The sequence below is a fragment of the Shewanella dokdonensis genome, from assembly GCF_018394335.1.
GTDB lineage: Bacteria > Pseudomonadota > Gammaproteobacteria > Enterobacterales > Shewanellaceae > Shewanella > Shewanella dokdonensis.
This window is the reverse complement of sequence record NZ_CP074572.1, coordinates 3,285,844-3,401,186: the sequence shown is the minus strand read 5'-3', so window position 1 is coordinate 3,401,186 and position 115,343 is coordinate 3,285,844. Positions and strand designations below refer to the sequence as shown.

The window sequence follows — 115,343 nt, the reverse complement described above, 5'->3', positions numbered from 1 at the left end:
GATATCTAGATGTTTAACCGCTTCAACCGCATCGGAAACCGCGGTGATCTGTGGCACGCCCACACCCGTTACGATACGAGTTGTACAGATAGAACCGGGGCCAATACCGACTTTAACCGCATTGACGCCAGCTTCCACCAACGCCAGAGCACCCTCAGCAGTCGCAACGTTACCACCCACAATTTGTAGATCGGGATATTTGGCTCTGGCTTCGCGAATACGCTGCAACACGCCTTCAGAATGACCATGCGAAGAATCGATCAGCAATACGTCAATGCCGGCCTTAACGAGGGCATCAATGCGATCTTCATTGCCAGCACCTGCACCAACAGCACCACCTACTCGCAAGCGACCAAATTCATCTTTACAGGCATTCGGTTTACGTTCTGCTTTTTGAAGTCTTTAACGGTGATCAGACCTTTAAGTTTAAAGTCGTCATCCACAACCAACACTTTTTCAATACGGCTAGTGTGCATCAACTTTTGCACTTGATCGTGCTTGGTGCCTTCTTTTACGGTCACTAACCGTTCTTTCGGCGTCATCACTTCCTGCACTGTCTTGCTGTGATCGGTCACAAAACGCACGTCACGACCGGTGATGATCCCCACCAGTTCGTTCGCTTCAGTGACCACAGGATACCCGGCAAAGCCGTTGCGTTCAGTCAGCACATGCAGTTCAGCAATAGTAGTAGATGGCGTCACAGTGACAGGCTGTGCCACTACCCCAGCTTCGTAGCTTTTAACTTTACGCACTTCTTCGGCTTGAGCGTCAATGCTCATATTTTTATGGATAAACCCAATGCCACCTTCCTGAGCAATAGCGATGGCCAGACGGGCTTCAGTCACAGTGTCCATAGCAGCAGACAGTAACGGAATATTAAGCTCAATCTTTTGGGTCAACCGGGTTTTCAGGTTCGCGGTATTAGGGAGGACGGTGGAGTGCGCTGGCACTAATAACACATCGTCAAAAGTAAGCGCTTCTTTGATTAATCGTAACATTGCAACATCTCCCCTTGCGGTAGGATACAAATCAAATAGAGGTGAAATATTGCGGCGGCATTATACCTTGCAAGCCCTGCCGGGTAAATGGGAAAATAACTAAAAATTCTGTCAGGGAAAGGTTTAATGTCGATATCGGCGGATCAGGTGTATACCGTCTCTCGCCTGAACGGTGAGGTCAGACAACTGCTGGAAGGCCAGCTTGGGCGTATTTGGCTCAGTGGTGAAATCTCCAATTTTTCTTGTCCCGCTTCTGGTCATTGGTATCTGACCCTGAAAGACAGCCGTTCCCAAATCCGCTGTGCTATGTTTCGCGGCCGCAACCAGCATGTCACCTTCAACCCCATAAACGGTCAGCAAGTATTGGTTCGTGCCAATATCAGCGTTTATGAACCTCGCGGTGATTACCAGCTGATCATTGAATCCATGCTACCCGCGGGTGATGGGTTACTGGCACAGCAGTATGAAGCGTTGAAAATGAAACTGGCCGCCGCCGGATTATTTGCCACTGACAGCAAACGGCCACTCCCCAAAAACATTCAACGTATTGGGGTTATCACCTCGCCCACCGGAGCGGCGATCCGCGATGTACTGCAAGTATTGTCACGTCGCGACCCTTCGATAGAAGTGATTATCTATCCTAGCGCGGTGCAAGGCGGCCAGGCACCGTTACAGTTGATACGGGCACTGGAACTGGCTAACCAGCGGCAAGAAGTAGACGTATTATTGCTGACTCGCGGCGGTGGTAGTCTGGAAGATCTCTGGGGCTTCAACAATGAAGCCCTGGCGTATGCCATCTACAACAGCGAGTTACCCGTGGTCTCGGCAGTAGGTCATGAAGTGGATATGAGCATCAGTGACTTTGTGGCCGATATCAGAGCCCCGACACCATCGGCCGCCGCAGAAATCCTGTCGCAAGCGGCCAGCGATAAACAGCAGCAACTTCATACCGCCAGCGTGCGATTAATACAGGGATGGCAGCACTGGCAGCTATTGATCCGCCAGCGATTACAGCTATTGGATCACCGTTTGCAACGCCAAGACCCGCTACGGCAACTGCAACAGTTAGTACAGCGGTTTGATGAGCAGCAACTGCGGCTTGTCAGCTCCTTCACCAGTTTGCTGCAACGTAAACGCCAGCAATTGTTGAGTTTGGAAGGACATCTCAATGCTCAGCACCCACGGCATCAATTGGCGTTAGAAAGTAAACGCTTAGAATATCTGACACAACAGTTACAAAAATTAACCCAGTCAAGCTTACAACAGGCACAGCAACGGCTGCTTCGTGATAGCCATGCACTGGAGAGCGTCAGTCCGCTGGCAACTCTCAGCCGCGGTTACAGTATCACCCGCAACGATGCTGGTCAGATAGTGCAGGATGTGGCACAACTGCAACCTGGGCAACAGCTGCATACCTTACTGAAACAAGGCAAGGTTATTTCCAAGATTGAAAAGCTGGAGCGGCCCTAACCGATATCGCCAGCGCAAACAAGCCGGGCTAAATACCCGGCTTGTGATGCTGTGCTATTGACGATTTTTGATATGCGCCATCATCCGTTTGCGGCGCCGTTCCTGACTCAGGGTCAGCTTCTCGGTTTTGCCTTCAAACGGGTTAGCGCCTTCTTGGAACCGCAGCTGAATTGGCGTACCCACAATATTCAACGTACGGCGATAATAGTTCATCATGTAGCGTTTGTATGAATCCGGCAGTCTGGCAACCTGATTGCCGTGGATCACAATAATCGGTGGGTTATAACCACCGGCATGGGCGTATTTCAATTTCACGCGGCGGCCATTCACCAATGGCGGCTGATGATCATCCTGCGCCATCTGCATGATCTTAGTAAGCATTGATGTTCCCACTCGGCGAGTAGCGCTTTCATAAGCTTCTTCAATCGACTCAAACAGATGACCAACGCCGGTGCCATGCAATGCCGAAATAAAGTGAATACGGGCAAAATCGATAAAGCCTAAGCGGCGATCAAGCTCTGTTTTCACGCGCTCTTTGATATCGGTATCGATACCATCCCATTTGTTTACCGCAATCACTAAGGCTCGACCAGCGTTGATAGCAAAGCCCAACAGCCCCAAATCCTGCTCGGCAATCCCTTCACGGGCATCGATCACCAATAACACCACATTGGCATCTTCAACCGCCTTGAGGGTTTTGATCACGGAGAATTTTTCAACAACATCATGCACTTTGGCACGGCGTCTTACCCCGGCGGTATCAATCAGCACGTATTCACGGCCATCACGCTCCATCGGGATATAAATCGAGTCACGGGTTGTACCGGGCTGATCGTAAACCACCACACGCTCTTCACCCAGAATACGGTTAGTCAGGGTTGACTTACCCACGTTAGGCTTACCAATAATCGCCAGTTTGATGGGCAACTCTTGCAGGCGCGCCTGCTCGGCTTCCGCCTCTTCTTCGGTATATTCACGCAGTGGTTTATGACTGTCTTCACCCTCGTCAGCGAACTCGTCATCCTCAGCCATTGCTTGGGCAAACGGTGCCAGTGCATTTTCGATCAAACTGGAGACGCCACGCCCTTGTGCGGCAGCGATCTGGTGGATTTCCCCTAGGCCCAGCGCCCAGAATTCGGCAACTGCCGAGTCACCGTCAATACCGTCAATCTTGTTTGCAACCAGGAACGTCATCTTTTCCCGCGAACGCAGATATTGGGCAATCGCTTCATCGGCGGCAGTTAATCCGGCACGCGCGTCGGTCATAAACAGCACAACGTCGGCTTCGGCAATGGCCGCTAGCGACTGTTCCGCCATTTTGGTTTCAATACCTTCCTCGCTACCGTCAATACCGCCGGTATCCACTACGATAAATTCGTGCCCAGACAGAAAGGCTCGGCCATATTTACGGTCCCTCGTCAGGCCCGGAAAATCCGCCACCAACGCGTCACGAGTGCGGGTAAGCCGGTTGAACAGAGTCGATTTACCTACATTGGGTCGCCCCACCAGGGCCACGACAGGAATCATGCTTTTCCTCTTGAATTCTTAAACAACAAAAAGCCCCCGGGTTGACTCCCGGAGGCTTCGTTAGCTGGCATTATACGCTTTAAGGCAGTGAAATGGCAGCTATCTCTCCGGAACGGGCCTGCACATAGATTTTATCGTCAACCACTTGAGGTTGGCTGAATAATCCAGAACCATCAACCTTAATACGGCCGACAATTGTACCTGTTTCGCGATCAATAAAGTGTAGATAACCTTCAAAGTCGCCAACCACTACATAACCGCGATATACGGCTGGTGATGTCAGTTGACGGTTTGCCAGTTGAGTATTACTCCACACTTCCAAACCATTACGCCGATCTACCGCATAAATATTACTGTGGTCATCGACGAGGTACAGATGTAAACCACCTGCCGCTAGTTCGTCAAAGCTGGAATATTTACGTGACCATACCACTCGGCCACTGCGCATTTCCAAACTGGCAAGGTTGCCGTTATAGCTGACAGCATAAATATTTTCACCCAGTAACACAGGTGTCATATCAACATCTGCCATACGGCTGAATTCGTTACCACCTTTGGGCACATAAATCGGTTGTTCCCACGCCGCCTGACCATTGCTCTTAATGACCACGGCCACTTTCCCGTCAGCAGTGCCGACAAAAACCGCCTTCGGCATAGGCCGCTGACCCGGTGCCACGCAACGTCAAATTAGGTAATGCTGACTCGTAGCTCCAAAGTTTGGCACCCGTATCAACATTAAAGGCATCCAAGGCACCAGTAGAACTGTGCACTACCACGGTATCTTCGGCCACAGTGGGAGCTGATAGCAGTTCACCACCGGCCATGGTGTGCCATATTGGCTTACCTGTCTCAACGTCTAGCGCCACCAATAATCCGCTTTCACCACCAACAAATACCTTGTTCTGCGCTACGGTTACCCCGGCGGCTAAACGCGCACCTTGGGTTTCCTTCAGCGGACCGTCATCGCCAAACAGATCGTTAAAATCGACCTTCCATACTTCATCGCCACTCTTTTCATCGAATGCAGCGACTTTGCCATCGCGTGAAGCCGCAAAAATTTTGCCGTAACGCACAGCAGGATGCAGCTTGGAATAGTAATCACCTACGCCGTCACCTACAGAGTCATCCCAGACAATTGACGGTTCCACCGACGGCGTGATATCCGGTAATGGGCTCACGGGCGCTTCATCTACATCACTGGAAGCACACCCTGCTAACGTTCCCACGACCAAACCACAGGCGACAAGCGTTTTACACCATGACTTCATCCGGTGGTTCCTTATGCCTGGTTAAGATTGTCGAGTTTCATCTGTAACGCTGGGCTGGAAGCCGCACCGCCTTTTTCAATAGCTGTCTGATAAGCGGTTTTAGCCTTTGCCGCATCACCTTTGCTAACATAGAAGTCACCTTCCAGCTCGGCTTTTTCTGCCGCAAATGCCGCATCAGACACTTTGCCCAATGTTGCTAATGCAGCATCGAGTTGCCCTTGTTCTGCCTGAACTCTTGCCAATCGCAAGTTGGCTATAGCCGCTACCGCTGCAGCCGGTTTATCGGCCAGCACTTGTTGCAGTGCTGCGGAGGCTTTATCAAGGTCACCAGTTTCAGCAGCCGTTTTAGCCACGATCAGTTGCATCAAAGCTGAATAGCCTAGTTGGGAATGTGCTTTATCGAACTCGGCAGCAGCGGCCAAGGTACTGGCAGCATCTTTACTCTGAGAGAGTGCCACGTTAAATGCTTCGGAGGCTGCTTCAGCTTTTTTAACTTGGTAGCCAGAATAATAATTCCAGCCATACAGCGCGCCCAGACCGATCACGGCACCCGCTAATATCGAAGATCCATAGTCCTTCCAAAACGTTTTGATCGCTTCGACCTGTTGTTCTTCTGTGCTGTAAATTTCCACCCGCACTTCCCCTTATTATTTTTTGAGTTGTTCCGCCAGATAGGCAGCCAATGCACTGCGTTCAATCAGCAGTTGTTCACTGTCGTCACGCAAAGGTTTGACTGCTACCTTATTATCTGCCAATTCTGTTTCGCCAATAATCAACGCATAAGTTGCGCCGCTCTTATCAGCCCGTTTAATCTGTTTTTTAAAGTTACCGCCGCCGCAATGGCTCATCACCCGGAGCGTAGGCACTGTCTGGCGCAGTTCTTGTGCCACCTTGACCGCCTCTGCAACACAGTCATCACTGGTTGCCGTGACATAAACATCCACGGCTGATGGCACATCGGCTGTGAGCCCTAGGGTTTCCAGCAACAAGACAATACGCTCAAGTCCCATGGCAAAACCGACGGCTGGGGTATCTTTACCGCCTAGCTGCCCAACTAAACCATCATAACGACCACCGGCCAGAACCGTGCCCTGCGCGCCTAGACTATCGGTCACCCATTCAAACACGGTGCGATTGTAGTAGTCGAGACCACGCACCAACCGCGGATTAACCCTGTATTGGATACCAACGGCTTGCAGTAGTTCACATAAGCGTGAAAAATGTGCTTTGGAATCTTCACCGAGATAGTCCATCAGCACTGGCGCATCAGCCAATAGTGCTTGCACTTCAGGATCTTTGCTGTCCAGTACCCTCAACGGATTACTGTACATACGGCGCTGGCTGTCTTCGTCCAACACCTCTTTATGCTGTTCCAGAAATGCCACCAGCGCGTCACGGTAAGCAATGCGTTCCTGATTGTCACCAAGGGTGTTCAATTCCAGCGTTACATGCTCGCGCATGCCCAGCTTGTCCCACAGCGATGCTGACAGCATCAACACTTCAGCGTCAATCTCGGCGCTGGCGATGCCGTAAACTTCAACACCAAACTGGTGGAACTGCCGATAACGCCCTTTCTGTGGACGCTCATGCCGGAACATTGGGCCAATGTACCAAAGTCGCTGTTCCTGATTGTACAGCAAACCATGCTCGTTACCGGCGCGCACAGTCGAAGCGGTCCCTTCTGGCCGCAGAGTCAGACTGTCACCGTTACGATCGGCGAAGGTATACATCTCTTTTTCAACAATGTCGGTGACTTCGCCGATAGAGCGCTTAAAGAGATCGGTATTTTCCACGATGGGAGTACGGATTTCACTGTAACCGAATGACGCTACTGAGGCGCGTAACACCGCCTCGACTTTTTGCCACACGGGACTCTGGTCGGGCAGAATATCATTCATGCCGCGAATCGCTTGGATCTGTTTTGCCACTGTTAGACTCGTTTGTTCCAGGCCGGAAAGTTAAAAATGCCAGCATTATAAGCGGTTCAGCGATGATCGCCAAACCGCCGGATGACGCGTGGCTCACACTGCGGAATTATTCCTCTGCTTTGACATCGATGCGTTGTGACAACATCGCGGCTTTAGCGCGAATTTTGGCTTCCAAGGCATCGACCAAATCAGTATTGTCCAGACGCTCTTTCTGCCGCACGCCATCTTCATACAAACCGCTCTTGTTATGACCACCGGCGAGGCCGAGATCGGACACTAAGGCTTCGCCAGGGCCGTTAACCACACAGCCGATGATGGACACATCCATCGCCGTAGTCACATCTTCCAAGCGCTGTTCCAGCGCATTCACGGTATTGATTACATCAAATTCCTGACGGGAGCAGGATGGACAGGCAATAAAGTTGATACCGCGGGAACGGATACGTAAGGATTTGAGGATATCAAAGCCCACTTTGATCTCTTCTACCGGATCAGCCGCCAGCGACACCCGAATGGTGTCACCGATACCTTCAGCCAGCAGCATGCCCAAACCCACGGCAGATTTTACTGCGCCGGAACGGGCGCCACCGGCTTCGGTGATCCCCAGATGCAGCGGTTGTTTAATCTGCTGCGCCAGCAATCGATAAGAGGCTACCGCTAAGAATACGTCAGACGCCTTCACCGACACTTTGAATTGATCAAAGTTAAGCCGATCGAGAATATCGACATGGCGCATTGCCGATTCCACCAAGGCTTCTGGTGTTGGCTCACCATATTTGTCCATCAGCTCTTTTTCGAGACTGCCGCCATTTACCCCAATACGAATAGGGATGTTTTTATCGCGAGCCGTTTCCACCACCTGACGAATACGTTCCTCATTACCGATATTACCTGGGTTGATACGCAGGCAATCAGCACCATATTCCGCCACTTTCAAGGCAATCCGGTAATCAAAGTGGATATCGGCTACCAGCGGCACCTTGGCCTGTTGTTTGATCAACTTGAACGCTTCAGCAGCATCCATTGTTGGCACCGAAACGCGCACGATATCGGCGCCCACACGTTCAAGGGCATGAATTTGCTTGAGGGTAGCTTCAACATCCGTAGTGCGGGTGTTGGTCATCGACTGCACGGCAATAGGCGCACCATCACCGATAGGCACATTACCAACATAGATGCGAGTTGATGGGCGGCGTTTGATGGGAGATTCAGTGTACATCGTATTTGGCTCTGTCTCTTAAATCTGGCCATCACTCGGCCAGCATAAATTCTTGAATTTTAGGCTTGCGGCAGCGTCAGTCGTGCAACCCGGCCATTAGGGAAACGGGCAAGATCAATCGCCGCACCGTTATAGCGCAGGCTGACACTCTGTGGCGCACCCAAGACTAAGCTGATTGGTGCCTTACCGCTGACTTCAATACTCTTGCCCGACAACTTAAGGCCGTCCACCAGCGTTTTGCCATCAGCATCTGTGGCCTTAATCCAGCAGTCACCTTGCAAGACGATTTCCAGTTTGGCGCTTAATGCAGCAGTGTCAGTGCTAACATCACTAGCAGCTTGTGGTGGAAGCGTCGCTGTTGGTTGGTCTGCCACCACGGGAGTAGTGTTCGCGGTTACTGTGTTAGCTGGAGTATCTGCCGCCTGCCCGCTGTTATCAACGCCAGTGGCCATATCAGGGGCCTCGATGGGAGTGTCTTCCGCTTTAGGGCCATTAATGTCATCAGGACTATTCACCGCTGTGGGCTGTTCATCTGTAGAGCTAGGCAGGCCTGACTCTGGTTGCAACTCTTCTACTGTTGGCTTGGAGAAATCTTCCGTCACTATCGCCGGCTTTTGCAGCCACCACAACACCAAGAGTGCTAGCGAGACAATAACGATTAGGTAGGTCACTACCATCAACCAGTTATCACGACTCTTTTGGGATGTTTTACGGGAAAAGCTCTGCATTACTGGTGCGGTGACCACGGGAACTTGCCGAGAGAGGCAAGCTTCGATGCATTCAGGATCAATTTCCAGAAAACGGGCATAGTTGCGCACATAGCCCCGCACATAAGTGCTGGAAGCGATATTGCAAAATTCATCATTTTCAATATCCGCGACAATAGACGCCCGCAGGTGCAGCCTTGCTGCAACCTCCTGCAGACTCAGTCCCTTGCTCTCACGCGCCTGTTGCAATACGGTACCGAGTGTTTCCTCGTGCCCTGCGGCGTGGTTGTTGTCATCATCCTTGTTAACGTCATTGTTAATATCTGTCATCAGTGCATGCTTGCCCGGTATTCTTTTGCTTGGGGTGAACTGGGAAATTTAGCCAAAAGCAGCACGCCGTATCGTTTGGCGGCTTCAATGTCGTTCAACCCACGCTCAATTTTTATTGCTAGTGCGAGACTCAGCGCCGAATCGATCGCCACTTTATGGTAACGATCCAACTGCACTTTAGCCGCTTGAAAATTCTGTTGCTCCAGTGCCATCTCAGCCAGCTCTAGCAGCGATACTTGTCTGGTTGGCTCATACTTTAACGCTATCTCAAAATACTGTCTCGCTTTTTCTATATCCCCCGCTTTATGCTGGCAAATACCGAGATTTTCATAACTGGAAGCGGTTCGCGTATATTTGGGATTGCTGATGGCGCGGAGGAACATCTCCTCAGATTTAGCATACTTACCGTTCTGACACAGAAACACGCCAAAATTGTTGGCGGCATCACCGGTAGCATTGCTAGATCTAATGGCTTGTTCGTAAGTGTCCTCAGCTTTTTGAGTCTCACCCACGGTCTGATAGTAATACGCCATGGCAACATTAACTTCTTCCAAATCGGGAGCATATCCCATGGCTTTATCTAAATTGAATTTTGCCTGCTCACTATTACCTTTTTTCAAATAAGTGAGCCCTAGCTGCACCCGTTCTAAGGCCGCAGCGTTTCGGTCAAATTTGTGCTCTACGACCGGAATATCCGTACCGGCATAGGTTTTTTCGGTCACACATCCGGGCAGCGAAGAACACATGGCTACCAGCATCGCCAAGCCCCACAATCCGTGCTTCATTGGCAAACCCTTTAATGTTGACAAACAATATGTTAACTCATTGTGACCGATATTTGATTCTGTTGCATGCGTTTTTTTGCCAGACGTTTGGTTCGGTCACGAATGTCTCCCGCTAACTGGCCACAGGCAGCATCAATATCATCGCCGCGGGTTTTACGGACAATGACGGTCAGCCCATATTCCATCAATACTTTGGCGAATCTATCGATACGCGAATTGGAGGAGCGGCCGTAAGGTGACCCCGGGTATGGATTAAATGGGATCAGGTTAACCTTGCACGGCGTATCTTTCATCAGCTCGGCCAGTTCATGAGCCTGCTCAGTGCTGTCATTGATATGATCCAGCATCACATATTCAACTGTTACCCGGCCACGGTTGGCATTGGATTTTTCGATATAACGGCTGATCCCCGCCAGAAACTCTTTTAACGGATATTTCTTGTTGATGGGCACTAACTCATCACGCAGTTCATCATTAGGCGCATGAATACTGACCGCCAATGCCACATCTAACAGATCGCCGAGTTTATCCAACGCCGGAACCACACCCGAAGTTGACACTGTCACCCGGCGCTTAGATAAACCAAAACCAAAATCGTCCAGCATGATATCTAGCGCTGGCACCAGATTAGCCATATTAAGCAGCGGCTCGCCCATCCCCATCATCACGATGTTAGAAATCGGTCGGTCACCCGTTTCATACTTAAGGCCAAGGAAACGTGATATGCGCCAGATTTGCCCAACGATTTCAGCCACAGTGAGATTGCGGTTAAACCCTTGCTGAGCGGTAGAACAAAAGGTACAGGCCAACGCACAACCTACCTGTGACGAGACGCATAATGTGGCCCGGTCATCCTCAGGAATATATACCGTTTCAACTTCCTGCCCGGCCCCCACATTGATAGCAAACTTAATGGTGCCATCTGTAGACTTTTGATAACCAGAAATCTGTGGCGCCACAATTTCACAGGCATTATTCAGCTTGGCACGCAGGTTTTTATTGATGTTGCTCATCTGTTCGAAATCATCAATGCCGTAGTGGTATATCCACTGCATCACCTGATCGGCGCGAAATGGCTTTTCACCCAATTCGGCGAATAATGCACGCATCGCTTTACGATCAAGATCGAGCAAATTGATCTTTTTTCGGCCATTTGATTTACCTCACACCAAAACCCGCAACAGGGCGGCAAATTATATAGATCACCATTGATTTTAGCCAGAGACCACGCGAAATAACCAGGACTATGGCCGCATCCGCCAGCAACACAATTAAGTTCTGTTAAAGTTAACTATGGTTAACTCATGTCTCCTAATGATGTCATTCAGGGAAATCTGGTTCCCTATTCTATGTTTGCTTTAACAATTACGGTGCTGGTTGCCATCAGCATCTCTTTTTTATGCAGTGTATTTGAAGCAGTGCTGTTGTCTGTCACCCCTAGTTATATCGCTAACCTGCGCAGCTCTGCGCCGCAGGGCCGCACGGCTTGAGCAACAAAAGCAGCATGTAGAATCGCCGCTGGTTGCCATTTTAACGCTAAACACTATTGCCCACACCGTGGGGGCTGCCGTTGCTGGGGCGCAAGCCGCCCATGTGTTCGGCGATGAAATGGTAGGCGTGTTTTCCGGCGTGCTGACATTCCTTATTCTGTTTTTTTCGGAAATTATTCCCAAAACCATAGGCGCCAATTACTGGCGCCAACTGGCACCTGGGGTATCGTTAATGCTGCTGTGGATGGAGCGGCTCTGTCTGCCGTTGATCTGGGCCTCCAACAAGGTCACCAAATTGATTGGCAAAGGCGACTCTGGACAATATATCCGTCAAGAGATCAGTGCGATGGCAAAAATCGGCGTTGAGTCAGGTGAGCTAAACCGTCAGGAAAGCAAGATCCTGACACAGATGATGAAAGCCCGAGATATGCCGGCAAGTGCCATCATGACCCCAAGAACCGTGATGTTTACCCTGCCCGCCGCCATGAGCCAGCAAGAATTTGTGCAAGAGCATCTGCATAAACCCTTCACTCGGATCCCGCTGTATCAGGATGATCACGATAATATTATTGGTTATATCAACCGCACCGATGTGCTGCTGGCAGAACGCTATACTCCGCAAGCACCGATAGCGGATGTCAAACGCCAGCTGTTGGTTGTGCCAGACTCCGCGCGGATCCTGCCGCTGTTTGAGCTGATGATTAAACGCAATACTCAGATTGCCATGGTAGTAGATGAATACGGTAGTACCCGCGGCTTGGTGTCGCTGGAAGATATCATTGAATCGCTGCTGGGGCTGGAAATTGTCGATCTCAACGATCCGGCTATCGATATGCAGCAGTTAGCGCGCCAACTGTGGGAAAAACGCATGCAGGATAAAGGCATTCATTTATCCGAAGATAAAGAGGATACGACACAGGAACAGCCACATCACTGATGTGACATCTAAGCACGGGGACGCACCACAAACGTCCCTTGTGTTGTCAGAAGTCAGGTGTACAATCTCTGTTTGGTTACAGAGGATGTTATGACTTACCGTTTAACGCTTGCGCATCTCAACGATACTCACTCCCATTTTGATCCCAGTCTAGTGCAGTTCAAAGTTACCCTGCAGCACGGACAATTTACCTTAGCCAGCCACAGTGGCGGTTATGGCCGAATTGCGGCACAAGTCGCTAAACTGCGGCAACAAGCACAACAGCAGCAGCGGGAAATGCTGTTTCTGCACGCTGGTGACAGTTTCCACGGCACCCTGTTTTACAGTGAATTCAAAGGCCGAGCCAACACCAGATTGCTGCAACTACTGCAACCAGATGCCATGACCATAGGTAACCATGACATCGATGATGGTAATGCGGTGCTGGCGGATTTTATCCGCACCGTACCCTTCCCGGTGCTGGCAGCCAATATGGATATCAGCCATGAACTGCCCGGTAAGAATGGCAGTTTTCAGGGATTAGATAATCTTTACGCCTGGGATAACAACGCGGGTATTGGGCGTTATCTGCTACGAGATTTTTATGACCGGCAACTGGCCATTGTCGGTATCACGCTAGCTCAAATGAAAAAGGTCGCCAGACCGGATCCCGACACCGAGTTTCTTGACGCCATCGCCACGACCCAAGCCACGGTTAAGCACCTGAAACAACAAGGCGTGGATCATATCCTGCTACTCAGCCATCTTGGCATTGAACAAGATCGGCAACTGGCGGCAGAAATTCCCGATATCAGCCTGATTATCGGCGGTCACACTCACACATTGATGGGCGACTTTGCCGACTTGGGCCTTCCGTGCTTACCATACGCCGAATCAGTAAATGGTATTCCAATCGTACATGCGGGAAAACACGCCGAAACCTTAGGTATTGCCGAGATAGCATTTGATGACCGGGGCCGGGTAATACAGATCCAAGGTTCCAGCCACTTTATGCTGGATCGCCATTTCATGCTGAGTGGTGACACCACTGCCACTGACCATGATTACCGAGAAGCACAGGAACTGCTGGCAAATCACGCGGGCATTTTGTGGGATGAACAGGACGCCCATATCAATCAGGTCATCGACAGCGAATTTCGTCCGGCTATTAGCAATATGGAGCAACAGGTGCTCGCATTTGTGCCCAAAACCTTATTGCACACCCGCCTACCTAGTCGCAACTTGCCCCACGGCAGTGAAATCGCGCCTTGGGTCAGCCAAAGCATGTTTTTAGCCGCAAAGACCCAAGACCCAAGGGTAGATTTTGCCCTACATAATGCCGGCGGAGTGCGCCAATCACTGGTACAGGGGCAAGTCACACTGGCGGATGTGATGGGCAGGTTGTTGCCGTTTGAACTGCCGTTGGTGAAATATGAGATCGTTGGCGATGCACTATTTCGGGTACTAGAATCCGCCATCAATGCCGCCACCAATAACAGTGTGATGGGCACCGGCGCGGGCAGTTTTCCCTACACCTACGGGTTGCGTTATTTTTATGATGGCCGCCTGGCACTCGGACAACGTTTATTCCGTCTGGAACTGCAAGATGGACTTGGCAGCTGGCAGCCACTAAAGCGGGATGAGTTTTATGTCGGGGTATCCACCAGCTATACCGCCAGTGGCAAAGAGGGTTACGATGCCCTGCTAGAAGCGCGTTGGCAGCAAGCATTAACCGAAGTGACCTTACCCAGTGCCTTTATTCAGTTGCTACAGCAAGCCCCCAGCTTTGATGCTCAGTTACAACCCACAGTGTATTACACCAGCCATCTAGCAGAAATGGCCGAGAGTAAACGTTAGGCGGCTCAGGCCGCCAACCAGTCTTGTTGCCGCAGGCGTTGTACAAACCAACTGAGCGCTTTACCATTTTCCCCTTTGCGCCACGCCATGAAAGTGGGCAATGGCGGTCTGGGTAATGCCACGTTACGCGCCACCAGTGTCCCCTCGGCAAGTTGCTGGCGGATTAGGTGAAGCGGCAGGAATCCCACCCCGGTGCCTTGCTGCTGTAAACACACTTTATCAGCCATTGAGGAGACCCGGATCTGTTGCCGACTGGCAAAAATACCGCTCGAACGTTGCAGTAGTGACTGTGAACTGTCAGTGACCACTATTGATGGAAATTGCAATAAGGCGTCGACGGGGATCTCAGCCTCATGCTGTGCCAAAGGATGCTGAGGTGCCACGGCGAACACAAATTCCACCGCCCCCAGAGGATGCAGTTCATACTGTCCCCGCGGTAATTCACCAGAAACCCCAATCGCGATATCAGCACGTCTGGAGTACAAAGCGTCCCAGCCACCGCCCAAAACCTCCTTAGAAAGACTGATAGTGACTTGCTTGCCAAGTTCGGTAAATTCCGCCACGGTTTTCATCAATGGCCCATCAGGCAAAATACTGTCCAATGCCAATGAAATCCCCGTTTCCCAGCCAGTTTCCAACTGTCGTACCGCGTCTTCCAAACGGGTAGCCGCGGCGAGGATCTCCCGCCCCTGAGTCAATACTAACTGACCTACCGCCGTCAGTTGGGCACGGGTGCCCTTACGTTCAAATAATCTGCTGCCGAGATCCTGTTCCAGCTTTTGTACCGTATAAGTCAACGCCGAAGGTACCCGAAAAAGCGACTCGGCTGCCGCGGCGAAACTGCCCTTTTTATCGATGGCATCCAATACTTTAAGTGCATCAAGATTGATTGCAGGGTGCATAAAATTTCCCATATTCAAATTTTTTGAAATTTAACTTCAAAATGTTCCGATTTTCAAGTGTCATCGCGCTGACTAAACTTGCTTTCAACGACGGGGAACTCCCCAAATCCTGACGTAAACAGGATTCAAATTTACTGAGGAAAGCATCATGAGAAAACTTATCGCAAAGCTCGTTAACAACAATGCTGGTTACGCCCCACTGATTATGCGTGTTCCAGTTGGCCTGACACTGATGGCTCATGGTAGTCAAAAATTGTTTGGCATGTTTGGTGGTTATGGGTTGGAAGGAACTGGTCAATGGATGGCATCCATTGGACTGACCCCAGGATACCTGATGGCATTGCTGGCCGGCTCAGGCGAATTCTTTGGTGGTCTGTTTCTGTTATTGGGTCTGTTATTACGTCCGGCAGCCGCAGTAGTTGCATTCACTATGTTGGTAGCGCTGTTTACCGTACATATACACAACGGGCTGTTCATGGCTAATAACGGTTACGAATACGCGCTGACACTGGCCGCTATCGCCATCTCACTAGTGATATCTGGTGCCGGTAAAGTGTCGCTGGACAATATTATCGCTCGTAAAGTTTAACTTGGAGGAACCCCTGATGATCAACGTAAGAAAAGCATCTGAACGTGGCCAAGCCAATTTTGGCTGGCTCCAGAGCCGCCACACCTTCTCATTTGGCAATTACTACGACCCTCGTTATATGGGTGTTTCCGCCCTACGAGTGATTAACGATGACAGAGTAATACCTGGACAAGGATTTGCGACTCACGGGCACCGGGATATGGAGATCATCAGTTATGTTATCTCTGGCACTATTGCCCACAAGGACAGCTACGGCCATGTGAAAGATCTGCCCGCAGGAGAATTTCAGTTGATGTCTGCTGGCAGTGGTATTTATCACAGTGAGTACAACCCTTCAGCAACTGAGCCACTGCACTTCCTGCAGATCTGGATCCAGCCGGCAACCACCGGCGGCCAACCAGAATATCAGCAGAAAGCCTTTGAACAGACTGAAGCGCTCACCGCTGTGGTTACCCCGGATGGTAGAGACGGCACACTGCAGATAAAACAGGATGCCACCGTATATCGTCTACAACTGGCAGATGCCGAACAGCTGACATTGCCACTGACCAGCGGCCGGACACTGTACCTGCAACTGATAAAAGGCGAGCTCACGCTGAATGGCACCCAGCTCAACGAAGGCGATGGCGTCAGTGTCACTGATGAACAATTGCTGTCACTACAGGCTAGCGATAACGTTGAAGCGCTGGTATTCGACCTGCCGTAAGCCAATAACAGCGCCATAGCGGTAACGATGAAAAACAGCTATGGCATTGTTACTTCGATATCAATCCCCCGTTAAATGCGGGGGATTTTTTTGCATTGTGCACACGTGTTAGACGGGTTAGCACGGCATCTTTGGTCCACAGCGTCCATCATCATGAAGCCCAAACACGGGGCAAGTGGCAAATATCAGTGAGCACCAAAATGTCCAGTGCCTGACGACACAATGGTGAGGTCTTACAGCTCAGGCACACTTATGTTACTTGCAGTTATTGGGCAGTACATTAGAAAGCTGGTGAGTTGCTGCCCGGATTTTTCCTGATAACAACGATGGTGACTGCGAAATCCTTGCCGCTCAAACACTGACTTTGATTGCATTGAGGCGTGGGTACTGAGTCTTGGTAATGCCTGTTGTTGCGCCCAACATTTCATCGTCGCAATCAACTGCGCGGCAATACCTCGGCGCTGCCAGCTCGGTAGCACATACAAACAGCTGATATAACCCGCTTCGCCATATTGGCGTTCAGCCTGCACAAAGCCAACACAATGACCATTACTATCCAGCGCCAACCAAGCGGTACTATGGCGCAAACGCAACTGCCAATATTTATCTGAACGAGGTGCGCGCGACCAGGCATGACACTGGGCAGCGGAATAAAAGCCCCCAGCGAGAGCTTGTACGGCCTGATGATAGACTTGCGAGACTTCTGCGGCTAAATGCCGATGTTGCGCATGAGAATAGAGGATCAGGGTTGTCGCCATCCAGCGCAAACCTCAATAAAGGTAGTAAACGCGTTGATTCTTGCTGCTACACCCCATAAACGCAAGCGGTTTTCAGCAGCATCGGAATGCACTGCGGCCATAAAAAAGCCACCATTTAGGTGGCTTTCTAACGGAGGGTCTTTTTATGGACGAGTAGCATTCATAACCGATTGAGGAATAGTTTGCCGTACTTTGGCAACCTCTTCCGCGGTCACGGCTGGTGCCTGATTATTCCAGGCATGGCGTACAAACGTCAGTAACTGCGCCACTTCATCATCATTCAGCCGCCAACCAAAAGCAGGCATTGCCAACGCTTCTGGAGCACCTTTGGTCGAAGGTAAACGCGCCCCGGCTAACACCACATGAATTAAACCACTGGGGTCTTCATCATTAACCAGTGCATTGCCATCCAATTTCGGAAATACCCGTGCAGCTCCCTGTCCTTGGGTAAAATGGCAGGCACCACAACTGTCGAGATACAACCGCGCCCCAGAGTTAATGCCCACTTTAGCGCTGTTGAGTGCATCGCTGGTTTTCTTGGTCGCCGCCGCGGTCATTGGCAGCGCCTTACCATCTCCTGGCAGAGATTTCAGATAGTCCGCAATAGCTGCTAAGTCAGCCTGACTTAAATAACTCAAGCTATGGGCAATCACTGAGGTCATTTCACCAGCAACAGCGGTGGTGTCATTACGGCCATTGGCAAGATAATCAATCAGTTCGGCTTTACTCCAACTTGCTAAAGCGCCCTTATCACCGCCTCTCAAGCTAGGCGCTTGCCAAATCCCCACTTTACCGCCACTGAGGAAACTAGCATCAGACTCATCATAGCTTTTTTCCTGGAAGGCTACACCGCGAGGGCTATGGCAACTACCACAGTGACCTAAACCTTGTACCAGATAGGCGCCACGATTGAAGTCATCGGACTTAGAGGCTTGTGGTTGGTAGGCTTTATTGTTAGCAAACATCCAGTTCCAAAAACTGATCCCCCAGCGCTGATTAAATGGAAAACTTAATGCGGTTGCCGGGGCTTTTTGATCAACGGCGGCCACGCCTTCCATAAAATAGGCATAAAGGGCTTTAACGTCATCTGCGGTCAACATGGCGTAATCGGGATACGGCATCGCCGGATACAAGTTGCTGCCATCCGCACGTTCACCATGTCTCAACGCCGCATCAAATTGCGCCAGCGTATAGTTGCCAATTCCCGCAGTCTTACTCGGAGTAATATTGGTGGAATAGATTTTGCCAAATGGACTGTCAATGGCCAGACCGCCCGCGAACGGCGCACCGCCGGGGATCGAGTGACAGGCAATACAGTCGCCGGCACGGGCGAGATATTCACCTTGATTGATAGTTGCTTTATCAAAAGCATCTGCTTCAGTTGTCGCCAACAGGGCCAACGGCAACAGCATCATTATCAGATTGCGTTTCATCTGTGGCTCCTTATGCTTGCACCAATGGACCTGGGTGTTTCAGATACTGCTCACGGATCGCTTTAGCTGACCAGTATGCCAAGGCACCAACTAACATGGTGGGGTTGTACTGTAGGTTCTGCGGGAATGAGCTTGAACCCAAAACAAAGACGTTATGGACGTCCCAGCTTTGCTGATAACGATTGAGCACACTGGTCTTAGGATCAGTGCCCATAATCGCACCGCCTACATTATGAGTGGTCTGATATGGACGCACATCGTAGTGAGTCCCGATATCTTTAAATGACACCTTCAGAAAATCTGGATTCAGTCCCTTCGCTAACGCAGCCACTTTCTGTTTCATAAACTGGGTCATGCGCAGATCATTTTCTTTCCAGTCAAAGGTTAAACGCAGCAACGGCAAACCATGATCATCTTTGTAGTTAGGATCCAAACTCAAATAACAATCGCGGTAAGACATATTGGAGCCATGAGAACTGATGCTCATGGCATGACCATAATAATCTTTCGCCGCTTTTTTCCAGTCAGCGCCCCAAGTTGGCGTTCCTGGAGGTAACGGCAGGCTGTGAATAGGCTGACCATTGGTTTGAGCCGCTAACAAATAGGAGCCACCAATAAAGCCTTCTTTAGCAAAATCAATCTGGTTGATGGCGAAGTCATCAACGGTGGTCGCATTACTGCCAGCGCCGATGAAAGGGTTAAACTGCTTATCTTTAAAGAATAAAGTAGCGCCACCCATCATCTGATAGGCGTAGTTGCGCCCCACGGTACCAGTGTTGGAGAGCGGATCGTAAGGCTGGCCGATGCCAGATAACAACAGTAAACGAACGTTGTTATAAGCAAATGTGCCAACAACGACTAATTTGGCAGGTTGAAAAACTTCTTCGCCCTTAGCATCGATATAAGTCACCCCGGTGGCAGTCTTTTTATCATCACTCAGATTGACTTTGATGACTTCACATCCGGTTCGGTAGGCGAAGTTCTTATGTTGCTTCAACGCTCCCAGAATAGCGGTTTGCGGGGAGGCTTTAGAGTAGTTAATACAACCATATCTTTCACAGAAACCACAGAAGTTACAAGGGCCTAACTGCATTCCGTAAGGATTGGTATAAGCTTCTGACGCGTTGGATGATGGCAACGGGAAAGGATGCAGTCCTTGCGCCTTAGCGGCGTCAGAAAACATGGTATCGTTTAGCGTACGTTTCAGTGGCGGCAACGGATATTCATGGCTCCGCGGACCTTCAAACGGATTACCGCCTTCCTGGATTTTGCCATTGATATTGCCGGCTTTACCAGAAACCCCTAGCACTTTGTCAAAGAAATCAAAGTGAGGCTCCAGCTCTTCATAGCTGACACCATAATCCTGAATAGTCATGTCCTTCGGAATAATATTTTTACCAAAGGTTTGTTCAACATAGCTACGCAAACGCAGTTCTTCTGGCATTGGGCGCCAGGTATGACCGTTCCAGTGCGTGCCCGCACCACCAACGCCATCGCCAGGCAGAAAAGAGCCTAAATGCCGATAGGGAACGGCGGTTTCTGCCAAACTATGGCGCACCGTAATGGTACTTTTGGCGGGTTTCACCATCAGTTTGTAACGAACCCCGTAAGTTAACTCATCCGCCATTTTCGGGTAGGCGAAATCGGGTACGGTATCGCGATCTTCACCGCGTTCAAGCGCCAGCACATTCAAACCTTCTTGAGCCAATTCCATGCCCATAATGGCGTTGGTCCAGCCCAACCCTACTAACACTACATCTACTGGTTGTTCTTGCCGAGACATGATTACCCCCTATCGCCATTGATACTGACAGGCCCCATTGGATAAGGGACATTGTGCAAATCCACCCATTCCAGGTAGGATGCGCGGGCGCCAGGGAAACCGATCATTTTCCATGCGGCCATATTTTTATTGCCGCCATGAATAGGATCAGCGAAATAGCCTTCTTTGGTGTTCTGCAACAGAAAATCAAAGAACTGTTTTGCACTTACCTCTGTCAGCGTTACCTGTCCTGATTGCAGTTGCGTTAACAGTGCATCCTGTTGTTCAGCCGACAGATCAGCAAAGACTTTGCCGAATGTTTTCTGGCAGTAGGTATCCGTTGCGGCAATGCCTTTCTGGTAGGTTTGCGCAGGGGTTAGTGGTGATTGGTATCCCAGTTCAGCCGGGGCTTCCAGAAATGGCCCCTTCATATACCAGTCTTTCGCCTGGCCGAAATCGCCTTGTAACTGCCGATCGATAAAGAGCGGAACATTTGCCTGTAATGCCCCAGGGCCGTTATCGTCGGCGGGGATCAACCGGTCACAAGCAGCCAACACAAAATGCCACTCGGCGTCGTTGAAAAAAACGGGTTTATATTGCGACAGTTCGGGTGCTGTGCTGGCGTTTGCTGACAGCATTACGCCGCTGCCAAGGGCTGAAGCGGAGATAACCCACATCGCGCCTTTCATAAAACGGCGACGGGAATCATCGGTATGATTTGAATCCATAGGAACTCCTGCATGTCCTGATACAACCTCGCATCTGCCTGCATACATCAGGCAAACGCTCTGTCGGCAGTCGTACGGCAGAATCAATATTCCGTCGGTAGTTACGGCTTAATCCGTCTATACAGAGCAGCGAAAAAACGTTTGTCTGACCAAACAGGGTCAATGCCGCTTTGCGCACCGCGCTTAAGTAAGTAGGAAGCGTTCATTTTCGAAAAATGCAGCTTTGGGAAAAGGAATACTCCGGACTCTTCCGGTAAAAAAGATGACCCAGTTCAAAAAATACAACTGACATCATCTAGTGCCTTGATATTATGCGGCGCAGCAGTATTGTCTGTTGTGACATGGGGTTAGTGCAATCAGCAGCAGTATGAAATTATGTTATTGCATGATTTCCTAAAACGAATAGCTGATTTTTAGTACAGCTCGCAGTTGTTTCATCAGTATCGATGGCGTTATCCAGTTGTCTGAACTAACGCTTGTCTCGCCTAAGTGCTTGGCGCTATTAATGGCAGGCTAAGTGATGGATTGCAGATAAAAAAACACCCGACAATTGTGGAAACGTTATCGCCGGGTGTGTTGGAATTTCTTAGGCAGTTAATTACTTCTTAGCAATTTCGCCCACAAACATCAGTTTGTCGAAGGTGCGTTTCAGCGTTTTACTGGTGAAGTTAGTCATCCACATCTGTTCATCCACTTGCACTTTATCGCCTTTATCCACTTTTACTTGTGGACCGGCCGCCCAGAATGTGTTGTCACCTTCTTTCACTTGGACATAAGTGTAGCCGCCGCTGTTCATTGTATCCAGAACAGTACCTTCATGCATTTTACCCGCAGCCCATGCAGATACAGAGATCCCCAGAACCATTGCGGCAGTCGCCAGAATTTTTGCCAGTTTTACCATGTGAATCAATTCCTGTTGTCAATAAAACTGCTTATCATTAAAGCATGGCTTACTTCATAAATCACTAATAGGGGTCACACTTTTATCGTGTGCAGCTATTTCAGTAGTGGTCGTAGCATCGCTTCCAGCCCATTGAGTTTTACTTCGTAGATTAATGCTAACTGTTGGCCTAGTTTTCCCGGTGGAAACCCACGCTGGTGAAACCACACTAAATATGGCTCCGGTAACTCCAATAACTTGCTTCCGGCATACTTACCAAATGGCATAACCTGATTGATAGCCTCCAGTAACTGTTGTTGCTCCATTAACCCCCTTAAATCGGTACCGTTCGCAGCGGAATGCTTCCTAACTGTCGCAACTGATCTTTATCATCAATCAGTTAACAGTAGATTTATAATATTTCATTACTAAAAAATAATTTTTAATTTCATATTGAAGTAATAAAAGCGGACGTTTGCGTGCGTTTGCCAAAGCCCCATCACCCTACACAGCTTTATGACACTGTCAAACTATCTAACCACTTGATTGTAAAAATTTATATCACGATAACACGGCAGTTTGAGGCGCGTGTCATATTTACGGCGCTAAGGCCGTTGTCGCCAAAATAATGACAACAGCATTACCATTATTTTATCTATAAATCATACACTTGACCGAAAAAACTTTCCCTGTAACATTAATTTTACCAACCCAATTAGGTAGCTTGTAATGGTAACGCATCTTACGATGCCATCCGTTAAAAACAGCTGAGGATTACATCATGATCATACTGGTCGGCGGAGAAAAAGGTGGTAGCGGCAAGAGTTGTATCGCCCAGAATATCGCCGTGTTTTTGGCAAGAGACTGTGGTGCCGCCGTTATTATGGTCGACTGTGATCCCCAGCGCACCACATCCGACTGGATCCAAGCACGTAATCAGCATCCAGAGCTGACGGGCATCAATTGTGTGCAACTGTATGGCAAAATCCGTAACGATTTGCTCAGTCTGGAGCAGCACTATGATGTTGTCATCGTCGACTGTGGAGGCCAGGACAACCTTGCCTTACGGGCAACTATGTCGGTAGCTTCACACGTATTGATGCCACTACGGCCAAAGCGCCGCGACCTTAAAACGGTCAGCCATATGGATGATGTGGTTGCCACTTGCATGATGATAAATCCGAAGATGCTGGCATCATTTGTTATCACCCAATGCCCTAACCTTCCCAGTCAGGCGAGCCGTATTGAAGAAGCCAAAGAAGTCTGCCGCACCTATGACATCAAGGTGCTGAGCAATGTCACTTATAGCCGTAATATCTATGATGACAGCGAGGAATCAGGCCGTTCTGTCATGGAAATTGAGCCCCAAGGTAAAGCCGCCGATGAAATCCGTGGCATCGCATGTGAAATGTTACAAGCCAGCAATGCAGCTGAGCTGCGGCAACGCTTCATGAATCTAAAAGTTAACGCTATGGGGGCACAGTATGGGTCTAGCAGATCTGAAGAAAAACGCTACGCCATGTGAGCCACATCGTAACCGACAAGACTTGTGTCCTTCCATTGATGAATTTATCGAGGATGCCATTTTCTATGCGCTCGGCAAAGAGCGCCGTACCGAGCAACATCATGTTATTGCTGATAAAAGCAATATCATTACTTTGCACCGCCATGTTGCAGAGTCAAACAATGGACGACTGGTTTATCCGCCACAATGTCCATTGAAACGGGCAACCTTTACTCTAGGTGAGCCGATAATTGAGCAACTGGCACAATTGTCCACAGAAGCGAACGTATCTAAATCCCGCATGTTAAGGTTTTTGACAAGTTACTTCGACAGCCTTAGTGCGCAACAGCGTAAGTTACTGTATCAACAGTTTATGGTTGATTAACTCCCTTGTTTTCCTAAGTTCATACTAACTCCTACCCATTTGCTGACAGTTGAAACGCGTTATCGTTTGCTGTCAGCTTTTTTTATCTGCATTTTTACCGTCTGCCAACACATTAACCGCTGGCATCCCCATGTTATGCAGCCTAGAATATTGTTAAAAATTTACCGGCAAAACTTATGTTGAACTTACAAAAATTGACAAAAGTGCTGTTGTTCAGTGTGCTCGTTCAGGCCGGACTCCCTTGGCAGCGGATGCCGATACGCCAACGGCACTAAATCAAGTATCTCGCAACCCACAAACCGCGAAAGCGGATGCACTCCTTGATATGCTGCATTTAAGTGCTGCTGCCGCAGACTGGGACAGTTATTTCAGCCTATTTACCGAAGATGCTGGGTTTATTGGCACAGATATTACCGAACACTGGACGATGGGGATTTTCAGCGTTATGCCCGTAGCAGTAAGGGCTGGAGCTATGAAACTCGGTCACGCACATTGGTTCGCCACGGTGATGTCATTGTTTTTGATGAGATCTTAGATAATAAAAACTATGGATTATGCCGCGGTACTGGCACGCTGGTACTCACTGAAGATGGCTGGAAAATTTTACAATATCACCTGAGTTTCCCAATACCCAATGCCTTGGCACCGCGCATCACAGATCAAATAAAGATTTTCCGTAAAAAGGCGGTTAAAACCCCTGAGTGCGAGTGATAAACAAAGATTAGCCAACTGGGCGACATGGGTAAAACTGTCAAAATCTTGCTGACAAATGTCTCTTCCCGTGGTCTGACGGTCAGCATAAAAAATGCCGATGGTTTTATTTTCAACTCGCAGCGGTGCCATCAGATAACCGTTTACAGGTAACAGTTGCTGCAAAATCTCCCCCATCGGTAGCTCTGGAGTATCCTTGCCCTGCCAGCATGCCTGTTGTTTTTCTAGACAGGCTCGCAACATCACCGCATCGTCACTCAACTCTAATACAAAGCTTTGCTTCATTAGGTCTGCGTTATCACCTATGGCTAGCCGGGGCTGCAAACGTTTACGATTGGGTGACAAGAGCAACACTGCGCAGCGATCTAACCCAATGCCATCAAGCATAGCTGGCAATGCTGTCAAAATGACCTGATTAAAATCGGGTTTATCTTGCGCAAGCAAGGTGAGTTGCCGCAGTTTTTCCAACAAAACACCGGTATCCGCCACTCTTGGCACAAGGTGCGGTGATGGTGCCAACTGTGTCAGCGTCTCGCGTTTGGGCAAATGTTGCAGCAACACTTTTGCGCCATAATCCACCGTCAGTCGCCTAGTCGCATCCAAACAGTGCTGTAAGCGCTGTTGAAACTCTGATGTTGGTAACGCCATTAACTCGGCACATTGCTGCAATCGGCGCTGCAATTCGTCAGGAGATGCCTGACTGTCACTCATCACATCGCTAAGTTTATTGGCAAGAAAGATAGTGCGAACTTCTGGGGTTCGTTCATCTGGATTCAGCAAGGATTTCATCAGCAACTCACCCAGCCCCCAACTCCGGGCAAGTCCCTGTGTTAGCTGATTAAATGATACGCCTAGATAATCACGAGAAACCTGCAAACAACTGACATTATCCTCACAATTTGCCAGTAATGCGTCCAACTCATCAGCAGGTTGCCCAGCAACGCTCCAGAAGGCACTTTCACCGAGGTGATAAAGCAATGAGGCAATAAATGCTTCCTCTTGCAACTCCTCGCCATAATCCGCCAACATCATTTTAGTGAGCATTGCGGATTGGAATGAATGCGCCATCAATTTTAGCAAGCGTTGGTAAACCGCCGGCGACATATTGTTGCTTTCCAGCAAGCTAGTCAGCAACTTAGCCGTAATACAGATATTACGGATAACATCAAACCCAAGTACCACGGCCGCCCGGCTGAGCGTTGTCACCTGGCTGATGCCTTTATTGTAAATAGCACTATTGGCAACACGCAGGACTCGCGAGGTTAACGCGTTGTCGTGCATGATACTGCGGCCCAACACCGCCATTGATGACACTTCATCCTTAGCGAGTTGTTCAAGAGTACGGATCATGGAGCCTAGCGCAGGCATTTCCTGCTCGCTGATACGACGTACCCAATAATCTGCGCCCAGAGAATTTGTCTTCAACGCAATTTACCTTCGGGTAACGTTATCCAGTAAATGTAATACTGGTTTATGTTGTTTAAACATAACTCACCCTGGTGGAATTTACATTGTGATAACAAAATTTCTTTGTATTTGCCGTCCACAGGTACAAAAAACGGCGCGCCTGCGCCGTTAGATAACCTGATAAGCTTATTAAAACTGGGCTTCTTCTGTCGAGCCAGTTAATGCGGTGACCGAAGACATGCCGCCCTGGATGACATTCGTTACCTTATCGAAGTACCCAGTGCCCACTTCCTGTTGATGCGCCACAAAGGTATAGCCTTTCTCCGCGGCCGCAAATTCCGGTTGTTGAACCTTCTCTACGTAATGTTTCATCCCTTCACCGCGAGCATACTCATAGGCAAGATCGAACATGTTGAACCACATGTTATGGATACCTGCCAATGTGATGAACTGGTATTTGTAGCCCATATCCGACAGTTCCTGCTGGAAGCGAGCGATGGTGGCATCATCCAGATTTTTCTTCCAGTTGAACGATGGTGAGCAGTTATATGCCAGCAGCTTACCTGGGAACTTAGCATGAATAGCTTCAGCAAAACGGCGAGCCTCTTGCAGATCTGGCTTGGCCGTTTCACACCATACCAAGTCAGCATATGGGCAGTAAGCCAGACCGCGGGAGATGGCTTGGTCAAGGCCAGCACGTACCCGATAAAATCCTTCAGGCGTACGCTCACCCGTGATGAAATCACTATCATAGGGATCACAATCAGAAGTCAGCAAATCGGCGGCATTGGCATCGGTGCGCGCAATAACCAAGGTATCCACCCCGGCAACGTCAGCTGCCAGTCTCGCGGCCACCAGTTTTTGTACAGCTTCTTGGGTTGGCACCAGCACTTTACCGCCCATATGCCCACACTTTTTCACCGATGCTAACTGATCTTCAAAGTGAACCCCGGCAGCCCCCGCCTCAATCATTGACTTCATCAGTTCATAAGCGTTCAGTACCCCGCCAAACCCAGCTTCGGCATCAGCAATAATTGGCAGAAAATAGTCGGTAAAGCCGTCATCATCGACATTTACCCCTTGGCTCCATTGGATTTGATCGGCACGGCGAAAGGCATTATTGATCCGAGAGACCACAGAGGGCACCGAATTAGCCGGATATAACGACTGATCGGGATACATGGTGCTCGCCAGATTGGCATCGGCTGCAACCTGCCAGCCAGAAAGGTAAATCGCCTCAATTCCCGCTTTTGCCTGTTGTACCGCCTGCCCCCCGTTAACGCCCCTAACGAGTTAACGTATCCCTTGCGGGCAGCACCATTCACCAACGCCCACAATTTTGCCGCCCCCATTTTGGCCAGCGTGTTCTCGGGGATCACCGAGCCTCTCAATGCCACTACTTCTTCTGCGCTATAAGGTCTGCGAACGCCTTGCCAACGTGGATTTTCAGCCCAATCCTGTTTCAGGGCCGCAATTTGCGCCTGACGATTCATTTGGCTTGCCTCAGTCATTTTTACACTCCTACAAGTTGCTCATCGGCCCCAAAACCGATGGTTACAGTTACGGGCTGAGCCCAGTCAATTGAATAGGTTACGTATTAAGCAAGCGATAACCTGGTAGGGTTAAGAAATCCACCAACTCATCTGCGGTGGTGATCTCTTCCAGCAATGATGCCGCCTGAATAAACCGGCCCTGGGTATAGCGTTGTTCGCCCACTTCCCGTTTTACCGCAGCGAGTTCATCGGTGAGCATGTTGCGGAACAGCGCTTTTGTCACCAGTTTGCCATTGCTCAAAGATTTGCCGTGGCGGATCCACTGCCAAATAGAGGTACGGCTGATCTCGGCGGTGGCGGCATCCTCCATCAAGCCATAAATAGGCACGCAGCCGTTGCCACCAATCCAAGCTTCGATGTACTGCAACGCGATGCGGATATTTAGCCGCATGCCTTCTTCGGTACGACTGCCATCGCAAGGAGCCAGTAATTCTGAGGCGAGGATTGGCGCGTCAACATCGCGGGTAATATGCAACTGGTTGGGGCGTTCTTTGCCGATATACTCATCGAATATCTCTAGCGCAATCTGCGCCAAACCAGGGTGTGCAATCCAGGTGCCATCGTGGCCATTGCGGGCTTCCAGTTCTTTATCCGCACGGACTCGTTGCAACACTTTGGCGTTAACTTCTGGGTCCTTGGCAGGAATAAATGCCGCCATGCCGCCCATCGCCAGCGCCCCACGTTTATGACAGGTTTTGATCAGCAACCGCGAATAAGCGCTGAGAAATGGCTTATCCATGCCCACCTGCTGCCGATCTGGCAGGACTCGGTCTGGATGATTCTTCAGTGTTTTGATGTAGCTGAAAATGTAATCCCATCGGCCGCAGTTGAGTGCCACAATATTTGAACGCAGCTCATAGAGAATTTCGTCCATCTCAAACACGGCGGGTAATGTCTCAATCAGACAGGTACATTTGATGGTGCCAGGCTGCAGGCAAAAACGTTCTTCAACAAATGCAAATACCTTAGCCCACCAACGAGCTTCCAGATGACTTTCCAGCTTAGGGATATAGAAATATGGACCACTGCCTTTTGCCAACAACTGACGGTAGTTATGGAAAAAGTACATGGCGAAGTCAAACAAGCCACCCGGAATCGCCTTACCATTAAACAAAATATGATCTTCAGGCAGATGCAGCCCCCGCACTCGGGCAACCAACACGGCGGGAGTATCACACAGTTGGTAATGTTTACCGGTTTCAGGTGCGGTGTATTCAATTTCACCTCTGACCGCATCTTGCAGGTTCACCTGACCTTGGATTAGCTTTTCCCAGCTAGGGGCCAGCGAATCTTCAAAATCGGCCATGAAAACTTTTACCCCCGCATTGAGTGCGTTGATAATCATCTTGCGATCCACCGGACCGGTAATTTCTACCCGGCGATCTTGTAAATCGGCGGGAATGCCGAGGATTTGCCAATCCCCCTCTCTAATTGATTGGGTCTCTGGCAGGAAATCCGGAAGTGTACCGGCATCAATCATCTGCTGACGCTGTTTACGACGAGCGAGTAAGCTCTCGACTTCGTTGGCAAACTGGCCACACAGTGCCTGTAATAAAGCACAAGCGCCTTCTGTTAATACCCGCTCTTGTCCGGCAATCGGACTGGCACTTATGGCTAAGCTGCCAGCCGTAGTAAGTGGGCGTTCTGCGGTCTGTTGCATTGACAACCTCCAGGTTTAAAATTTCTTAGCGACAAAACTTTCATATGTTCTTTTAATAACAAAACCTAGCGATAAAAAATAAACAATGCAATAGCCAAAAAGTCATAAGTCAGCGTGATTAATGTCATAAAAATTGGTTTTACCAATAACGCACATAAAAAATAATTAATTGTTTTTATTAAATTAATAACTATTAAATTTTATACAAAACAGCTTTTTCTAATAATTTGTCAGACTTCTTTACCATAAAACACAATAAGTAATTTATTACGTAATTTAATTACAAAAAATCATAATTGTTTACACCTGAACGGATAATTAATTAAGGCGTGAAGATGAAATGACGTAACAGATTAACCTGTTGGTTAAGCCATTAAAAGTAATAGAAACAATAAGTTAATAGAGGCAAAACAAACACGGGAATAAAACAGTCGTTTTAAATTGACGTAGACGTCAATTTGGTAAGATCTCCAGCAAGATACGTTATGAGACAGACTGTGATTAAACCAGCAACATCTCTGGAAAATCTGGTAAAAATAAAAAAATTTTCACTTTTTCCGTAAATGCTAGAAAAACAGCTACCGCTCAGGCTCATTTGGTTACGGCCAAGCAAACTCACATCTATGTATGTGTCTATGCTAGAGGCTAAATGCCCTTATCTCGGTCGGCACGCATCAGCGATGCAAGCTCCGCTTTACCTTCGTTAGAGATACGGATCAATGCCTTCAAATCGTCTTTATGCTCAGCCCCGGCAACCACTTGGGCCTTATCGTGCTCTGCAAAAATCCGGACACGTTCCGAAGCCTGCACTTGCGACATCCCTAGCATTTGCAACACACTTTCACTGGCGCTCAGTGCTGAACCAAACGTTTCACGAAATACCCGAGTGACCCCCATACTCATCAAGCGATATGCATGGTTACGGTCACGTGCTCTAGCGATAATAGTGACGTGGGGAAAATGAGTCTGTACCTGATTGACGATCTGCAATGAATCCTCAACCGAATCCACGGTGACTAATATCACTCTCGCTTTAGTGAGCCCAGCCGACAGCAACATATCGAGTCGTTTGGCATCACCGAAGTAAACTTCACTGCCAAACTGCCTGACGACATCCACATGGTGGGCATCTTTATCAAGAGCAACAAATGGAATACCTGTGGAAGCTAAAATACGCCCTGTGATCTGCCCCATTCGGCCAAAGCCAGCAATGACCACCTCACTTTCACCCGGTTCAATAACATCGGCAAGTCGACTATGATCCTCGGCTGGTTTGGCGGTCGCCCGGAAGGCTCGCAGTAAGTAAGGTGTTAATGCCATAGAAAGCCCTATCACCAACACTAACGCCTGGCTGAGTTCCTGAGACAATAACCCTGACAGATGTGCTTGCGACAACAACACAAATGCAAACTCACCGCCTTCAGCCAGAATAAGTCCCAACGCCACGCTATTGCGCCACGAGTGTCTGCGAAATTTGCCCAACACCACCAGCACCAGAGTTTTAATCGCCAGCATTGCTAGCAAAACCCCCAACAGTAATAGCGGTTCTTTCAGTAATAGGCTGAGATCCATACTCATGCCCACAGCCATAAAGAACAGCCCAAGCAGCAATCCTTTGAATGGCTCGATATCTGTTTCTAATTGATGTCGGTAGCTGGAGTTTGCCAGTAACACCCCGGCTAAAAATGACCCCATGCCAGAAGATAGCCCCAACCAAGCCATCAGCGCGGCACTTCCCATCACCAATAACAGTGCAAACGCAGTTAACACTTCAGGGACACCACTCGCTGCCACTAGCTGCAATAGCTTAGGTAGTAAATACTTACCCATCAGCAAAAATCCAAGTAGTGCAACGCAGGTCCAATACCAAGGCACGGCCCTATGACCAGCTTCGGCAGAATTTGGATCTAAATAAGCCGTTAGCAACAACATGGGGATCACCGCTAAATCCTGCATCAACAGCACCCCAAAAGCATCACGGCCGATAGGAGTGGTTAACAAACGTTGCTCAGCCATCAGTTGTACGGCAAAGGCTGTAGAAGACAATGACAATGCCGCGCCGATGATGATTGCACTCGCCCAAGAAAGACCAAGATAGACAGAAAAGAGGCTGACCGCAGTCCAGGATAAGATTAATTGGCTACTACCCAATCCAAAAATAGCGCTGCGTAATTCCCATAGTTTCCCAGGACTTAGCTGCAATCCCATGATAAATAACATCAGGACCACACCAAATTCGGCGATGTGCAGCACTGATGCGGGTTCTGAAACCACGCCGATGCCCGCCGGGCCGAGAATGACCCCAGCCGCAAGATAAGACAAGATTGGCCCGACACCGAAACGCTTACCCAGTGGTACCAGCACTACAGCTGCCAGTAAAAACAATAAGGTAGAAATTAAAATATTGTCCTGTTCCATCAGGAATCCTCAAGCAAACGGGTAAGAAAATACGGCCATGACGTAAGGGTAGATTGCAACCAATAATAGACGAGCGCTGGAACACCTGATGCCAGACAAAGAAAATCAAGATATGTAGTTAACGTGGCCAAAGCTGTCGTTCAGTTGCGGCCTTAGGGGAGTTTCAGTATAAACAAAATAGCATCAGAGAATAAATGCCTATCTGGATCTTTAATGCAATTAACTCAGTTGCTCAACACTTCCTCAACATCTGGGACATCTGCCACCACCTCTGGCGTCATACAGACGCGGTTACGCCCAGATAATTTTGCTTGATGTAATGCCTTATCCGCCCGGTTAATGAGCGGTTCCAAACTCAAATCAACAGGGGTACGACTACTTACGCCAAAACTGGCTGTAATCACAAACTGATGGCCACTTCGGTTACTGGAGATAGCGGCAATCACTTGACGTATCTGCTCTGCCAGCGCTATGGCCGCAGCGGCATCGACATCAGGCATGATAATGACAAATTCTTCGCCCCCATGCGAGCAAAAATATGTTTCCGCGAAAGCTCAGCTTGAACCGATTCGACGACCCGGCATATTGCCCAGTCACCACATCCAAAGCCAAAGTTGTCGTTAATCTGTTTGAAGTTATCCAGATCAAACAACATTAGACTAAAATGAGCGTCCCGACGCATGGCCTGCACAAATTGATTGTCGCCCATCATCTGTACTGTGGCACGGTTATATATTCCGGTCAGTTGATCTTGCCGGGAAAGCTTCATAAATCTTTGCTTTTGTTGCCACCCCCAATAAGAGAAGGCAACGAGCATCAGCATGGCGACACTGAGAAGGCTGGCAAAGGTTACCATGTTATTATGCTCTTTTTCCCGCAGCATCCCGCGCGTAAGCAAAAGCTCCCGCTCTTTATTGAGCAATTTGAGTTCCTGTTCACGCTCGTTGGCGCTGAAATGAGCCGCTTGGTAGGCTAGTGCCTTGACCCGGCTTTCATCAAAAAGTTTATCGTTGAGATCAAGGTACTGTTTCTGGTAGTCATAGGCTTTAGCAAAATCATCTCGATTAGCCACGATTTCGGCCATCACCTTTAAGGCGTCACGCCTAGCAGCCGTATAACTGCTACCACTGTCTGAGAGAACTTCCATCGCCATCGATTCAGCTTCCTGCTCATCACCTAACGCTAAATCGACTTGCGCTAACATGGCACTGGTACTAACAATTTCGGTAGCGAAATGAAACTGTTGATATTGTGCTAACGCCGTACGGAAATAGCGTTGTGCGGCACGATTATCGCCCAATTGCCTGACCGTATCGCCCAGGCCCTTATTGATCATAGCAATCATCAATAAATAACCGTGTTCAGAACAATAACTCAGGCCATTTTGAAACCCTTCCTGAGCCTGTTTCAGCATCCCTCGGCCATTCTGTGACATTGCTAATAGAAAGATGCCATAACAGTACGCCTTGGTATCTTTTTCGCTTTCAGCGAGATCAAGAATACGAGAAGCATATAACCCCATCTCGTCATATGCTTCTAATTCATCGTATAAATTAGCAATCCGAAAGTAAGAGTCACGCTTCTCGACGGGATCATCAACTTTTTCCAGTAATGCCAGATTTCTTCCCATAACCAATAGCGCGTCACGATAACGACGTAAACCAATGAGACAAGTAGCGCGGTAGTTATATATCTGACTCAGATATTGCGGGGCATTAGCCTTAGTTTCCGCTTTATCCAGAAACGATAGCGCCTCTTCAAAATCACCACTGAAAATCTTACTGATGGCTGAAGCAATGAGTAACCTAGCGGCTTGCTCTGAGGTAAAGGAGCCGATCCTAGGCTTCATCGCCTCAATCTGTTGTTGAGCAGCAGCAACGTCACTTTTGAGAATTTTTTCGAGTTTACCGAGAGATACATCTACTTCATCAATGGGGGCTGCAGACAAACGACTACCCCCACTGAATAGCAGAACAAAAATAAGCAGATAACGGCTTAACTTACAGTCTGTTACCATGGTTCACTATCAAAAAAGGCACATGATCATCACCACTTAAGGTTTGCAATGCCGCGCCGTCTTGACGTTGCACCGCCATAGCATGCTGCTCCTGAAGACCACTTTGCGCTAACACCGTCTCAGGATCTGCCGAAAATGCCGCCCGAAATCCCGCATCTTCACCCAATCTGGTTAAAAATAGTTGTAACGCTTCCATAACACCTCCGTATGAGTCACTAACCTAAATCCTCCGGCGTCAATCCCAATTGATTGAGCACCCGAAGGTTGTACTGCAATTCCCGCACTGGAGGGATCACCAGCGTGGTAATGGCATGGAGTGTTGCCTCCGGCAAATCCTTTAAATAAACCCATTCTGCACGACATGCACCAATAGGCAAATTACTCGCTTCATATAAGCACACTTTGTGCTCGGCTGGATACCATTGTTGTAACAAATCAACTAAAACGCTTAAGCGTTCCGCTGTGGTGGAAAACCCCGTCAGCGTGTGTTCCCCGGCCAAGGCAATCTGCCATAACAACACATAGCCGCTATTGTCCAGTTGATGTTCAAAAAACATCAATTGACTGGCCTCCAAACTTTGGCAGCCATAATTACCAGGGTCAATACCAAGATCGGCCCATAAACAATCTTCTGCAGAGATGCCAGGCTCCATTGCCGCCCGAAACCCTTCTTGGCGCGCCCGCGCAATTGCCATATGCGGCACGCAAGCGAATACCCCGGGGTGACCATAAAAAACCCCAACAACCCGTTTACCCGCTCTAACCGCAGCCATAATGGCTTCTGTCATTTGTTCATAGGTAAGGCGACGGTTTTTTACTTCGCCCTTATGGGCATAAAATTGCTGCAGATCGGTAATATTAGCGTTCAATCCTTCAAGCCAGCGTTGTCCAAATGCATCTGGCATTAAAGAAAAACCTCTTGGGCACTTTCGATATAACTCTTACCAATAACAGTGACGTGGCCTGCGAGCTGCAATCCTGTGCCTACACAAACTAAACTTCCCTTTTCCATCGGTTATTGCCAGTCCTTTATCCATAACGTTATTGAGTCTATTTCACATTCTGGTTACTTGAGAAAAGTTTTGCAATAACAGAAGCTCAAAGATCCAACCTCTGCGGCTATCTCGATAAAATCTGACATTGCCACACAGGCCTGTAACATGAGATACCACAGAACTATTACACAAACCTTTTGTCAAAGCTCTGACAGACCGCCGATAATTCTTGTATTTAATAATGGGGCTTGGTTATTATGGCCCGCAGTTTTTCAGGAAGCAGCAATCCCGATGTTGATTAAAAAGCAAAGTCTTACCCTGATGGGCGCAGCCGCCCTCGCGTTATCACTAAATGCCTGTAGCGTGATGGACTGGCTGGTATACAAGCCTGACATTCCGCAGGGCAACTATATGGAAACTCAGCAAGTAGAAAAGCTGCGTATCGACATGACCAAAGAGCAAGTCGAATATGTGCTGGGGCGTCCGGTATTACGTGATAGTTTCGCAGATGATACTTGGTATTACGTGTATCATTATAAGAGCGGTCGTGATGCGAGTGTCACCCATAAAGAGCTGATAGCTCATTTCAATGGTGACAAGCTGGCTTCCGTTTCTGGTGACTACGCCTTGAGCAAAGACTTCAATACACCGCTGGAGCAAACCTTGCTACCAGAGGCTCGCAGTCCGGAATTAGTGCCTCAAGTGCCAGAACAGCGCCCAGATACCAAGCCATTGATCGAAGAGAAAAATCCTGCTAGAAGCAACAGTAGTGAAGTAAAACCAGTAGAACCGGCAGCAGGTAAGTAATTTCCTTGATCATAAAAAAGAGCACCCAGTGCTCTTTTTTATAATTATGGTGCTAACTGATTTTAGCGCCTGTCGTTTTATTTATACGCCCTTCATCTTTAGCCTTTTCCGCCCGTTTACGCCGGACATCTTTGGGATCAGCTATCAGCGGCCGATAAATTTCTACCCGTTGCCCAGGTTGGAGCACATCATCTGCTTTTACCACATGGCTAAAACAGCCCAACTTAATATGTTCGAGATCCAGTTCTGGGAAAAAGTCACCGATACGACTTTTCCTTACCGCTTCGATAAACGTAGTTCCAGGAAGCACTGAAACGGGTATCACTTTTTGCTGATGTGGCAACGCATAAATAATGTCCACAGAAAATGCAGCGACTTCATTTGACACCATAAACCTCCTTTGCTCGCGACGTAAAAGCGGAAACCATGGAAGTGACTAACTCGCGAAACACACGCCCAAAGGCCATTCCCACCAGACTATTAGCAAACTCGAAATCCAATTCGAATTCAACCTTGCAGGCATCTTCCGCCAGTTCCGTAAATTTCCAACTGCCATGAAGATGTTTAAAAGGGCCATTTTCCAACCGTAACTCAATGCTTTTACCAGGGACCACTTGATTGCGAGTAGTAAACGTTTTGCTGATCCCCGCCTTGCTAATATCGACAGATGCCACCATAGTGCGGCCATCGAACTCTAGCACTTTACCCCCAACACAGCCTGGCAAGAACTCTCGGTAAGACTCTACGTCATTTACTAGTTCATACATCTGTTGTGCGCTGTAGCGTACCAGAATATTTCGCGAAACATGTGGCATCCGCTTACTTTTCCCCAAGGTGGATAAAAAATCAGTGCCGAATTTTAACACGTAGCCAATAAAACGCACCCTCGGCTAGCTATGCACCTGTATAACAACCGTTCAAAAAGCGCGCATCTGAGATATCGAGTGTTTGAATTTACTTAAAATAGTGTTGTTGGCTAATTCCAAAATGATAGTGGCTGCGTATAATAGCGGGCCTATGGTGAAGAAGAATGCAAAAAATAAAGGCGCGCAGCCGGCCACAATCGCCCGCAATAAGCGTGCTACCTTTGAATTTCGTTTCGATGAAAAAATCGAAGCGGGACTTTCGCTCATGGGTTGGGAAGTAAAATCGATCCGTGCAGGGAAAATCAATCTGTCAGAAAGCTTTGTGCAAATGAAAAATGGCGAAGCCTTTCTGCATAATTGTACCATCACGCCACTGAATACCGCTTCTACTCATGTTATCTGTGATCCAACACGGCCGCGTAAGCTGTTACTGAATCGCAGAGAACTCGACAGGCTGGCAGGTCAGGTTGAACGACAAGGTTATGCTATCGTGCCAATATCCATGTACTGGCGCAAAGGTGCGTGGGTAAAAGTAGAGATAGGTCTGGGTAAAGGTAAAAAGGCCCATGACAAACGCGAAGATATCAAACAGCGTGACTGGGCCATCGAAAAAGCCCGAATGATGAAAAAATAATTGTGGATTATCCATAAGTTGCTCGGATAACCAGCAAACAGGTGTAGCCTGCACTTGAAAACTTGGTGAACAACCACAATAAAGGTTACAATTGACAAATCTTGGGGGCGATTCTGGATTCGACGGGATTCGCGAAACTCCGGGAGCATGCCGAGGGGCGGTTGGCCTCGTTAAAAGCCGCAAAGTTATAGTTGCAAACGACGATAACTACGCTCTAGCCGCTTAATGCCGCTAGCCATCTACCACAGGTCTCGCACATGGGCAGTGGATTTGATGGTCACCTTACATCGTGCTAGCGAGGGAACCTTGTTTGGGGGTGAACCGCGAAACAGTACCAAACTCACCGTTTGAAATCCTGTCTTTCGGAGTTTAACCGGTTAAATAAAAGAGAGACTAAGCATGTAGGGCCCTGAATGTAGGTGTTCCGGACGCGGGTTCAAGTCCCGCCGCCTCCACCACCTTCCTAAAGGACTGATTCCATTACGGTTTCAGTCCTTTTTCTTTATCTGGAGCTGACACTTTTGTGCTACATTTTGTGCTACAGGAGTGCCGTTCATGCCGTCTATTCCAAGCTATCTGTATCAGCGAAATCATATCTGGTGATATAAGCAACGCCTCATCAACAGATGTACTGATTATGAGGTAATAGCCCAATTAAAAAAGCCCGGCAAATGCCGGGCAAATACTTCAGTAGCTAATTAAACGTTAAGAGGAAGGAATATCTAACAGATCAGTTTTGGTTTCTGCCAAGGCGCCGCTTATATTGATAGCCAGTTTCAATTGTCCGGCAACAGTTCCCAGTTGTTCCAAACTACCAGGTGTGAATTGGTATTTTCCAGCAGTATCCGTTGCACTTAGAGTGCCACTGCAGGTATCAGTGCTGTCACTGCAGGCAAAACGCACGCCTTTATGCCAAGGGATGGAAAATGCCGAAACCTGCGCACCAGGAATATTCAGGTACATAACGGTATAATTGCTACCCGCATCGGTAACGGGTGCGCCATCATTGGTAGTGAGTGAAAACGTCACAGCTTTACTTGTACTATCAATCTTGTCGACCACTATGTTAAGACTGGTCGCATCGTTGATAGATACATAACTCGGTTCGGGTGTTGGCGTTACATCAGTATCGTTATCATCCGAGCCACAGCCCCTAACGCTGCTAAGGCTGAGATTATGATTAGACTTTGATATTTCATCACCGCCTCCTAGTGGCAGTCGCTGCAGGTGAAACCTTCATGTGCCCCAGTCAGCCCCGCAGTGACATCATGTTCACTATGACAAGTTTGGCATTCCATCTGGGCGTTAACATCCGTAGCAAAGTAGGTGTCTGGCTCCCGTTTAGTGCTACTGTGACAAACAGCGCAATCGCTATTTCCGTCAGCTGCAATAGCCACATCCAACGTGTTATCCAAGGCTTTATTGAGGAAATCGACCGTAATATAGGCTATTTCCGCGGTAACTTGGGCACAACGCTCCAGTTTTGCCTGATGGCTAGTACCAAACTTACTTTGTTTAGACCAAAGGGTCACTGAGGTATGGCACAGGATCGATTTTGCCACCGACTGCCCAATCATATCGGCGGTCAGCAGTTCGCCGGCATCGGTTTTACGAGTAGGCGCACCAATAGCGCTCAAAAATTCGCTATCGCCGCGTGGCATAGAAGTGCTTTCATAATAATGATATACGGAACGAGTAACCTTAGTGCGGTCAACGCCCGCCAACATATTGATGGCCATTGCGGCCGCATTCACACAACCACATAAGGTGCCCCAACCGGCAACCCCACCGCCACCATAAACGGTAATATTGGTAGGTATTGCGGCAAATTTGCAGGCATCTTCGTGCCCTTGTGCTGCGAGTTCCTTGACGATGGCATCAAAGACCCCGTACATACAACCACCTTTGCCGTAGTCTTCATAGGCACGTTTTGCTACCGCGAGCGGATCAACTTTGACATAAGTCAGCAGGTTAGCCGCCAAATCACTGCTACCTTCACTGCCGATACCGATAGAGGTATCTCCTGGACAAGAATCTGCAGCCATAGCCGTTGCCATGATGCCCCCACCTGCAGCAACACTCACCAAGCCGATAATCTGCCCCATAGCCTGACGTCGATTTACGTTCATGTTCATCACCCCACATTAGTTATTTTGCAATTTATAGAAATGCGAATTGCAGATAATTAAAATAAATTAAATCAACTACTTACTGGCATATGCTAGATTAAATGCTTTGTTGTGGCGTAAATGTGATCAAATACGATTTATAGATGATTCATGAAAAAATCTTTAGAAGATTTTTTCATGTAATGAGGTAAATCAAACTCAGGTTTTTATCAGTACCTTGCTGTATCAAAAGATATGCCGCGATAACAGAAGGCAACGCAACAATAAGCAATTAACTTCTATACTTGGCTTAGCAGGGAACGACAGCTTAACAAGATGTTACATACCTGAGGGCTGAATGCATGACGAAAAGATCCAGCTTAAGGTCACAGTTGCTGCTCGCAGCTGCGCTAGCATGTTTTGCTATCCTATCGGCGCAGGTGATGATCCGTTACTGGTGGACCCTGCCACAGTTTTCACATTTGGCGCTGTATAATGACAGACTGGAGATCCAGCGATTCAAGGGCGTTTTGCAGATGCAGCTCAAGCGGCTACAGAACATTGCCTACGATAATGGTGTCTGGGATGAATCTTATCAAAAAGCCATGATTCAAGATCGCCAATGGTTTAAAGACAACTTTTTGCTTAAACCTTCATTTCAGCATTTGTCCATCAACGGGCTGTACTTTTACGACAGTCAACAGCAGCTTTTGGCAGGAATGAGCGTTGATAACAACCTGCAACCGATAGCAGTTGAGATGTTTTCTGCTCCGCAAGCCATAGCAACAGAGCTGTTGATAAGTACTGCAGACGTTCAACAAAATCAATTAATGCCTGTTGCAAAAACCAGCTTTATTACGGTTAACGGCAAACCTGCTGTAGCTATCAGCCAGAGCCTAGCACCCTCGTTAGAACAAGGCCCCAGTGCTGGCACTCTATTATTGTGGCGTTATCTGGACAACAATTTCATTGATGATTTGATGCTATCTATCAATAACGACATCCAGATTATTGCACCAGAGCAAATGACCAGTATTGCACCTTACGTCAGTGCTCTGCTGCATACGGATGAAATACAGGTTAAGCCTTGGAATAAGAACTTGTACCTAGGTGTCCTTGGCATGAACAACCAGCTGCTACTCATCTTTGCCATTCCCCAAAGCCCGAGACTATATGATGAAGCGCTATTCAATTCTGCCCTTACTGCTGGAATTGTCGTATCAGTGTTTACCCTGCTGCTACTCTACCTGTTTATCAGTCGGAAATTAGTCAGACCCATCCGCCATCTGCTGAAAACCATCAGCTATGTAAATTTCAGCAACGACTATTCCGCCAGAGCCAATCTGCAAGGCCATAATGAAATCCATAAACTGGGTCGACTGATTGACCAGATGTTTCAGTTAGTAGGTCAGCAGCAACAGAAACTCACGCAGAAAAATAGGACATTACAGGATCTGAGTAATACAGATGCCTTAACCGGACTCGCTAATCGCCGCTCTTTGGATGAATATCTGGCAATACTTCGCAGCACGGAAGCCAGCCGGAAACAACCACTCGCCATGTTGGTGATTGATGTGGACTTTTTTAAACGTTACAACGACTTTTATGGTCATGCCATGGGGGACAAAGTGCTGCAACAGGTAGCCATTGCCCTGCAAGAAAGCACCCACAGAGCGACAGATCTGGTATGTCGCTACGGCGGAGAGGAATTTGTACTCGTACTGGAAAACACTAGCAAAGAAGAAGCCTCGGTGGTTGCCGCCAACCTCTGTCAGGCCGTTGCCAAGCTAGCGATTCCGCATCAGATGTCAACCGCCAGCCCTGTGGTTACCATTTCGGTGGGACTTGCCACCAAACCTGCCGATACCATTATTGAATATGAAACCCTATTTGCCTGGGCCGATGCCGCACTTTATATTGCTAAAGACAATGGTCGTAACCGCTATGAAGTCGCTTAACACTGACAATAGTTCGTGGATTAACCGGGAACAAACGCCTGCTAGGCAAACATCAAGAGCACCTTAATAATTGCAATTATTCGAAATATTTATGCGAAATTTCGCCGTTGATTTAAAGTTTTTAGAACGTAGTATAAATAGCAACCGGGATCACTGCTAATCAGTATCATCACGGCAAGGATTCCAACCCATTAACACCGGCTGCAGAGATCACCGGTTAACGATACCAAAGAGGGAATATATGCATCTGTTGAAAAAAGTTACTTTGAGTGTTGCGTTTGCAGGTTTTGCTAGCCTGAGCGCTAGTGCCATGGCTGAAACATTCCAATTGGACCCTACTCACACCAGCGTAGTTGTGTCATGGAATCACTTTGGTTTTTCTAACCCAACCGCCAGCTTCAGCGATGTCACCGGCACATTGAACTTCGACGATGCCGATGCAAGCAAGTCAAAAGTCAGCGTAAAGATCCCAGTAAAAACTGTAGATACTCGGGTACCAGCGCTAACTAAAGAGTTTCTGGCGAAGGAATACTTTGATGCTGAAGGTCATCCAGAAGCAACTTTCGACAGCACTAAAGTGGTAAAGACCGCCACTAATGAATACGACGTTACCGGTAAACTGACCATCAAAGGTATTACCAAAGAAGTGGTATTGCACGCCAAGCTGAATAAAGAAGGTGAGCATCCAATGAAGAAAAAACCTACCGTAGGTTTTGATGCGACTACCGACATTAAACGTTCTGATTTTGATATGGGTCAGTACGTACCTTACGTTAGCGATGAAGTGACCATTCACATCACTACTGAAGCTAGCACCCTGTAAGTTTGTGAAACCGTTTTAAGAAGGCCGTCTGCTTCGTCCCTGCAGATGGTTTTCTTTTTTAGTGAAGTGAACTAATTCACCCGCGAGAATGATAGTTACACACCAGTTCATCCAACTGTTTTTGTTCCTGTAACTGTTGCTGCTTTTTAACCTCATCTGCTCGCCGTTCTAGCATATGTTGCAGCCCCAGATTAAAGCTTGCCTGTTGTAAGCAGGCTCGTTGCTGCAAGTGGTATTCTTGAGATGCTTCCATAACCCGTTGTTGTTGCTGTTCACAGAGCCGATGCATCTGGTTTTTGATATCGCCCATGTTCTGCAGATAAAGCGCCGAGCCGCCACCATTGACGGCTAGAGCATCCAGATGCTCTAGCAACTGTTCAAAACGGCTCTGTTCTAACTGCTGATGCTGTAATAACTGTTGGCGGCGACTCTGCATACGCTCAAATTTCTGCCGCTGTAATTCCAGATACTGATTAAGCGAACTCATTCACCAACTCCATTAACAGCTTACGACTGTCAGCATAAGCTGACTGTTCATTCAGCCCCTGGCATAAAAAGGCTTCGATAGCCGGGAAACGTTTCACCACGGCATCCAGCTCCGTATCCTCGCCCTTCTGATAGGCTCCGAGCGGAATAAGTTCTTGGATCTGCTGATAACGGCCATATAACCGCTTCAGCTTATAACAGGCGTTAAGATGTGCATCGCTCACTATCTGTGGCATCACACGACTGATAGAAGCGCCAATATCAATCGCCGGGAAGTGGCCCTGCTCGGCCAGAGAACGACGCAGCACGATATGACCATCTAGGATGGCGCGAGTACTATCGACGATGGGATCTTGTGGATCATCCCCTTCCGCCAGTACGGTATAAATGGCCGTCATACTGCCGCGGGAACTGTTACTGTTGCCGGAGCTTTCCACCAAGCTGGTGAGCTTACTGAATACTGATGGCGGATAACCTTTAGTTGCTGGTGGCTCGCCGAGAGACAAACCAATTTCCCGCTGGGCCTGGGCATAACGGGTCAGAGAATCCATCAGCAACAATACATTTTTGCCCTGATCGCGAAAATAGGCCGCAAGCTTATGGCTCAGTTCCGCCGCACGCTGGCGCAGTAAGGGGACTGATCCGCCGGTGCCGCAACGACAATGGCTTTTACGGCCTTCCGGCCCTAAGGCATTTTCAATAAAATCACGCACTTCCCAGCCGCGTTCACCAATCAATCCCACAATGACCACATCGGCGGCGGTATAGCGGGTCATCATGCCGAGCAGCTTACTTTTGCCGACGCCAGAGCCAGCAAACAAGCCAATACGCTGGCCTTTGCCCACGGTAAACAGGCCATTGAGCGCTCGGATCCCCACATCAAGCGGTTGCTCTACCCCGCGCCGTTGCATGGGGCTTAGATGTGGAGCATATAACGCTTGCCTTGGTGCATCTATCTCTCCGAGACCATCAATCGGGCGCATCAGACCATCGACAACGCGTCCCATTAACGAATCACCCACCGGCAATAGATCAGAATTTTCGGTCACCCGCACTTTAGCGCCAGCATAAAGCCCAGAAACGGCGGCCAATGGCATCAGAAACGCCTGTTCCTGATCAAAACCGATCACTTCGGCATCAAACCACTGCTGTTGACCTTCAACCTGGCAACGTTGCCCAAGCGACAGCCGACCACCTTGAACGGTCAATGTTAGGCCATTAATACTCAGCAAGCGCCCATAACTACTGAATTTATGGGGCGGGCGAATAGCTGCTGTCGCCAGTCGTAAGCGCTGTTGCCATTCAGTCTGCATCGGTCAATATCGGCTTTATCTGTTGTAAAATTTCGGACAAGCGCTGACGGAATGACAGTTGATGTAACTGTGCTTCACCTTCAAACTGCACCTGTCCTGCTGGCAAAGATTCATCCACCCGAAAAGGAATGCCATCGACTTCCGTCACCCCTTGATTCTTCAGCCACTGATTGTCGCTAGCGGCAACACTGATGGCGGTAATGATGTCACGCCCTTGCAGGGCTTCTAACGTGCTTTCAATAGCGGTGAGATAGGACTGAGGCTGTCCCGATAATTCGCTTTCAATGACCGTCTGCGCCAATTCGTGGATCAAAGTGTAAAGATCCTCGCTCAGCTGCGCCGCGTTGATACGGAGCTGTGACTTGACGCCGTTCATCAGTTGCGCCAACTGCTGGCGGTTATCGGCTTCTATGGTGAGCTTTTGCTGTTGCAATTGTTGCTGGCACTGCGCCTCCATCTCTGCTCTGAGTTCATCAGTTGCGCGCTGTCGCCCTTGCTGTTCACCTGCTAACCGACCATCACTAACACCTTTTTGATAGGCATCATCAAGCCGCTGCTGCAGTGTTAACTGCGACTCCTGCCGAACAACTGCCGGAAACTGGAACAGATCTGACATGTATTACCCCAGCACATCTTCCTGATAGAGCCGATAATCGATGGTGCCTTCACTCATCATCTGGCGAATGGTCTTCATGATCTCTGCACGAGCGTTTTCCACTTTTTTCACCGGTTGAGGTGCTAAGCCGTCAAGCTGCTGTTGGTAAACCTGTGCCAGACGTTTGGGTAATGCCTGCAGAATGGACTGAATAAATTCGGCTTTCGCGCCTTTAAGCGCCACAATCCACAGTTCATCAGAAATTTCATTCATCAACTGGGCACGCACGTCTTCGGTCTGCAAGGCGATGGTTTCGAAATCGAACATCCGTTCTTCAATCGCAATCGCCGTTTCTTTATCGTGCTGCCGCAACAGGGTAATAATCTCGGCCTTATTGCCGTTATAACGGTTAACAATCTCGGCAACTTTCTCAACGCCATCCACTCTGGCACCGGTTTGCTGACCAACGAACTCGATACAACGATCCAGCGCAAAACGTAAATCATCAATGATATGTTCGCTGACTTCACGCATGCCGGCGATACGGAATAGCAGATCTTCGTGGCGCTCTTGTGGCAGCAATGCCAGTACGGCGGAGCTCTGTTCTGGCGGTAGAAAAGCCAGGATCAGCGCCTGCATCTGTGCATGTTCCTGCTCCAGAAAACGGGCGATCAGTTCTGCTGGCACCCATTCCAGGCGACGTAACTCTTCAATTAACGTGACGCCATAGATATCATCAAGCATCCCGCGCGCCAGCTTACGGCCAACCGCTTTATCCAGGGCTTTTTCCAAGTAACGGCGTGACGCGCCACTGACACCACTTTCATTACGATAACTGTCAAAGAAATGCTGCAGCGTCTGGCTCATATCTTCTTGTGTAATATGGGCAATTTTTGCCATCCGTTCTGATAAAGCTTTCACTTCGCCCTTACCAAGCCGCCGGATCACATTGGCGGCGTTATCTTCCCCATGCTCAGTAATAAAATGGCTGCTTGGTCGAGTTCAGATAACTCTTTGACGAATTCAGGACTTGCTGGATTCAATTTCTATTCCCCGTTCTACCCAGGTTTTAATTACCGCAGTAACACGGTCTGATTCTTTATTAGCCAGGTATTGCATATGTGCTACCTGCTCTTCAAAAGTGCTCCGGCTTTGGGTAAAGCCATGGTGGGCATTTCATCCTCGGCGAGCGCTTTATCTTGAGGTTTAGAGCCATCCGCAGCGACCACCGCCGCCTGGGCTGGGGTTGCCGCATCAAAGTCGCTCTTATCGCCACTGCCACGTTGCTGTGCCAGTAACTGCGAACTCGGCTCACTATTTTGGCGCTTACCTTTAATCAGATGGCTCACCAGCGGTCGAACCCCAAAGAAAATCAATGCTAAGGCAATCAAGGTTCCAAACAGATAACGGGCATATTCCCGCATAATCGGCAACTGCCACCACGGAGTAGCGTCAACCGTGCCAGCAACATCTGCTTCAACAAACTGAAAACTGGAGATATTGAATTTGTCACCGCGGTCCGCATTGAAACCGGTGGCAGTGCGCACCATATTCCCTAGCGATGTCAGTCGTGCATCGGTCCAGCCGGTTTTACCTGCTGCGGCATCATTCACCAGCACTGACACACTCATCGATTTTAGCCGCCCGACTTCATAGCGGGTGTGTGTGACAGAACGACCATTATCAAATGTACGCTGCGCTTCTTGCTTCTGGCTGGTACGGCCATTGACATCGGGTTTTGCCTGTTGACCATTGGGGTTGGCAACTGGCGGATTATTTGCCAGTGACCCCGGAATACCCATGGCTAAATCGTCCTGAGAAGAACCGGTTTTGGTATTCTCTGACTTCACCACGGTATTTGGATCAAGCGTTTCCTTGGTTTCTTCAACGACGCTGAAATCCACATCGGCTGACACCTGAATACGGTAATTGCCTTCACCAACAATTGGCAACAGCATGATGGCGGCCCGCTGTTCGATATCTTGCTCCAGCTTATTGATAAATTGCAGTTTCTTGCTGGAGTCCTTGCCGACAGGAGAATCATCGAACAGTTCTGCGGTGAGCAATTCGCCTTTCTGATCGACCACAGATACAGAGCGCCGATCAAGGCCGGGAATGCTGCCCACCACCAGCCCAACGATAGCCTCGACTTGTTGCTGTTTCAGTTCATAGCCAGGGGCAAGGTCAATCATTACCGAAGCGCCGGGGAGTTCCTCTTTACGGCCGATAAACAGGCTGCGTTTAGGGATCGCCAAATGCACCCTCGCACTCTGGATGCCGGTCATATTCATGATGGTGCGCGCCAGTTCCCCTTCCAGGGCGTGCTGGTACTGTTTGGTTTCCATAAACTGGCTGGTGCCCATTTGCACCTTGCTGTTGATGCTATTCATGCCATCAGGCAGCGCCGCTTTGATGCCACGAGCGGCCAAGGTAATCCTAGCATCTGCCAATTTATCCTGTGGCACCATAATGTTGCCGGTATCGGTATCGATACGGAATTGAAACTTCTCTTTGTCGAGGATTTCCAAGATGCTGGCTTTATCGTAATGCTCCTGATTACCATAAAGCGGCACATAGTTTTTGGCCGAGGTCCATAAGATAATCACGATTGCCGCAGCTACCAGCGTTGCCAGTAGTGCGATGGACGCCAAGCTTCTATCACCACTCTGCGGCCAGCCAAACTTGCCTGACAGATTAACCACTTTCTCTTTTAATCCGCCATTACCCGCAAAATGTTCATCCTTGGTTGCCACTACACCCTTCATCAATCACCACCTACAGAGACATACGCATAACGTCGTCGATACTATCGAGAACCTTATTGCGTACTTCCATCAACATATTGAAACTAAGGCTGGCCTTCTGGCTGGTTACCATAGCCCCGACGACATCCTGAGACGCTCCGGTATCGACCGCTTGCATCATTTCCGATGCGAGATTCTGCTGGGCGTTAACATTTCTCACCACCTGCATAAAATCCTGCTGGATACCGTGATTATTCGCGGGAGCAATGGCTCCACTCTCGGCCACCTGTTCCATCTGATCCATACGGCTGAGCAAAAGGCTCTGCGTTGCTATTGGTTCCATGTTCAATGTACCTGTCTGTTATTCATGCTATGGCGTCAATATCGATGCCGTTTTCTCTCATTGCCGCCAGTTTGTATCGCAATGCTCGGGTGGTCATGCCCAATGCTTCGGCGGTACGGCTCCGATGCCCATTAAAACGTTGAAGTAAATCGTAGATATATTCGAATTCTGCCTGTTTACGCGTGTGTTGCAGACGTTTCCCTGGCGCTTCATCACGACTGAGCTGCAACAGTGGTAGCCCTAAGTCTTCGGCTTGCAGTTCCATACCGCGGGCCATCACCAGCGCCCGTTGGATCACATTTTCCAGTTCGCGCACATTGCCCGGCCAGTTGTAGCTCATCAGCACTTCCCGGGCCGCATCGCTGAGGTAATAGCGGTCTTCACCGTATTTACGGATGAAATACTGTGCCAGCGGGATCACATCGTCCATGCGTTGTCGCAATGCTGGCCAGCACAATGGCAAGACATCCAAGCGATAGTAAAGGTCTTCACGGAATGCGCCTTGACTGACCAACTCACGCAAATCTCGGTTGCAAGAAGCAATGACTCTGACATCCAGGCTAATCTTGCTGTGGCTGCCAAGCCGCTCCACTTCCCGTTCCTGCAACACACGCAGCAATTTACTCTGCAACTCCAAGGGCAACTCAGAGATTTCGTCCAGTAACAGGGTGCCGCCGTTAGCCAACTCAAATTTGCCAGCCGCAGAATTGACGGCTCCGGTATATGCGCCTTTGGCATAACCAAACAGCATGGCCTCGAGCATATTCTCAGGAATTGCCGCGCAGTTAACGGCCACAAAAGGCTTATCGCGCCGAGCTGACATCTGGTGAATAAACTGCGCCAGTTTTTCTTTGCCGGTCCCCGATTCACCTTGGATAAGAACAGTGGTGTTATTGGTCTGTGCTGCACGATTAGCGAGTCGCAACACTTTTTGGCTGGCCTGTGATACCGCCACCATATCCTTCATGTTTTTCAGCATGAAGCGCGCATTACGTACCGAGGTGAGCAGTTGGGCACAACTGAAAGGCCGCAACAGATAGTCAACGGCACCACAAGACAAAGCGTCGGAGGCCAGTTGGCTTTGAGAAGACTCGACGATCACCACTATCGGGGTGGACGGGAAACGATGATGGATATTTCGAACCCAGTCCTGAACAATATTCGGATAATTGACAAAATCAATAAATATAATTTCCGGCTGTTCAGTTAACCCATCAAGATAAAGGTCTTTTGCATGTTTTAAATATAATGATTCATCGCTGAAACAGGCAAGCTCATTAGCTTTTGGCTTTTTTCCTGACAGCCACAAGACACAATTATCTTTCATTGCTTTACTACTCCATTGTCCTTGCGGATTAGTCTTACTGATACCCTTCTGTTTAATTGTTGTTCATTGTCGTCATTATTAACTACAGGATAACGATTCCCATGGGCTCGCACTTCCAACAGCGAGGATTTTAAACCAAATTCAACTAATCTTGAGGCGATATCATCTGCCCGTTGTTGGGAAAGTTGCCGATTAGCGATACTATTTCCCACATTATCGGTATAGCCATCGACCAAAACTTTGCTAACGTGCCCATCTAATTGAATATAACGTACTAAATTTTTAAGTTTTTTAATGTCACGTTGCGAAGAAATATTTTTTTTGCCTTTTTCAAAGAAAAAATCATTTTCTCTGGCACTTTCCCATGAAATGGGTGCCATATCAGACAAACATTCACGAAAAGCGGTTACCGCTGATAAACCATGAGTATTAGTAAATATTATTTCTTTACTATTACCTTCCGAATTTAGTTCAAAATCAAGCCAATCACCGGCCGCTATCGCATCTAAAACTTCGCTGCCAATATTGTCATAAACTGATGAAAAATCATCTACATATCCATCATAGACAGGCTGATAATCCGCATTGTTGGTGATGTTCTTCCAGTCAGCTGGTTTAATTTTCACCTTGGCTGAAGCGATGGCTGTTTCTGGGGATTGTAGATTAAGAATTAATCGTGTTTTATATTCAGGCGTTCGAATAACGTACAATTCTGCTACGCCTTCTAAATTCTGGGATAAGGCGCATCTAAATTTATTTGACGTTATATTCCAAATTCCATTTTCATAAGCCTGTTGCCAGCGATCCTTAGCTGATACATTCGTTATCGTTATTGATGGCAGCATAAAAAGTGCTGGCACAATAACTCTCCAATACGAAAAAGACATTTCTATCCCATAACACTCACTGGCCAATAAAATATTTGTCCAATAAAGTTAAAAACAAGCGGAAGAAAGGCAGGCATTAAGCCAGAGATGATCTGCCGCTAAGTTAATGTAACCCCGCTATCATATTTGTGTAACAAACGTAGACCGGAAGCTTTGCGTCCCAGATTTTCATCTGGTTTGCCATTTAATTGTCTTAGCAATAATTCTGTAGCAAATTTACAGAACGCTGCATTTGTTGGGCTAAAGTATTATAAGCTAATCCAATAAGCAACATCCTTTCATAGTATTTTTACACTTTTTTTGTCATTGCCCTAAATAAAGACGTTTTTTTGACTCATCCTAATGCGCCTAACACATTTACCCTGACATTGTCAGGAACTTCATTGTAAGAAAGTACAACCAATGCATTATGTGTGAAGGTCTTCGCATATCGGGCCAATAAAGGACGCAATTGCGGGATCACCACCAATACCGGCGTGATCCCTTGCTTCTGCATCTCTTGCTGTACCACGGGCATCATCCGTTGAAACTGTTGTAGCAGATTGGGAGCCACCGGGAAGCTATCCAAGGCCACTTTCCCAGCCTGCATTGCCTGATTTAATGAACTTTGCAGCGTCTGTTCCAGCTTGCTGTCCAGACTATAAGCCGCCAGTTCATCGCGTTCGCCCATTAGCTGCCTGGTAATCGCCCGTTGCAGTGCACAACGCACATCGGCCGCCAGTAATATGGGATCTTTGGTGATGTCAGCGCTGTCAACTAAGGTACTGGCAACAGTCACCGCATCTTTTATCGACACCAACTCCCGTAACAGGTAGCGGAAAACCTTAAGTTGAATGCTTTCTGATAACACTTTTTCCAGCGTGGCCGCCAGCTCAGGCGCGACATCTTTCACACGCTTATTGAAATGCTTAACATCTTCAAACAGAAACAGCTCATCCAACGCACCTTTGATAACTTTGCCGGCATGCGTCGCGACAATCGTCGCCAGATCAACTACGGAATAGCCCATATTCAATGCGCGGGACTTATCTTCTGCTTTGATCCATACGGCGTTCAGACCATAAGCGGGATCGCGAGTAATTTCGCCATCGAGTTGTCCATAGACCTCTCCGGTATCCAGTGCCAACAGTTGCTGTGGTTTCAACGTCCCCCCGCCACTGGGACGCCTGACAGCAATATCCGGTATTCTTGAGGATTCAGCTTTAAATTGTCGCGGATCCGCACTTCAGGCAGCAAAAATCCCAGCTGCTCACACAAGGTCTTGCGGATACCACGCAGGGTGCTGATAAGCTCTTCCCCTTTCTCTTTTTCCGCCAGATACACCAGCATAAAACCCAGCTCGACGGAAATCCGATCGACATGGGGAATATCCTGCCAGCTAAGTGGTTGCTGACCTTCAGCAATAGTCTCTGTGAGCTTTTCGACCTGTGACAAGTCATCGGCAGGCGCCCGTTTATATAGCCGCCACGCCACATAGAACAGTACTAAGCCAAAACTACCAAAGGCCAGTATCGGCATACCTGGCACGATGCCAAGCACTATCATGATACCGGCAGCGGTGGCGACGACTTTAGGCGATGCCAGCAGCTGTCCACCGACGGCCTCTGACATATCCTCATCATCGTTCATGCGGGTAACTATGATGGCAGACGCCACCGCCAGCAGCAGCGATGGGATCTGGGCGACCAAACCATCACCTATAGTGAGCAGTGCAAAGCGCTGAAAGGCTTCCCCATGCTCAAATCATGCTGGAACACCCCGATACTGACACCACCGATCAAGTTGATCACCAGGATGATTAATCCGGCAATCGCATCACCACGCACATATTTAGAGGCACCATCCATCGAGCCGTAAAAATCGGCTTCCCGAGAGACTTCTATGCGGCGGGCTTTGGCTTGTTCTGGTCCAAGCAGCCCAGAGTTGAGATCGGCATCAATGGCCATCTGCTTACCGGGCATGGCGTCCAGTGTAAAGCGAGCAGCAACCTCAGAAATACGTTCGCCACCTTTGGTGATCACCACGAAGTTCATCACCATCAAGATGGCGAACACCACGATACCCACAACATAGTTGCCGCCGATAACCACTTCACCAAACGACTGGATCACGCGTCCGGCAACATCTGCGCCTTCATGGCCGTGGAGCAATACCACACGCGTTGATGCCACATTCAACGTCAGGCGCATCAGGGTGGCAACCAGCAAAATGGTGGGAAATGCTGAAAAATCTAGCGGTTTACGACTAGAAACTGCCACCAGCAACACCATAATGGACAGGACAATATTGAAGGTAAACAGCGTGTCCAGCACCCAGGATGGCAATGGCAGGATCACCATTGCTAGGATAGCCAGCAACAAAATCGGAATTGCAGTATAAGGTCTGGTGAGGTTACGCCAGTTCAATTGTCTTCTCCAACGTATTAATTCTTAGCTAAATTCTTGGGAATTTTCAGTTCAGGTATCGGTGCGGGTTTGCTGCCACGCCCGGCCTTATAAGCCTTCAGTTGCACCACATAAGTCAACACGTAGGCGACCGCGGTATACAGTACTGCGGGCACTTCCTGATCCACCCGAGTTGACCAATAAATCGCCCGCGCTAGTGCCGGGATCTCCAGAATTTCCTTTTGATGTTGCGTCCCAATGGCACGAATACGCAACGCCATTTCATCAACCCCTTTGGCTACCACATACGGTGCCTTGGCATCCTTTTCAGAGTAACGTAATGCCACCGCAAAATGGGTAGGGTTAGTGATGATCACATCGGCCTTGGGCACTCGCTCCTCAATGCGGCGACGAGCAAACTGGTATTGGATCTGCCGAATACGGTTCTTGATCAGAGGGTTACCATCAGAAGTTTTGCGCTCTTCTTTCACTTCTTGACGGGTCATCTTGACCTTGTCCATCACGCTTTTGTACTGAAACGGAATATCAATCGCCGCCACTAACAGCAATAGCGTTGCCATTAACAGCAGCGTCAGAAATAACAGTTGTAGCCCCTCATGCACAGATATCTGTAACGGCTGACTCTGCAAAGCCACCAGACGCTTAGCGAGCTGCAACAAAAATGCGATCATACAGCCCATCAATAAACAGATCTTGATGATCGACTTTAACAACTCCTGCAGACTGCTCTTGCCCATGATCTTGGAGAGCCCTTTGAGGGGACTCAGTCTGCTACCTTTAAATGCCAACAGGCTCCACGAAAAAATAATACCGCCAGGCAACGAGGCGGCTATCCACATAGCCACAAAAATCGCCGTTAGCATTGGCACTAGCGTTTTTAGCATCTCAAGCAATGCCGCCGACAAAGTTAACTCCATTTGCCGGGTGTCATGCAGCAAGGACTGATCCAACTGCATGGCTTGCCGCATAACAATCAGAAACATCTGCATCAAGCCATCGGCAAACCATAAAAATGCAGCAATACCGATCATCATCAGCACCGCCGTATTCAGTTCTCGGGATCTGGCGACCTGCCCTTCTTTACGCGCTTCCCTAAGGCGTCGCTCGGTGGGTTTTTCGGTACGTTCCTGTGAGCTATTGTTATCAGCCATCGCTATTCCATCAACTGCCGCATCACGTTGAGAGCCTCAAACAACAGATTGGAAAATACGCTGCCCGCCTGAGCGAAAGTCAGGTATACCACCATAAAGCCCAGCAACAGTGTCACCGGGAAACCAAAGGTAAACAGGTTCAGCGAAGGTGCTGAGCGGCTGGCGATACCAAACGTCATATTGACCAATAACATTGCGATTACCGCTGGCAAAGCCACCACCAGCGCAGACGCAAAAATCCAACCAAACATACTGATCACAGAGGCAAAATTCAGCTCATACAGGCTGTGCCCTACGGGCCATAGCTGGAAACTATCCACCAGCATCTGCAATCCCAGCAGATGTCCATTCAAGGCAAAAAACAGCAACACCATCATTAACCACAACAGATTGCCGAGCAGCGATACTTGATTACCAGATCCTGGGTCCATCACAATTGCCATCGACAACCCCATCTGCATCGACAGAATAAGGCCGGCCTGCGTAAACACCTCAAACAACATGCGCATCACCAGTCCCATGATCAATCCAAACAGGATCTGCTCGATTGCCAATGCCACCATGGAGAGTGAAAAGGGATCCACATCCGGGGTTGCGGGGATTTGTCCAGCTAACGCAAACGCCAAAAAAAACGCCAATAAAATCCGAGTTCTTACGGGTAATGCGGGGTTATCCATTACTGGCATCGCCCAGAAAAATGCCGACAACCGTACAAAAGGCCACCAGATAGTGCCTAAAAGATGCAAGACATCACTACCGGTAACCGAAATCAGCGATGTCATCCGAAAACACCTGGGATCAACTGCGCTAAACGGGCAAACCAGTCAGTTAATGTTTCTAGCATCCAGTGGCCCGCAAAGATAAGCACCAGCAAAGTTGCTAACATACGCGGCAGAAATGTAAGTGTTTGCTCCTGTACTGAGGTCGCGGTTTGGATGATAGCAACCACTATCCCCACAACTAAGCCTGGCGTGATAACAACCAGTAATATCTTGATGATAGTGACTACGGCATCACCAATAAGTTGTACTGCCAGTTCCGGGCTCACCAGTTAGCTCCAAAAGTTGCCGCCAGAGTGCCCGCGACCATCGACCAACCATCTGCCAGCACAAATACCATCAACTTGAAAGGTAAACTGATGATCAGCGGTGACAACATCATCATCCCCATCGACATCAAGACACTGGCCACCACCAGATCGATAATCAGAAACGGAATAAACAGCATAAAGCCAATCTGGAACGCCGTTGTCAGCTCACTTAACAAGAAAGCAGGGACTAACACATCCAGCGGCACGTCTTCGGGTTTCAGATTGCTGGGCTCACCAGCGATTCTGAGCACTTGCTGCATCTCATTTTCACGGGTTTGCGCCAGCATGAATTTACGCACCGGCACCGCCGCCCGTTCGAGCGCCTGTTCGGTGGTGATCTGCTCGCTTTGCAATGGTTTATAAGCGTTTTGGTAGATGTCCTGCCACACTGGCCGCATGATCAGCATGGTGAGCATCAAGGCGATGCCAATCAATACGCGATTAGGAGGACTTTGCTGTAATCCCAAGGCTTGCCGCAAAATTGCCAGTACGATAATGATCCGGGTAAAGGAGGTCGCCGCCATTAAAATGCCCGGCAGCAGCGTCAGCAGCGACATCAACAACAGGATCTGTAACTTGACGTTATAGTCCTGTCCGTCTGCGGTATTATGCAGTGAAAACAAAGTCACATCTTGAGCGCTGACAGCGAATGACCATGCCAGCCCCAGCAGTAACAACCCACTACGTATGACAGTTTTACTCATCGGCAACGGTTTCATCAGCCGCAGGCTGTGGTAAAAGCGGATACCGTAATGGCCATCAACCATGACCACTTCTGCCTTAGCAAAAGCAACACCGTTCACCATTACATCCAGTGGTTCTCCCGCCGCCTTGTCCAATGGCAATACATCACCGTCATGGACTTTACTGAGTTCCCCCAGTGTCAGCTCTGTGCTAGCGACTTCCAGCGTGATAGTCAGCGGTACATCGCGGAAAAAGTCATATCAGCCGCAAGCGCTTTTGCCTGAGAGACTTCACCATCGGCAAATTCATCAATATCCAGTGCATCCAGTTCCGCCAATGCCGCATCCAAATTATCTGTCATATGTGTCACTCTTGTGTTTGTGTTACCTGAAATGCCAACTGCCCATCTTCCTGAGCTACTTTTCCTGAAAACAGTTGCTTACCGCCGAGTCTGAAACTGGCCGAATCCTGTAGTGACATGGGCATGAACTCCCCTTGTAACAGCTGTTGTAGCTGTCTGACATTGACCTTTTTTCAGCCATCACTACCCGACCACGCACCAAAAATTTTTGCCACTGTGTTTGTAATAGCGGCTGTTCTGACGCTGTAGCCACCGCTGGGCCATCAGCCACTTGCGGGAACATACTCACTGGCAGGCTCAAGAACCAACTGATCACATCGTCGTCCAACACGATCCGGACTTTGATAATGAGATAAGAAAATGGTTTAAGCTCTTGCACTTGCTTCAGTGGCTCGGCCATCGGCAAGCTTTTTGGTCGCAGATATATTCCTGAATACTGCCCAATAAGCGATTAAAGGTCCGGGTCGCAATGCGCAGTTCGGTGACCGTCAACTCGCTACGGGATTCCTCCAGCTTACTCACCTTGCCACCCAGGCATAAATCGGCCAGATGTTGCACCGCCATATGATCTAACGTCATATAAGCTTTCGCGTTGTTAGCCGCTGGCAACTCACAACTCATCATCAGCTTACTGGCTTCTGCACTCAGAAAATCTGTGCCCCATCCCTGACATAGTGCCAGTTCTACCTCAAAGCTCAGGCCGCTGATCAACTGTGATAAGGCGTTCTGTAATACATCTCTTAGCTCTGTTTTAGACTCACTGAAAGCCTTGGCAGCCCGCTGCTGACAGCGCTGGTCGCGGGTCAGCGGAAATACCTGCAACATGGCAGCACTTTCGCCACTGATAAGTCCACGGGGTTTCTTTTTCTTACTCAAGCTCGCTGTCCTCCGCTTCAGACATTTTGGCTTTGCTGCGTTTCGATCTCACTTTGTCCTGCATCAACATGCCGGCAACTTTTAATACCCGTCGACGCTTGCTGTCGGTTTCGCGCCGCCAGTCAATACCAATAAACTGCAATCTTTCACTGACCTGGCGCCGATACACAATTCGCCCCTTGATCCGAATAGTGCTGGCGATTTCCACGATGAGCCGACTGGGAATTTTCTTATCCAGCGGCACCAATAAGCCCGCACCGCCCAGCCCGACATCTTTCATGATGGCGTTACAGACGTACCATTCAATCACCAGTGGCCAGTACAATTGCACCGCAATGCCATCATGCTGTTCATCTGTTGGTGTCAGTTCTTTAGTCAGATCGTGACGTTTGAAAATACGGTCATTACTCGTTCGCGTCATCGCTGCATTTCACTCATTCTGGTTACTGGCTGATTGGCCTGAGCTTTATTAGCAGCATCGACAACGGCAGGTGCCGCTTTATCGCTGGGCGCCGTTGATGAAAACAACTCATTAAGCTGTTTTTCGGCTTTGGGCGTGAGGATCAACAACTCGACCCGGCGATTTTCGCTGCTGGTTTTATTCTCTGTGTTCAGTAAGCGGGTTGAAGCAAAAGCATTCACTTGCTCGACGCGTTCGGCCGGCATTCCCCGGCTTCCAACAATCGTCTGGCCTGAAGTGCTCTGGCGGCAGACAATTCCCAGTTGCTATAAGCGCTGCTGCTATAAGAGGTGATATCGGTGTGACCAGAGATGATCACCTGATTGCGCACTTTTTGAAAGACGGAGCCAAGACTAAACAACAGATCTTCAAAAAACGGCGTCATGTCGACTTCACCACGCGGAAACATCTGATGATGACGATCATCTTTGATGATCACCCGCAATCCAGAAGGAATAACTTCTACCAACAGGTTAGTTTCGGCCTGTTTTTTCTCGGCAATATCTTGAAAATTCTGTAATAACAGGCTCAATTCCTCTGCCGTGGCAAAGGTGCCATCGATCATTGAATTAAGTTGTTTACCTTGCCCGGCGGCGGGGTCTAACTTGCCTTTGGGGACACTCAGGTATTCCGACATGCCAGGCATGGGATTATCCGGTGGCAAGCGATTTGGTGCTTCACTGTCGATGATAGAAGGCGAGCCACCTAAATCGACCGGGTAAGGACTATTTTGTGGCTCAAAGAAGTTAGGGCTACCATCAAACACCGAATGGGTACGCATATAGTGGGCTAACTGTGAACGCTCCTGTTTGCTAGAAACCTGCATCAACCACATCACCATAAAGAAAGCCATCATCGCTAACGTGAAATCAGCAAAAGCAACTTTCCAGGCGCCGCCATGCTTACCGCCATGGTCACCCCGGCGTTGTTTACGCACAACAATCTGAGTTTCACCGTTATTCATGCTTAGGCCGCCCTGTTGTTAATCCATTCTTCCATCATATTGAATGTGGGTTTGACTTCCTCATTGATTAACTTGCGTCCGGCATCGGTAGCGACGATAGCAACATGCCCCTTGGCATGGGCAACCAACATAGCGCGAACACATTCAAAAATGGCGATTCTCTTTTTCACGTATTGTTCCATTGATGAGGCCAGTGGTCCCATCAGGCAATAACAGCCAAAGATCCCCAGGAAAGTCCCCACCAGTGCGGCAGCAACGTGCAAACCAATATTGCCCATTGGCCCATCCAGATGTTGCATGGTAATGATGATCCCCCCAACCGCTGCCAAAATCCCGAACCCAGGCATGGCTTCAGCAACCGAGGCTAACGACTGCGAAGGTTTTAGTTTCTGCTCTTCCAAATAGGCAATCTCTTGATCCAACATATTGTCAAAGTCATGAGCAGAAATTTTCCCCATGCTAAACAAACGCAGGTTATCGCAGATAAAGGTGACGAGATTGGGGTATTCATTCACTGATGGATAGGCCAAGAAAATGGAGCTGGTTTCAGGATTTTCAACATGTTCATCCAAATCCTTCAAGCCGCGAGTTCTGGCCAGATCTAATAAGGCATACATCAACATCAACAGATCCTGATACAGCTTGCTTTGATCCTTGGGCGCTTTAAATTGGTACTTGAGCTGTGCCAGCATTTCCTTCAATACATGCTTGGAGTTACCCACCACCAGAGCGCCGATGGCCGCACCAAAAATAATGATCATTTCAGCGGGCTGCCATAAAGATGCCACATTGCCGCCGGCAAACATAAAGCCACCGACAACCGTGCCTAATACAATGACCAATCCGACAAATTTCTGCATAGCTCTCTTGCCCTTAGCTCTAGCCTGTTAATTTTTCCGTTAACAATTGCAATGACTGCTTATGCAACTGGCATACGCGGGATTCCGTTAGTCCCAGAGTCAAAGCTATCTCTTTCATGTTCAGTTCATGGGTGTAATACAACTGCAGTAGTAACTTATTGCGTGCCGGTAATAACCGCATCGCCTGGGCCAAGAGTCGCCGCTGCTCTAACCGCGCGATATCCCGGTTTTCTGACGCCATCGGGCCTTGTTGCTCCAGCAACAGCTCAAAGCTCTCGACGATTTCAGCCTGCTCCAGATAATGAAACTCCATCAGTTGCTTGGTGGAGATATCCAACGCCGCACATATTTCAGGTTCTTTCGGTTCCCGCCCCAGTTGGCTGCGTAATTGCCTTACGCCATCCCGGAAACGATGCGCCTCTTGCCGCGATTGCCGCGAACGCCAGTCAAGCCGCCGGAATTCATCGAGCATGGCGCCCCGAATATATTTGAAGGCGTAGGACTCAAATTGGTCGTCCTGATCGCGGCCATAACGGCGAATCGCTTTCAGCAATGCCATCAAGCCTATCTGCTGCAAATCATCCCGATCGGCAACCACGCCGATTTGGGTGCGCATATGCGCCACCACTCGCCGCACCAGATAGGCATAACGCTGCAAGGCCTCGTTTTCACGAGGCACTGGCACCGCATCTAACGGCTCTCCAGCGTTTTGCCAATCTCGAAGTGCAGACATAATGACCTTTACTTACTGCAAATAAACGTTAGTGATCAGCACCTGTTCTAGCTTGCTGTCGATCTTCTGAAGCTTCAGCGCTTCATTAAATTTCTGTAGCAAGGATTGCTGAACTTTACCCACATTTTCAAAGGCTTGTTTAGCCTGTTCCCGTGAGTAATTAGCAAAGTACTGCACCAGCACATTGCGCAGTACTGGAGACTGTTGTTCCAGTTGTGCCAAAAAGCTTGGTCATGCGTGGACAGGCTCAGCTCCAATACCAAATATCGTGAATAGTTCTCATCACTAACACTGGCGACAAAGCGCTTCATGGGATAAAACAGTATGGGATTTGCTGCAGCAGAGGTTTTCTCTGCATCTGACGATGAGGCACTTTTAGCGCTTTGGGTATAGTAGATGCCAGCACCAACACCTGCCGCCAACAACACCACCGCGAGAATAACGCCCAACACTACCTTCATCTATTTATCTCCTAAAAACATAAAATTACGCTTTTCTATTCAACCAGTCGCTCACCATAGATACAGGCTGAGTTTCGTCTTCCGTTAGCTGTAAATGGTTGACCATAATCTCTTCCTGCCAACCGGGTTGTGGCGACTGTTGTCCCTGTTGTGAATGGCGCTCGCCCGTCTGTACCAAGACTTCCCCGCCCAGCTTGTGAGCCAGCGAGGCTCTGAGTTGTTCAGCGGTCTGTAACACGGCATCTTTTACGGTGGCATGACTGGCATTGATATGAACTATCGTCCGGTCGCCATCGACACTGATCCGGATATCAATACTGCCGAGCCTTGGTGGGTCGAGGCGGATCTGGGCATTGTGAATTTTGCTGTCATATTGCAACTGCACTTTATCGCTGAGCAGGTTAACTAACTGCTGGCCTACTGCGGCGGATGTTGATGCACGCAGCTCAAGGACACTGGCACTGGCAACGTCATTGCCACCCGTATTTAGCATTGAGGTGGTAGGCATTACTCCGTTAACGCCGCCACTCACAACCGACGCATCAGTAACGCTGCGAGCCTGTCCAGAGGACGATATTGCCGCACTGGTCATTGCCTGCATTAATCCGGCAAAAGATTTCGCTCGGGCATCGGTTACGCTGGCGTTGCTGTTTGGTTCAGTGCCATTGCTACTCATGGTTTGCATGGTGAACGGTACTGTCGAATTAGCCATAGACGCCGTAACCGCAGGTGCTAATGTCGGTGTTTGCAAAGCGGCCGATGGGGTGGTATTCGCGCTATCACTGCCGAGCGTGACTGCAGGAACGGCAACTGTTGCAGCCACAGTGGTTGCCGTTGTTGTGGCTTGTGGTGTCACTATGGGGGCAAGGTGCTGTGGCCACATGGCAGCGCTGCCCAGCCGATTATCAAATAAAGGGTTTTGTGGCTGTTCAGCTGCGGAATCTGTGGTGGGCTGATCCTTATCGGCATCAAGGACGGGAGCGCTATCTGTGGTAATGCTAGCCGCATCCGCGGTTGTCTGCTCTGGCGCGACTGCCGTCAAGCTTGGCGGTAACACCGACTGCGCTTGCGCTGCCAATTCAGCAGCATTTGCGGTGGATTCATCCGTTTGAGAAGACGCTTGCGGCAATAGCAACAAACTGCCCGCCATACTGCTTGGCAAGTTGTTTTGTTGCTCATCAAAGGTAAGCGCTTGCAACAGCATCGGCTCGCTTGGGGCATCTGAGTTAGTCGGCGCAGGCGAGGTGATTTCGGGTAGCACAAAACTTCCGCCCTGCTGCTCGGCCGTATCTCCATCAGCCGTTATGCCTGCCACCAGATTTTTACTGACGCTCATGTCAGCGGTGCTGTTGCCCGCCAACATCACTGGCATTGCCATCACCATAAACGACCATCCATAGAAGCCTGATAGGCTTCCAGTCCCTCTTTGTCGGAAACATGGCGTTGCATCTTAGATTCCAGTTCATTCTTGGCAGCATCAATCTTTCCCAGCAGTTGTCGATACTGTCTGGCGATAATAGGCTGCAACTGTGCCTGCAGACCTTGATACTCGGGTTTATTGCATTCGTTGATTAACTGGACCATACGTTTATCAAGTGCACGAATGCGCTGCCACTGCCGATTAGCAACGGCAAGTTCCATCTCTTTTAACAGTGTTGATATCTGCTGTCGCAACTGTCTGGCTTCCTCTGCGCGCGGCACTTAATCTCTCCGTCTTTTGAGCTAGTTTGAATTCTTAGCTTGGCAATACAAATATCACGCCAACTTTATCATTATGATTTTCAATGATTTTTAATGCTTCGCATATGGCATACGGAAAGATATTTTCCGCAATAGGAAGTACGAGGAAATCACCCGGCTCATAAAAAAGCCACCGCTAACCGGTGGCTTATTACCGCGCAAAGAGTTAATTGAGCGACCCCAATCCTTTCCAGCCTTGCTGCAGATTGGTCATCACCGTTTTAACTGAATCGAGATAGCTGATGTCGTTACGAAAGCTAGCCTGCACCAGTGACTGACCACAATGCTGATAAAGCTGTGCCATGTTTTCGGCTAATTCACCACCATGTTCACGATCTAGTGAAGCCTCAAGGCCGCCAAGGATCCGTAACAGTCGTTCCACACTTTGGGCTTTGCGGTCAAATTTCTTGGCATTGATATGTCCCACCGCACGTTCTAGCTCATCCAGGAAACCATCAAATAACATCAACACTAGTTTATGCACATCGGCGCCAGCGGCTTTCCCTTCTACTGCGGTCTGCTGATACGCCGCATATCCCATATCCAACATCATTACCTCCGGAAAGCAAATTAACTTGAGAATGAAGACATACTGGATTCAAGCTGTGAAATGGTAATCTGCATCTGGGTAAACTGATTCAAATAACGCTGATACACCAGTTGCATCTTAGTATCAAAATCATCCTGTTTTTTGGAGACAGCATTCAGGCTGGATTGCAGATTATCCACTTTGGTCTTCAAAAACCAAAACGGTCAGAATAAGGCGCTAGCGATGTTTGCAGCTTGCTGACTAAACCGTTGTCACCCGTCAGCATCTTAGCCACTTGCTGAGAATCAGTATTCAACGCTTTATCGAGACGGTCACTATTGATCGCCAGCTTACCGTTACGGTCAAATTCTAAGCCGATAGAATACAAGGTCTTACTGTCAAAGGTACCTTGAAAACTACTGCGCATCAGCCGTTGTATATTTTTGGACATACTATCATTCTTAATGCCGTCATCGGTGAGTTTTGACATCAAGTTGTTATACTCGTCCACAATGTCTTGTAGATTTTCCTGCGTTTTTTCTGAGTCTTTAGCAACGTCAATTTTTACTGGGGTATCACCGCTAGCCTGAGCCTGCAGCAAGTCAATTTTCACCCCGTCAATCACGTTATCTAAGGTATTAGTCGCAGAAGTGATAGTAATCGCTGAGCTGGAACCCACCTGCACAATGGCGTCTTGCGCCGCGGTCAACTGTTGTGCCCCAGAAATAGCCGTGGCAAAAACAGCGCCGTTAGGATCGGTGCCAGCATTAAAATTCAAAGAGATCTGATTAGCTGCGCCAGTTTTATCGCTGGTCAGCAGCAAGAAGGTTTCACTGCCACTTTGCATTACGGTGGCATTAACGCCTGTGTTATCGGCACTGTTATTAATCGCGGATGCCACATCTGACAGCGTCGCAGTTGCAGGTAATGTCGATAAGTCCACCACAAATTCATCGCTACCGACGGTAATACCAAGGTCGCCATTGGTGGGCAGCACTTGTGCTGGATCAAAACTCATCGCCAGCTGATGGGCTTGTGCCACCTGCTGTACAAAAATCTGGTAAGAACCGGGTGCCGCAGAACCATCAACCGTGACGTTCATGGTATTGCTGCTAGAAACTTTAGCGGAACTGGCCAATAGGCCATCAGCACTAAAGTCTTTCAAATGACTGACAAAATCAGTTAATGATGACTGCAGTGATTGGAACGCTTTTAATGAGGTGTTGTAACTGTTGTATTGATTCTGTAACAGGGTGTCTTTAGCAGCCCGGTCAATGGCGGTGTATTGTTGAGCCAAGTAGGCTGGATCCAAACTGGTTGCCGAGCTTGTAGAAGTTGCCATCTTTTTCCGTCCTGAATAAAAACATCAGAGCGGCACATTAGTCACTAGTGTGCCGCTCCGTGGTATTGATTAACCGCGCAGCAGAGAAGCGATCATGCTGGTAGTACTGTTAGATACGCTCAGTACAGATACACCAGAGTTCATCAGCAACTGTTGCTTAGTCATGGCAGAAGTTTCTGCAGCATAGTCAGCATCCATCAGGTTAGATGCAGCAGCTTCAGTGTTCTGCTTCATGTTGGTCACGTTGTTAACAGTGTGATCCAAGCGGTTCATGTTAGCACCCAGTGCAGAACGAGCAGCCCCAATAGCATTAATCAGAGTGTCAATCTCACCCATAGAGGTTGAGGAATCACCCTGATTAGCTAATCCTGTAAGGTTAGTACCAATTGCACCTGTTATAGCGGTCAACTGACCAGAAATATCAACAGAAAGTGTTTCAGCAGTAGAAGCACCAACTTGGAATTTTACAGCACTTGCAAACTTACCACCGGTCAATAACTTAGTGTCAGCACCAAAAGATGTGTTATCCATAATACTAGTTAATTCTGAACTCAATGCCGAATATTCACTGTTCATTGCAGTGTACTCAGCGGAGCTGTTAGTACCGTTGGCAGCCTGAGTTGCCAGCTCTTTCATACGGTCAGCAATGTTAGTCATTTCATCAAACGCGCCTTCGGCAGTCTGCATCATAGACTGAGCATTGTTGGCGTTGTAGATAGCGGCTTTCTGACCAGTAGCCTGGGCATTCAAACGGTTAGCAATCTGCAGACCAGCGGCATCATCTTTAGCGGAGTTGATACGATAGCCGCTGCCCAAACGTTCCAGCGCTGTACTCAAGGCGCTGTTGGTACGGTTCAGCTGGTTCTGGATGGAAAGGGAAGCTGCATTAGATTGAATAGATAATGACATCACTGTTCTCCTTTAGAATCGATGTTCTCTAGAAATAAGCGACCCGCTCGCGACAGAACTGAAATTTATTTTTAGGTATTTTTTTAAATTTTAAAAATCATTAGAAAACAAACAGAAAACTAAAACAGTTGGCAGCGCTAGAGAACGAAAAGCAGAAGACAGTTGGTCGTTCAGGAAGAGGATTGATTGACCACTGCCTTCTGCACAAACTTAACGGCCAGAAGATAAACTGAATGACACCAGATTACGGGTGATATTGGCCTGAGATACCAGAATGGATACTGCATTTTGATCTGGCTGATTAAGGATCTGCTGCACCTGTTGTGTCAGTTCCTGCAACTCAGTTTCGCCAGCAGGCGAGCGCTGGATCTGCTGTAATCGCTGTAATATCTGTTGCCGTTGGTTTTCAATATTTTGTAGTGAAGCACGGATGGATCTTTGCAGCTGAGCTATCTGCTGCTGATATGCCTCATTCGCAGTATTTTGAGTTTGCGCTAGCTGCTGCAACTTATCTAAGGCATGGGGTTCTTCATTGAGACTGACCGATACCGGATTACCGGCCGCGATCCGTACCCCTTGCCCATCATTAGCCAAGGTTCCTTCAAGGCCGAAGAAGCCTCTTTTGACGCGCTAAACAACAGTGTATCCCGCTCTGAAACGCCCACAGAAATATCCTGTCCAGCAAAGGCTTGTTGCAGAGTCGAGAGATTAGCCGACTTATTAGCATAAGCTGGTAACGAAAACGATACCGCTTTACCACTGCGGCCCATGACAATACTGACCTGCTCATCTAGGGCTTTAGCGGACAACAAATCGACCTTGTTAGTCAGTTCACGGGTAACAGACTGAACGGCGGGGTCACTGCTACGCAATTTACCATTGACACCACCTTGTTGTAGTAGTGCCTTCATCTGGCTGACCGCGCTGGCGACTTGGGATTGAACCGCTCCCTTAGATCCCTTATTAGGGGCCTGTTGATTAATTCTGCTGCTGAGGGCTCGCAACTGATATGACAGTTGCTTCAAGGTGCGGGCCGACTGCTCACTGTTACCCATCGATTTGGTTACGGTAGCCAACGCGACCCACCGCGACAAGACTTGATGCTGACTGCCTTTTTCAGCGGTTACCGTAGCCGCTTTATTGTCAGTTGTTGTTTGTTGACCAGCATCATTAACGGCAGCCGATGTTACCCGGTTTTCTTGAAGTCGCTGGGTATCACTGATAGCGGAAGTATTGGTGACTAACATGGCGTGTTATCAGAGCATCGAAAACAAAGACAATTGGCTGACACGGTTGTATACCTTCAGCGTTGATTCATAGGAAGCCACAGTCTCGTTCAACTTCACATAAGTTTGTGCATAGTCGACCTGACTGATGTCATCCCTGAGCCCTTGGGTATATACGGCAATATCATCATTGCCCTGTTTGATCGACTCAGGGAGGCACGTGTGGCCCCAATTTTCGTCAACTGATCCGTAACACCCTGCAAAAAGCTGTTAATGCCATCCATCATGTTTCTGGATTCATCGCCAATAGTGGCATTGCCCGGATCTGTGTTCAACAGCGTCAGATAATCCTGCATCTGGTTGAGAAAGCTGGCACCCGGATCAATATCACTACCGACCACATTACTGATAACCTTGGAGTCAGAGGAAACCGCCACCTGCCGAATATTGCTATCCCCCTGATACTGATATTGCCCCGAGAGATCTTTCTGAAATGGCATCACATTGGTCAGACTGCCGGAAAAATAATAGCGACCATCGCCATCTGTGGTATTAAGCAAATCAACGATGGCCGGGAATAACACCCCCATCTGCTGCCCTAGCGCGGTAATTTCTGTCTCGCCCATGGAACCATCGGCCGCGGTAGTGGTCATTTCCTGCAAGCTATTTAGGATATTCACCGCGCTGGAGAGCTGGGTTTCCTGCTGGCCTAAGGTGTATTCCACATCGTTCATGTTGGACTGATACTGTTTGATGGAACTCAGTTCGCTATCCAGCGTCAGTAACATTACTGAGCCAAGTGGATCATCCGAGGGCTTGGTTATCCGCTGATTATTGAACAGTTGTACTGATAAACGGTTATAGTCAGCGGTGCCCTGGTTGATAGTACGAATGATATTTTGCTGATATAGATGTGAACTGACTCTCATCGCGCTTCCTTAGAACATGGCCAACAGGGTTTTAAAGGTTTCATCAGCCACAGAAATCACTTTGGCATTGGCCTGATACATCTGCTGGTAGAAAAGGATGTTGGATGCTTCTTCATCCTTATTGACACCACTGAGATTATCTCGGGTCTGCAAGGCATTATCATTGAGTGCCTGTGCAGTTTTTACACTACTTTGATTTTCATTACTCTTTGAAGCCAAACGGCCAATGAGCAGTGAGTAGTCGGCTGATTGGTTGTCAAACACGTCAATCAGATTCGCAATATTACTGTTATCACCTACACCACCAGCGGGCACCCAGTTGCCACCACCATCGTCTTTACCCCCAATAAATGCCAGCGAATCAATATTGATGCTGTCACTGACGGCAAATGTGCCTAGGGGATCGTTGGCATCGTAGCTAAACAGTGGCGCCCCAGGGTTACCATTTAGATCAAACCCCTGTGCTAAAACACCATTTACATCATCACTCAGTTGGCTCAGCATGCTATTGAGGCTGGCAACGGTAGGCTGCAATACATCTGTATCGGCGGAGATCAAACCGCCCATCTTACCGCCAATATTGTCGGTCAGACGAAATACCTGCTTGCCTAATGTCAGTGAGACCTCAGTACCGTTTACCGCTAACTCGGCCGCTTGAGTACCGATCAATAACGGTGCCCCACTCATAGTAGCAATATCTAACGTGCCATCATCACGGCTGGTAGTGGCTATGCCAATGTAAGATGACAGCTGGGTAACCAGTAATTCACGGTTATCCTCTAACTCTGCGGTAGGTTCGCCTTTGGCCACGGCGATCGCAACGCGGTCATTATAATCGGCCAGTTTGCGCAGCGTATAACCGATACTGGAAGCGGTCTGCGTCATCTCTTTGCTGAGCTTCTCGCGCTGATCGGTCAAAGCGCCATTGATCTGCGACATCTTATTAACTAAGGCATCGGCACTGGACAACACCTCTTGCCGATAGGCCCGCGATTCGGGCGCTGCCAGTGCGGAGTTCAGTGCACCGGTTAACTGACTGATGGCATCATTAAAATTAAGCGAGCTGGTTCCCATCAGTTCTTCGGCATACCCGAGATAACTCTGCAAACCATTGTAATAAGCCAGATCAGAACTGGTGCGCCAGATGTCATCGTTATAAAAACTATTCACTACCCGATCGACATTGCTGACTTTTACCCCATTCAGGTTACCCTGGGCCGTGGCAAATTGGACAGCCTGACGGCTATACCCTTCAGTCGCCAAATTGGCAACATTGTGACCACTGACAGACAGCGCTGTATTGGCGGCGTTTAGTCCGGATAAGGCATTGGACAGCAGTCCTGACATCTCACTAACTCCCCGAGTTGATTCCACTGGCGTTCAAAGGCTGAGAAAACGCGTTTCCTTCTAATGTAGGAGCGACCGTTTTTTCTGGTTCCTTAAATTTATTTTCCAAGGAGTGCAGTTGCCCACCTATCTGCGCCACCATTTTTTCCGCTAATCCTATTTGGCCTGAGGCGGCCAAGGACTGAGAAATCTGGGCATTGTAGATATCCTGATACATCCGCTGTTCACGGCTGGCAAACATGCCATCATCACCGCTGATCGCGGCCGTGGCACTGTTCATGTTTTTCAAAACCAACTGCAGAAATATCGCCTCGAACTGCTCAGAGGCTTGCTGCAAACCATCGGCTTCAGAAAGATTGCTATAAATCTGATTCACCTGCGCCGGATCAATGGCCAGAGACTGATTCAAGGCGGGGAAATTGGGCTACTCATCATCACTATTCCTACTAAATCACCACCAGATCGGCTTCCAGTGCCCCGGCTTTATCGAGCCCCATCAGAATTGACATCAATTCGGCTGGGGTGGCTCCCAAGGCATTCACGGCCTGGACGATAGTCTCCAGCGAAGTCCCCTCAGGGAACAGCATCATATTGTGCCGTTGCTGGTCAACATTGACATCACTGGCATTGACCGGCACCGTTGTGCCGTTAGAAAACGGTGCCGGCTGAATAGCCCCTTGCCGCTCGCTAATGGTAATGGTCAAACTGCCGTGAGTAACGGCGGCCTTGCGTACCCGCACCATATCGTTGATGACCACAGTGCCAGTACGGCTGTTGAAAATGACTTTAGGTCGCTGACTGCCCAGTTCCACTCGGATATCCTGCAACATCGACATAAAGGTGTTGAAATTATTGGGATCGCGCGGCGCACTTAGCTTCAGTTTGCCCCAGTTTTCGGCTTGTGCAACGCCTGGCCCAAACTCCTTATTGATCGCCGTGACAATATTACGGGCGGTTTTGTAGTTGGGGTCTTTCAGATTTAGCACCACTTCACCGGAATCCCGGCTGCGGCCAAGAATGGCACGTTCAACCGTTGCGCCATTGGGAATGATCCCCGCAGTGGGCACGTTGACGGTAACCGATGATCCGGTATTGCCAGAAGCATTAACCCCGCCGACCACCAGATTCCCCTGTGCCAAGGCGTAAACCTTGCCATCAATACCACGCAGCGGCGTCATCACCAAGCTGCCCCCTAATAGGCTTTTGGCGTCACCTAAGGAATTTACGGTAACATCGATCAGCTGCCCAGGGCTGCTGTCTGGTGGCAAGGTTGCCTGCACAATCACCGCCGCGATGTTTTTGGTGCGCGGTAAGTTACTGTCGTCCATCTTGACGCCAAACTGCTTCAGCATGTTATTCAAGGACTGCCCAGCAAACTTAATCTGCGATTTATCACCAGAGCCCGCCAGGCCGACCACCAAGCCGTATCCCACCAATTGATTGTCACGCACCCCTGCACATCCACCAAGTCCAGTAGTGCTCGACTGGCAGCAAACAGGCTGGGAGATAACAGCGTCAGCAGCAGGCTCAAGAGAAGTTTTCTTGCCATGACATCTTTGCCTTAAAACGGATTGAGATAACGGGTAAACAGCTTAGTTAGCCAACCCGGTTCGGATGCATCTGCCAGCGTGCCACTGCCTTCATAACTGATGGAGGCCTCGGCAATCCGCTGTGATGATATCTGGTTAGTAACATCAATATCCTCTGGGCGTACTACCCCAGAGAGTTCCAGATATTCATCCCCTTGATTCAGTCGGATCTGCTTGCGACCTTTGATGCGCAGAGCTCCATTAGATAAGACTTCCGTTACTCTCACAGAGATATAGCCGCTCAGCGAATTCTGCTGATTGGCACTGCTCTGCCCAGAAAAACTGGTGGAAGAGTTGGTCTGCAACGCCATATCGTTGGTATTGAGCGTTCCCACTAAAGGCACGCCCACATCCCAACTGCTGTCTTTCCCTAACGAAGAGTCGGCACTCTTGCTGGACATGGTGCGCTCAGCCAGTACCACAGTTAATATGTCACCAACAGAATAGGCACGTTTATCAGAGAACAGGGTAAACATGTAATAGTCACTGTATAACCCGCCTTCCTGATGGTTGACCAGTTGTCCATTATCCCGCGCATTATCATCGTTATTGGCGGCATTGCTCTGCGGATCATTGTCGGGCGGAGTGCTACTGCAAGCGCCCAGCAATAACGTGATAAACAGAAGTAAAAAACGCATAGGCATCACATACTCTGGTTGACAAAACGCAGCATTTCATCGGCGGCAGAGACCACTTTGGCATTCATTTCATAGGCCCGTTGCACGGCGATCATATCGACCATTTCATCCACCACCTTAACGTTGGAACCTTCTACCGTATATTGCTGTAGTTGCCCCAAAGCATCTTCGCCAGGCACCCCTTCGGTCGCTTCACCAGAGGCCGCAGTAGCGCGGTACAGATTGCCACCCAGCGCTTCCAAGCCGGCTGGATTAACAAAGTTTACGGTAAGGATTTGCCCAAGTTCTTGAGGTTGATTGTCACCAGCTACCACGGCGGTCACAGTGCCATCTTTACCTATGGTTACCTTAGTGGTATTTGCTGGCACGGTAATGTTCTGTGACAGTGGCAAACCGTCACTGTTCACCATCACGGAATCCGAGTTCAACTGGAACTGGCCATTACGGGTATACAGGGTTTCGCCGTCCGGGCTGTCTATCTGGAAAAAACCTTGTCCAGTGATAGCGATATCCAGTGGATTATCAGTGGTTTCAGAGGGGCCTTCGGTAAACTGTTTCTGTGTCCCATTCACGCGGACACCGGTTCCCAACTGCAATCCGGCCGGAATTTCATTCAGCGCATCGGCCTGGGTTCCCGGCTGACGCTGCACCTGATAAAACAGATCCTGAAACATCGCCCGGTCTTTTTAAAGCCAACAGTACTGACGTTTGCCAAGTTGTTGGAAATAGTGGTCATACGCAGATCTTGAGCTTCCAGACCCGTTTTGCTGACCCACAGTGCTGAGTTCATGCGGTAAAACTCCTTTTGCTATCGCTTATGCTTCGCCACGAATTAATCGATCACCAGAGCTAGACAGCTCTTCAGCAACCTTCATCATTTTGACATTCATCTCAAACTGGCGGCTGATGTTCATGGTTTTGACCATCTGTTCCACCGCATTGACGTTAGAACCTTCCAGTTTGCCGCTCACCAAGGTCACGGCCTCATCCCGATTGAGTTGCTGGCCATTGCTGTCGCGCAGCAATCCATCGCTGCCTTTCACCAGATTGCCATTAGCGCTGACCAGCTTGATCTGCGCCTCTTGAGCAATCAAACCACCGCCAACGGGAGTGAGGTTGATGGTGCCATCGGGGCTGATATCAATATCGCCAAATTGCGGTAACTGGATGGGGCCACCACCCTCCCCCAACACCTGCAGGCCATTTACCCGCAAAAAGCCGTCACCATCCACCTGCAGATTACCCGCGCGGGTATAGGCTTCATTACCACCGGCATCCTGCACGGCCAGATAACCGGACTCACTCAAGGCCACATCCAGCTTACGCCCAGTGTCCATCACCGGCCCTTGAGCCAAGCTGGTCACCACTGGCGTCAGTTGTGCCTGATAACGAGTACGAAAACCATCGCCGCCCACCATCATCGACTGCGCCTGTTCCAGGTCGGCCCGGAAGCCAGCAGTGTTGACATTCGCTAGGTTGTTTGCCACCACCTGCAAGGCTTTGTTATTCAGTTCCGCCCCAGAAACGGCGGTATAGATCAAGCGTTCCATCTAGGGTGAACTCCTCTAGACCGCATTAAACAGCACCTGCATCATGTCGCTCGCAGTGCTGATGGTTTTCGCGTTGGCCTGATAGTTTTGTTGGAACGAGATCAAGTCGACCAATTGATCGCTGATATTGACGTTTGACGCCATGTACTGCCCAGACAGCAGTTGTCCAACCGTTCCGTTATCAGCCGTGGTATACAGCGGGCTACCAGACTCAGAAGTGCCATACCACACGGTATTGTCACCTTGTTCCAAGCCGTCCACGTTAGCGAAAGTAGCCAGTACCAATTGCCCTTGCAATTTAGATTCGCCATTGGTGAAAGTGGCGTACAGCTTGCCATCATCATCCACTGTTACACCGTTGAATTCACCTGAGGTATAACCGTTGGCATCATTGGTGTACATGGCAAAACCACTACCAAACTGGGTGCTTTGTTTCATGTCGATAGTCAGGCTGACATCCCCGGCACCGTTAGGATTACCATCGGCATCCAGCGGACTAAACGTCAGTTGCACGCGCCGCATATTGTAAGGGTCGGTGCTATTACTGTCGGCAACTGCGCCGGGAGTAAAAGTGCCATCGAGTGGCAACATCTGACCATCGGTATCAAATGTCATGGTCACCACACCTGCCGAAACATTAGCCCCATCCACGCTCACATCTTGAGAGCCAACAGTTGCACTGCCAGGTAACCCCAGTTGCGCCGCGGTTAATGGTTGACCATCCACAAAGTACATGGTCTGCCATTGGTTAGCACCGGTATGGTTGTAATACTGAGTCAGTACGTGGCTGTTACCGAGCGAGTCGTACAGTTCAGTAGACTGTGAAAAGTTATAAGCAGAGCCATTGGTGGGGTCAAAGCTGTCTGGCGCCGCTGGGTAAGGAATAACATCACTGGCGGAGCTGAAATTACCAGAAAAATTCAGCAAATCAGATGATTGTGCCGGAATATTGCTGCCTTCAATCTTAAGATCGGTGAGAACCCCAGGCACAATGTTTGGTTCAGCGGCATCGTCCACACCATAGCCTTGCAGTTTGGCACCATTGCTATTGGTGATGTAGAGCTGATCATTTAGACCGAACTGCCCCGCTTGGGTGTAGGCCTCACGGCCGTTCGCCGCAATAACGAAGAAGCCTTTTCCGGTAATGGCCATATCCAGATCTTTATCGGTTCTGACCAAATCACCCGGCTTGGTAAAATCTTCTTTGATATCCGCGACTTTTACCCCACCACGCTGACCGCCGTTATATACCGCGGCAAACTCGGTGCTCCCCGTCTTAAAGCCTGACGTTGACGAGTTGGAAATATTGTTACTGGTAACTTCCAGCGCGGTCTGAGTGCTTTTCAGGCCACTCAGGCCAATTTGAAACATCGACATAACTCGCTTCCTTAATGGTTAACTCTGAGTGACTAACTGATTGATATCAGACAGATTAAAATTACCTAAGCCATTTACCTGCAACAAAATATCATCCGCAGATTGCCCCACGGATACCCGCTCGACCTGGCCACTTAGCCAAGGTTGCAGGTTAGCGGTAAGGCCATTGGACTTGGCATAAACCTTGACGGTGTACACACCCGCATCTTGATCATCAAATTGGAAATCCAGGGTTCCCTGCCCACTGTAGGGCAATTGCTGCTGCTCAATAAGTTCGCCATCGGCGTTATAGAGCTGGGCGGTAACAGAGTCCACCGCCGTTGGCAGATTCACCTGTCCTTTAATATTCCCAGGCTGTTCCAGCACTTGAGAACTGCTCTGCACATTGACATCCGTCCCAACCAATTTGGTGGCTTCCAGCACCTGCAATGTATTCAGTGAAGTCTGATTAGCCGCGGTGTTTTGCTTAATGCTTTGCAGCGACTCTAAGCTACTGAACTGGGCCAACTGGCTAACAAACTGAGTACCATCCTGTGGATTTAACGGATTCTGATGACTTATCTGTGCCACCAACAGGTTAAGAAACATGTTGGAAAGATCTTCACCATTGCTCGCAATCACCGGATTACTACTGCTGCTATTGGCAGTCGATGCTGCGGAATTTACGCTATCAACACTCATTGCGGTTCCTCATCACTGACCGAGTTTTAAAATGCTTTGCTGCATACTGGTCACCTTTCCCATCACTTCGACCGAGGTCTGGTAACTACGGGAAGCTGACATCATGTCGGCCATCTCCTCCAAAGAATTCACATTGGAGTAAAAAACATAGCCATCTTGATTTGCCAAAGGATTGTTCGGTTCATAACGCTGTTCGGCGGGGCGATCAGACGAAACCACCCCCAACATGCGGACACTAGCCGCCACATTGCTGCTGTCCTCACCATTTCCGGCCTGGTACAGTGCTGAAAACACCGGTTTGAGCGCATGATAAGCAGTATCGGCGCTGGGCGCGGCGGTGTCGGCGTTTGCCAAGTTGGACGCTATGGTATCCAGGCGCATCACCTGCGCATTCATCGCACTGCCACTGATGTCATAGATATTGTTAAAAGACATTACTATTTCCCTTTAATGGCGCTGTACAGCCCGTTAATCTTCATGTTGAGGAAGGTCATGCTGGTCTGAAAATCCATGGTGTTCTTGGCAAAATTCGCCTGTTCAACATTCAGCTCAACACTGTTGCCATCCGCTGACGGCTGATAAGGGATGCGATACATCAGCGGGTGTTCAGTGGTCATATCCACGTGGCTGCCCGATGTGAGTTGTACCTGCTGTTGCACATCCTGCATCACACTGTTGTAATCAATATCCCTAGCTTTAAACCCTGGGGTATCGACATTGGCGAGGTTGCCCGCAATAATTTCAGCCCGCTCTAAACGCAGTTGCATTGAGTAGGGGTGCACACCGAATGCTTTATCAAATGGTCCCACTGTGTTGAAGCCTGTTCAGGTATGGATCTTGCCCTTTATAAGACAAACTTTGTGCCATAAATAAAGTTCTTTAAATATCAATATGATAAAATTAATTTTTGAAAAAATTACGCAGCAGAGGGAAGTGTTTTTTCCGCTGCGGAAGCGACTCTGGCTCCTATTTCCTCTGTTACTGGCCCTGCCAACTCAAGCCGCTAGTACACTAGCCGCCGCACTACAGCAACAAGTAGCAAAAGAACTCGCGCAATACGCTAAACAACTGGGTGTTAGCGGCCAGAAACAACAGATTGAACTGCATTTTGCTGGGAATGCCGAACAGCAACCCTGCACCCGTTGGCGTTTTGAGCGCCCACAACCCACTGAGCCGCCATTGGGACGACTGAGTTATCGGATAGAATGTCTAGCGCCTGTGACCTGGACTGGCAGAGCCACGGCTGAAGTTAAGTTCTGGACAAAAGTAGTGGTTGCCGCCAAAGCGGTAGGACGTGACACCAAACTGAATAAATCAATATTAACTTTACGCACTCAGGAGCTGGGAAGCTTAAACCGAACGCCGCTGTTTCATGTGAATGATGCCATCGGTAAAGTCACCCGACGCCGCCTGAACCGTGGGGATGTGATATCGCCATTTTTGCTGGAAAATCCCTATATTATCAGTCGTGGCGACCTGGTAACCCTACGTATCACCATCAATACTTTTTCGGCCGTCACCCAGGGCACAGCGCTGGAGGATGCCCGCCAAGGTGAGCGCATAAAAGTACAGAACAACAGTTCCGGGAAAGTGCTACAGGGGGTGGCACAGCAGCAGGGTTTAGTAAAAATTGACTTTACTACAAAATAATTTAAGTTTTTCATTCCAATGGTCGCCTGGCTTCTTATAGACCCACAGGAGATTAACCGTATGAAAATTAGCAATCAGGGGATTATCCCACTGGACAACCTGAAAGCAGACACCCCTAGCACAGGTAAACAACCACTGCCGGGAAGCGGTGATACGGCCAAAACCGAGGTAAATAACGCACAGTTAAGCGCTCTTAGCCGTTCGGCGGGTGATGTTTATGCCGGTTTGTCTGAACAGGACGAAGTCGATATGGACAAGGTGATGGCAATGCGCAGTGCGATTGAAAAAGGCCAACTGCCGCTGGACGAAGAAGCATTGGTTAATGCCATCATGGATATGCATCGTTTATGAGTATCAACAATCTCAAAACATTCTTTGAAAGCATGAAGCAAGATGTGGCGCAGCTAAATCAGCTTATCGGCCATCTTGATAATCAGTACGAATTGCTCAGTAATCGCCGAGCAACCGAACTGAGCTGGCTCAATAATCAGATCATCGAGCTGCTGCAGAATTTGCGCCAGTCGAACCTTGAACGAGAGCAGTTTCTGCAACAACTGGGGCTCCCCGCCAACCACGAGGGGTTAAAGTTACTCCAGGAAAAGTTGCCTTCCCCACCCGCGAAAAAGTGGGGGAGTTGATGCAAGAACTGAATCTGAAGACCCAGACCTGCAACATGATGAATGAGCGTGCAGGTAAACTGCTAGCGACCCAGCGCCGCTTTATGACCCGTTTCTTTGGGTTACAAGATCAACAAGCCTACCCTGATTTTCGCGCCTGACGGTTTTACCGTCAGCGCCACAAACATTTACCCGCGACTATTTCCCCGCTTTTGTAACAGCGCTATGCTGCTGCCATCAGACAATTAGGTCAAAGGAATACCGGTTTGCATAAGTTACAGTTTCCGGCTGAACCGTTTGGAACAGTGCTCGGACATGCCCCAGGTGGGGTAGCCATCTACTCCAGCGATTATCACAGCGCCGATCCGGTGCAGTTTCGCGATCATGCGGCCTACCGAAGTTACATAGGTAACGAATACATGGGGCATAAATGGCAATGCGTAGAGTTTGCCCGGCGCTGGCTATATCTCAACCGCGGGTTGGTATTTACCGATGTGCCGATGGCCTACGACATTTTTGCACTCAGACACCTGCGCCGGGTTGAGGACGACGCCCTGTTACCACTACAGGCATTTACCAATGGTAGCCAGAAAATACCGGAAGCAGGTGCCCTGCTTATATGGGCGGCGGGTGGCGAATTTGATGTAACCGGTCATGTGGCGGTGATTACCGAAGTGCTAGCGGGCAAGGTACGTATTGCAGAGCAGAATCTGGAACATTGCAAACTGCCGGCCGGGCAGCAATGGTGCCGAGAATTACAACTCGAACAGTCGGCTGATGGTGGCTATCGCATCATCGAAGGTTTCTGTGACACCAAGATCCTTGGCTGGATGATCCAGACCGATGACACGACTTACGCTGAATCAGCGCACTGGACCGATCCGCAACTGTTCGACTTAAATAGCCGTAACGTCACCGACAAAGGCCAGTTCAAAGGCCCCTGGTTAGATGAAAGCGATCCGCTGCAATTGGCATTTGTGCATGCCATGGGTGGGCATTTTCTTACTGACAAAGTGAGCGAACAATATCGTTATTTCCGCATGTCAGAAACCGCTGAGCGGGAACTTATTCGCGCCACGAATGAGTTGCACCTGATGTATCTGCATGCCACAGAGCAGGTATTACGAAACGATGATCTCTTGGCAAACTTCAATATTCCCAAGGTGTTGTGGCCCCGCTTAAAACGCTCTTGGCAAACCCGCCGGCACCAGATGATCAACGGCCGTTTCGACTTCTGCATTACCCACAAGGGGCTCAAGGTCTACGAATACAATGCTGACTCAGCCTCCTGCCATACTGAAGCCGGGCTCATCCAAAGATTATGGGCCAAACAGGCAGGTGATGTGGATGGCACCGATGCCGCAGCCGACCTTTTGCCGGCCTTAGTGGAAGCCTGGCGTCACTGTGATGCCTGTGGCACTGTGCATATTTTGCAGGATGACGATAAAGAGGAAAATTATCACGCACTGTTCATGCAACGGGCCATGACCGAGGCCGGGATCAACAGCAAAATAGTCCGCGGACTGCAACGTCTGCACTGGAACGATGCTGGCGAAGTTGTCGATGAAGACGGTGAAGCCATCAACTGTGTCTGGAAAACCTGGGCATGGGAAACTGCGCTGGAGCAGATCCGTGCCGAATGTGAAGACGATGATCGCGCCCCGCCTATCCGTACGGGGTCACCCAATACGCCGGTGCGCTTAGTGGATGTGCTGCTACGCCCCACGGTCCAGGTATTTGAACCACTTTGGACACTGATCCCCAGCAACAAAGCGATTCTGCCCATATTATGGAGTTTGTTTCCACAACATCGTTATCTGCTGGACAGTGCTTTTGAGCTGACGGACGCCCTTAAACAGCACGGCTATGTGATAAAACCCATTGCCGGTCGCTGTGGCGATAACATCAGTTTAGTGGACAAACATGAGCAGCAACTGGGACAGACTGATGGTCGGTTTGCCCACCAGCAACAGATTTATCAGGAGTTGTGGCGACTGCCGAAGGTGGAGGGTTATCGGGTACAGGTTTGTACCTTTGCCGTAGCCGGTAGTTATGGTGGCAGCTGTGTACGGGTTGACGATTCGCTGATCATCACCACCGACAGTCCCCTATTGCCGCTACGGATAGTACCCGATGAGCAGTTATAACAAACAGCAAGAGTGATAAAAATGCTAGCGGGAAGTTGATATCACCAATGTCACTTTTGCATGCGCCATCGGTTTTATGCAGATATGGCGTTGAGCCAAAGCAACCGTCACTATGGCTAGTTAAACAGCAGGGCACGCAAGCTAAACAGCAAGGGCTCCAGCAAGATGTACCACCATAATGCTAGAGCCCTTACATTCATTGAGGTGCGCTTAACGGACGAGTATTTGCCTGATGTCAGTGTTTTTTCTGGCGGTCAGCAATGGCATCGGTAATGGCAAATAACACCCCGGAAACCACAAATGTCAGGTGTATGCCCACTTTCCAGCCAAGCACGTTACTGCTGAGTTCCCCGCCGCCACAAAAGCTTTGAGCAGCTCAACGGCAGAGATAGCCACAATAGCACCAATCAATTTTAATTTGAGATCGGCAAAACCGACTTTACCCATCCACGCGGGTCGGTCTTCATGATCGTCTACCGACATTTTAGAGACAAAGTTTTCATACCCACTAAAAGCGATAATCAGTAGCAAGCTGGCCAACAAGGCACTGTCCACTAACGTGAGAATACTGACTATTGACTCTTCCGGCGTATCGCTAAAGATCCCGGAAAGTAAGTAAAAAAGTTCTTTAAAAATTTCACCAGCAGCGCTAATACCGCCAGCATCAACCCGAAAAAGAACGGCGCCAGCAACCAGCGCGAACGGAACAGCAGATGCTCGAGTGCTATTTCGAGTTTAGACATAATCACCACACCTTTATTATAAATATAGCCACATAAACTAGTGGCTATATTACTGATTTGTTTACTTTCAGCAAGCTATCTACTGCTATCTGCACGCCTTTAGTATGGTGCGAAACTCGTGCAAAAATCTCAATACTTGAATCTTGAGATCAGTTCATTCAGTTTTTCTGCTAGGCCCGCAAGCTCAGTGCTTGAGGCGCTGGTCTGTTGCGAACCCGCGGCTGTTTGTACGGACAGATCCCGAATTGACACCAAACTGCTATCTACAGTTCTGGCAACAGTTGCCTGTTCTTCTGCCGCAGCGGCAATTGTCAAATTTTGCTGGCTGATGTCATTTATCAATGCAGCAATTTCTGTCAGTGCTTGCCCGGCTTCATTGGCCACGGTCAGCGTTTCTGCGGCGCGAAGATTGCTCTGTGACATATCGTTGACCGCATGGCTGGTTTCAGATTGCACCGACTTAATCATGGCTTCAATTTCAGCGGTAGATTCCTGAGTCCGATGCGCCAACGCGCGAACTTCATCGGCCACCACAGCAAAACCGCGGCCCTGCTCTCCGGCGCGTGCAGCTTCAATGGCCGCATTCAGTGCTAACAGGTTGGTCTGCTCTGCAACACCGCGGATCACATCCATCACCGAACCAATCTCGGTGACTTTTTGTGCCAGTTGGCTGATCCCCGCAGAAGACTGTTTAATCCCCTCAACCAAGGCTTCTATCGTCTGAATAGTCTCACTGACTTTATGTTGCCCTTGGGCAGTTTTGTCATTGGCAAGATTGGAATTGTCAGATGCAGTTGCGGCACTTCTAGCTACATCATCAATCGCCACGGTCAATTCATTTACCGCTGATGCCGCCTGTTGCAACTGATCGCTCTGTTCCGTGGCAATCTGGGTGGACTGGCCGGTCACCACACTCAGTTCCTCAGAGGTCGCCGCCAGTTGGCGAGAAGAGTCACCGATGGTGTGCATGGCGTCACGTAACTTGGTCTGCATTTGTCGTAGAGCGATTATCATATCCGCCGCTTCATCGCGTCCTTCATCGACAAATTCGAGTGTCAGGTCACCAGAAGAGATAGTGCGGGCGACATCTACCGCTTCTCGCAGTGGGGTAATCAAACTACGACTGAATAACCAAGCGAGGACCAGTACAATCGCCAAGGCCACTACGGCACCTGACAATAAGGCAACTTTGGTTTCGCCAAATACAGTGATGGCCTGAGATGAAGCTTTGGTGGCTTGATCTACTTGATGCGCCGACAGATCATCCAATGCGGAGACTAATTCTGCCGAAATAGGCTGAACATCTTTACTACGTAGCAGCAGCGCATCTTGTCGATTGCCCTGTTGGATCAACACCACAATCTGTTTCACCGCTGCAATATAGTTTTCTCTTAACTGTTTGACCGACTTAAATATCTTTTTGGCTTCATCCGTAACAATAAAGGCTTCTAGTTGCTGTTCTGCATCAGATAACTTATCTGACCAGTGACTGATATCAGTCGATATTTTGGCAATATTGTCATCATCATTACGGTTAAAAATTTCACTGGCACTTACCCGTAAGCTTAGAAAATCACGTTGCATTTCCCCGGTTTTTGCCACTGCGGGTAACCACTGCTGACTGAGCACATTAATATCATTCTTCAAAATGCCCAGTTGCCCCACCGCAAATAGTCCTAGCAGTAAGGTAACCATTCCTAACAGACCAAAAGAAAAAAACGAACGTTTAGCAATCCCGACAGCGCGTATCATAAATACTCCACAACGACTTTTTTATTATTGGGAAATAACCCAGCGTTCAAACTGAGTAACACTCAGCGGTGCAGAAAACAGATACCCTTGAGCAACATGGAACCCAAATTCCTTCAATATCTGGTATTGGTTTTCTGATTCCACGCCTTCTGCAACCACTTGGAGCTGCATGCTTTTACCAATCTGCAGCGCCGCTTCACTGATTGATCTGGCAATACTGCTAGTTTCTATGTGTTCTATCAGGCTCCTATCCAGTTTCAACTGGCTCACAGGTAAGGTCTGCAATCGACTTAAATTGGAGTAGCCGATACCAAAATCATCCACCGACAGCTGAATGCCATTCGCGTACAGTTCATTGATAACGTCCTGCACAATAGGTTCGTGCTCCACAAATCCGCTTTCGGTGATCTCGATGATCACGTCATCGGTAGTCAAGTGACATTCCTGCAATACTTCAAAGATCAATTCTGGTAATGCTGGATAGCGTAAATTTACCGATGACAAGTTGACGGAAATACACGGGATCTGCAGTCCCTTGGCACGCCACTGTAATAATTGCTGACATGAAGCACGTAGCACCCATAGATCAAGTTCGGTGATAATGCCGACCGACTCTGCCAAGGTAATAAATTTGTCAGGAGGGATCATGCCATGTTCACAGTGAAACCAGCGGCATAGCGCTTCTACCCCACATATGACCCCCGTATTAATGTCAATCTGAGGCTGAAAATAAAGCTGTAGTTGTTGCTGAGCGATGGCCTCGCGTAAGTCATCCGCAAATGAGAGATGGCTGCCACCTGCCGCGACTTGTTCTTGATTGCTGTTGTTCGCTGCTTTCAGTAGAAACTGCTTAGAATACTGTGGTGACACGGTACTTCTGGGAAGGGCTAACGGATAACTGTATTTGACAATTAACAGATAAAGGGCCGGATCTTCCGCTCGCAATTTGGAGACAGACATAACAACTTTACGATGTTCGCCATTGCCCTGTCGCAGTTTCACATCAACGGTCTTGCCGACTATCTGACTTAACGGTAGAGATATGCGGCTTTCAGACTCGTCCAGCAACTGGAAAATGGATTCACCGAGCAACTGTTCAGACTGATAACGCCAGCGCTTTAACGCTGATGTATTAACTAAAAGAATCTCACCAACAGCATTCACAACCACTATGCTATCAGTAAGTTGTTCCAGCAATTCGTATTCCCGCCGGAGAGTACTACTATTACCCAGCACATTGACGTCCTTTTCCCAATGTTAATCACGGCACCTGACAACCAGCCCACCCCGGCAGATATCTCTGCAATCGGCGCAGTGGCCTACATTTATCACTGTGTCATCAAATCAGTCTCCGAATATTGCCTATAAGGAACATTGTGTCAAGCAATTTGCCTATATGGTTTTGCCTATTTGGCAATATGCACTGGATAATTAAATCATGCATATAGGACACGCCATCAGAGTTTTGCGCATCCAACGCAAACTGACACAAGAACAGCTCGCACTGGATGCCGACATGGCAACCAGTAGTGTTTCTCGCATTGAAAATGGCTTACGCCAACCATCACAAAAGTTATTGATTAAACTGGCTAATGCGCTAGATACAACCCCGTCAAGCCTCTATGCGGCTTGTGAAAAAGGGATAGTACAGAACGTGACGGATGTAGATACTTGGTCAAACCATGATGATGTAATTGCGGCCCCAGAAACACAGATATTGCTGCGACTGTTCCACGAACTCTCCAACGACAATCGAAAACTACTGCTTGAGCAGGTTCGGTTATTACATCATTGGCAAAATGGTAAAATTTAAAATATACAATGTATTGCAATATGAAATAATATTTCAGCAATGACAGGTTAAAAAACTCGCGATAAACGGGGAAAGTGTTAAAAGTGGCAAATTCCAAAGCGGTCTCCTTCGAAATTTGCCACTTAGGCAAAAACTAATTTTGATAAATCTAATTTATCTAGAGCACAGCTTTAATGCTCTGCGCTATCGGTGTGGTTGGGCGACCAATCAGTGCTGACAACTGCTTACTATTGTCAAACAAAGCGCCTTGTGCCGCACCCGCTTCAGAATCGCCCAGCATTGAAGCAACGGCTGCTGGCAAACCAACCTGTTCTAGCAGCTTAATATATTCTGCCTGCGACAGATTTTTATATTCCACTTTTTTACCACTAGCTGCGCTGATATAAGCGGCATACTGAGTCAGGGTAAAAGCATTATCTCCTGCCAGTTCATACACTTTGCCAGCTTGATCTGGCTGCGTTAATACCGCAGCAGCGGCGGCGGCATAATCTGCCCGGCTCGCGGTTGCCAACTTGCCATCTTTAGCACAACCAAATACAGCACCGTGACTCAGGGCGGCAGCCACACTACCGGTATAGTTTTCGCTGTACCAGCCGTTGCGCAAAATCACTGCGGGAATACCACTCTGCTTGATATATGCTTCAGTGGCGCTGTGTTCTTCGGCCAACATCAAAGGCGAAGTATCTGTGTGTAACAGACTGGTATAGGCCAACAAGCTAACACCGGCCGCTTTAGCCGCATCAATGACGGCTTTATGCTGCTCAGTTCTTTTGCCAATTTCGCTGGAGGAGATCAGCAATAACTTATCAACATTCGCAAACGCGCTAACCAGAGTATTGGGGTGGTTGTAATCCGCCAATCTTACCTGGATGCCCTTTGCGGCTAAATCTTTTGCCTTATCTGGGTTACGTACCGCCGCCACAATCTGCTGTGCTGGTACCTTTTTCAATAACGCTTCAATAACTAATCTGCCAAGTTGTCCGGTTGCGCCTGTTACTGCCAGCATGTTCGTGCTCCTTGTTAACTTACTCGATAAAGTAAATGTCACTGGTATCGTGCCATCGTTAGTCGCTATACTAGCGCCAACACAAACTTTTAGTAAGTACACACAAAAAGGTAAGTATAAAAATGAAACAACCAACCCCTGAAACTGGTTTAGCGGCACAGATGCAACGGGGCAACCTGTTTTCAGACAGATGCCCATCACGGGAAGTGCTTAAACACGTCACCAGCCGTTGGGGAGTTCTGGTATTACTGGCGCTATTGAATGGAGAGCAGCAGCGATTCAGCGCGTTGAAACGCAAGATCCTCGGCGTCAGTGAAAAAATGCTAGCACAAACACTACAACAGTTAGAGAGTGACGGCTTTGTAGAACGTACGGTTTTCCCCGTCGTGCCACCGCATGTGGAATACACGCTAACCACTAGCGGTGTGCTCATTGCCCGTCAAGTTGTGGGGTTAGCCGATTGGATTGAGGAAAACATAGATCACGTTCTTAAAGCACAACAGCAATACCAAGAGCAGCAAACATCCGGCCCACAACACTGGCAATCGTGAACAATCTGGCAGTGGGCTGGAGCACAAAACTTGTGTTAATCCATTCACAGCAATTGCTTTGCCGTACGTCGCCCTTTATTGTCGTGTAAACCATGCCTGAATGATGAATAACAAGGAAGCTTTCATGGCTATTAGTGCCCTTGATGCACAACAGCTCTATCGCCCAGCCGATCTCAGTCTGTTGGGAACTAACAACTCCACCCGTGAACTGGCGCCACTGGACGATATTATCGGTCAAGAACGCGCGCAGAGTGCGATCGAATTTGCCATGTCCATCCGTGACAAGGGCTATAACATTTTTGCTATCGGTCGCAGTGGTCTGGGTAAGCGCACTATGATGCTGCGCTACTTGAAACGCCACCAACCGCTGGAGCAGGAGCTACACGACTGGTGTTATGTCGCGAATTTTGATGAACCCAGAACCCCGCAAGTGCTGCGTTTGCCTGCGGGCAGCGGTGCCCAATTTAAAAAAGAGGTGGAAAAAACCGTACTACGCTTGGTGAAAGCCTTGCCGTTAGCTTTTGATAACGAAGTGTATTATCGCCGAGCTGATAAACTGAAAACCCAGTTGACCCAGCGTCAAGAAGCGACACTGGCCGAACTGGCGACTGAGGCAAAGGAAAAACAAGTACGGCTGACCATCAGTCCTGATGGCGACTATCAACTCATGGCGCTTAACGGTGAAGAACCGCATACCGATGAAAGCTATGCCGCGTTACCGGAAGCTGAGCGCAATAAATTTGAGGAAAATATCCGCCACCTAGAATCGCGGCTGCGGGGCATAGTGCGGCAACTGACAGAATGGGAAGAGGAGTTCAGTACCAAACAGCAACAGCACGATGAACAGGTAGCCCGCGAAGTCTTAAGCCATTTTTTCAAACCACTGAAAGATGATTACCGCGCGGTTCCAGAGATCCGCAACTTTCTGACCGCTATGCAAAAAGACATGCTGGGGAATCTGGATATTTTCTTGGAGCAAAGTGAAGACCAACTTGGGCTTGCTTATGCTTCGCTGGAAAAAAGATGCCTCGCCGTTATCAGGTGAATTTGCTGGTTACCCAAGAGCAGCCGAGCTTCCCGGTAGTAGTAGAAGAAAATCCTACCTATCATGGCTTATTCGGTTATGTCGAAAATGCGACTTTTCGCGGCACCGTATTTACTGACTTCTCGCTCATCCGTTCAGGCAGTCTGCATCGCGCTAACGGCGGGGTGTTGCTGATGGATGCCATTAAAGTGCTCGAACGTCCTTATGTCTGGGATGGCTTAAAACGGGCATTACGTTCCCGGACGCTGGATCTTAATTCACTGGAGCGCGAAGTCTCGCTGTCCGGCGCGGTATCACTGGAACCACAGCCAATCCCACTAGATGTTAAAATCGTCTTGTTCGGTGACTATCAGACATATCAATTACTGCAACACTATGATCCTGACTTCTGTGAATTGTTCCGGGTGACCGCCGACTTCGAAGACACCATGCCCCGTAGCGCTAAAGTGGAAAGTCTCTATGCACGTTTTATCTCATCCATCGTGCATGACAACCAGTTACTGCACTGCGACCATAGTGCCATCGCCCGCATTATCGAATACAGTTCCCGTCAGGCAGAAGATCAAACACAGCTGTCACTGCATTCGGCCAATGTGGCTAACCTACTGCGGGAAAGCCATTATTGCGCAAACTCAGTGAATGCCAGATCCATCCGCGCCATACATGTAGAACAAGCCTTGACCCAGCAGGAACAACGCGTATCCAAACTGCGCGATCAGTTGATGTTAGGGTTCACCCAAGGCACCAACCTGCTGGAGGTCAAAGGTAAAGCGGTAGGCCAAATCAACGCATTGTCAGTTATCGCGACCAGCGACCATCAATTTGGCATGCCTAATCGCATCACAGCCAGCACCAGTTTTGGTAAAGGTGAAGTGCTGGATATTGAACATAAGGTACGCCTCGGCGGTAAAATCCATTCTAAAGGTGTATGGATTTTATCAGCATTTATCAATAACTTGCTTGGGAAAGACCAAGCCATACCGCTCACAACTTCACTCACTTTTGAACAATCATACTCTGGGGTGGATGGCGACAGTGCATCAATGGCCGAATGCTGTGCCATACTGTCAGCAATCAGCGATATTGCTATCCGCCAGGACATTGCTATCACCGGGTCAATGAACCAGTTTGGAGAAGCTCAACCGATTGGTGGCGTCAATGAAAAAATTGAAGGTTTTTTCGATGTTTGCCAGCGCAAAGGGCGTAAACACACACAAGGCGTGATCATTCCTGCCAGCAATGTCAATAACCTGATGTTGAAGCAGTCCGTAGTCGATGCAGTCGCTCGGGGAAATTCCATATCTGGAGTGTCACCCATGTTTGTGAAGCGCTGAGCCTACTATGTGACATGCCATCAGGCAGTGCCGATAAACGTGGACAATTCCCACTGCACAGCGTGCTTGGCGCAGCGTCGGTCAACCTGGCGGCACTGCGCGCTAGCAGTAAATCAACCTAAGAGGTCGCCGATGAATAGCCGCGCCACCCGGATTGCCCTACTGCTGTCAATGTTGCTGACCTTTCCGGTTGTGGCGGCGACTGAACATCCCACAGTGGCATCAATCACTAACGATGCCTGGCCACCATTTATTGATGTGGATGGCCGAATTATTGATGTGGATGGCCGAAATGGACTCGCACTCGACATCGTCACAACAGCACTGCAAACGCAAGGAGTGACACTGCAAGTCACTATCAAGCCCTGGGCCAGGGCGATGAGGGATGTGGTTGACGGTAGAAACGATCTGTTGCTCGCAACATGGAAGTCAGAGGATAGACAGCAGATTTTGCTGTTTTCTGAACCTTACCTGCAAAATCGGCTACGTTTTATCAAACGGGTTGGCGATCCATTTGAATATCATGATCTGGCGTCACTGCGCGGAAAAAGAGTGGGTATCGTGCGGGACTACAGTTATACCGGGGAATTTGCTAAGAGCCATAACTTTATCCGCGAACCTCATCAGGATCTTCTGGCAAACCTGCGGATGCTGGCGGCGAAACGGCTGGATCTAACGCTGGAAGATGAGATCGTGGCCAGTTACCGCTTTTATCAGTTAAAACTGGCAGACCGTTACCAATTCACCGGTCCGCCACTGACAATACAAAATCTGTACCTATCTGCTGGCATCGATAATCCCAGGAGTCAGGCGCTGATCAGCGCGTTCAATCAGGGCCTGAAACTGATCATGGACGATGGACGCTATGAACAGATCCTGGCCCGTTACGGTTCAATGCTGCATTCCAATCAGATGCCGGAAATTATTCGCCCATCAACGAACCCGGCGGCCCATCGTCCCCTCATGGAAGCGTCGATGTATGTCAGTACAGCGTCGCCAACATCTCATCTGAATATGCCTTGGTGGCATCTCCCTGGCGCACTCTAGCCACATAATCAGGATTGGCTATAAACGGCCGCCCAATAGCAACCAGGTCGAATTTACCCGCGCTAATCGCCGCGCTGGCGCTATCGGCGTCATAACCGCCTACGCCCACCAGCGTCTGCCGGTAATGTTCACGCAGATAAGTGGATGCTTGACCACCGAGGTAATCAAATTGCAGACTGTCATCAAATATTCCCAGATGTACATATGCCAGTTGCCGTTGCTCCAGCGCAGGTAACAAGTAGTCAAACACCTGGCGATCACGGGCATCAGGCGCCATGTTCACATAAGCGGCGGGTGACAAACGTATTGCGGTACGCTCACGGCCAATAGCGGCAACAATAGCATCGGTGACCTGCAATGGGAAACGGCTCATATTTTCGGGAGTACCACCGTATTCATCTTCCCGGCGGTTACTGTCATGGTGTAAAAACTCATCGATCAGATATGCATTGGCGCCGTGGATTTCGACGCCATCAAACCCTGCTTCAATCGCATTTTCAGCCGCTTTAGCATAATCACGCACCAGTTGTTCAATTTCGCTGACTGTCAGTGCTTTGGGCGTTTCGTATTGCAGTTCCCGCATCCGAGGCACAGTGCCATTCAAGGCTACCGCCGAAGGCGCAACCGTATGTTCGCCACCAAAGAAAAAGGTGTGGGCAACACGGCCGGTATGCCATAACTGTGCGAACATCAACCCCCTTTAGCGTGGACGGCATCGGTGACTTTACGCCAACCGGCTATCTGCTCGGCGCTAAACAATCCCGGCGTGTTAGGGTAACCCTGTCCGTCTGGACGAATAATGGTGGCTTCACTGATGATCAGCCCAGCATCAGCACGACGGGCATAATAAGCCGCCATCTCATCGGTGGGCACTAACCCTGGCCCCGCCATACAACGGGTAAGTGGCGCCATTAATATTCTGTTTTTCAGAGTGATTTTGTCATTAAGATGATAAGACTCAAACAACACATCATGCATGGAAATGTCCTCAGTACGCGATGACCATGGGGTAAAGCCCCATATGCAGCATCGATAATTATTCTTGAACAGGCATTCAAGATAAAGAGTCGTGTTGTGGAGTGCAAGTTATTTTTGAACAACTATTCAAAAAGACTAAACTGACGGGCATCTGACAGGATGAGACGCTATGAGAAACGCTGAATTTGATCGCCAACAGGTATTGCGTAACGCCATGTATGCTTTTATGGGCAAGGGTTACAGCAAAACCAGTATGCAAGATTTAACGCGCGCAACTGGCTTACACCCGGGTTCAATTTATTGTGCTTTTGAAAATAAGCGGGGATTGTTACTGGCCGCCATCGACCAATACCATGAAGATCGTAGCCAACAGTTAGGAACGCTATTTACCTCTGATATTCCATTCAAACAAAAAATACAGCATTACCTAGATGGCATTGTTGCAGAATGCCTCAGTTGTGATACCTCACAAGCCTGCCTGCTGATGAAGATATTAACCGAGGTTGGCCAACAGGATGCCGATGTTGCGGCTAAAGTATCGGCATATTTGCAACAATGGCAACAAGCGCTGGAAAGCGCATTTGCCAATGCCATTGCCGCCGGAGAAATTTCGGCAACACCAGGAGCCAAGGCGTCAGCGCAGTTTTTGGTGATGGCCGTTTATGGTCTACGCACCTACGCCCATACGCATCCTCACGAGCAGCAATTGCGCCAACTGATCGCCATGTTGACCCAGCAATTACTTGTTTGAATTAATTCGCGCGAAAACCGATGCGAAATCCGCCCCAGTGCCGGCCGTTAACAAACACCGGGACAGACAAGTCGTGCATAACTTCACCAGTATCCCGTTTATAAGTCTGTAATAGCATAGGGTCGGTATGGCGACCACAGCGAATGCCGGTAGCATCGTTAAACAACCGCTTAGTGCGGTTATTCACCGTATCTTTACCGCTATCGCCTGTCAGAGGTTTACTAAAACGTTGGTTATGCGTTGGGAAATAACCGTTATGATCAACTGCGCCCGCGTAAATAATCTGCGAGTGACGACTGAGTATCGGTTCCTGTACTGCTGGGAAATACTGATCGGTGTAACTGTCGAAAGCCGTGGAATATTTTGCCGGTTCTATCTCACCAATACGTTGATATTGAGGGGAAAAAAGTTGCTGTTCGGTGAATGTTCCCTGTTGTAATCCCTGTTCCAATAACTGACCACAAGCCGTGGCGGCTTGTTGTGCCTCAGCCAACACCTGCTGTTCAAAGGTGCCTATATTCCAGTGATTGAGCGCCAAGAAAATACCTTCGGTGGTCTTGGAGAACTCAAAGGCCTGTTGGCTTATCTGCTCGCTGCGATGTCCGGTTTCCTCCAGTGAGTCACTGATCCTGACAATCGCTTCCGAGATTTCACTGGTAGTGTCGCGGTATTCTCTCAGCGCGGTCTCAATCTGCGCCAACGCTTGAGTCGATTGTTGTACACCACCCGCAATACCATCGAAACGTTGTTCTAACGCCGAGATAGCATTAACGGTTTCAGCGGTGCGGCCTACCACTGTGCCCATCAATGATGATGTCTGCTCAGTATCTTGGCGAATTTGACTCAACATCCGCCCAATATCCTGCGTGGCATCCGCCGTTTTAGCCGCCAGTGTACGCACTTCATCGGCGACCACCGCAAACCCACGCCCCGCCTCGCCGGCACGCGCTGCCTCAATGGCCGCATTCAACGCCAACAGATTGGTTTGAGCGGCAACGCCGTCTATCACCTCGGTAATTTTTCCAATGGCATCAGCCTGTTGTTGTAATTGCTCCACTTTTCGAGCCGCCGAGTCGATATCCTGACTCAGCGTACGAATGGCATCCAGACCAGACACCGCATATTGTCGGCCTTCGAGGCTCAGTTGCCGTGATTGTTCGGCCTGTTGCAATACTGCCTCGGCATGCTCGCTGAGCGAGACTGTCGTTGCCGATAATTGATTGGCGGCCACCGCAATTTGACTGGCGGCCTCGCCACTTCCCTGAATATTCTGTTGCAAGCCATCCACAAAATGCGAGACTTCAGCGCCGCCAATGGCGATACGACTGGCATCTGTGGCAATGCGATGTAACGCCTGTTGTTCTGCGCTGGCAGCGTTATCTTTACTCTCTGCATCGTCAATGAAATTCACCTGGGTCTTGAGCCAATACAGCAGCGCAAGCACCGGCAACAGCAGCAGCCCACCAAGCAATTGCAACAGCAGATTACTATTGAGCAATAACTGCCAGGCCGCCCAACAGGCAGAAGCCACTGACACCTCCCGCGATCACGGGCCAACGGCGTTGCGTGTTCTGCATACATCCCCCTGAATATTGGCTTTAGGCTTTAGGTATTAAACTTATTCATATATGTCAGCTTAAACCACAGGTTGCCGCCTTGCGCAGATTTCGCCCATTGAACTTTGGTGGAACATAAACGAAGAAAGGCCGCAATGCGGCCTTTCTGCAGAAGATTCAGTATAGATATTAATTCGATAAATCCATTTCCTGAATAATTTCATGCGCAATAGGAGGAGTCGTACACTGGGGTTTTTCATGTAAATCGGCCTTAAGTTGGCCTTTTCTGTGTTTCAGTGCAGTTTCCAGTTTTTTAACGGCAACCATAATTGCCGGGTACATTACTTCATCGGTGCCGGACGCAGCTACCGCAACCCCTTCATAGTTAGTACGGATATCCACCTGATGCTGACCATGTTCCTTAGCGATGATCACATCAAATCCGACAAGTCCGGGAAATGTTTGATAATTTTTGAAAATTTTTCTTCCACATGGGCACGTACAGCGGCTGTAACTTCAACATGGTGACCTGAAATCTGGATTTTCATAAGCTTTCCCTTTTTCCATTGACTCATCTACAGAGCTTGGGACTTTTATATAAAAACACAAGAGCCCTCGGCAAATAAAATCGCCAGAGGGCCCGGAGATCAGACTGTTCGGATAAATAATCACCAAATAATCATTTGCGTCGCACACTCTGATGCCAGAACTGCTCCGACAAATGACGGGTTTTCACCGACAAACGGCTAACCTGTTCACTACGGCCCACCGCTTCTGATGTCTGTTGGTTACTTTCACTCGCGAGATCGCTGATCAGCACAATTGACCGATTAATCTCTTCCGATACCAAGGCTTGCTGCTGCAAGGCGGCAGCATTCGCTTCGCTCATCTCACCAAGCCGATTGATAGAATGCTTCAACGCTTCAAATGCTTGATTGGCTTCTTCCGCCAGATCTACTGAATGCTGGGCTTCGCTCTCGCCAGCTTTTATCTGATTTCCGGCATTATTGGTCGTCTGCTGGAACTGTTTAATGATGCTTTCAATATGGCTGGTGGATTCGCTGGTACGGCTAGCCAGGTGCCGTACTTCATCGGCGACCACCGCAAATCCACGGCCGGCTTCACCTGCTCGCGCAGCTTCGATAGCGGCATTAAGTGCCAGCAAGTTAGTCTGATCCGCAATAGCGTGAATAACATCCAGCACCTCGCTGATAGCCGCGCTATCTTTCTGGATTGACTCCACCAATACCGCAAAGTCACGCACCCGTTGGTTCACAACGCCAATCGCCGAGATCACTTTTTGCAAACTGTCATGGCCCGCCTGAGTCGCCGTTAAGCTGGCATTCATTTCTTCATTGGCATTTTGCACATTACTGCCCACTTCATTAAAACTGGCCGTCATTTCAGACATTGCCGCCCCGGCTTGCCGGGTTTGTTCACTCTGCCCCTCGGCACGCTCGGCATTGGCCCGTAGCGTTTGTTGTAAGTTGATGCTCTCTTCACTGATAGCATAGGCAGAATCGGCCATCCGCCCGATAACACCGCCAGTCTCGGCCACCAGATAAGTCATCGCCAAGCTCAGTTGTCCCAGTTCATCCTGACGCCCGCAGTACACAGCTCTAGCCAAGGGATCATCAATAACGTTGCGGGACTTTTTCACCAGTGCGAAAAAAGCAGATAACTGCCACTGACTTAACAGCAACCATACACAGACCGCGACAGCCAGCCCTAACCAAGGAGAAATCCAAGCACTGGCGAATCCTAACAGCAGGCTGAGCACCCCCGACAATTGTAACCCACGTGCAAACCCCAAACGTGCAGGACGCAGTGCCGCGGGGGTTTTACCTTGATTCAATTGTTGGTAGATGTTGCTGGCAGACGCTATCTGTTCTGGGCTAGCGCTGTGGCGCACCGATTGAAATTCATGAAGTTTGCCCTCTTCCAGCACGGGCGAGACATAAGCATTTACCCAGTAGTGGCTGCCACTTTTAGTACGGTTTTTAATAATTCCCATCCACGGCTTACCAGATTTAACCCGGCGCCAAAGACTTTCAAAGGCGGCTGATGGCATATCAGGATGACGCACAATGTTATGCGGCTGCCCGCGTAACTCGTCTTCGGTAAATTCACTGACATCCACAAAATCTTTGTTCACATATTTAATAGTGCCTTTAAGATCGGTGGTAGAAAGAAGAATACTGGTATCAGAAAGCTGCTTTTCTTTTTGGGTGACGGGTTGATTTACGCGCATCTGCAGATATCTCCCGAAGCGGTTTTGCAATCGCTGCCATATGCCAGATAATGCTACAACAGCAACAGCTTTTATTAGCCAATTTTGAAGTGCACACAGTAGCAGTTATGTGATTCAGAGCAATGACCAAAGTGCGGAAATGCCACTTCCGTTACAGATTTTATGACACGACAGTGAAACTACCTACACTTGCGACGGTAACAGCCTTTCTCGCGGGGAGATTGACGCATATAGAGTCGTCAGCATCATGTCATAGCGCTGGCTACACGTGTAAAAAACGCCACAAGTCTGCGGCGTTTTTGCAAGGATGATAGAAAGTGACTATTTACAACGTTTCCCTTTACAAGTGCTGCCACCACCGTTATTTCCACCACTGTTACTAACAGCACAACCGTGTAGCGCCAAATAATCTACCGCCGCCTTAGCCTGCACTAAACCGAAACCGGTGTAATTATCACGCCCCGCGGTGTCCAAATCTTCAGCGGTAACTTGCAGTATCGCGCGGATCTGAGTGTTGGTGCACTGTGGAAACTGGCTCCATACTAACGCTGCCACCCCGGCAACATGAGGCGTTGCCATGGAAGTACCATCAAAGTAGGCATAATTGCCAGGCCCAATACTGACCGACGCCAGAGTTCCCTGCGCCGCCAGCATAGCTGTACCATCAGCAGCAGTTACCCCTATCGAAGGGATTGCCGTGGCTGTGGTGCCAAGCGTGCCATTCAACATACCCGCGGTATTGTTGTAGATAATAGCAGCAACCCCACCACCGTTTTCACAGGCCAGCACTTTGTCGGCAAAGGAGATATTACCGCGCTGGATCAAACATACTTTGCCCGCCGCATTACACTGGCTCTCGCCCGTGCCACAATCCATTAAAGTCCCGGAAGCGCTACCAGTTGGAGAGCCTTCCATTGCAATTGCCAAGTAGTCCTGATTTGCCACTGTCGTTGCCGCCACCAATGCGGTGCCCATAGGGACGGACGATAAAACCCCGACACCTGGGCCCGAGAGTTCAACCTGGCTGTTGTATTGCGAAAACTCCGCGTGTTGCTTATTTGCATCCACCGCTGCAACAGATACCACAGCGTTATAGGATGCTGGATAAGAGTAACGGCTATTGCCGTCATTACCGGCGGCGGCAATACTGAGGATGCCTGCGGTTTCCGCAGCGGCAAATGCCGCATCTTCTGTGCGGCTCTTGAAACTACCACCAAGACTCATATTAATGATGTTAGCCCCTGCGGCTTCACAGGTATCCAGTGCGGCCACCAGCCCGGAGGAATAGCCCCAGCCATCGGCATTAAATACTTTAACAATGAACAGATTGAGGTTGCCGTTGGGGTTAACACCGATAACGCCGACATCATTGTTCAGCGCTGCGATAGTTCCCGCGACATGGGTACCATGATGATTTTCATCAGTAAACCAATTGCCTGTGCCACTATCATTAGCACCATCAACCCTATTGCCGCTGAGATCTTCATGCGCCAAATCGTAGCCTGAATCAATAATGCAGACTTTCATATCGCCAGTCATGGCATCACTGACTTGATTGGCCTGCACCAGCGGGATGCCATAAGGAACTGTCTGTGACATAGGATAACGTTTGGCATCTAGTTCCACATACTCGACATTGGGATTGTGCGATAGGCCAGTGAGTGCCTGGGCTGGCAAGCTGAATGCGGCAGCATTGTGCCGCGTCAACTCGAGCTCCAGCTTTGCGCCTTGGGCATGCAGTGCCGCTTTAACCGCTGGCCCTTTTCCATCCTTAAACTTAACGATGTAACGCTCATTTGCCATGACAGCAGTGGTGCCTAGTGCCAGCAATATTGCTGCCGCCACTGCCTGATATAAGGACCGCATGACTACCTCCGCCAATACTAATATTAATAAAACGTTAACTGTGTTTATTTTTTTGTTATAGACAGTGCACTCCATTTGCGCAAGCGACAATGACAGAAGAAGCGAACAGCGGGAATTTAACGGCATTTTCTAAAAATTTATCCATAAAAATCAAAGCATAATAGCTAAAGGAGACAAATAGCGGAGTTCTGAGCTATAGTGCACAAACACTTTTTAGACGTAATGCAGGAATCAGCTATGAGTTTTCATGTCACTGTGTCATGGGAGACCAGCCCTGCCCCAGAAGGGGAATTTAACCGTGACCACCATATTCAGTTTGGCAGCGGTCAGCATATCGAGGCCTCTTCCGCGCCTGAATATAAAGGCACTGAAACCAAAGTGAATCCAGAAGAAAGCCTGCTAGCAGCAATTTCTTCCTGCCATATGCTGACCTTTTTAACCATCGCCCACCTGAAACGTTTACCCGTACTGAGTTACTGTGACAATCCAGTGGCAGAACTTGGCAAAAAGAATCTGGTAAGGTTGCTATCACCCATATTTTTCTAAAACCACAGGTGACATTTGCAGAAGGCGCCGAAGTGGATCGGGAAACACTGGAAAAAATTCATGAGAAGGCTCATGCCAACTGTTTTATTGCCAACTCACTCGCCAGTGACACAAAAATAGCAATTGAATTCTAAGAAACGGGTGCCACCGGACCGGGAACTGCTTGCCCGGTAACACCTAAACTCGGATAACGTGTTGTGATAACCGCCCACCAGCCCCGCCATCAAGCGGGGCTGGTTTTATTACGGAGGTTATTATGGACGTACGGGTAACGCTTCACCACGAGCGGGCATGACACCTTGCAGTGGCGGGACCGGCTCAGACTTCAGTTTGTCCTGCAAGTAACTTAACGCTTTCTGCAACTGGGCATCCTGTCCTTGGAAGGTTGCCAATGGCAGGTTATCCACTTCAATGTCAGGACTGACCCCGCGCCCTTCGACTATCCAGCGTCCATCCATAGCATACTGCGGATATTCAGCAACCCGCGCCATACCACCATCGGTCAAACGATTACGGCCAGATAACCACACCCCAGCACCAGCAGTGCGTTTACCAATCAGTGGTGCAATCCCCAGCGCTTTAATACCGGCAGAGAAAGTTTCACCATCAGAGTAAGTCAACTGATCCGTTAAGACGACCAGATGGCCACGGAAGGTCTGCTGCATATTGGCATTCGGGGTGCCATGAGTTGGTTGCCAGAAGGCCCACGCCTTGCGTAACAGTTTTTCAATGATCCAGCTGTCGATATTGCCGCCACGATTGCGGCGGACATCGATAATCAATCCCTGTTTATCGTAGTTAGCGTAAAATTCGCGGGCAAAATTACTGATATCACCCGCCCCCATAGCATACAGATGCAGATAGCCAATCTTACCCTTGCTGGCGGCGGTTACCTTTGCAGCATTGTGATACACCCAGTCCAGATAGCGCAGTTGGTTATCGTCAGCAATACTGACGGGCTTGACGATGGCCTTGTGACTCTGTTTACCCCGTTGCAGTTGCAACAATATTTGCTTGTCGGCCTGATTACGCAGCAATGCTGTGATTTCGCTGAGGTTACTGACCTTTCGCCCGTTAAAATGGGTAATGATATCGCCATCAGCAATATCAACACCCGGCCGCGCCAACGGCGAAGCCTGTTGCGGTAGTTCTGGATCGTTGCGATAAATATGACTGATCACCACGCCATTTTTCGTCTGCGTCAGTCTGGCACCTAGTGCCGATGGTTTAGGCGCTTGTGGATCGCCAGCAAAATCACCACCGCGTACCTGCGAATGCAAGGCATCCAGTTCCCCCATCATTTGGGTGAAGATATCGGCCAGTTCATGACGGTCGGTCACTCTTGCTAACAGTGGCAGATATTTGGCTTTGGTTGCCTGCCAGTCCACGCCGCGCATCTTTTTATCAAAGAATGATTCACGGTGCATCAGCCAGGCATCATCAAACATCTGCCGCCATTCCAGCTGTGGATTGATGGCCAACTGCCAGCCTCCGAGCTGTACTTTGGCATGCTCCAGATCTTTGCTGATTTTCTCACCGGCATCCACAATCAGCATCTGCCCATTACCAGTGCCTTTAAACACGAACATCTTTTTGCCATCTTCAGATAACTGAAATCCTTTGACATCATCCGCAAAGGTTTCCAGTTTGGCTGACAGGTTATCGAATTTAATAAACTTCACATCCTGCTGCTGGCCGTCAATGCTCCATTGCTGCAAGTACAGGCCCTTATCATTAAGCTGCAATGAGTCGTAATTACCTGAAGCAACCGGCACTTGCCACAAACGCTGCGCCAGACCTTGCCATTCGACGTTGAGTTTCACATCTTTGTTGTCTGCCTCAGCGTCAGCAGCGGCATCGGTACTCAGTTCATCGGGATGCCGGAATGGAAATTTCGCATGCGCGTCTAACGCCAAGGCAAAAATATCGGCCCGTTTATCAAATACCGGCCCCATATTGCGATCGCCCCAAGGTGAAGTTGGTGTGCTGTTGAACTCTCGATTTGATAAGAAATACAGCCACTTGCCATCACGACTAAAGGCAGGAGAGAAGGACTCATACTTATCACTGGTCAATAGCGCAGATTTTCCGCCATCTACTTGATACAACATGATTTGCGGTCTTGGACTTCCAAGCTCGCTGCGGGTGATTGCCAGATAACGGCTGTCGGGCGACCAGACAATATTCTGATAAGGTGCCAACCCTTCGTTATTGCTGACAATCTTATTGTTACTGCCTTTCTCAAGATCCAGCAGCCACAGATTGCCTTGATAATCATCATTCGCTAGATAGCGACCATCCGGCGACAACACTAGGCTCATGCGCATATTGCGGCCATCTTTGGTGAGCTGCTTGGCCGCATCGCTACCATCGGCGGCGTAACGCCAGATCTCCTGTTCCCCGGAGGCGTCAGAAATCGCATAAATCCATTTACCGTCTTTACTCATCACCGCATTGCGCAGGCGATAGCTGCCATCGGTTGCCAGCTGTATCAGCCGTGAACCATCTGTGCCGGCCACAGCAACATGACTACGCGCCGTCAAGACCAGTTTGTTTCCTGAAGGTGCCAGATTAAAGTCTGCAATATATTTCAGCGGATTATTAACCCAGTGTTCACGTCGTTCAGGGAAATCTGATGCCAAATGGATTGCCAGGGTTTGATCATTACCGCTGGCAAGCTCCAGCAGATGGATATCGGCTCCCAACTGGAACACTATTCGCCCTTGATCTAGCGATGGTGAGCGTACCTCAAAGTCTTTATAGTCGGTCAGCTGTTTAACATCGCTACCGTCACTGGCCATTGACCAGATATTGGCATTACCACTGGCGTCGGAGACAAAATACACCCGGTTATGCCAGACCATAGGTGAACGAATTGAGCCTTGATGTTCCGGCAACAAGCGCTGCGCTTCTTGATCCTGACCAAGCTGATAGCGCCACAAGGTTCCCGCCGCACCGCCGCGATAAACCTTGGCGTTATCACCGGTGACCTGCAAGCCAAAACGCACGAAATAAACGTATTCCCCTTTCGGATCCACCACGCCCTGCACCGCATCTGCTAACGGAATATCGTGAGTTGTCAGCGTTTGTGGGTTTACCGAACGCAGCACCCAGAAATTTGATGGTCCTTCTGCATTGTCGGTGGCGTACAGCACTTCGCCATTGGGGGTCCAGCCCTGCACCTTAACCCGGCTGTTCTCGAAGGTCACGCGCTTGGCAATGCCCCCGGCCATGGGAATAGTGTAAACTTCCTGCGCCCCATCATAATTGGCGGTAAACGCCAACGTTTGTCCATCTGGAGAGATTTTTCCGTTCAATTCTTCAGCCGGTAGGCTCGTCAGACGGCTTGCATGGCTAGCGCCCAGTTGTTGTGTCCAGATATCCCCTTCCGCAGTGAACACTAAAGTATTGCCGTGCAGATCTGGAGCCCGGTAATAACCTAATTCGGGCGCAGGTGCCGCGAGCACGCTGCCAGCAAACGTGCCAAACGCCAGCATGCAGCAGGCAACGGAATGACGAAGTTTCATGAATGCCTCTTGTTATTCGATATGCAGTATTGCTATTTCAACTGCCAAATTAACAGAGAAAACAGCGACATTCAGCTGAGTATCAGTGAAGAAGTTTTAGCAAATGTGTCAATCGTGAGGATCTGGAATACGCGGGGATCTGCGATGGGGCTGCCGTTAAGACTATAGTGCAATAAGGCTATACACAAAGTTTATATGTGATATAGATCACATCTGAACCCTCAGCGGCTCCCTAAAATATGCCGCTCGCTTTTTGAGTCCTCAGCCGCAGGAGCTTGCGTAGTGCCAAATTCAACCAGTTTCCGTACTCAGTTATTTTCGCTGCATCTGGGCTATGCCCTGCGAGAAGTCATCACGAAAGAAGGCTATCACGGCCGCAATCTGTTACAGGATCTGGTGGCCGGGATCACTGTTGGCATTATCGCGATTCCGCTGGCGATGGCGCTGGCAATTGCCAGCGGTGTGCCGCCACAGTACGGTTTATACACCTCCATTATTGGTGGTTTTGTTATTGCACTATGTGGTGGCTCACGTTACGCCATTTCCGGGCCAACCGCTGCATTTGTGGTGTTGCTATATCCCATCGCTCAGCAGTACGGGCTGGCGGGCTTGCTGATGGCAACAGCGATGTCGGGCATTATCCTGATCATCATGGCGCTACTGCGCCTTGGGCGGCTGATCCAGTACATTCCACAGTCAGTGACGCTGGGGTTTACCGGCGGTATCGGTATCGTCATCGCCATTTTGCAACTGAAGGATTTTTTCGGCTTACAGATTGCCGAGATGCCAGAGCACATCGGCGGCAAGCTACAAACGCTGGCATTAGCGCTGCCGCAGACCGACCTACCCAGCTTGAGTGTTGCGGTAGCCACCTTAGCGGTGATGCTGTTGTGGCCCAAACTGAAACTACCGCTGCCAGCGCACTTGCCCGCAATTATTGTCGGCAGTCTGCTGGCATTGCTGTTTAGCCAACTGGGCTGGCAGGTCGAAACCATTGGTAGTCGGTTTCACTACTTATTGGCAGATGGTTCTCAGGGCAATGGTATTCCGCCCTTTCTACCGGGTTTTGAATGGCCGTGGCAACGGCCTGGGCCAGATGGTACGCCCTTAGGACTGAGCTGGGATAGCATTCGGACGTTAGCGCCGTCAGCGTTTGCCATCGCCATGCTAGGCGCCATTGAGTCGCTGCTGTGCGCCGTGGTGTTAGATGGTATGACAGGTAAGCGTCACAGTGCTAACAGCGAGCTGTTGGGTCAAGGTATTGGTAACATCATCGCACCACTGTTTGGTGGGATCACCGCCACAGCAGCAATTGCCCGCAGCGCCGCCAATGTACGTTCCGGCGCCTATAGCCCGGTATCGGCGATGATCCACGCGGTTGTGGTACTGCTTGGATTAGTGGTGCTGGCGGGGGTATTGTCATACCTGCCAATGGCAGCAATGGCGGCGTTATTGATGGTGGTGGCTTGGAACATGAGCGAAGCCCCCAAAGCAGTACATTTGGTGAAAACCGCCCCACGTAGCGACATTCTGGTATTTTTCTGTTGTTTATCACTGACGGTACTGTTCGATATGGTGGTGGCCATTTCTTTCGGGATCATGCTGGCAGCTTTGTTGTTTATGAAGGAAATTGCCGAAATGACCCGGCTCTACGACCTGGTGGGCAACAAACGTTACCTCGATCAGAGCGTGCCTGATGACTGGGCGGTGCTCAAAATCAACGGCCCGTTATTTTTTGCCGCCGCAGAACGGATATTTGCCGAACTTGCCACCATGGCGCAAAACAAGAAAGTCATTGTATTAAATCTGGATGGTGTCTCCATGCTTGATGCTGGTGGGTTGGCCGCACTGAACAAACTTGTCAGCAAATGCCGCGCTGAGGGCACCCGCTTATTGATTAGCGATCTGCAGTTTCAGCCCATCCGCACGCTAGCCAAAGCCAAAGTACAACCGATTCCGGGTGTGCTCAAATTCTATCCATCCATGAAAGAGTTACTGGATGAACAGTTATCGCTGCCGCATTAACCCGTCACTGCTTGCTCAAGCCGCGTTCTCGCGGCTTGTTACATTTAAGTAATACGCTGTCGGAGAGGCGCAGTCGTTTTAACAGAACGGAATTTTCTGTGACCAGAGCAGCGAAAACCACCTCACCATGCTATCATGCCGCCACCATTACCCGGGCAGAGACTTGCACCGGGTCTGTTTTACCCTACGACTTATAAATCACACCAAAAATTGCTGTTTAAGGAGTTATGATGCAAGCCCTCGTTGCTGTCGTTATGGGGTCAAAAAGTGATTGGCCCACCATGGAAGCAGCCGCTGAAATCATGGATGCCCTCAAAGTGCCTTATCACGTAGAAGTTGTCAGTGCACACCGAACCCCAGACAAACTGATCGCCTTTGCTGCCAGTGCGGCTGATAAGGGCTTCAAAGTCATCATAGGTGGCGCAGGTGGCGCAGCACATCTGCCGGGTATGCTGGCCTCCAAGACCCGGTTGCCAGTGTTGGGCGTACCAGTACAAAGCAAAGCGCTTAATGGTTTAGACAGCCTGTTATCCATAGTGCAAATGCCCAAAGGGATTGCCGTGGGTACGCTGGCCATTGGCAGCGCCGGAGCCTTTAATGCCGGTTTGTTGGCCTGCCAGATACTGGCGACCCATGACGCAGCGTTGGCATCACGACTGGAAGCCTTTCGCGATGCGCAAACACAAGCCGTACTGGAACACCCAGACCCACGGGAGGAATAAGCGTCATGAGCAGTAAAGTATGGGTACTGGGCGATGGTCAGCTAGGTGCCATGCTGGCACATGCAGGCAAACCGCTGGCGCTAGATGTTAGGCCAATCGATATCATGCAGCCCACCGATGAACAATTGCCGCTGGCCGCCGATGACATTATTACCGCCGAACGGGAACAGTGGCCGGAATCTGCATTAAGCCTGCAACTGTCAACACATCAGAATTTCATCAATGGCCCAGTATTTGGTCAATTAGCGGATCGTTTCACGCAAAAAACACTGCTGGATCAACTACAGGTTGCCACCGCGCCTTGGGAACTGGTCGACAACTACAGCACCAGTGCAGAGCTGCATGCGCATTACGGCGCGCGGGTACTGCTCAAACGGCGTACCGGTGGTTACGATGGCCGTGGTCAGCATTGGTTGAAACAGGCGGAACAAACTGCCATTCCTGACGACTGGCGTAACCTTGCTATTGCCGAGCAAGGCATCGATTTTGATGAAGAAGTCTCTTTGGTTGGGGCACGGGCTCAGGATGGTAAATGTTATTTTTATCCGCTGACACTGAATCTGCATCAGGATGGCATCTTGATGGCATCCATTGCCCCATTGTCGCGGTTAGCACCGCTACAAGCACAAGCTGAACAAATGTTGAGTACCATAATGCAAGGACTCAACTATGTGGGCGTGATGGCGATGGAATGCTTCCGCCTTGGCGACAAGTTACTGGTAAACGAGCTGGCTCCACGGGTACATAACTCCGGCCACTGGACCCAAGCGGGCTGCCATATCGACCAGTTCCAGCTGCACCTGCGAGCCTTATGCAACTTACCTATGCATAGACCACAAGTGAATTTTCAGTGTGTGATGGTCAATCTGATTGGCATTAACCGAGATGATCGCTGGCTGAGTCTGCCCAACGCAGAACTTTTCTGGTACAACAAGGAAGTACGACCTGGCCGCAAGGTAGGTCATCTGAATTTGTCAGTGCATAACCGCATGCAACTATCAGACAGCATACAACAACTGAAAACGTGGATGCCACCGCAGTACCAGGCACCACTGGAGTGGATCCTGGCGGAGTTTTTTCACGCCGGAGTCTGAGCCATTTATGCGACAGGACTGCAGTATTGACACCATTATCCAGCTTTAGACCTCTGGTGAAAACCGGCTTCCTCTGGTGGTTGCTGGTCGTGCCATTACTGCTGTTCTCACTGCTATTTTGGGCGTTCAGCAGCGGGCAGCATCTCTCTTGGCTGCTGGTTGGTGTATGTACGGTATTTATCCTTGCCACAACGCTGGGATATTTTTTGTATCAAGGGCAGTTCAATCGGCTGCAGCAGCAACTGCAACAACTGCAGGAGCTGAATGACGCCACCAGCGAATTACTGGCATTGCCGGCACAGTGCGACTCAGAAAGCGCATTTCTACAGGCATTTCTTAACAAAGCGGTAGCCTTGGTCGAAGGCGCTGAACTGGGGTCGATCATTTTAATCCAAGGCCATGAGCGCAAATTGCATTTTGCAGCAGCTTATGGGCAGCAGTTAAAAACGCTACAACAACTCAATATGCAATTACCGCAGACCTTTCAGTACCGCTTGACGGGTGGGCGCTGTGACCGGGTCATCACCATCAATGATACCGATGATACTGATGATCAGATAGCCCGGCAGCTGTTTGGTGGGCAGCACATTCGCGCCACCCTCTCCAGCCCGATTTATATTGAAGGGAAACTATACGGGTTGCTGAATCTCGACAGTAGCGCCCCCGACAGTTTCAACGCTTACGATGCCAGCGTCATCGAGCTGTTGTCAAAAGAGGCGGCAAACGCCATCGCCTTGTATCAAAAGTCACAGCAAATCCATCAACTGACCAGTTATGACCTGCTAACCAAGCTGATGAATCGCAATTATTTCGAGCAGCAAGCAGCCCAGTGGCCGCTACGACAGCAACTGTCCAGCTATCTGCTGCTGTTGGACATTGATGACTTAAAACGTATCAATGAGCAACACGGTCATGATCATGGAGATGAGGTATTGCGGCAACTGGCGCAACTGCTGCAACAACAATGGCCAGCAACAGCCTTAATGAGCCGTTTAAATGGCGATAAATTTGCACTTTTGTGTTACGGGGAACCCGCACAATTGACCAGTTGGTTACAGCAAGTGCGTAGCGATTTTGCCATGCAGCAACCCGGTGTTTATTTCAGCAGTGCCTTGGTGCCGTTTAATGGCAATGTAGCAGAAAGCCTGGATTTGGCCACACAAGCGCTCGACCACCAACATAATAACCACGGGCAGACATCAGCCGAAAAACAGGCGCCATAGCCAAGAGGAATCAAGATCATCTTTACAACCGCGATACTGCGCGGCATAACGTTTAGCTCTAGCGCCAACCTTATCAGACACCTTAATCAACCAGCGTTTGCTCCGATAGCTGCCACGCTTATAGCCGCCCCACCCTTCGTGATAATTGAGGTAGAGTTTTTTCGCATCCCACTTAGAGACGCCATTGATTTTATGCGTTTTATAAATAAACCACCCCATAAAATCCATGGCATCATCAAAATCACTGCGGCTTGACCAACTGTTGCCCGTTTCGCGGACATAGTCATCCCAGGTCATGGTTTTAGCCTGCGCATAACCATAGGCATCGCTGGCACGACCAATCGGGATAAATCCAAGGAAATACTCCATTGGCGGAGCCGCATCGTGCTTAAAGGAACTTTCTTGATACATCATCGCCAAGGGAACATGTACCGGAACGCCCCATTTATCGCGCGCATCGACGGCCGCATCGTACCAGGAACGATGTTCCTTAAAGATGGCACAGATATTATCTGGATTTTTCGGTGGTGAGGCGGCACACCCCGCCATGAGCGATGTGGTCAATGCTAGCAGCAGCCAGCGGCATAAGATACGGAAGTCAGACACAGGCACTATCCATCAATTTAGGAAGCAGCATAGCCACTTCCATAAAAACACGGATGTTAGTTTCGCCTGAATTATCAGAGGATTGCAACCCTGAAAATCAATTATCGACGGGCAGTTCGCATTCAGCACTTGCTTGAGAAAGGATCTGCGGCTGCCAATAGCCAGTATCGTCACCACTGTATTGACGGTCGGTATTGAATTTTGCCGCGAGTTGGTAGCGCTGTTCCGCTTGCACCTCAATCTTTATATCTTTCGGTACCCTCGCCGCCAGTCGCACCTTTAATTCAGGCGAATCGATAAGTTCAGAGACCCGGAACGTATGCTCCCCAGGCCGCAACTGATAGTTAGGTTTGGAAATAACCGGTTTGCCGTCAACATGGGTTACCACCAGTCGGTAGAAACCCTGAGTTGGCACGGGTTCGGCATAGGTAGACACTAAGCCACAGGCGGTTGCATCATCCGGTGAAGAAGCGCAGCCGTTGAGCATTATCAACGGCAACGCACTGATTACCCACAAATATTTCACGTTAACTGCACATCCTTCGAAGTGGTGACGCTACCAAAATATTGTGCCAAAAAGTCATCGAAACTGAGTTTATCGTCTTGTTCCATCTGTTGCTGTTTGGCAATGGACGCTGCTGCTTCTGCAGCAAATGCGGCAGTAGTAGCATCACTCAGCGGATAATCCAACAACTGCTGGCGATATTGTTCAGCCAGGCCCTTAACCCAAGCCCCGTGTGACTGACAACTGGTGGTCAGATTAGCTAAAACCCGTCCAGACAAGGTTTTATCTGGATCGATTACCGCTTGCTGCCAGTAGGCCAGCGCTGCCTGATATTGCTGGCTATCGCTGCCATCAAGCAACACGGCAATCTGTTGCAACTGGGCAAACAACTCCTGCATCCACTGCAAGCGGCTGATAGCCACCCCTTGACGTTGCAGCATCAATCCTGGTTTACGGCCTTCCAGCACTACCGCCTTCAGGTTAGCGGCTATCTCTTTTTCACCAGCATCATCGGTGATGGGCGATGGTGACAACAAACAATACAGCAGTAACAGATCCAGCAATCTTAACTGCGAGGCTTCAACACCAATGGGACTAAATGGATTAACATCCAGCGCTCGCACTTCAATGTATTCCACGCCAGCGCGAGCCAGTGCATCGGAAGGTTTTTCGCCCTCATCGGTAACACGCTTGGCACGGATGGGGGCATAAAATTCATTTTCAATCTGCAAAATATTGGCATTTAGCTGGCGGTATTCACCGTCCACCTTAACCCCAATTCCCGCAAATTTGCGCGATGGCATTTTAATCGCTGCCCGAATACCATCCAGATAAGCCTTTAATGAGTTATAACTGATGGACAGCTGTTCCTGCTCTTTATTGGTGTAGCCTAAGTCACTCATCCGCAACGAGGTCGCATAAGGTAAATACAGCGTGCCTTGCCCCAGTGTCTCAAACGCCAATGAGGTTTGCTGCCCTTTAATAAATGAGCCACATAACGCGGGCGATGCCCCAAACAGGTAAGGAAGTACCCACACCAAATGCCGATAATTGCGGATAAGGCCGAAATAGGTAGCAGATTTAAAATCACACAGCGACTGCTGTTTATCACTTTGCTCGTATAACAACTGCCATAGTTTTTCAGAAACCGAGAAGTTAAAATGCACACCGGCAATAATCTGCATCAGCGCCCCATAACGCGCCGTCAGCCCTTTACGGTAAAGACTCTTCATCCGCCCGTTGTTGGAAGTACCGTAATAAGCGATGGGGATTTTGCGCTCATCACCGACATAACAAGGCATGCTCACTGGCCACAATTTCTGGCCATTCAGATGACGCAGTGCAAATGCGTGGGTCTCGGTGAGCCCTTTGAGCATGTCGTCAATGTCACCCGAAACCGGGGTAATAAACTCAAGCAGCGCTTCACTGTAGTCGGTGGTGATCCGCGAATGCGTCAACGCGGCACCTAATGCCACGGGATGCGGATCCATCGCCAGTTGATTGTTTGAGTCAATACGCAGGGTTTCGCGTTCAATTCCACGCCGCATTCCCAGCAGCGCAGAACGGCCTTCTGCACTGGCAAGCAGCGCTAGTGTTTCGCTAAATGGCTTCAAATTGATTATCTCTTTTCCGGCGGTCACAACAGATAAACTGTTATGGCCGAGACACCCGAGTCCCCGGAGTTTTAGCTTCCGGTCCCAACGGACATTCCGGTGCTGCTTGTAAGATGCTGCCCAACATAAGGCCTAAAGGGCCGTCAGGCAAGCGCAATTATACGACACAGAGCGGTGACCGCGAAAGGCAGCCACCGCTCTGTTGGATATCTGACCACCCTCTTGGCTGGTGTGACAGATATGGGGATGTACTTAAGCGATTACAAGGGCAGATTGACTACCTTGTAGCCCATCGCCTTTAATCCTGGCGCAACGGACGCTTCATCACCTACAACCAAAATCTGCATGGTTGCTGGGTCAAGCCACTGTTTTGCCAGCTTATTCAGCTGTTCCAAACCGATTTGAGAGACAATTTTATCCTGTTCATCGGTAAAATCATGTGCCAGATGGTATTTCTGGATCATGCGGATAAAACCGGCTTTTTGATAAGGTGTTTCATAGTCCAAAGCTTTGCCTTGGCTGATTGAAGCACGCATAAAGGCCTGTTCCTCTGCCGTCATACCGCTCTGATGATAACGAGTAATCTCCTTCATAAACTCCGCCAGCGCTTTATCTGTCACGTCACTGCGCACACTGGCAGTTGCCTTAAAGTAGCCTTGTTCGCTACCTCCCGCAAAGAAACTGCGAGCACCATAGGTATAGCCTTTATCTTCGCGAAGATTAAGGTTAATCCGGCTGTTAAATGCGCCCCCTAACGGGTAGTTCATCAGATAAGTTTTGAAGAAATCACCGGTAGCGTCATAAGGCAAAGCCCGTTTACCTATGCTGATCACCGATTGTGCCGCACCGGGTTTGTCAATGAAGAACACCACACCAGGATTACCCGCCGGTAATTTACCGGCCACCGGCAATGGTGTCGCACCGCCCTGCCAACTGGTCAGCGGCTGTAGTTTTTCCAGCAGTTGTGCCTTGGGCAGATCGGTTACCGTTACCATTTGCGCATTACCAGCACGATACTGCTGGGCGTAAAAGGCTTTCACATCCTCAAGTGTGATCCCGGCAATCGTTTGCAAAGTGCCGCCACTACTGATCCCTAAACTGTTGTCACTGCCAAATAACAGCTTGGAGAAGCCTTCAGTGGCCAGATAATTAGGGTCAGACACCATATGTTCCAGCATTTGCAGTGTCTGCTGCTTCACCCGATTGAAATCTGCCGCGTTAAAACCTGGTGTTAACAGACGTTCTTTAACAATTGCCAGGGTTTTATCCAGATTTTCAGTCAGCGAAGTCACCCTCACCACACTTTGGTAATCGCTAGCACTAAAGCTCACGCTAGAACCTAACAGCTCCAACGCCTGTGCCAGTTCTTCACTGCTATGCTGGGCACTGGATTCGTTGAGCATATCGGCGGTCAGTGAGGCCAAGCCCGATTTTTGCAGCGGTTCCAGTCGATGGCCGCCATTCAGATAGATAATGATTTCTGTCGTCGGCGTTTCAGTGCTTTGTGTTCCCATCACGGCAATATTATCTGCCAGTTTTGCGTCCCAAAGTTTTGGTACTTTCAGCACAGGGGCTTTCGCGGCTGGCGGCATCAGGTTACGGTCAAAGCTACTGTGCTCAGGTGCCGCGACAGCAGTCAACCCAGTTACCGCTTGCTTGGCAATTGCTGGCGCGGGTGGCGTATAGTTATCAGGCGCAGCGACCAAGGCGGCTCCGCCCTTGGGTACAACACTCATCACCACTGAAGGCTTGCCTTTGACATACTCATGGAACACCCGCATAACGTCGTCTTTGGTCACTGCCTCATAACGTGCCAAATCGTTGCCAATCTGGTCGGGATGACCAGTGAAGGTCTGATTAGCGGCCAGCGAAGCCACCTTACCAGAGACGCTCTGCAGTGAGAAAATCGCATTCGCCCGGAACTGAATTTTCACCTTCTGTAAATCTTCATCGGTGACGCCACGGGTTTCAAATTCATCGATTGACTGACGGATCAGTTTTTCAATCGGTGTCAGCGATGCGCCTTTGGCTGGATTTGCCAAGGCAAAGAAGGTTAGTTGGCAGGCCAGTTCCTGACATGGATGACTCGCGCCAGCTTGCACGGCATAACCGTCTTTCACCAGATTTTTGTAAATGATGGAGGTTTGACCGCCGCCCAGAATATTGGCTAACAGATCCAGTGGCGCTTCATCTTTATGGCGCGCGTATACCGTTGGGAACCCAACCTGCAGCAAAGGGAGATGGATATTATCTTCCATCGACACGTAACGTGTTTTATCCAATTTGACCAATGGCTTATCCAGCGGTGTCACTGCGGGACCACGGGGAATGTCACCAAAGTATTTGTTAACCCAACTCAGTGTTTGTGTGGCATCAATATCACCACCTATGGTCAAGGTAGCGTTATTCGGGCCATACCAACGACGGAAGAAATCTTTTACATCTTGCGTCGTTGCGCGATCAAGATCTGCTGGCCAGCCAATCACGGGCCAACTGTAAGGATGACCTTTGGGGTAAAATGCCTGTTGAAACTGTTCATCCATCCGCCCATAAGGACGATTATCAACGCGCTGTGCTCGTTCATTTTTGACTGTTGCGCGTTGCACCTCAAATTTCTCATCGGTCAGTGCGGGCAATAAAAAGCCCATGCGATCAGATTCAAGCCACAACATTTTCTCCAGCTGGTTGCTGGGTACAGTTTCAAAATAGTTGGTACGGTCACTATTGGTGGTTCCGTTCAGCTCACCACCGGCTTCAGTCACCACTTTAAAATGCTGCTCATCAGCAACATGTTCGGAACCTTGAAACATCATATGTTCAAACAGATGAGCAAAGCCGGTACGCCCAGGATGCTCCCGATCTGAGCCAACATGATATGTTACGTCCACTTTTACCAAGGGATCTGAATGATCTTCATGCAGCAATACGGTTAATCCGTTAGCTAAAAGATATTTTTTGTAGGGAATGCCTATCTCACCCGTTTTAGGGGTATAAGACTCTACCAGCGTGACGCCCGCTGGCAGTTGGGCCGCGGCAGTAGCAGCTACCGGTTCTGGCGCTTTTTCTGCGGCACATCCAGCTAATGCCGCCGAAACAGCTACTGCCAATAACCATTTTTTCATCTATTACTCCTTAACCTTTAATATTGGTCCTGATCCTCAGTCCCCAGACTGACACTATACTGCTGCTAAGACTACCCTTAGATGGGGACTGAACTTAAGAGTGTAATTTGTAAAATAAAGTTTCACCGACACACATCTTACCGCGCTAGGCATCCCGCCACGTACGCTTGATTGCCAGCGCATGACGGCAACAAATTATCAAAGGTTAGCCTTCTAGCAGAGTTACGGCGTAAAATGTTGACATGAGTAACAAAAAACAAAGCTTTTAACTCATTAAAACTATCTTTAATATCACCATAAGCTATAAGAAAAGGTTTTATCCCGACTTAATCGCTAAGGATTACAATCCTGCCTAAACCATGTTGGGTATGCCTACATGGTAGTGATATTGGTGAAAACTGACCGAAAACGGCCTACAACTCTGGAAATCTCATGATTTGGCAAAACTATAAACGTATCCCTTTCTGGCAAAAGGTTATTACTGGCTTTGTACTTGGTGCTTTGCTAGGGGTGATCCTCGGGGATAAAGCAACGGTACTGAAACCCTTGGGTGATCTGTTCATTAAAGCAATTACAATGTTGGTTGCCCCCTTGGTGTTCTGTGCCATTGTCTCCAGCATTACTGCGTTGGGCAGTGAAGTGGGACTAAAACGACTGAGCATCAAAACCCTTGGCATGTTTATGTTGACGGGGACACTGGCATCACTGATAGGGCTAGCCGTTGGAAGTCTCATTGATATGGGTGGCACCATTGAACTGGCAACCACAGAAGTGAGGGAGCGCAATATTCCCGGCTTTGCACAAGTGCTACTCGACATGATCCCACTCAATCCATTTGAATCGTTAGCACAGGGCAAGGTATTACAGATTATTGTTTTTGCGGCGCTGGTGGGTATAGCCATCAACATGGTCGGCGAAAAAGCCAAGCCTCTGCAAGCAGCCATTCATGCTGGCGCAGAAGTGATGTTCCAACTGACGCGATTAGTAATGAAACTCACACCTATTGGGGTGTTCGGCCTGATGGCCTGGGTGGTCGGTAAATATGGCATCAGCAGTTTGGCACCGCTCGCAAAATTCATTCTGGCTATCTATATTGCCGCGCTGCTGCATATCATCTGTGTTTATGGTGGGTTGGTGAAATTTGCAGCAGGCTTAAGCCCTTGGCAATTTTTCCGCAAGGCTATGCCCGCACAATTGGTCGCCTTTAGTACCGCATCCAGTTACGGAACCTTGCCCGTCACCACGCGCTGTGCGCAGGCAATGGGCGTCTCCGAACGCTACAGTGCTTTCGTGTTACCGTTAGGTGCCACCATGAATATGGACGGCTGTGGTGGTATCTACCCGGCAATTGCCTCTATTTTCATCGCCCAGATTTACGGCATTCCTTTGGACATGACAGATTACGTGCTGATTGCCGTAACCGCGACTATCGCCTCCGTCGGAACAGCCGGAGTTCCCGGCAGCGCTATGGTGATGTTAACAGTCACTTTGGGCGTTATCGGTTTACCACTGGAAGGGATTGCCTATATTGCCGCCATTGACCGGGTGATAGATATGATCCGCACCTGTACCAATATTACCGGTGATATGATGACCGCAGTGGTGGTAGGAAAATCTGAAAACGAAGTGAATACCGAAAAGTTCTACAGCAACGCTAGCGATGTTGAAACCGTGTAGATTAAATTATGCTGCCACAAAGGGCCGCGCATGCGGCCTTTTGCTTATCCGTAACTGCCGCTATGATTAGCCACACATGCTTGCCAGGAGTCTTTTGCTTATGGGCCGTTTCTTATTTCTGCCAATTATTCTATCGCTGCTATGGCTGGCATTCCTGCGCTATAACGGTATTCCGTTATCTCAGGGCGCTAAGGGGTTTGTGTGGATCATCGGTGTTAGTGCTGTGGTGATCTGTTTGCTGGCGTTTGCTATCTGGCTGACCGCCTAGTTTGCAAACCATAGGGCACTGAAGCGAGTAGTTTTGACGTGATGATGTAAACTGGCAGCAAGAAGAATGGCGGAGAAGGAGGGATTCGAACCCTCGATGGGAGTTAAAGCCCATACTCCCTTAGCAGGGGAGCGCCTTCGGCCACTCGGCCACCTCTCCGCAAATGGTGCGCATGGAAGGAGTCGAACCTCCGACCACCTGGTTCGTAGCCAGGTACTCTATCCAGCTGAGCTACATGCGCGTATTTGGAAATAATCGGACAATGGTGCGCATGGAAGGAGTCGAACCTCCGACCACCTGGTTCGTAGCCAGGTACTCTATCCAGCTGAGCTACATGCGCAGTTACAATTGTCAGATAAGTGCAGGCGATAATTTCCAATGGTGCGCATGGAAGGAGTCGAACCTCCGACCACCTGGTTCGTAGCCAGGTACTCTATCCAGCTGAGCTACATGCGCATGGAACAATGGGAATTAAAGCAGAATGGTGCGCATGGAAGGAGTCGAACCTCCGACCACCTGGTTCGTAGCCAGGTACTCTATCCAGCTGAGCTACATGCGCAAAACGTATTCTTTACTGCTATCAACGAAAATGGTGCGCATGGAAGGAGTCGAACCTCCGACCACCTGGTTCGTAGCCAGGTACTCTATCCAGCTGAGCTACATGCGCAGTTTTCGTTAAGAAAATGGCGGAGAAGGAGGGATTCGAACCCTCGATGGGAGTTAAAGCCCATACTCCCTTAGCAGGGGAGCGCCTTCGGCCACTCGGCCACCTCTCCACTTTTTCTTGGCGCACATATTACTGTTTGAAGAAAATAAGTCAAACGCTTTTTGGGAAAGGTAAACTGTTTGCCCTGTTTTTAATCATATCGAACAATTAGGCCGCAACACCGCCAAAAACAAGGCTTTTTATAAATCGACTCAATAAAAAAGCCAGCGTTTTAGGCTGGCTCTTCAGAGTTCATACGGTTGATCCATCACCATAGGATCAATAGTCGCCGCCTTCTGAGGAAGAACCGCTTTTTTCAGACTGGATGCGTTGATAAATCTCTTCGCGATGCACAGAGACCTCTTTAGGCGCATTCACGCCGATACGCACCTGATTGCCTTTCACCCCCAGTACAGTAACTGTGACCTCGTCACCAATCATCAGTGTTTCGCCAACACGACGAGTCAAAATCAGCATTAGATTGCTCCTCTATTATCCATATCTTATTACGGCGCTTATCCGTTCTGGTATCTATTATAAGGTGAGCTTAGTACAAAATAATAGTATTCAATACTAAAACCCTTATTTTACTACACCTTATTTAGCCCAAAACCGTGATGCAACACGCGAACAGCCCTGTCTGCATTTGCCTCATCGACCCATACTGACAAAGTGGCAGCTGACCAGTGGGACAGCTTAACATTGATACCTTCGCCATCCAACATCTGCGCCAACGCCTTGCTTATCGAAGTAAAAGAAGATGTTACATTCCCCACCAGCGACAGTTTGGTCAGTGATGATTGACAATTTATCGGGATCCGCTCTGGTTGTCGTTCCATAGCGGTAAGCAGTAGTGGGATATGTTGTTGCCCCACCACAAACCAAACGTCCGTTGTTGTAGCACTAGACTCAAAAGCAATATCACAATGCTGCAATAGCTGCTGCATTTGATGACGAAATGTGTGATTTACGGCCTCAACAGCTTTAGTCAGCAATGCTTGATGATGGGCAATAGCAATGCCCACAATAGCAGCAGATGATGGCAAATCTTCCACAATCAGCGTGCCACAGCCTTGAGTAAAACTGGAAAGCACACGAAGCGGGACACGACAGCGTTGAGCCGTAGCCACTGAGTCTGGATGTAACACCTTGGCACCGTTTTGCGCCAGCGCCAACATTTCGTTAAAACGAATAGCGTTCAGTCTTCTGGCCGCAGGCTCTATGGCAGGATCAGTGGTAAATACGCCATCGACATCCGTAAAAATCTGACATTCATCGGCCTGTAATGCTGCCGCGAGTGCTACGGCGGAGGTATCTGAGCCACCTCGGCCAAGAGTCGTGATATCACCACTGGCATTGATACCTTGGAACCCAGCAATTACCGGGACGATTCCCGCTTGGAGTAACTGTTGTAGGTAACGGGGATCTACCTGCTCAATTGCCGCAGAGCCATGATTTTCAGAGGTATGAATGGGGATTTGCGCTGCTAGCAACGAACGGGCATTAATGCCACGTTTCTGCAAGGCGATAGCCAGTAAAGCAATGCTCACCTGCTCGCCCGTGCTGGCCAACATATCAAGTTCACGAGGCGAGGCGTTGCGATCCAACTGCTGAGCCAGAGTATACAAGCGGTTAGTTTCTCCGGCCATCGCCGAACAAACAACCACTTGCTGCTCACCAAGGCGATGTGCCTCGGTGAGCTTTTCAGCGACAGCCTCAATACGCGCCAATGAACCTAGTGATGTGCCACCGAACTTTTTGACATACAACCGTGGTTCACGGCGCGTTACTGCTGTTGTCACAGAAACCTCTGCAAATTGTGGCTTACAGACGCTCCTGCAACCATGGCAGCACACTGTTCAATGCTGCTGGTAGCTTTTCAGGTTCACTGCCACCGGCCTGCGCCATGTCAGGACGACCACCACCTTTGCCCCCAACCTGTGTGGCAACCATAGCAACCAACTCGCCGGCTTTCACTTTGCCGGTAAGATCTTTAGTCACACCCGCAATCAAATTGACTTTGCCATCATGCGCTGTGCCCAATACCACAATACCGGATTGCAGTTTCTGTTTCAGTTCATCCAGCAAACCACGTAAGGCACCAGCATCAACCCCATCAAGCAGTTTCACCAGTACATGGACACCTGCGACATCGGTCACTTCATTCACCAGATCAGCACTAGCCGCGGCGGCCAGTTTGTCCTTCAGCTGTGAAATCTCTTTCTCCAGCTGTTTAGCACGATCTAATTGTGCCTTCAGTTTGGCAACAACTGAATGGGTATCACCTTTCAATAACGCGGCGGCTTCAGCTAACTCCTGTTGTTGCTTGGCAATATAAGCCATGGCGGCAGCACCAGTAACCGCCTCAATACGGCGAATACCCGCAGCGATACCACTTTCAGAAACAATCTTGAATACTCCGATATCACCAGTACGGCCAACATGAGTACCACCGCAAAGTTCTACGGAGAAATCGCCCATGGTGACCACGCGCACGCGCGTATCATATTTCTCACCAAACAGCGCCATGGCACCTTTGGCCTTGGCTTGTTCAAGATCCATTTCCGCAATCTGCAATTGATGGTTGCGACGGATCTGGGTATTCACCAGCTCTTCCACTTCGGCAAGTTGCTCAGTGGTCATGGCTTCAAAATGAGAAAAGTCAAAGCGCAAACGTTCTGGGTCTACCAATGACCCTTTTTGTGCTACGTGGGTACCCAACACTTTGCGTAGTGCAGCGTGTAATAAGTGGGTCACCGAATGATTTAGCTGGGTGCGATGCCGCAATTTTTTATCTACAACGGCTCTGACAGTTTGACCAAGTTTGAGGCTGCCACTCGTCAGCACCCCAATATGACCAATAGCTTGTGCATATTTCTGAGTATCTTTCACAGTGAACTCGGTAG

The 115,343-nt window shown here is 49.2% G+C and carries 97 protein-coding genes, 7 tRNA genes, 1 other RNA gene, 18 pseudogenes and 1 riboswitch (2 of these 124 only partly in view); of the genes and pseudogenes, 31 read left to right on the top strand and 92 right to left on the bottom strand.

Translation table 11 applies throughout. The features are described from left to right. A pseudogene (gene guaB, locus KHX94_RS16410) lies at window positions 1-998 on the bottom strand (IMP dehydrogenase); it reaches 468 nt to the left of the window's first position. Window positions 999-1,124: 126 nt separating this feature from the next. On the opposite strand from guaB, the gene xseA reads away from it, so the two are divergent. After that, window positions 1,125-2,468 carry an exodeoxyribonuclease VII large subunit gene (gene xseA, locus KHX94_RS16405; RefSeq protein ID WP_213681437.1) on the top strand — a complete coding sequence of 448 codons (1,344 nt, stop codon included), beginning with the start codon at window positions 1,125-1,127 and terminating at the stop codon, window positions 2,466-2,468. Window positions 2,469-2,522: 54 nt separating this feature from the next. Here the strand turns inward: xseA and der are convergent, their stop codons facing one another. From der to rlmN, 8 genes and pseudogenes are all read right to left on the bottom strand, one after another. Then, entirely contained in the window at window positions 2,523-3,995 is a 1,473-nt protein-coding gene (gene der / locus KHX94_RS16400; protein WP_213681436.1) for a ribosome biogenesis GTPase Der, read from the bottom strand. A 79-nt stretch (window positions 3,996-4,074) separates the two neighbouring features. Beyond that, window positions 4,075-5,263 (bottom strand): annotated as a pseudogene (bamB, locus tag KHX94_RS16395) (outer membrane protein assembly factor BamB). An 11-nt stretch (window positions 5,264-5,274) separates the two neighbouring features. After that, window positions 5,275-5,895: a YfgM family protein gene (locus KHX94_RS16390; protein WP_213681435.1), complete on the bottom strand. Its 621-nt coding sequence runs from the start codon at window positions 5,893-5,895 to the stop codon at window positions 5,275-5,277. A gap of 15 nt (window positions 5,896-5,910) precedes the next feature. After that, window positions 5,911-7,191 (bottom strand): histidine--tRNA ligase, encoded by a 1,281-nt coding sequence (gene hisS / locus KHX94_RS16385; RefSeq protein ID WP_213681434.1) that lies wholly within the window; start codon window positions 7,189-7,191, stop codon window positions 5,911-5,913. 106 nt (window positions 7,192-7,297) lie between these two features. Beyond that, window positions 7,298-8,410, bottom strand: coding sequence for a flavodoxin-dependent (E)-4-hydroxy-3-methylbut-2-enyl-diphosphate synthase (ispG, locus tag KHX94_RS16380; protein ID WP_213681433.1), 1,113 nt, complete (start codon window positions 8,408-8,410; stop codon window positions 7,298-7,300). A gap of 59 nt (window positions 8,411-8,469) precedes the next feature. Beyond that, the gene (locus tag KHX94_RS16375) at window positions 8,470-9,447 is read right to left on the bottom strand and encodes a RodZ domain-containing protein (RefSeq protein WP_213681432.1); all 978 of its coding nucleotides are present in this window, start codon (window positions 9,445-9,447) and stop codon (window positions 8,470-8,472) included. Continuing rightward, window positions 9,447-10,232: a type IV pilus biogenesis/stability protein PilW gene (gene pilW, locus KHX94_RS16370; RefSeq protein ID WP_213681431.1), complete on the bottom strand. Its 786-nt coding sequence runs from the start codon at window positions 10,230-10,232 to the stop codon at window positions 9,447-9,449. Before pilW ends, KHX94_RS16375 begins: the two co-directional genes overlap by 1 nt. Window positions 10,233-10,264: 32 nt before the next feature. Beyond that, window positions 10,265-11,371, bottom strand: coding sequence for a dual-specificity RNA methyltransferase RlmN (gene rlmN, locus KHX94_RS16365; protein ID WP_483315921.1), 1,107 nt, complete (start codon window positions 11,369-11,371; stop codon window positions 10,265-10,267). 210 nt (window positions 11,372-11,581) lie between these two features. Between rlmN and KHX94_RS16360 the strand changes: the two are divergent. Further along, a pseudogene (locus KHX94_RS16360) lies at window positions 11,582-12,659 on the top strand (CNNM domain-containing protein). A gap of 90 nt (window positions 12,660-12,749) precedes the next feature. Further along, a complete protein-coding gene (locus tag KHX94_RS16355; RefSeq protein WP_213681430.1) occupies window positions 12,750-14,495 on the top strand; it encodes a bifunctional metallophosphatase/5'-nucleotidase in 1,746 nt (581 codons plus the stop codon). Between the two features lie 5 nt (window positions 14,496-14,500). Here the strand turns inward: KHX94_RS16355 and KHX94_RS16350 are convergent, their stop codons facing one another. Continuing rightward, window positions 14,501-15,397, bottom strand: coding sequence for a LysR family transcriptional regulator (locus tag KHX94_RS16350; RefSeq protein ID WP_213681429.1), 897 nt, complete (start codon window positions 15,395-15,397; stop codon window positions 14,501-14,503). Between the two features lie 148 nt (window positions 15,398-15,545). Between KHX94_RS16350 and KHX94_RS16345 the strand changes: the two genes are divergently transcribed. Both KHX94_RS16345 and KHX94_RS16340 read left to right on the top strand, forming a co-directional pair. After that, window positions 15,546-15,986 carry a DoxX family protein gene (locus KHX94_RS16345; RefSeq protein WP_213681428.1) on the top strand — a complete coding sequence of 147 codons (441 nt, stop codon included), beginning with the start codon at window positions 15,546-15,548 and terminating at the stop codon, window positions 15,984-15,986. 16 nt (window positions 15,987-16,002) lie between these two features. Beyond that, the gene (locus KHX94_RS16340; RefSeq protein ID WP_213681427.1) at window positions 16,003-16,692 is read left to right on the top strand and encodes a pirin family protein; all 690 of its coding nucleotides are present in this window, start codon (window positions 16,003-16,005) and stop codon (window positions 16,690-16,692) included. 233 nt (window positions 16,693-16,925) lie between these two features. Here KHX94_RS16340 and KHX94_RS16335 read toward each other — a convergent pair whose 3' ends face one another. The 6 genes from KHX94_RS16335 to KHX94_RS16310 form a co-directional block, all read right to left on the bottom strand. Further along, entirely contained in the window at window positions 16,926-17,450 is a 525-nt protein-coding gene (locus KHX94_RS16335; RefSeq protein ID WP_213681426.1) for a GNAT family N-acetyltransferase, read from the bottom strand. 143 nt (window positions 17,451-17,593) lie between these two features. Further along, on the bottom strand, window positions 17,594-18,883 hold the full coding sequence (locus KHX94_RS16330) for a c-type cytochrome (protein ID WP_213681425.1): 1,290 nt from the start codon (window positions 18,881-18,883) through the stop codon (window positions 17,594-17,596). 10 nt (window positions 18,884-18,893) lie between these two features. Next, a complete protein-coding gene (locus KHX94_RS16325; RefSeq protein ID WP_213681424.1) occupies window positions 18,894-20,666 on the bottom strand; it encodes a GMC family oxidoreductase in 1,773 nt (590 codons plus the stop codon). A gap of 2 nt (window positions 20,667-20,668) precedes the next feature. Then, window positions 20,669-21,373, bottom strand: a complete 705-nt coding sequence (locus KHX94_RS16320) for a gluconate 2-dehydrogenase subunit 3 family protein (RefSeq protein ID WP_213681423.1) — start codon at window positions 21,371-21,373, stop codon at window positions 20,669-20,671. Window positions 21,374-21,971: 598 nt separating this feature from the next. Next, complete coding sequence (locus KHX94_RS16315) at window positions 21,972-22,274, bottom strand: NrfJ (RefSeq protein WP_213681422.1); 303 nt, start codon at window positions 22,272-22,274, stop codon at window positions 21,972-21,974. Between the two features lie 95 nt (window positions 22,275-22,369). After that, entirely contained in the window at window positions 22,370-22,579 is a 210-nt protein-coding gene (locus KHX94_RS16310) for a DUF3820 family protein (RefSeq protein ID WP_213681421.1), read from the bottom strand. Between the two features lie 455 nt (window positions 22,580-23,034). On the opposite strand from KHX94_RS16310, the gene KHX94_RS16305 reads away from it, so the two are divergent. The 4 genes and pseudogenes from KHX94_RS16305 to KHX94_RS21240 all read left to right on the top strand — a co-directional run. Then, window positions 23,035-23,778 (top strand): AAA family ATPase, encoded by a 744-nt coding sequence (locus tag KHX94_RS16305; RefSeq protein ID WP_213681420.1) that lies wholly within the window; start codon window positions 23,035-23,037, stop codon window positions 23,776-23,778. Continuing rightward, on the top strand, window positions 23,738-24,142 hold the full coding sequence (locus tag KHX94_RS16300) for a hypothetical protein (RefSeq protein ID WP_213681419.1): 405 nt from the start codon (window positions 23,738-23,740) through the stop codon (window positions 24,140-24,142). The genes KHX94_RS16305 and KHX94_RS16300 overlap by 41 nt, the downstream gene beginning before the upstream one ends. Before the next feature lie 325 nt (window positions 24,143-24,467). Beyond that, window positions 24,468-24,515: pseudogene (locus tag KHX94_RS21565) on the top strand (hypothetical protein); the annotation flags it as partial. A gap of 119 nt (window positions 24,516-24,634) precedes the next feature. Next, window positions 24,635-24,715 (top strand): annotated as a pseudogene (locus KHX94_RS21240) (nuclear transport factor 2 family protein); the annotation flags it as partial. A gap of 30 nt (window positions 24,716-24,745) precedes the next feature. On the opposite strand, the gene KHX94_RS16290 reads toward KHX94_RS21240, so the two are convergent. The 7 genes and pseudogenes from KHX94_RS16290 to KHX94_RS16255 all read right to left on the bottom strand — a co-directional run bounded on the left by KHX94_RS16290 (window position 24,746) and on the right by KHX94_RS16255 (window position 34,920). Further along, on the bottom strand, window positions 24,746-26,221 hold the full coding sequence (locus KHX94_RS16290) for an HDOD domain-containing protein (protein ID WP_213683491.1): 1,476 nt from the start codon (window positions 26,219-26,221) through the stop codon (window positions 24,746-24,748). A 228-nt stretch (window positions 26,222-26,449) separates the two neighbouring features. After that, window positions 26,450-27,771 (bottom strand): annotated as a pseudogene (gene aceA / locus KHX94_RS16285) (isocitrate lyase). A 79-nt stretch (window positions 27,772-27,850) separates the two neighbouring features. Beyond that, window positions 27,851-29,473, bottom strand: a complete 1,623-nt coding sequence (gene aceB / locus KHX94_RS16280; protein ID WP_213681418.1) for a malate synthase A — start codon at window positions 29,471-29,473, stop codon at window positions 27,851-27,853. A gap of 645 nt (window positions 29,474-30,118) precedes the next feature. Further along, window positions 30,119-31,891, bottom strand: a complete 1,773-nt coding sequence (locus tag KHX94_RS16275; RefSeq protein ID WP_213681417.1) for a monovalent cation:proton antiporter-2 (CPA2) family protein — start codon at window positions 31,889-31,891, stop codon at window positions 30,119-30,121. A gap of 224 nt (window positions 31,892-32,115) precedes the next feature. Beyond that, window positions 32,116-32,600 (bottom strand): annotated as a pseudogene (locus tag KHX94_RS21560) (GGDEF domain-containing protein). Window positions 32,601-33,891: 1,291 nt separating this feature from the next. Next, the gene (locus tag KHX94_RS16260) at window positions 33,892-34,104 is read right to left on the bottom strand and encodes a hypothetical protein (protein ID WP_213681414.1); all 213 of its coding nucleotides are present in this window, start codon (window positions 34,102-34,104) and stop codon (window positions 33,892-33,894) included. A 19-nt stretch (window positions 34,105-34,123) separates the two neighbouring features. Next, window positions 34,124-34,920 (bottom strand): annotated as a pseudogene (locus KHX94_RS16255) (SAM-dependent methyltransferase). Between the two features lie 274 nt (window positions 34,921-35,194). Here KHX94_RS16255 and KHX94_RS16250 point away from each other — a divergent pair. Continuing rightward, the gene (locus KHX94_RS16250) at window positions 35,195-35,710 is read left to right on the top strand and encodes an outer membrane protein assembly factor BamE (protein ID WP_213681413.1); all 516 of its coding nucleotides are present in this window, start codon (window positions 35,195-35,197) and stop codon (window positions 35,708-35,710) included. A 52-nt stretch (window positions 35,711-35,762) separates the two neighbouring features. Here KHX94_RS16250 and KHX94_RS16245 read toward each other — a convergent pair whose 3' ends face one another. Both KHX94_RS16245 and KHX94_RS16240 read right to left on the bottom strand, forming a co-directional pair. Next, window positions 35,763-36,101, bottom strand: coding sequence for an RnfH family protein (locus tag KHX94_RS16245; RefSeq protein WP_283104936.1), 339 nt, complete (start codon window positions 36,099-36,101; stop codon window positions 35,763-35,765). Next, entirely contained in the window at window positions 36,088-36,525 is a 438-nt protein-coding gene (locus KHX94_RS16240) for an SRPBCC family protein (RefSeq protein WP_133038995.1), read from the bottom strand. The genes KHX94_RS16245 and KHX94_RS16240 overlap by 14 nt, the downstream gene beginning before the upstream one ends. A gap of 202 nt (window positions 36,526-36,727) precedes the next feature. Here KHX94_RS16240 and smpB point away from each other — a divergent pair, with 202 nt between their 5' ends. Continuing rightward, window positions 36,728-37,210 (top strand): SsrA-binding protein SmpB, encoded by a 483-nt coding sequence (gene smpB, locus KHX94_RS16235; RefSeq protein ID WP_213681412.1) that lies wholly within the window; start codon window positions 36,728-36,730, stop codon window positions 37,208-37,210. 103 nt (window positions 37,211-37,313) lie between these two features. Continuing rightward, window positions 37,314-37,668, top strand: a transfer-messenger RNA (tmRNA) gene (gene ssrA, locus KHX94_RS16230). Window positions 37,669-37,915: 247 nt separating this feature from the next. Here ssrA and KHX94_RS16225 read toward each other — a convergent pair. After that, a complete protein-coding gene (locus KHX94_RS16225; RefSeq protein WP_213681411.1) occupies window positions 37,916-38,239 on the bottom strand; it encodes a hypothetical protein in 324 nt (107 codons plus the stop codon). 179 nt (window positions 38,240-38,418) lie between these two features. Further along, window positions 38,419-39,339 (bottom strand): C-GCAxxG-C-C family (seleno)protein, encoded by a 921-nt coding sequence (locus tag KHX94_RS16220; RefSeq protein WP_213681410.1) that lies wholly within the window; start codon window positions 39,337-39,339, stop codon window positions 38,419-38,421. Window positions 39,340-39,680: 341 nt separating this feature from the next. On the opposite strand from KHX94_RS16220, the gene KHX94_RS16215 reads away from it, so the two are divergent. Next, window positions 39,681-41,276: a sensor domain-containing diguanylate cyclase gene (locus KHX94_RS16215; protein ID WP_213681409.1), complete on the top strand. Its 1,596-nt coding sequence runs from the start codon at window positions 39,681-39,683 to the stop codon at window positions 41,274-41,276. A 241-nt stretch (window positions 41,277-41,517) separates the two neighbouring features. Further along, entirely contained in the window at window positions 41,518-42,099 is a 582-nt protein-coding gene (locus KHX94_RS16210; protein WP_213681408.1) for a YceI family protein, read from the top strand. Window positions 42,100-42,175: 76 nt separating this feature from the next. Here the strand turns inward: KHX94_RS16210 and KHX94_RS16205 are convergent, their stop codons facing one another. The 41 genes and pseudogenes from KHX94_RS16205 to flgB form a co-directional block, all read right to left on the bottom strand. Continuing rightward, on the bottom strand, window positions 42,176-42,586 hold the full coding sequence (locus KHX94_RS16205) for a hypothetical protein (RefSeq protein WP_213681407.1): 411 nt from the start codon (window positions 42,584-42,586) through the stop codon (window positions 42,176-42,178). Beyond that, window positions 42,573-43,898 (bottom strand): FliI/YscN family ATPase, encoded by a 1,326-nt coding sequence (locus KHX94_RS16200; protein ID WP_244859205.1) that lies wholly within the window; start codon window positions 43,896-43,898, stop codon window positions 42,573-42,575. The genes KHX94_RS16205 and KHX94_RS16200 overlap by 14 nt, the downstream gene beginning before the upstream one ends. Then, window positions 43,888-44,514, bottom strand: a complete 627-nt coding sequence (locus tag KHX94_RS16195; protein ID WP_213681406.1) for a FliH/SctL family protein — start codon at window positions 44,512-44,514, stop codon at window positions 43,888-43,890. Before KHX94_RS16195 ends, KHX94_RS16200 begins: the two co-directional genes overlap by 11 nt. Window positions 44,515-44,517: 3 nt before the next feature. Beyond that, a complete protein-coding gene (locus KHX94_RS16190) occupies window positions 44,518-45,414 on the bottom strand; it encodes a FliG C-terminal domain-containing protein (protein WP_244859204.1) in 897 nt (298 codons plus the stop codon). Window positions 45,415-45,617: 203 nt separating this feature from the next. Further along, entirely contained in the window at window positions 45,618-47,258 is a 1,641-nt protein-coding gene (gene fliF / locus KHX94_RS16185; protein WP_244859203.1) for a flagellar basal-body MS-ring/collar protein FliF, read from the bottom strand. 10 nt (window positions 47,259-47,268) lie between these two features. Continuing rightward, window positions 47,269-47,580, bottom strand: a complete 312-nt coding sequence (gene fliE, locus KHX94_RS16180; protein WP_213681405.1) for a flagellar hook-basal body complex protein FliE — start codon at window positions 47,578-47,580, stop codon at window positions 47,269-47,271. 22 nt (window positions 47,581-47,602) lie between these two features. Then, entirely contained in the window at window positions 47,603-48,907 is a 1,305-nt protein-coding gene (locus tag KHX94_RS16175; RefSeq protein WP_213681404.1) for a sigma-54-dependent transcriptional regulator, read from the bottom strand. Beyond that, window positions 48,904-49,767, bottom strand: coding sequence for an OmpA family protein (locus KHX94_RS16170; RefSeq protein WP_213681403.1), 864 nt, complete (start codon window positions 49,765-49,767; stop codon window positions 48,904-48,906). Before KHX94_RS16170 ends, KHX94_RS16175 begins: the two co-directional genes overlap by 4 nt. Window positions 49,768-49,898: 131 nt before the next feature. Next, window positions 49,899-49,986, bottom strand: a riboswitch (cyclic di-GMP riboswitch). Between the two features lie 142 nt (window positions 49,987-50,128). Continuing rightward, window positions 50,129-52,199: pseudogene (locus KHX94_RS16165) on the bottom strand (flagellar biosynthesis protein FlhA). A gap of 17 nt (window positions 52,200-52,216) precedes the next feature. Continuing rightward, a complete protein-coding gene (gene flhB, locus KHX94_RS16160) occupies window positions 52,217-53,350 on the bottom strand; it encodes a flagellar biosynthesis protein FlhB (protein WP_213681402.1) in 1,134 nt (377 codons plus the stop codon). Between the two features lie 2 nt (window positions 53,351-53,352). Continuing rightward, window positions 53,353-54,132 carry a flagellar biosynthetic protein FliR gene (gene fliR / locus KHX94_RS16155; protein WP_213681401.1) on the bottom strand — a complete coding sequence of 260 codons (780 nt, stop codon included), beginning with the start codon at window positions 54,130-54,132 and terminating at the stop codon, window positions 53,353-53,355. Next, window positions 54,129-54,398: a flagellar biosynthetic protein FliQ gene (locus tag KHX94_RS16150; protein WP_213681400.1), complete on the bottom strand. Its 270-nt coding sequence runs from the start codon at window positions 54,396-54,398 to the stop codon at window positions 54,129-54,131. Before KHX94_RS16150 ends, fliR begins: the two co-directional genes overlap by 4 nt. Further along, the gene (fliP, locus tag KHX94_RS16145) at window positions 54,395-55,321 is read right to left on the bottom strand and encodes a flagellar type III secretion system pore protein FliP (protein WP_244859462.1); all 927 of its coding nucleotides are present in this window, start codon (window positions 55,319-55,321) and stop codon (window positions 54,395-54,397) included. Before fliP ends, KHX94_RS16150 begins: the two co-directional genes overlap by 4 nt. Window positions 55,322-55,356: 35 nt before the next feature. Then, window positions 55,357-55,485, bottom strand: coding sequence for a hypothetical protein (locus tag KHX94_RS21235; RefSeq protein WP_280529585.1), 129 nt, complete (start codon window positions 55,483-55,485; stop codon window positions 55,357-55,359). Window positions 55,486-55,490: 5 nt separating this feature from the next. Further along, window positions 55,491-55,643: pseudogene (locus KHX94_RS21555) on the bottom strand (hypothetical protein); the annotation flags it as partial. A gap of 226 nt (window positions 55,644-55,869) precedes the next feature. Further along, the gene (locus KHX94_RS16130; protein ID WP_213681399.1) at window positions 55,870-56,361 is read right to left on the bottom strand and encodes a hypothetical protein; all 492 of its coding nucleotides are present in this window, start codon (window positions 56,359-56,361) and stop codon (window positions 55,870-55,872) included. Beyond that, window positions 56,354-56,782, bottom strand: coding sequence for a hypothetical protein (locus KHX94_RS16125; RefSeq protein ID WP_213681398.1), 429 nt, complete (start codon window positions 56,780-56,782; stop codon window positions 56,354-56,356). The genes KHX94_RS16130 and KHX94_RS16125 overlap by 8 nt, the downstream gene beginning before the upstream one ends. Next, a complete protein-coding gene (locus KHX94_RS20685) occupies window positions 56,779-57,027 on the bottom strand; it encodes a hypothetical protein (RefSeq protein ID WP_244859202.1) in 249 nt (82 codons plus the stop codon). Before KHX94_RS20685 ends, KHX94_RS16125 begins: the two co-directional genes overlap by 4 nt. Continuing rightward, entirely contained in the window at window positions 57,000-57,785 is a 786-nt protein-coding gene (locus tag KHX94_RS16120) for a flagellar motor protein MotB (RefSeq protein WP_244859201.1), read from the bottom strand. Before KHX94_RS16120 ends, KHX94_RS20685 begins: the two co-directional genes overlap by 28 nt. Window positions 57,786-57,787: 2 nt before the next feature. Next, window positions 57,788-58,645: a flagellar motor stator protein MotA gene (gene motA, locus KHX94_RS16115; protein ID WP_213681397.1), complete on the bottom strand. Its 858-nt coding sequence runs from the start codon at window positions 58,643-58,645 to the stop codon at window positions 57,788-57,790. Between the two features lie 19 nt (window positions 58,646-58,664). Continuing rightward, window positions 58,665-59,378 (bottom strand): FliA/WhiG family RNA polymerase sigma factor, encoded by a 714-nt coding sequence (locus tag KHX94_RS16110; RefSeq protein ID WP_213681396.1) that lies wholly within the window; start codon window positions 59,376-59,378, stop codon window positions 58,665-58,667. A 12-nt stretch (window positions 59,379-59,390) separates the two neighbouring features. Next, window positions 59,391-59,600 carry a flagellar basal body-associated FliL family protein gene (locus KHX94_RS16105; RefSeq protein WP_213681395.1) on the bottom strand — a complete coding sequence of 70 codons (210 nt, stop codon included), beginning with the start codon at window positions 59,598-59,600 and terminating at the stop codon, window positions 59,391-59,393. A gap of 264 nt (window positions 59,601-59,864) precedes the next feature. Beyond that, window positions 59,865-61,223 carry a flagellar hook-length control protein FliK gene (locus KHX94_RS16100; protein ID WP_213681394.1) on the bottom strand — a complete coding sequence of 453 codons (1,359 nt, stop codon included), beginning with the start codon at window positions 61,221-61,223 and terminating at the stop codon, window positions 59,865-59,867. Next, window positions 61,217-61,540, bottom strand: a complete 324-nt coding sequence (locus KHX94_RS16095) for a hypothetical protein (protein WP_213681393.1) — start codon at window positions 61,538-61,540, stop codon at window positions 61,217-61,219. Before KHX94_RS16095 ends, KHX94_RS16100 begins: the two co-directional genes overlap by 7 nt. Before the next feature lie 205 nt (window positions 61,541-61,745). After that, window positions 61,746-62,132: a flagellar export chaperone FliS gene (gene fliS / locus KHX94_RS16090; RefSeq protein ID WP_244859200.1), complete on the bottom strand. Its 387-nt coding sequence runs from the start codon at window positions 62,130-62,132 to the stop codon at window positions 61,746-61,748. Between the two features lie 17 nt (window positions 62,133-62,149). Next, the gene (locus tag KHX94_RS16085) at window positions 62,150-62,308 is read right to left on the bottom strand and encodes a hypothetical protein (protein ID WP_213681392.1); all 159 of its coding nucleotides are present in this window, start codon (window positions 62,306-62,308) and stop codon (window positions 62,150-62,152) included. Window positions 62,309-62,316: 8 nt separating this feature from the next. Beyond that, window positions 62,317-63,450 carry a flagellar filament capping protein FliD gene (gene fliD / locus KHX94_RS16080; RefSeq protein WP_213681391.1) on the bottom strand — a complete coding sequence of 378 codons (1,134 nt, stop codon included), beginning with the start codon at window positions 63,448-63,450 and terminating at the stop codon, window positions 62,317-62,319. Between the two features lie 69 nt (window positions 63,451-63,519). Further along, window positions 63,520-64,359, bottom strand: coding sequence for a flagellin N-terminal helical domain-containing protein (locus tag KHX94_RS16075; RefSeq protein ID WP_213681390.1), 840 nt, complete (start codon window positions 64,357-64,359; stop codon window positions 63,520-63,522). Between the two features lie 210 nt (window positions 64,360-64,569). Further along, the gene (locus tag KHX94_RS16070; protein ID WP_213681389.1) at window positions 64,570-64,953 is read right to left on the bottom strand and encodes a hypothetical protein; all 384 of its coding nucleotides are present in this window, start codon (window positions 64,951-64,953) and stop codon (window positions 64,570-64,572) included. Then, the gene (locus tag KHX94_RS16065; RefSeq protein ID WP_213681388.1) at window positions 64,872-65,606 is read right to left on the bottom strand and encodes a hypothetical protein; all 735 of its coding nucleotides are present in this window, start codon (window positions 65,604-65,606) and stop codon (window positions 64,872-64,874) included. Before KHX94_RS16065 ends, KHX94_RS16070 begins: the two co-directional genes overlap by 82 nt. Before the next feature lie 95 nt (window positions 65,607-65,701). Further along, entirely contained in the window at window positions 65,702-66,514 is an 813-nt protein-coding gene (flgL, locus tag KHX94_RS16060) for a flagellar hook-associated protein FlgL (RefSeq protein WP_244859199.1), read from the bottom strand. 9 nt (window positions 66,515-66,523) lie between these two features. Further along, entirely contained in the window at window positions 66,524-67,861 is a 1,338-nt protein-coding gene (gene flgK, locus KHX94_RS16055) for a flagellar hook-associated protein FlgK (RefSeq protein ID WP_213681387.1), read from the bottom strand. A gap of 4 nt (window positions 67,862-67,865) precedes the next feature. Then, a complete protein-coding gene (locus KHX94_RS16050; RefSeq protein WP_213681386.1) occupies window positions 67,866-68,270 on the bottom strand; it encodes a rod-binding protein in 405 nt (134 codons plus the stop codon). A 37-nt stretch (window positions 68,271-68,307) separates the two neighbouring features. Then, a pseudogene (locus tag KHX94_RS16045) lies at window positions 68,308-69,410 on the bottom strand (flagellar basal body P-ring protein FlgI). 12 nt (window positions 69,411-69,422) lie between these two features. Beyond that, on the bottom strand, window positions 69,423-70,088 hold the full coding sequence (locus tag KHX94_RS16040) for a flagellar basal body L-ring protein FlgH (protein WP_244859198.1): 666 nt from the start codon (window positions 70,086-70,088) through the stop codon (window positions 69,423-69,425). A gap of 5 nt (window positions 70,089-70,093) precedes the next feature. Then, window positions 70,094-70,878 (bottom strand): annotated as a pseudogene (gene flgG / locus KHX94_RS16035) (flagellar basal-body rod protein FlgG). A gap of 25 nt (window positions 70,879-70,903) precedes the next feature. After that, window positions 70,904-71,638: a flagellar basal body rod protein FlgF gene (locus tag KHX94_RS16030; RefSeq protein WP_213681384.1), complete on the bottom strand. Its 735-nt coding sequence runs from the start codon at window positions 71,636-71,638 to the stop codon at window positions 70,904-70,906. Between the two features lie 15 nt (window positions 71,639-71,653). Further along, on the bottom strand, window positions 71,654-73,015 hold the full coding sequence (locus KHX94_RS16025) for a flagellar hook-basal body complex protein (protein WP_213681383.1): 1,362 nt from the start codon (window positions 73,013-73,015) through the stop codon (window positions 71,654-71,656). An 18-nt stretch (window positions 73,016-73,033) separates the two neighbouring features. Further along, complete coding sequence (locus KHX94_RS16020) at window positions 73,034-73,696, bottom strand: flagellar hook assembly protein FlgD (protein WP_213681382.1); 663 nt, start codon at window positions 73,694-73,696, stop codon at window positions 73,034-73,036. Between the two features lie 12 nt (window positions 73,697-73,708). Next, window positions 73,709-74,131 (bottom strand): flagellar basal body rod protein FlgC, encoded by a 423-nt coding sequence (flgC, locus tag KHX94_RS16015; protein WP_213681381.1) that lies wholly within the window; start codon window positions 74,129-74,131, stop codon window positions 73,709-73,711. Between the two features lie 2 nt (window positions 74,132-74,133). After that, the gene (gene flgB / locus KHX94_RS16010; RefSeq protein ID WP_213683486.1) at window positions 74,134-74,463 is read right to left on the bottom strand and encodes a flagellar basal body rod protein FlgB; all 330 of its coding nucleotides are present in this window, start codon (window positions 74,461-74,463) and stop codon (window positions 74,134-74,136) included. Window positions 74,464-74,629: 166 nt separating this feature from the next. Here flgB and flgA point away from each other — a divergent pair, with 166 nt between their 5' ends. The 5 genes from flgA to gss all read left to right on the top strand — a co-directional run bounded on the left by flgA (window position 74,630) and on the right by gss (window position 78,110). Next, window positions 74,630-75,346 (top strand): flagellar basal body P-ring formation chaperone FlgA, encoded by a 717-nt coding sequence (flgA, locus tag KHX94_RS16005; protein WP_213681380.1) that lies wholly within the window; start codon window positions 74,630-74,632, stop codon window positions 75,344-75,346. 60 nt (window positions 75,347-75,406) lie between these two features. Beyond that, complete coding sequence (gene flgM, locus KHX94_RS16000; protein ID WP_213681379.1) at window positions 75,407-75,697, top strand: flagellar biosynthesis anti-sigma factor FlgM; 291 nt, start codon at window positions 75,407-75,409, stop codon at window positions 75,695-75,697. Next, entirely contained in the window at window positions 75,694-75,984 is a 291-nt protein-coding gene (flgN, locus tag KHX94_RS15995) for a flagellar export chaperone FlgN (protein WP_213681378.1), read from the top strand. Before flgM ends, flgN begins: the two co-directional genes overlap by 4 nt. Further along, complete coding sequence (locus KHX94_RS15990) at window positions 75,984-76,124, top strand: hypothetical protein (protein WP_213681377.1); 141 nt, start codon at window positions 75,984-75,986, stop codon at window positions 76,122-76,124. The genes flgN and KHX94_RS15990 overlap by 1 nt, the downstream gene beginning before the upstream one ends. Window positions 76,125-76,229: 105 nt before the next feature. After that, window positions 76,230-78,110, top strand: a complete 1,881-nt coding sequence (gene gss / locus KHX94_RS15985; RefSeq protein WP_213681376.1) for a bifunctional glutathionylspermidine amidase/synthase — start codon at window positions 76,230-76,232, stop codon at window positions 78,108-78,110. A gap of 235 nt (window positions 78,111-78,345) precedes the next feature. On the opposite strand, the pseudogene KHX94_RS15980 reads toward gss, so the two are convergent. From KHX94_RS15980 to KHX94_RS15970, 3 genes and pseudogenes are all read right to left on the bottom strand, one after another. Further along, window positions 78,346-78,853 (bottom strand): annotated as a pseudogene (locus tag KHX94_RS15980) (TIGR00645 family protein). Between the two features lie 129 nt (window positions 78,854-78,982). Then, on the bottom strand, window positions 78,983-80,605 hold the full coding sequence (locus KHX94_RS15975) for a methyl-accepting chemotaxis protein (protein ID WP_213681375.1): 1,623 nt from the start codon (window positions 80,603-80,605) through the stop codon (window positions 78,983-78,985). 24 nt (window positions 80,606-80,629) lie between these two features. Beyond that, a complete protein-coding gene (locus KHX94_RS15970) occupies window positions 80,630-81,841 on the bottom strand; it encodes a sensor domain-containing protein (protein ID WP_213681374.1) in 1,212 nt (403 codons plus the stop codon). A gap of 202 nt (window positions 81,842-82,043) precedes the next feature. Between KHX94_RS15970 and KHX94_RS15965 the strand changes: the two genes are divergently transcribed. Continuing rightward, complete coding sequence (locus KHX94_RS15965; protein WP_213681373.1) at window positions 82,044-82,418, top strand: helix-turn-helix domain-containing protein; 375 nt, start codon at window positions 82,044-82,046, stop codon at window positions 82,416-82,418. Between the two features lie 157 nt (window positions 82,419-82,575). On the opposite strand, the gene KHX94_RS15960 is transcribed toward KHX94_RS15965, so the two are convergent. Next, a complete protein-coding gene (locus KHX94_RS15960) occupies window positions 82,576-83,424 on the bottom strand; it encodes an SDR family oxidoreductase (protein ID WP_213681372.1) in 849 nt (282 codons plus the stop codon). 122 nt (window positions 83,425-83,546) lie between these two features. On the opposite strand from KHX94_RS15960, the gene KHX94_RS15955 reads away from it, so the two are divergent. From KHX94_RS15955 to KHX94_RS15945, 3 genes and pseudogenes are all read left to right on the top strand, one after another. Further along, a complete protein-coding gene (locus tag KHX94_RS15955; protein ID WP_213681371.1) occupies window positions 83,547-83,975 on the top strand; it encodes a winged helix-turn-helix transcriptional regulator in 429 nt (142 codons plus the stop codon). A 124-nt stretch (window positions 83,976-84,099) separates the two neighbouring features. After that, a pseudogene (locus tag KHX94_RS15950) lies at window positions 84,100-86,476 on the top strand (Lon protease family protein). A 10-nt stretch (window positions 86,477-86,486) separates the two neighbouring features. Further along, a complete protein-coding gene (locus KHX94_RS15945) occupies window positions 86,487-87,401 on the top strand; it encodes a substrate-binding periplasmic protein (protein ID WP_213681370.1) in 915 nt (304 codons plus the stop codon). Here the strand turns inward: KHX94_RS15945 and KHX94_RS15940 are convergent. Further along, window positions 87,337-88,379: pseudogene (locus KHX94_RS15940) on the bottom strand (alkene reductase). The gene KHX94_RS15945 and the pseudogene KHX94_RS15940 overlap by 65 nt on opposite strands. 169 nt (window positions 88,380-88,548) lie before the next feature. On the opposite strand from KHX94_RS15940, the gene KHX94_RS15935 reads away from it, so the two are divergent. Beyond that, window positions 88,549-89,130, top strand: coding sequence for a TetR/AcrR family transcriptional regulator (locus KHX94_RS15935; RefSeq protein ID WP_213681369.1), 582 nt, complete (start codon window positions 88,549-88,551; stop codon window positions 89,128-89,130). Window position 89,131: 1 nt separating this feature from the next. On the opposite strand, the gene KHX94_RS15930 is transcribed toward KHX94_RS15935, so the two are convergent. From KHX94_RS15930 to KHX94_RS15915, 4 genes and pseudogenes are all read right to left on the bottom strand, one after another. Beyond that, complete coding sequence (locus tag KHX94_RS15930) at window positions 89,132-90,661, bottom strand: methyl-accepting chemotaxis protein (protein ID WP_244859197.1); 1,530 nt, start codon at window positions 90,659-90,661, stop codon at window positions 89,132-89,134. Window positions 90,662-90,875: 214 nt separating this feature from the next. Next, a pseudogene (gene hpf, locus KHX94_RS15925) lies at window positions 90,876-91,234 on the bottom strand (ribosome hibernation-promoting factor, HPF/YfiA family). 131 nt (window positions 91,235-91,365) lie between these two features. Then, the gene (locus tag KHX94_RS15920) at window positions 91,366-92,937 is read right to left on the bottom strand and encodes a methyl-accepting chemotaxis protein (protein ID WP_213681367.1); all 1,572 of its coding nucleotides are present in this window, start codon (window positions 92,935-92,937) and stop codon (window positions 91,366-91,368) included. Window positions 92,938-93,258: 321 nt separating this feature from the next. Then, window positions 93,259-94,803 (bottom strand): S8 family serine peptidase, encoded by a 1,545-nt coding sequence (locus KHX94_RS15915; RefSeq protein WP_213681366.1) that lies wholly within the window; start codon window positions 94,801-94,803, stop codon window positions 93,259-93,261. 237 nt (window positions 94,804-95,040) lie between these two features. Here KHX94_RS15915 and KHX94_RS15910 point away from each other — a divergent pair. Then, a pseudogene (locus KHX94_RS15910) lies at window positions 95,041-95,483 on the top strand (OsmC family protein). 120 nt (window positions 95,484-95,603) lie between these two features. On the opposite strand, the gene KHX94_RS15905 reads toward KHX94_RS15910, so the two are convergent. After that, complete coding sequence (locus KHX94_RS15905) at window positions 95,604-98,876, bottom strand: S41 family peptidase (protein ID WP_213681365.1); 3,273 nt, start codon at window positions 98,874-98,876, stop codon at window positions 95,604-95,606. 282 nt (window positions 98,877-99,158) lie between these two features. Between KHX94_RS15905 and dauA the strand changes: the two genes are divergently transcribed. The 4 genes from dauA (at window position 99,159) to KHX94_RS15885 (ending at window position 103,940) form a co-directional block, all read left to right on the top strand. Beyond that, complete coding sequence (gene dauA / locus KHX94_RS15900) at window positions 99,159-100,901, top strand: C4-dicarboxylic acid transporter DauA (RefSeq protein ID WP_213681364.1); 1,743 nt, start codon at window positions 99,159-99,161, stop codon at window positions 100,899-100,901. A 230-nt stretch (window positions 100,902-101,131) separates the two neighbouring features. Further along, entirely contained in the window at window positions 101,132-101,623 is a 492-nt protein-coding gene (purE, locus tag KHX94_RS15895; protein ID WP_213683485.1) for a 5-(carboxyamino)imidazole ribonucleotide mutase, read from the top strand. A 5-nt stretch (window positions 101,624-101,628) separates the two neighbouring features. Continuing rightward, complete coding sequence (purK, locus tag KHX94_RS15890; RefSeq protein ID WP_213681363.1) at window positions 101,629-102,717, top strand: 5-(carboxyamino)imidazole ribonucleotide synthase; 1,089 nt, start codon at window positions 101,629-101,631, stop codon at window positions 102,715-102,717. A 26-nt stretch (window positions 102,718-102,743) separates the two neighbouring features. Next, a complete protein-coding gene (locus KHX94_RS15885; protein ID WP_213681362.1) occupies window positions 102,744-103,940 on the top strand; it encodes a diguanylate cyclase domain-containing protein in 1,197 nt (398 codons plus the stop codon). Here KHX94_RS15885 and KHX94_RS15880 read toward each other — a convergent pair. The 4 genes from KHX94_RS15880 to KHX94_RS15865 form a co-directional block, all read right to left on the bottom strand. Next, entirely contained in the window at window positions 103,917-104,546 is a 630-nt protein-coding gene (locus tag KHX94_RS15880; protein ID WP_425314020.1) for a transglycosylase SLT domain-containing protein, read from the bottom strand. The two genes, KHX94_RS15885 and KHX94_RS15880, sit on opposite strands and share 24 nt — an antisense overlap. A 97-nt stretch (window positions 104,547-104,643) precedes the next feature. Further along, window positions 104,644-105,072, bottom strand: coding sequence for a hypothetical protein (locus KHX94_RS15875; protein WP_244859196.1), 429 nt, complete (start codon window positions 105,070-105,072; stop codon window positions 104,644-104,646). Further along, window positions 105,069-106,664, bottom strand: a complete 1,596-nt coding sequence (gene gshA, locus KHX94_RS15870) for a glutamate--cysteine ligase (protein ID WP_213681361.1) — start codon at window positions 106,662-106,664, stop codon at window positions 105,069-105,071. Before gshA ends, KHX94_RS15875 begins: the two co-directional genes overlap by 4 nt. A 260-nt stretch (window positions 106,665-106,924) precedes the next feature. Further along, window positions 106,925-109,786, bottom strand: a complete 2,862-nt coding sequence (locus KHX94_RS15865; protein ID WP_213681360.1) for a M16 family metallopeptidase — start codon at window positions 109,784-109,786, stop codon at window positions 106,925-106,927. 432 nt (window positions 109,787-110,218) lie between these two features. Between KHX94_RS15865 and KHX94_RS15860 the strand changes: the two genes are divergently transcribed. Together KHX94_RS15860 and KHX94_RS15855 are read left to right on the top strand one after the other, a co-directional pair. Next, window positions 110,219-111,463 (top strand): dicarboxylate/amino acid:cation symporter, encoded by a 1,245-nt coding sequence (locus KHX94_RS15860; RefSeq protein ID WP_213681359.1) that lies wholly within the window; start codon window positions 110,219-110,221, stop codon window positions 111,461-111,463. A 100-nt stretch (window positions 111,464-111,563) separates the two neighbouring features. Beyond that, entirely contained in the window at window positions 111,564-111,731 is a 168-nt protein-coding gene (locus KHX94_RS15855; protein ID WP_213681358.1) for a hypothetical protein, read from the top strand. A gap of 67 nt (window positions 111,732-111,798) precedes the next feature. Here the strand turns inward: KHX94_RS15855 and KHX94_RS15850 are convergent. The 10 genes and pseudogenes from KHX94_RS15850 to alaS all read right to left on the bottom strand — a co-directional run. Continuing rightward, window positions 111,799-111,890 (bottom strand) — tRNA-Ser (locus KHX94_RS15850). A 5-nt stretch (window positions 111,891-111,895) separates the two neighbouring features. After that, window positions 111,896-111,972 (bottom strand) — tRNA-Arg (locus KHX94_RS15845). A gap of 22 nt (window positions 111,973-111,994) precedes the next feature. Beyond that, a tRNA-Arg gene (locus KHX94_RS15840) sits at window positions 111,995-112,071 on the bottom strand. A gap of 39 nt (window positions 112,072-112,110) precedes the next feature. Beyond that, window positions 112,111-112,187 (bottom strand) — tRNA-Arg (locus KHX94_RS15835). A gap of 26 nt (window positions 112,188-112,213) precedes the next feature. After that, window positions 112,214-112,290 (bottom strand) — tRNA-Arg (locus KHX94_RS15830). A gap of 31 nt (window positions 112,291-112,321) precedes the next feature. Continuing rightward, a tRNA-Arg gene (locus KHX94_RS15825) sits at window positions 112,322-112,398 on the bottom strand. Window positions 112,399-112,415: 17 nt separating this feature from the next. Further along, window positions 112,416-112,507, bottom strand: a tRNA-Ser gene (locus tag KHX94_RS15820). Between the two features lie 209 nt (window positions 112,508-112,716). Then, window positions 112,717-112,914 carry a carbon storage regulator CsrA gene (csrA, locus tag KHX94_RS15815; RefSeq protein ID WP_133039664.1) on the bottom strand — a complete coding sequence of 66 codons (198 nt, stop codon included), beginning with the start codon at window positions 112,912-112,914 and terminating at the stop codon, window positions 112,717-112,719. Window positions 112,915-113,027: 113 nt separating this feature from the next. Then, a complete protein-coding gene (locus KHX94_RS15810) occupies window positions 113,028-114,239 on the bottom strand; it encodes an aspartate kinase (RefSeq protein WP_213681357.1) in 1,212 nt (403 codons plus the stop codon). A 22-nt stretch (window positions 114,240-114,261) separates the two neighbouring features. Beyond that, window positions 114,262-115,343 (bottom strand): annotated as a pseudogene (alaS, locus tag KHX94_RS15805) (alanine--tRNA ligase) (it continues 1,539 nt past the right edge of the window).

Bases quoted from the DNA above. Each gene is read 5' to 3' on its own strand.
- xseA (WP_213681437.1), top strand. From the start codon at position 1,125: ATGTCGATATCGGCGGATCAGGTGTATACCGTCTCTCGCCTGAACGGT.
- der (WP_213681436.1), bottom strand. From the start codon at position 3,995: ATGATTCCTGTCGTGGCCCTGGTGGGGCGACCCAATGTAGGTAAATCG.
- ispG (WP_213681433.1), bottom strand. From the start codon at position 8,410: ATGTACACTGAATCTCCCATCAAACGCCGCCCATCAACTCGCATCTAT.
- KHX94_RS16375 (WP_213681432.1), bottom strand. From the start codon at position 9,447: ATGACAGATATTAACAATGACGTTAACAAGGATGATGACAACAACCAC.
- pilW (WP_213681431.1), bottom strand. From the start codon at position 10,232: ATGAAGCACGGATTGTGGGGCTTGGCGATGCTGGTAGCCATGTGTTCT.
- KHX94_RS16355 (WP_213681430.1), top strand. From the start codon at position 12,750: ATGACTTACCGTTTAACGCTTGCGCATCTCAACGATACTCACTCCCAT.
- KHX94_RS16350 (WP_213681429.1), bottom strand. From the start codon at position 15,397: ATGCACCCTGCAATCAATCTTGATGCACTTAAAGTATTGGATGCCATC.
- KHX94_RS16345 (WP_213681428.1), top strand. From the start codon at position 15,546: ATGAGAAAACTTATCGCAAAGCTCGTTAACAACAATGCTGGTTACGCC.
- KHX94_RS16340 (WP_213681427.1), top strand. From the start codon at position 16,003: ATGATCAACGTAAGAAAAGCATCTGAACGTGGCCAAGCCAATTTTGGC.
- KHX94_RS16335 (WP_213681426.1), bottom strand. From the start codon at position 17,450: ATGGCGACAACCCTGATCCTCTATTCTCATGCGCAACATCGGCATTTA.
- KHX94_RS16330 (WP_213681425.1), bottom strand. From the start codon at position 18,883: ATGAAACGCAATCTGATAATGATGCTGTTGCCGTTGGCCCTGTTGGCG.
- KHX94_RS16325 (WP_213681424.1), bottom strand. From the start codon at position 20,666: ATGTCTCGGCAAGAACAACCAGTAGATGTAGTGTTAGTAGGGTTGGGC.
- KHX94_RS16320 (WP_213681423.1), bottom strand. From the start codon at position 21,373: ATGGATTCAAATCATACCGATGATTCCCGTCGCCGTTTTATGAAAGGC.
- KHX94_RS16315 (WP_213681422.1), bottom strand. From the start codon at position 22,274: ATGGTAAAACTGGCAAAAATTCTGGCGACTGCCGCAATGGTTCTGGGG.
- KHX94_RS16310 (WP_213681421.1), bottom strand. From the start codon at position 22,579: ATGGAGCAACAACAGTTACTGGAGGCTATCAATCAGGTTATGCCATTT.
- KHX94_RS16305 (WP_213681420.1), top strand. From the start codon at position 23,035: ATGATCATACTGGTCGGCGGAGAAAAAGGTGGTAGCGGCAAGAGTTGT.
- KHX94_RS16300 (WP_213681419.1), top strand. From the start codon at position 23,738: ATGGGTCTAGCAGATCTGAAGAAAAACGCTACGCCATGTGAGCCACAT.
- KHX94_RS16290 (WP_213683491.1), bottom strand. From the start codon at position 26,221: ATGCCTGCGCTAGGCTCCATGATCCGTACTCTTGAACAACTCGCTAAG.
- aceB (WP_213681418.1), bottom strand. From the start codon at position 29,473: ATGCAACAGACCGCAGAACGCCCACTTACTACGGCTGGCAGCTTAGCC.
- KHX94_RS16275 (WP_213681417.1), bottom strand. From the start codon at position 31,891: ATGGAACAGGACAATATTTTAATTTCTACCTTATTGTTTTTACTGGCA.
- KHX94_RS16260 (WP_213681414.1), bottom strand. From the start codon at position 34,104: ATGGAAGCGTTACAACTATTTTTAACCAGATTGGGTGAAGATGCGGGA.
- KHX94_RS16250 (WP_213681413.1), top strand. From the start codon at position 35,195: ATGTTGATTAAAAAGCAAAGTCTTACCCTGATGGGCGCAGCCGCCCTC.
- KHX94_RS16245 (WP_283104936.1), bottom strand. From the start codon at position 36,101: ATGGTGTCAAATGAAGTCGCTGCATTTTCTGTGGACATTATTTATGCG.
- KHX94_RS16240 (WP_133038995.1), bottom strand. From the start codon at position 36,525: ATGCCACATGTTTCGCGAAATATTCTGGTACGCTACAGCGCACAACAG.
- smpB (WP_213681412.1), top strand. From the start codon at position 36,728: ATGGTGAAGAAGAATGCAAAAAATAAAGGCGCGCAGCCGGCCACAATC.
- KHX94_RS16220 (WP_213681410.1), bottom strand. From the start codon at position 39,339: ATGAACGTAAATCGACGTCAGGCTATGGGGCAGATTATCGGCTTGGTG.
- KHX94_RS16215 (WP_213681409.1), top strand. From the start codon at position 39,681: ATGACGAAAAGATCCAGCTTAAGGTCACAGTTGCTGCTCGCAGCTGCG.
- KHX94_RS16210 (WP_213681408.1), top strand. From the start codon at position 41,518: ATGCATCTGTTGAAAAAAGTTACTTTGAGTGTTGCGTTTGCAGGTTTT.
- KHX94_RS16205 (WP_213681407.1), bottom strand. From the start codon at position 42,586: ATGAGTTCGCTTAATCAGTATCTGGAATTACAGCGGCAGAAATTTGAG.
- KHX94_RS16200 (WP_244859205.1), bottom strand. From the start codon at position 43,898: ATGCAGACTGAATGGCAACAGCGCTTACGACTGGCGACAGCAGCTATT.
- KHX94_RS16195 (WP_213681406.1), bottom strand. From the start codon at position 44,514: ATGTCAGATCTGTTCCAGTTTCCGGCAGTTGTTCGGCAGGAGTCGCAG.
- fliF (WP_244859203.1), bottom strand. From the start codon at position 47,258: ATGAAGGGTGTAGTGGCAACCAAGGATGAACATTTTGCGGGTAATGGC.
- fliE (WP_213681405.1), bottom strand. From the start codon at position 47,580: ATGGAACCAATAGCAACGCAGAGCCTTTTGCTCAGCCGTATGGATCAG.
- KHX94_RS16175 (WP_213681404.1), bottom strand. From the start codon at position 48,907: ATGAAAGATAATTGTGTCTTGTGGCTGTCAGGAAAAAAGCCAAAAGCT.
- flhB (WP_213681402.1), bottom strand. From the start codon at position 53,350: ATGGCTGATAACAATAGCTCACAGGAACGTACCGAAAAACCCACCGAG.
- fliR (WP_213681401.1), bottom strand. From the start codon at position 54,132: ATGACATCGCTGATTTCGGTTACCGGTAGTGATGTCTTGCATCTTTTA.
- KHX94_RS21235 (WP_280529585.1), bottom strand. From the start codon at position 55,485: ATGACAGATAATTTGGATGCGGCATTGGCGGAACTGGATGCACTGGAT.
- KHX94_RS16125 (WP_213681398.1), bottom strand. From the start codon at position 56,782: ATGACGCGAACGAGTAATGACCGTATTTTCAAACGTCACGATCTGACT.
- KHX94_RS20685 (WP_244859202.1), bottom strand. From the start codon at position 57,027: ATGCCGGCCGAACGCGTCGAGCAAGTGAATGCTTTTGCTTCAACCCGC.
- KHX94_RS16120 (WP_244859201.1), bottom strand. From the start codon at position 57,785: ATGAATAACGGTGAAACTCAGATTGTTGTGCGTAAACAACGCCGGGGT.
- motA (WP_213681397.1), bottom strand. From the start codon at position 58,645: ATGCAGAAATTTGTCGGATTGGTCATTGTATTAGGCACGGTTGTCGGT.
- KHX94_RS16110 (WP_213681396.1), bottom strand. From the start codon at position 59,378: ATGTCTGCACTTCGAGATTGGCAAAACGCTGGAGAGCCGTTAGATGCG.
- KHX94_RS16100 (WP_213681394.1), bottom strand. From the start codon at position 61,223: ATGGTGATGGCAATGCCAGTGATGTTGGCGGGCAACAGCACCGCTGAC.
- fliS (WP_244859200.1), bottom strand. From the start codon at position 62,132: ATGATGTTGGATATGGGATATGCGGCGTATCAGCAGACCGCAGTAGAA.
- fliD (WP_213681391.1), bottom strand. From the start codon at position 63,450: ATGGCAACTTCTACAAGCTCGGCAACCAGTTTGGATCCAGCCTACTTG.
- KHX94_RS16075 (WP_213681390.1), bottom strand. From the start codon at position 64,359: ATGTCATTATCTATTCAATCTAATGCAGCTTCCCTTTCCATCCAGAAC.
- KHX94_RS16065 (WP_213681388.1), bottom strand. From the start codon at position 65,606: ATGTTAGTCACCAATACTTCCGCTATCAGTGATACCCAGCGACTTCAA.
- flgL (WP_244859199.1), bottom strand. From the start codon at position 66,514: ATGAGAGTCAGTTCACATCTATATCAGCAAAATATCATTCGTACTATC.
- flgK (WP_213681387.1), bottom strand. From the start codon at position 67,861: ATGTCAGGACTGCTGTCCAATGCCTTATCCGGACTAAACGCCGCCAAT.
- KHX94_RS16040 (WP_244859198.1), bottom strand. From the start codon at position 70,088: ATGCGTTTTTTACTTCTGTTTATCACGTTATTGCTGGGCGCTTGCAGT.
- KHX94_RS16030 (WP_213681384.1), bottom strand. From the start codon at position 71,638: ATGGAACGCTTGATCTATACCGCCGTTTCTGGGGCGGAACTGAATAAC.
- KHX94_RS16025 (WP_213681383.1), bottom strand. From the start codon at position 73,015: ATGTCGATGTTTCAAATTGGCCTGAGTGGCCTGAAAAGCACTCAGACC.
- KHX94_RS16020 (WP_213681382.1), bottom strand. From the start codon at position 73,696: ATGAGTGTTGATAGCGTAAATTCCGCAGCATCGACTGCCAATAGCAGC.
- flgC (WP_213681381.1), bottom strand. From the start codon at position 74,131: ATGTCTTTTAACAATATCTATGACATCAGTGGCAGTGCGATGAATGCG.
- flgB (WP_213683486.1), bottom strand. From the start codon at position 74,463: ATGCAACTGCGTTTAGAGCGGGCTGAAATTATTGCGGGCAACCTCGCC.
- flgM (WP_213681379.1), top strand. From the start codon at position 75,407: ATGAAAATTAGCAATCAGGGGATTATCCCACTGGACAACCTGAAAGCA.
- flgN (WP_213681378.1), top strand. From the start codon at position 75,694: ATGAGTATCAACAATCTCAAAACATTCTTTGAAAGCATGAAGCAAGAT.
- KHX94_RS15990 (WP_213681377.1), top strand. From the start codon at position 75,984: ATGCAAGAACTGAATCTGAAGACCCAGACCTGCAACATGATGAATGAG.
- KHX94_RS15975 (WP_213681375.1), bottom strand. From the start codon at position 80,605: ATGATACGCGCTGTCGGGATTGCTAAACGTTCGTTTTTTTCTTTTGGT.
- KHX94_RS15965 (WP_213681373.1), top strand. From the start codon at position 82,044: ATGCATATAGGACACGCCATCAGAGTTTTGCGCATCCAACGCAAACTG.
- KHX94_RS15960 (WP_213681372.1), bottom strand. From the start codon at position 83,424: ATGCTGGCAGTAACAGGCGCAACCGGACAACTTGGCAGATTAGTTATT.
- KHX94_RS15955 (WP_213681371.1), top strand. From the start codon at position 83,547: ATGAAACAACCAACCCCTGAAACTGGTTTAGCGGCACAGATGCAACGG.
- KHX94_RS15945 (WP_213681370.1), top strand. From the start codon at position 86,487: ATGAATAGCCGCGCCACCCGGATTGCCCTACTGCTGTCAATGTTGCTG.
- KHX94_RS15935 (WP_213681369.1), top strand. From the start codon at position 88,549: ATGAGAAACGCTGAATTTGATCGCCAACAGGTATTGCGTAACGCCATG.
- KHX94_RS15920 (WP_213681367.1), bottom strand. From the start codon at position 92,937: ATGCGCGTAAATCAACCCGTCACCCAAAAAGAAAAGCAGCTTTCTGAT.
- KHX94_RS15915 (WP_213681366.1), bottom strand. From the start codon at position 94,803: ATGCGGTCCTTATATCAGGCAGTGGCGGCAGCAATATTGCTGGCACTA.
- KHX94_RS15905 (WP_213681365.1), bottom strand. From the start codon at position 98,876: ATGAAACTTCGTCATTCCGTTGCCTGCTGCATGCTGGCGTTTGGCACG.
- purE (WP_213683485.1), top strand. From the start codon at position 101,132: ATGCAAGCCCTCGTTGCTGTCGTTATGGGGTCAAAAAGTGATTGGCCC.
- purK (WP_213681363.1), top strand. From the start codon at position 101,629: ATGAGCAGTAAAGTATGGGTACTGGGCGATGGTCAGCTAGGTGCCATG.
- KHX94_RS15865 (WP_213681360.1), bottom strand. From the start codon at position 109,786: ATGAAAAAATGGTTATTGGCAGTAGCTGTTTCGGCGGCATTAGCTGGA.
- KHX94_RS15860 (WP_213681359.1), top strand. From the start codon at position 110,219: ATGATTTGGCAAAACTATAAACGTATCCCTTTCTGGCAAAAGGTTATT.
- KHX94_RS15855 (WP_213681358.1), top strand. From the start codon at position 111,564: ATGGGCCGTTTCTTATTTCTGCCAATTATTCTATCGCTGCTATGGCTG.
- csrA (WP_133039664.1), bottom strand. From the start codon at position 112,914: ATGCTGATTTTGACTCGTCGTGTTGGCGAAACACTGATGATTGGTGAC.